Source organism: Nitrincola salilacus, assembly GCF_046271865.1.
GTDB lineage: Bacteria > Pseudomonadota > Gammaproteobacteria > Pseudomonadales > Balneatricaceae > Nitrincola > Nitrincola salilacus.
The window spans coordinates 2,705,414-2,820,756 of sequence record NZ_CP176580.1 but is presented as its reverse complement, the minus strand read 5'-3'; the positions used below and the strand labels follow the sequence as shown (position 1 = coordinate 2,820,756).

At 51.5% G+C, this 115,343-nt stretch carries 92 protein-coding genes and 2 tRNA genes (1 of these 94 cut by a window edge); 44 read left to right on the top strand and 50 right to left on the bottom strand.

What is annotated here, in order from left to right; all coding sequences use genetic code 11:
- Positions 1-87: 87 nt before the first annotated feature.
- The 7 genes from ACK3CJ_RS13240 to ACK3CJ_RS13210 form a co-directional block, all read right to left on the bottom strand.
- Positions 88-351 (bottom strand): hypothetical protein, encoded by a 264-nt coding sequence (locus ACK3CJ_RS13240; protein WP_409522689.1) that lies wholly within the window; start codon positions 349-351, stop codon positions 88-90.
- Positions 352-773: 422 nt separating this feature from the next.
- Positions 774-1,853, bottom strand: a complete 1,080-nt coding sequence (locus tag ACK3CJ_RS13235; RefSeq protein WP_409522688.1) for a Glu/Leu/Phe/Val dehydrogenase dimerization domain-containing protein — start codon at positions 1,851-1,853, stop codon at positions 774-776.
- Between the two features lie 157 nt (positions 1,854-2,010).
- The gene (locus tag ACK3CJ_RS13230) at positions 2,011-2,589 is read right to left on the bottom strand and encodes a glutathione S-transferase family protein (protein ID WP_409522687.1); all 579 of its coding nucleotides are present in this window, start codon (positions 2,587-2,589) and stop codon (positions 2,011-2,013) included.
- 125 nt (positions 2,590-2,714) lie between these two features.
- The gene (locus ACK3CJ_RS13225) at positions 2,715-4,481 is read right to left on the bottom strand and encodes a DEAD/DEAH box helicase (protein WP_409522686.1); all 1,767 of its coding nucleotides are present in this window, start codon (positions 4,479-4,481) and stop codon (positions 2,715-2,717) included.
- A 171-nt stretch (positions 4,482-4,652) separates the two neighbouring features.
- The gene (locus tag ACK3CJ_RS13220) at positions 4,653-5,375 is read right to left on the bottom strand and encodes a glycerophosphoryl diester phosphodiesterase (RefSeq protein WP_409522685.1); all 723 of its coding nucleotides are present in this window, start codon (positions 5,373-5,375) and stop codon (positions 4,653-4,655) included.
- 24 nt (positions 5,376-5,399) lie between these two features.
- A complete protein-coding gene (locus tag ACK3CJ_RS13215; protein WP_409522684.1) occupies positions 5,400-6,014 on the bottom strand; it encodes a glutathione binding-like protein in 615 nt (204 codons plus the stop codon).
- A 19-nt stretch (positions 6,015-6,033) separates the two neighbouring features.
- On the bottom strand, positions 6,034-7,173 hold the full coding sequence (locus ACK3CJ_RS13210; RefSeq protein ID WP_409522683.1) for a hypothetical protein: 1,140 nt from the start codon (positions 7,171-7,173) through the stop codon (positions 6,034-6,036).
- A gap of 258 nt (positions 7,174-7,431) precedes the next feature.
- On the opposite strand from ACK3CJ_RS13210, the gene ACK3CJ_RS13205 reads away from it, so the two are divergent.
- The 4 genes from ACK3CJ_RS13205 to ACK3CJ_RS13190 all read left to right on the top strand — a co-directional run bounded on the left by ACK3CJ_RS13205 (position 7,432) and on the right by ACK3CJ_RS13190 (position 11,881).
- Positions 7,432-8,079, top strand: coding sequence for a GGDEF domain-containing protein (locus tag ACK3CJ_RS13205; protein WP_409522682.1), 648 nt, complete (start codon positions 7,432-7,434; stop codon positions 8,077-8,079).
- 3 nt (positions 8,080-8,082) lie between these two features.
- Positions 8,083-10,242: a tRNA(Met) cytidine acetyltransferase TmcA gene (locus ACK3CJ_RS13200; protein ID WP_409522681.1), complete on the top strand. Its 2,160-nt coding sequence runs from the start codon at positions 8,083-8,085 to the stop codon at positions 10,240-10,242.
- Between the two features lie 66 nt (positions 10,243-10,308).
- Positions 10,309-10,845 carry a hypothetical protein gene (locus tag ACK3CJ_RS13195; RefSeq protein WP_409522680.1) on the top strand — a complete coding sequence of 179 codons (537 nt, stop codon included), beginning with the start codon at positions 10,309-10,311 and terminating at the stop codon, positions 10,843-10,845.
- Between the two features lie 28 nt (positions 10,846-10,873).
- Positions 10,874-11,881, top strand: a complete 1,008-nt coding sequence (locus ACK3CJ_RS13190; RefSeq protein ID WP_409522679.1) for a hypothetical protein — start codon at positions 10,874-10,876, stop codon at positions 11,879-11,881.
- Between the two features lie 17 nt (positions 11,882-11,898).
- On the opposite strand, the gene ACK3CJ_RS13185 is transcribed toward ACK3CJ_RS13190, so the two are convergent.
- The 3 genes from ACK3CJ_RS13185 to metG form a co-directional block, all read right to left on the bottom strand.
- Positions 11,899-12,648: a DnaJ domain-containing protein gene (locus ACK3CJ_RS13185; RefSeq protein WP_409522678.1), complete on the bottom strand. Its 750-nt coding sequence runs from the start codon at positions 12,646-12,648 to the stop codon at positions 11,899-11,901.
- A gap of 46 nt (positions 12,649-12,694) precedes the next feature.
- Complete coding sequence (locus tag ACK3CJ_RS13180) at positions 12,695-13,390, bottom strand: VWA domain-containing protein (protein WP_409522677.1); 696 nt, start codon at positions 13,388-13,390, stop codon at positions 12,695-12,697.
- A 213-nt stretch (positions 13,391-13,603) separates the two neighbouring features.
- A complete protein-coding gene (gene metG, locus ACK3CJ_RS13175) occupies positions 13,604-15,643 on the bottom strand; it encodes a methionine--tRNA ligase (protein WP_409522676.1) in 2,040 nt (679 codons plus the stop codon).
- Between the two features lie 162 nt (positions 15,644-15,805).
- Between metG and ACK3CJ_RS13170 the strand changes: the two genes are divergently transcribed.
- The 7 genes from ACK3CJ_RS13170 (at position 15,806) to ACK3CJ_RS13140 (ending at position 22,954) form a co-directional block, all read left to right on the top strand.
- Positions 15,806-17,029: an HDOD domain-containing protein gene (locus tag ACK3CJ_RS13170; RefSeq protein ID WP_409522675.1), complete on the top strand. Its 1,224-nt coding sequence runs from the start codon at positions 15,806-15,808 to the stop codon at positions 17,027-17,029.
- Between the two features lie 98 nt (positions 17,030-17,127).
- Positions 17,128-18,216 (top strand): tRNA (uridine(54)-C5)-methyltransferase TrmA, encoded by a 1,089-nt coding sequence (trmA, locus tag ACK3CJ_RS13165; RefSeq protein ID WP_409522674.1) that lies wholly within the window; start codon positions 17,128-17,130, stop codon positions 18,214-18,216.
- A 17-nt stretch (positions 18,217-18,233) separates the two neighbouring features.
- Positions 18,234-19,526, top strand: a complete 1,293-nt coding sequence (locus tag ACK3CJ_RS13160) for an MFS transporter (protein ID WP_409522673.1) — start codon at positions 18,234-18,236, stop codon at positions 19,524-19,526.
- 156 nt (positions 19,527-19,682) lie between these two features.
- A complete protein-coding gene (gene apbC / locus ACK3CJ_RS13155; protein ID WP_409522672.1) occupies positions 19,683-20,780 on the top strand; it encodes an iron-sulfur cluster carrier protein ApbC in 1,098 nt (365 codons plus the stop codon).
- 128 nt (positions 20,781-20,908) lie between these two features.
- A complete protein-coding gene (gene dcd / locus ACK3CJ_RS13150) occupies positions 20,909-21,475 on the top strand; it encodes a dCTP deaminase (protein WP_409522671.1) in 567 nt (188 codons plus the stop codon).
- A gap of 20 nt (positions 21,476-21,495) precedes the next feature.
- On the top strand, positions 21,496-22,137 hold the full coding sequence (locus ACK3CJ_RS13145) for a hypothetical protein (protein ID WP_409522670.1): 642 nt from the start codon (positions 21,496-21,498) through the stop codon (positions 22,135-22,137).
- A gap of 31 nt (positions 22,138-22,168) precedes the next feature.
- Positions 22,169-22,954, top strand: a complete 786-nt coding sequence (locus tag ACK3CJ_RS13140; protein WP_409522669.1) for a hypothetical protein — start codon at positions 22,169-22,171, stop codon at positions 22,952-22,954.
- A 93-nt stretch (positions 22,955-23,047) separates the two neighbouring features.
- Here ACK3CJ_RS13140 and ACK3CJ_RS13135 read toward each other — a convergent pair whose 3' ends face one another.
- The 6 genes from ACK3CJ_RS13135 to ACK3CJ_RS13110 form a co-directional block, all read right to left on the bottom strand.
- On the bottom strand, positions 23,048-24,358 hold the full coding sequence (locus tag ACK3CJ_RS13135) for a TolC family outer membrane protein (protein ID WP_409522668.1): 1,311 nt from the start codon (positions 24,356-24,358) through the stop codon (positions 23,048-23,050).
- A gap of 17 nt (positions 24,359-24,375) precedes the next feature.
- Positions 24,376-27,423, bottom strand: coding sequence for an efflux RND transporter permease subunit (locus ACK3CJ_RS13130; protein ID WP_409522667.1), 3,048 nt, complete (start codon positions 27,421-27,423; stop codon positions 24,376-24,378).
- Positions 27,420-28,466 carry an efflux RND transporter periplasmic adaptor subunit gene (locus ACK3CJ_RS13125; protein ID WP_409522666.1) on the bottom strand — a complete coding sequence of 349 codons (1,047 nt, stop codon included), beginning with the start codon at positions 28,464-28,466 and terminating at the stop codon, positions 27,420-27,422. The genes ACK3CJ_RS13130 and ACK3CJ_RS13125 overlap by 4 nt, the downstream gene beginning before the upstream one ends.
- Positions 28,463-29,092 carry a TetR/AcrR family transcriptional regulator gene (locus tag ACK3CJ_RS13120; protein ID WP_409522665.1) on the bottom strand — a complete coding sequence of 210 codons (630 nt, stop codon included), beginning with the start codon at positions 29,090-29,092 and terminating at the stop codon, positions 28,463-28,465. Before ACK3CJ_RS13120 ends, ACK3CJ_RS13125 begins: the two co-directional genes overlap by 4 nt.
- A gap of 103 nt (positions 29,093-29,195) precedes the next feature.
- On the bottom strand, positions 29,196-30,386 hold the full coding sequence (locus ACK3CJ_RS13115; protein WP_409522664.1) for a diguanylate cyclase domain-containing protein: 1,191 nt from the start codon (positions 30,384-30,386) through the stop codon (positions 29,196-29,198).
- Between the two features lie 113 nt (positions 30,387-30,499).
- Positions 30,500-31,687, bottom strand: coding sequence for a pyridoxal phosphate-dependent aminotransferase (locus tag ACK3CJ_RS13110; protein WP_409522663.1), 1,188 nt, complete (start codon positions 31,685-31,687; stop codon positions 30,500-30,502).
- Between the two features lie 222 nt (positions 31,688-31,909).
- Between ACK3CJ_RS13110 and uvrB the strand changes: the two genes are divergently transcribed.
- Positions 31,910-33,931, top strand: coding sequence for an excinuclease ABC subunit UvrB (gene uvrB / locus ACK3CJ_RS13105; RefSeq protein ID WP_409522662.1), 2,022 nt, complete (start codon positions 31,910-31,912; stop codon positions 33,929-33,931).
- 84 nt (positions 33,932-34,015) lie between these two features.
- Positions 34,016-35,569: a sensor domain-containing diguanylate cyclase gene (locus tag ACK3CJ_RS13100; RefSeq protein WP_409522661.1), complete on the top strand. Its 1,554-nt coding sequence runs from the start codon at positions 34,016-34,018 to the stop codon at positions 35,567-35,569.
- 87 nt (positions 35,570-35,656) lie between these two features.
- Here the strand turns inward: ACK3CJ_RS13100 and ACK3CJ_RS13095 are convergent.
- Positions 35,657-35,733: transfer RNA gene (locus tag ACK3CJ_RS13095), tRNA-Val, on the bottom strand.
- 235 nt (positions 35,734-35,968) lie between these two features.
- Here ACK3CJ_RS13095 and ACK3CJ_RS13090 point away from each other — a divergent pair.
- Positions 35,969-36,850 (top strand): alpha/beta fold hydrolase, encoded by an 882-nt coding sequence (locus ACK3CJ_RS13090; RefSeq protein ID WP_409522660.1) that lies wholly within the window; start codon positions 35,969-35,971, stop codon positions 36,848-36,850.
- Positions 36,851-36,855: 5 nt separating this feature from the next.
- Here the strand turns inward: ACK3CJ_RS13090 and ACK3CJ_RS13085 are convergent, their stop codons facing one another.
- Complete coding sequence (locus ACK3CJ_RS13085) at positions 36,856-36,993, bottom strand: hypothetical protein (RefSeq protein ID WP_409522659.1); 138 nt, start codon at positions 36,991-36,993, stop codon at positions 36,856-36,858.
- Positions 36,994-37,119: 126 nt separating this feature from the next.
- Between ACK3CJ_RS13085 and ACK3CJ_RS13080 the strand changes: the two genes are divergently transcribed.
- Together ACK3CJ_RS13080 and ACK3CJ_RS13075 are read left to right on the top strand one after the other, a co-directional pair.
- Entirely contained in the window at positions 37,120-37,386 is a 267-nt protein-coding gene (locus ACK3CJ_RS13080) for a hypothetical protein (RefSeq protein ID WP_409522658.1), read from the top strand.
- 468 nt (positions 37,387-37,854) lie between these two features.
- Complete coding sequence (locus tag ACK3CJ_RS13075) at positions 37,855-39,471, top strand: diguanylate cyclase (RefSeq protein WP_409522657.1); 1,617 nt, start codon at positions 37,855-37,857, stop codon at positions 39,469-39,471.
- 39 nt (positions 39,472-39,510) lie between these two features.
- Here the strand turns inward: ACK3CJ_RS13075 and ACK3CJ_RS13070 are convergent, their stop codons facing one another.
- The 9 genes from ACK3CJ_RS13070 to ACK3CJ_RS13030 form a co-directional block, all read right to left on the bottom strand.
- Positions 39,511-40,338 carry an ABC transporter permease gene (locus tag ACK3CJ_RS13070; protein ID WP_409522656.1) on the bottom strand — a complete coding sequence of 276 codons (828 nt, stop codon included), beginning with the start codon at positions 40,336-40,338 and terminating at the stop codon, positions 39,511-39,513.
- On the bottom strand, positions 40,335-41,222 hold the full coding sequence (locus ACK3CJ_RS13065) for an ABC transporter permease (protein ID WP_409522654.1): 888 nt from the start codon (positions 41,220-41,222) through the stop codon (positions 40,335-40,337). Before ACK3CJ_RS13065 ends, ACK3CJ_RS13070 begins: the two co-directional genes overlap by 4 nt.
- Positions 41,215-42,300: an ABC transporter ATP-binding protein gene (locus tag ACK3CJ_RS13060; RefSeq protein WP_409522653.1), complete on the bottom strand. Its 1,086-nt coding sequence runs from the start codon at positions 42,298-42,300 to the stop codon at positions 41,215-41,217. Before ACK3CJ_RS13060 ends, ACK3CJ_RS13065 begins: the two co-directional genes overlap by 8 nt.
- A gap of 71 nt (positions 42,301-42,371) precedes the next feature.
- Complete coding sequence (locus ACK3CJ_RS13055) at positions 42,372-43,484, bottom strand: extracellular solute-binding protein (RefSeq protein ID WP_409522652.1); 1,113 nt, start codon at positions 43,482-43,484, stop codon at positions 42,372-42,374.
- Positions 43,485-43,592: 108 nt separating this feature from the next.
- Positions 43,593-45,605 carry a biofilm regulation protein phosphatase SiaA gene (gene siaA, locus ACK3CJ_RS13050; RefSeq protein WP_409522651.1) on the bottom strand — a complete coding sequence of 671 codons (2,013 nt, stop codon included), beginning with the start codon at positions 45,603-45,605 and terminating at the stop codon, positions 43,593-43,595.
- Between the two features lie 33 nt (positions 45,606-45,638).
- Positions 45,639-46,466 carry a biofilm regulation diguanylate cyclase SiaD gene (gene siaD, locus ACK3CJ_RS13045; RefSeq protein WP_409522650.1) on the bottom strand — a complete coding sequence of 276 codons (828 nt, stop codon included), beginning with the start codon at positions 46,464-46,466 and terminating at the stop codon, positions 45,639-45,641.
- Positions 46,467-46,470: 4 nt separating this feature from the next.
- On the bottom strand, positions 46,471-46,851 hold the full coding sequence (gene siaC, locus ACK3CJ_RS13040) for a biofilm regulation phosphoprotein SiaC (protein WP_409522649.1): 381 nt from the start codon (positions 46,849-46,851) through the stop codon (positions 46,471-46,473).
- 21 nt (positions 46,852-46,872) lie between these two features.
- Complete coding sequence (gene siaB, locus ACK3CJ_RS13035) at positions 46,873-47,415, bottom strand: biofilm regulation protein kinase SiaB (protein ID WP_409522648.1); 543 nt, start codon at positions 47,413-47,415, stop codon at positions 46,873-46,875.
- Positions 47,416-47,594: 179 nt separating this feature from the next.
- The gene (locus tag ACK3CJ_RS13030) at positions 47,595-49,946 is read right to left on the bottom strand and encodes a methyl-accepting chemotaxis protein (protein ID WP_409522647.1); all 2,352 of its coding nucleotides are present in this window, start codon (positions 49,944-49,946) and stop codon (positions 47,595-47,597) included.
- A 356-nt stretch (positions 49,947-50,302) separates the two neighbouring features.
- On the opposite strand from ACK3CJ_RS13030, the gene ACK3CJ_RS13025 reads away from it, so the two are divergent.
- Positions 50,303-51,526, top strand: coding sequence for an EAL and HDOD domain-containing protein (locus ACK3CJ_RS13025; protein WP_409522646.1), 1,224 nt, complete (start codon positions 50,303-50,305; stop codon positions 51,524-51,526).
- Positions 51,527-51,574: 48 nt separating this feature from the next.
- Here ACK3CJ_RS13025 and ACK3CJ_RS13020 read toward each other — a convergent pair whose 3' ends face one another.
- From ACK3CJ_RS13020 to ACK3CJ_RS12990, 7 genes are all read right to left on the bottom strand, one after another.
- Positions 51,575-52,282, bottom strand: coding sequence for a glutamine amidotransferase-related protein (locus ACK3CJ_RS13020; RefSeq protein WP_409522645.1), 708 nt, complete (start codon positions 52,280-52,282; stop codon positions 51,575-51,577).
- A gap of 49 nt (positions 52,283-52,331) precedes the next feature.
- Positions 52,332-53,498 carry an iron-containing alcohol dehydrogenase gene (locus tag ACK3CJ_RS13015; RefSeq protein ID WP_409522644.1) on the bottom strand — a complete coding sequence of 389 codons (1,167 nt, stop codon included), beginning with the start codon at positions 53,496-53,498 and terminating at the stop codon, positions 52,332-52,334.
- A gap of 18 nt (positions 53,499-53,516) precedes the next feature.
- Positions 53,517-54,908: an aldehyde dehydrogenase family protein gene (locus ACK3CJ_RS13010; protein WP_409522643.1), complete on the bottom strand. Its 1,392-nt coding sequence runs from the start codon at positions 54,906-54,908 to the stop codon at positions 53,517-53,519.
- A 23-nt stretch (positions 54,909-54,931) separates the two neighbouring features.
- Positions 54,932-56,305: a glutamine synthetase family protein gene (locus tag ACK3CJ_RS13005; protein WP_409522642.1), complete on the bottom strand. Its 1,374-nt coding sequence runs from the start codon at positions 56,303-56,305 to the stop codon at positions 54,932-54,934.
- A gap of 198 nt (positions 56,306-56,503) precedes the next feature.
- Positions 56,504-57,460 (bottom strand): LysR family transcriptional regulator, encoded by a 957-nt coding sequence (locus ACK3CJ_RS13000; protein ID WP_409522641.1) that lies wholly within the window; start codon positions 57,458-57,460, stop codon positions 56,504-56,506.
- A gap of 263 nt (positions 57,461-57,723) precedes the next feature.
- On the bottom strand, positions 57,724-58,185 hold the full coding sequence (locus tag ACK3CJ_RS12995) for an FKBP-type peptidyl-prolyl cis-trans isomerase (RefSeq protein WP_409522640.1): 462 nt from the start codon (positions 58,183-58,185) through the stop codon (positions 57,724-57,726).
- Positions 58,186-58,322: 137 nt separating this feature from the next.
- Entirely contained in the window at positions 58,323-59,465 is a 1,143-nt protein-coding gene (locus tag ACK3CJ_RS12990; protein ID WP_409522639.1) for a GGDEF domain-containing protein, read from the bottom strand.
- A gap of 242 nt (positions 59,466-59,707) precedes the next feature.
- Between ACK3CJ_RS12990 and ACK3CJ_RS12985 the strand changes: the two genes are divergently transcribed.
- The 6 genes from ACK3CJ_RS12985 (at position 59,708) to ACK3CJ_RS12960 (ending at position 67,364) form a co-directional block, all read left to right on the top strand.
- Positions 59,708-60,691 carry an NAD(P)/FAD-dependent oxidoreductase gene (locus ACK3CJ_RS12985; RefSeq protein ID WP_409522638.1) on the top strand — a complete coding sequence of 328 codons (984 nt, stop codon included), beginning with the start codon at positions 59,708-59,710 and terminating at the stop codon, positions 60,689-60,691.
- A 33-nt stretch (positions 60,692-60,724) separates the two neighbouring features.
- A complete protein-coding gene (locus tag ACK3CJ_RS12980; RefSeq protein ID WP_409522637.1) occupies positions 60,725-61,657 on the top strand; it encodes an AAA family ATPase in 933 nt (310 codons plus the stop codon).
- Positions 61,658-61,659: 2 nt separating this feature from the next.
- Complete coding sequence (locus ACK3CJ_RS12975; protein ID WP_409522636.1) at positions 61,660-62,655, top strand: DUF58 domain-containing protein; 996 nt, start codon at positions 61,660-61,662, stop codon at positions 62,653-62,655.
- Positions 62,652-64,649, top strand: a complete 1,998-nt coding sequence (locus ACK3CJ_RS12970) for a transglutaminase TgpA family protein (protein WP_409522635.1) — start codon at positions 62,652-62,654, stop codon at positions 64,647-64,649. The genes ACK3CJ_RS12975 and ACK3CJ_RS12970 overlap by 4 nt, the downstream gene beginning before the upstream one ends.
- Positions 64,650-64,664: 15 nt before the next feature.
- On the top strand, positions 64,665-65,372 hold the full coding sequence (locus tag ACK3CJ_RS12965) for a M48 family metallopeptidase (protein WP_409522634.1): 708 nt from the start codon (positions 64,665-64,667) through the stop codon (positions 65,370-65,372).
- A gap of 192 nt (positions 65,373-65,564) precedes the next feature.
- Positions 65,565-67,364, top strand: a complete 1,800-nt coding sequence (locus ACK3CJ_RS12960; RefSeq protein ID WP_409522633.1) for a methyl-accepting chemotaxis protein — start codon at positions 65,565-65,567, stop codon at positions 67,362-67,364.
- Between the two features lie 118 nt (positions 67,365-67,482).
- Here the strand turns inward: ACK3CJ_RS12960 and ACK3CJ_RS12955 are convergent, their stop codons facing one another.
- Both ACK3CJ_RS12955 and ptsP read right to left on the bottom strand, forming a co-directional pair.
- Entirely contained in the window at positions 67,483-68,292 is an 810-nt protein-coding gene (locus ACK3CJ_RS12955; protein ID WP_409522632.1) for a response regulator, read from the bottom strand.
- Positions 68,293-68,648: 356 nt separating this feature from the next.
- Entirely contained in the window at positions 68,649-70,910 is a 2,262-nt protein-coding gene (ptsP, locus tag ACK3CJ_RS12950; protein WP_409522631.1) for a phosphoenolpyruvate--protein phosphotransferase, read from the bottom strand.
- Between the two features lie 217 nt (positions 70,911-71,127).
- Here ptsP and ACK3CJ_RS12945 point away from each other — a divergent pair, with 217 nt between their 5' ends.
- Positions 71,128-73,662, top strand: coding sequence for an EAL domain-containing protein (locus ACK3CJ_RS12945; protein WP_409522630.1), 2,535 nt, complete (start codon positions 71,128-71,130; stop codon positions 73,660-73,662).
- Positions 73,663-73,672: 10 nt separating this feature from the next.
- Positions 73,673-73,918, top strand: coding sequence for a hypothetical protein (locus ACK3CJ_RS12940; protein ID WP_409522629.1), 246 nt, complete (start codon positions 73,673-73,675; stop codon positions 73,916-73,918).
- A gap of 10 nt (positions 73,919-73,928) precedes the next feature.
- Here the strand turns inward: ACK3CJ_RS12940 and ACK3CJ_RS12935 are convergent, their stop codons facing one another.
- Positions 73,929-74,501 carry a TIGR04211 family SH3 domain-containing protein gene (locus tag ACK3CJ_RS12935; protein ID WP_409522628.1) on the bottom strand — a complete coding sequence of 191 codons (573 nt, stop codon included), beginning with the start codon at positions 74,499-74,501 and terminating at the stop codon, positions 73,929-73,931.
- A 167-nt stretch (positions 74,502-74,668) separates the two neighbouring features.
- Between ACK3CJ_RS12935 and ACK3CJ_RS12930 the strand changes: the two genes are divergently transcribed.
- Complete coding sequence (locus tag ACK3CJ_RS12930) at positions 74,669-75,484, top strand: mechanosensitive ion channel family protein (protein ID WP_409522627.1); 816 nt, start codon at positions 74,669-74,671, stop codon at positions 75,482-75,484.
- A 59-nt stretch (positions 75,485-75,543) separates the two neighbouring features.
- On the opposite strand, the gene ACK3CJ_RS12925 is transcribed toward ACK3CJ_RS12930, so the two are convergent.
- The 3 genes from ACK3CJ_RS12925 to ACK3CJ_RS12915 all read right to left on the bottom strand — a co-directional run bounded on the left by ACK3CJ_RS12925 (position 75,544) and on the right by ACK3CJ_RS12915 (position 79,670).
- The gene (locus ACK3CJ_RS12925) at positions 75,544-77,739 is read right to left on the bottom strand and encodes a hypothetical protein (protein WP_409522626.1); all 2,196 of its coding nucleotides are present in this window, start codon (positions 77,737-77,739) and stop codon (positions 75,544-75,546) included.
- 125 nt (positions 77,740-77,864) lie between these two features.
- Positions 77,865-78,128: a membrane protein insertion efficiency factor YidD gene (gene yidD, locus ACK3CJ_RS12920; RefSeq protein WP_409522625.1), complete on the bottom strand. Its 264-nt coding sequence runs from the start codon at positions 78,126-78,128 to the stop codon at positions 77,865-77,867.
- A gap of 144 nt (positions 78,129-78,272) precedes the next feature.
- Positions 78,273-79,670, bottom strand: a complete 1,398-nt coding sequence (locus ACK3CJ_RS12915; protein ID WP_409522624.1) for a PhoH family protein — start codon at positions 79,668-79,670, stop codon at positions 78,273-78,275.
- 229 nt (positions 79,671-79,899) lie between these two features.
- On the opposite strand from ACK3CJ_RS12915, the gene ppnN reads away from it, so the two are divergent.
- The 5 genes from ppnN (at position 79,900) to ACK3CJ_RS12890 (ending at position 85,237) form a co-directional block, all read left to right on the top strand.
- Positions 79,900-81,279 (top strand): nucleotide 5'-monophosphate nucleosidase PpnN, encoded by a 1,380-nt coding sequence (gene ppnN / locus ACK3CJ_RS12910; protein WP_409522623.1) that lies wholly within the window; start codon positions 79,900-79,902, stop codon positions 81,277-81,279.
- Positions 81,280-81,347: 68 nt separating this feature from the next.
- On the top strand, positions 81,348-82,280 hold the full coding sequence (locus ACK3CJ_RS12905) for a M23 family metallopeptidase (RefSeq protein WP_409522622.1): 933 nt from the start codon (positions 81,348-81,350) through the stop codon (positions 82,278-82,280).
- Positions 82,229-82,720, top strand: coding sequence for a bactofilin family protein (locus ACK3CJ_RS12900; RefSeq protein WP_409522621.1), 492 nt, complete (start codon positions 82,229-82,231; stop codon positions 82,718-82,720). Before ACK3CJ_RS12905 ends, ACK3CJ_RS12900 begins: the two co-directional genes overlap by 52 nt.
- Positions 82,721-82,722: 2 nt before the next feature.
- Entirely contained in the window at positions 82,723-83,532 is an 810-nt protein-coding gene (locus ACK3CJ_RS12895) for a class II glutamine amidotransferase (protein WP_409522620.1), read from the top strand.
- 10 nt (positions 83,533-83,542) lie between these two features.
- Positions 83,543-85,237 (top strand): AMP-binding protein, encoded by a 1,695-nt coding sequence (locus ACK3CJ_RS12890; protein WP_409522619.1) that lies wholly within the window; start codon positions 83,543-83,545, stop codon positions 85,235-85,237.
- Here the strand turns inward: ACK3CJ_RS12890 and ACK3CJ_RS12885 are convergent.
- Positions 85,234-86,139, bottom strand: coding sequence for a LysR family transcriptional regulator (locus ACK3CJ_RS12885; RefSeq protein ID WP_409522618.1), 906 nt, complete (start codon positions 86,137-86,139; stop codon positions 85,234-85,236). The genes ACK3CJ_RS12890 and ACK3CJ_RS12885 overlap by 4 nt on opposite strands.
- A 149-nt stretch (positions 86,140-86,288) precedes the next feature.
- Between ACK3CJ_RS12885 and ACK3CJ_RS12880 the strand changes: the two genes are divergently transcribed.
- The 9 genes from ACK3CJ_RS12880 (at position 86,289) to ACK3CJ_RS12840 (ending at position 99,868) form a co-directional block, all read left to right on the top strand.
- Positions 86,289-87,413, top strand: coding sequence for a 4-oxalomesaconate tautomerase (locus tag ACK3CJ_RS12880; RefSeq protein ID WP_409522617.1), 1,125 nt, complete (start codon positions 86,289-86,291; stop codon positions 87,411-87,413).
- A 53-nt stretch (positions 87,414-87,466) separates the two neighbouring features.
- Positions 87,467-88,597: a Bug family tripartite tricarboxylate transporter substrate binding protein gene (locus ACK3CJ_RS12875; protein ID WP_409522616.1), complete on the top strand. Its 1,131-nt coding sequence runs from the start codon at positions 87,467-87,469 to the stop codon at positions 88,595-88,597.
- A gap of 109 nt (positions 88,598-88,706) precedes the next feature.
- Entirely contained in the window at positions 88,707-90,650 is a 1,944-nt protein-coding gene (locus tag ACK3CJ_RS12870; RefSeq protein ID WP_409522615.1) for a tripartite tricarboxylate transporter permease, read from the top strand.
- Positions 90,651-90,810: 160 nt separating this feature from the next.
- On the top strand, positions 90,811-94,788 hold the full coding sequence (gene hrpA, locus ACK3CJ_RS12865; RefSeq protein WP_409522614.1) for an ATP-dependent RNA helicase HrpA: 3,978 nt from the start codon (positions 90,811-90,813) through the stop codon (positions 94,786-94,788).
- Between the two features lie 381 nt (positions 94,789-95,169).
- The gene (locus ACK3CJ_RS12860) at positions 95,170-96,102 is read left to right on the top strand and encodes a porin (RefSeq protein ID WP_409522613.1); all 933 of its coding nucleotides are present in this window, start codon (positions 95,170-95,172) and stop codon (positions 96,100-96,102) included.
- A 212-nt stretch (positions 96,103-96,314) separates the two neighbouring features.
- Positions 96,315-97,232 (top strand): porin, encoded by a 918-nt coding sequence (locus ACK3CJ_RS12855; protein ID WP_409522612.1) that lies wholly within the window; start codon positions 96,315-96,317, stop codon positions 97,230-97,232.
- Between the two features lie 175 nt (positions 97,233-97,407).
- Complete coding sequence (locus ACK3CJ_RS12850; RefSeq protein ID WP_409522611.1) at positions 97,408-98,124, top strand: MlaA family lipoprotein; 717 nt, start codon at positions 97,408-97,410, stop codon at positions 98,122-98,124.
- A 92-nt stretch (positions 98,125-98,216) separates the two neighbouring features.
- The gene (locus ACK3CJ_RS12845; RefSeq protein WP_409522610.1) at positions 98,217-99,380 is read left to right on the top strand and encodes a PP2C family protein-serine/threonine phosphatase; all 1,164 of its coding nucleotides are present in this window, start codon (positions 98,217-98,219) and stop codon (positions 99,378-99,380) included.
- A 2-nt stretch (positions 99,381-99,382) separates the two neighbouring features.
- On the top strand, positions 99,383-99,868 hold the full coding sequence (locus ACK3CJ_RS12840) for an STAS domain-containing protein (RefSeq protein ID WP_409522609.1): 486 nt from the start codon (positions 99,383-99,385) through the stop codon (positions 99,866-99,868).
- An 82-nt stretch (positions 99,869-99,950) separates the two neighbouring features.
- Here ACK3CJ_RS12840 and tal read toward each other — a convergent pair whose 3' ends face one another.
- Both tal and dusA read right to left on the bottom strand, forming a co-directional pair.
- The gene (gene tal / locus ACK3CJ_RS12835; RefSeq protein WP_409522608.1) at positions 99,951-100,898 is read right to left on the bottom strand and encodes a transaldolase; all 948 of its coding nucleotides are present in this window, start codon (positions 100,896-100,898) and stop codon (positions 99,951-99,953) included.
- Entirely contained in the window at positions 100,885-101,955 is a 1,071-nt protein-coding gene (gene dusA / locus ACK3CJ_RS12830) for a tRNA dihydrouridine(20/20a) synthase DusA (protein ID WP_409522607.1), read from the bottom strand. Before dusA ends, tal begins: the two co-directional genes overlap by 14 nt.
- Positions 101,956-102,441: 486 nt before the next feature.
- Between dusA and gltX the strand changes: the two genes are divergently transcribed.
- From gltX to ACK3CJ_RS12815, 3 genes are all read left to right on the top strand, one after another.
- Complete coding sequence (gltX, locus tag ACK3CJ_RS12825; protein WP_409522606.1) at positions 102,442-103,929, top strand: glutamate--tRNA ligase; 1,488 nt, start codon at positions 102,442-102,444, stop codon at positions 103,927-103,929.
- 88 nt (positions 103,930-104,017) lie between these two features.
- A tRNA-Ala gene (locus ACK3CJ_RS12820) sits at positions 104,018-104,093 on the top strand.
- A 371-nt stretch (positions 104,094-104,464) separates the two neighbouring features.
- Positions 104,465-105,700 (top strand): DUF3095 family protein, encoded by a 1,236-nt coding sequence (locus ACK3CJ_RS12815; protein WP_409522605.1) that lies wholly within the window; start codon positions 104,465-104,467, stop codon positions 105,698-105,700.
- On the opposite strand, the gene ACK3CJ_RS12810 is transcribed toward ACK3CJ_RS12815, so the two are convergent.
- From ACK3CJ_RS12810 to ACK3CJ_RS12795, 4 genes are all read right to left on the bottom strand, one after another.
- Positions 105,621-106,394: a 3',5'-cyclic-nucleotide phosphodiesterase gene (locus ACK3CJ_RS12810; RefSeq protein WP_409522604.1), complete on the bottom strand. Its 774-nt coding sequence runs from the start codon at positions 106,392-106,394 to the stop codon at positions 105,621-105,623. The genes ACK3CJ_RS12815 and ACK3CJ_RS12810 overlap by 80 nt on opposite strands.
- A gap of 53 nt (positions 106,395-106,447) precedes the next feature.
- On the bottom strand, positions 106,448-107,035 hold the full coding sequence (locus ACK3CJ_RS12805; RefSeq protein WP_409522603.1) for a YhgN family NAAT transporter: 588 nt from the start codon (positions 107,033-107,035) through the stop codon (positions 106,448-106,450).
- Between the two features lie 76 nt (positions 107,036-107,111).
- On the bottom strand, positions 107,112-108,011 hold the full coding sequence (gene rarD / locus ACK3CJ_RS12800) for an EamA family transporter RarD (protein WP_409522602.1): 900 nt from the start codon (positions 108,009-108,011) through the stop codon (positions 107,112-107,114).
- Positions 108,012-108,091: 80 nt separating this feature from the next.
- Positions 108,092-109,540, bottom strand: a complete 1,449-nt coding sequence (locus tag ACK3CJ_RS12795) for a peptidoglycan DD-metalloendopeptidase family protein (protein WP_409522601.1) — start codon at positions 109,538-109,540, stop codon at positions 108,092-108,094.
- A 273-nt stretch (positions 109,541-109,813) separates the two neighbouring features.
- Here ACK3CJ_RS12795 and ACK3CJ_RS12790 point away from each other — a divergent pair, with 273 nt between their 5' ends.
- A complete protein-coding gene (locus ACK3CJ_RS12790; RefSeq protein WP_409522600.1) occupies positions 109,814-110,950 on the top strand; it encodes a DUF294 nucleotidyltransferase-like domain-containing protein in 1,137 nt (378 codons plus the stop codon).
- On the opposite strand, the gene ACK3CJ_RS12785 is transcribed toward ACK3CJ_RS12790, so the two are convergent.
- The 3 genes in view from ACK3CJ_RS12785 to ACK3CJ_RS12775 are tightly spaced (at most 20 nt apart) and all read right to left on the bottom strand, a layout consistent with a single transcriptional unit that may run on beyond the window.
- The gene (locus ACK3CJ_RS12785; protein WP_409522599.1) at positions 110,941-113,709 is read right to left on the bottom strand and encodes an ATP-binding protein; all 2,769 of its coding nucleotides are present in this window, start codon (positions 113,707-113,709) and stop codon (positions 110,941-110,943) included. The two genes, ACK3CJ_RS12790 and ACK3CJ_RS12785, sit on opposite strands and share 10 nt — an antisense overlap.
- Positions 113,699-113,878: a hypothetical protein gene (locus tag ACK3CJ_RS12780; protein WP_409522598.1), complete on the bottom strand. Its 180-nt coding sequence runs from the start codon at positions 113,876-113,878 to the stop codon at positions 113,699-113,701. The genes ACK3CJ_RS12785 and ACK3CJ_RS12780 overlap by 11 nt, the downstream gene beginning before the upstream one ends.
- Before the next feature lie 20 nt (positions 113,879-113,898).
- Positions 113,899-115,343, bottom strand: partial view of a 3'-5' exonuclease gene (locus ACK3CJ_RS12775; protein WP_409522597.1) — the 3' portion only. The gene runs 586 nt beyond the window's last position; only the last 1,445 of its 2,031 coding nucleotides appear in the window; the start codon falls outside the window, past its right edge — the gene reads right to left on this strand; it ends in the stop codon at positions 113,899-113,901.

The window sequence follows — 115,343 nt, the reverse complement described above, 5'->3', positions numbered from 1 at the left end:
TATAAAATATATATAAATCAATAATTTAATGTGTATCAATTTGGCGACACTAAGAAAATACCTGTTATGTTTGAGTTTATGGCCCGCTTAAACTGACAAACCGAAAGGCATATCAATATCGCCAATCAGGGTTGAAGCGACAGTGGAGTTAAGGGAAAGCCAGGTGTCATATAGCCGATTGTTGAGTCGTTTGTGCCGCTCAAGCAAAGCCAGCAGAATATTGCCAAGATCGACTTCAGAGAATGCCAACTGCATGTGTGAATTGACTTTGGCTGCCGAGGAACTGTAGCTGAGCGTGAGGGCAGCAATGATTGCAATCACGAGAAAGGTGACAATCAGGGATTTTTTCATGTTTCGTACTCCATCGTGTTGTAGACATGTCTGCTCCATGATTTTCGACATGGTTGGAAGCAAACATTCACGCAGATAGAGCACCAATCGTGCCAGTATTAAAAATATGTTTTATATCAAATATTTAATTGATTGGTTAGTTGTTTTTAAGCGACATTAACGGAATATCTGTCGCGATCTGGCGTCGTTTTTATAGCCAGCCATAAATAACATAACAAAATCAGTTGTTTAAGCTGTTTCAACATGGAGACAAGGAGGGGAAACGGGGCAGATATAGGTGTGAGGGGCAAAAAGAGAGTCAACTGCCCGTCATGCTGCGCGGGGAGTTGGCTCTCAAGGGCCAGGGTCTGCAGGAGGAATCGCGGACCTGGCCAAGCGACGAACACGAGTTGTTACAACACCTTAAGTTACAATACCTTAAGTTACAATGCCTTGAATCGCTCTTCGGCCAGCTTGTTCGCTATGGCGCCAGTGGGGATGTTGCTCAGGGCACTGCGGTAGAAAATCTCACTCAGAGTGTCGCCGATCGACTCGATATGAGCACGTACTTTTGCCGCATCATATCCAGTGCGTTCATAGAAGATATCGATGATACCGCCTGCATTGATTGCATAGTCGGGAGCATAGAGAATGCCGCGCTCCATCAACTGGGCATCGTGTCGCTCGGCTTCCAGCTGATTATTGGCGGCACCGGCGATCACTTTTGCTTTTAGAGTCGGGATGCTGTGATCGTTCAGAATTGCGCCCATTGCGCAGGGGGCCAGTACATCGACATCAAGATCCAGGATCTTTTCGGCTGATATGGCTGTTGCACCCAGTTCTTTAACGGCGCGAGCCACCTGATCTTCATGAATATCACTGACATAAAGCTCCGCACCGGCAGCATGCAGATGCTGAGCCAGTCGATAGCCAACGTTGCCAACGCCCTGTACAGCGACTTTCAGACCGTTCAGATCATCACGATCCAGGCGATGCTTCACGGCAGCTTTCAGGCCGACAAAAGTGCCATAGGCGGTTGCAGGTGATGGATCACCGTTATTCAGCTTGCCATCGATCCCGATCTGCTCAGTCACGCCACCGATATGGCTGGTATGACGACCCATGACCTTCAGGTCTGGCACGCTGGTGCCTGAATCTTCGGCCGCAATGTAGCGACCGCCAAGGCTTTCCAGATACTGGCCCATTTTTTCCAGCAGGGCCTCGCTTTTATGCTCACGCGGATTGCCGATAATGACGGATTTACCGCCGCCAAGGTCCAGATTAGCCAGTGCAGATTTATAGGTCATGCCACGCGACAGGCGCAGTACATCGCGCAGTGCTTCCTCGTCGCTGGCATAGGGCCACATACGGCAGCCGCCAAGGGCTGGGCCTCGATTGGAGTTGTGTACGGCAATAATTGCCTTGAGCCCTGTGTCCGGGTCGCTGAAAAAGCAGACCTGCTCGTGTTGGTCAAATTCTGGGTGGCTGAAAACGATAGAAGAGGGCGCGGGGGCGTGGTTCATGGTAAACACCTTATGTGTTACTGGATCTCAGCAACAGCCTGTTTTTGTTTTTTTAGTGCCGGTCGGGTTGGGACCGGCTATCAGGTTTGCGGTCCTTGTGAGACCGCGGTGCAGACCTTATGAAATTGTCGCGAATGCGTCAACCGTTTTTTGCAGATTAAGCCGACACACGTGGATCAGTTGCGGCCAGAATAGCTTTGTCTGCATGGCGATCATAGAAGGCTTTCAGGCTTGGGAGGGTGGAGTAGTCATGCAGCTCACGGAACAGTGTCCAGTCGATCAGGCAGTAGAGGCTGATGGCGGCAAAATTCCAGTTATCCAGGTGGCCGGACTGCGCTTGTAGATCCAACTCTTTGAGTGAGGTGGTGATACGTTCACGTTGCAGGTTGAAGAAAAGAGCATCCTGGGATGTGTCAACGCCTGAGCGTGTGAGCAGAAACATCTCTACAAACGAGTCATTTGCTGCGTTCACCAGGGTGACCAGGTTTTCATCTGCAACCGTGCAGGTCTCTTTCTGCAGCTTGCTGTTCAAATAGCTGAAAATAACACGTGAATCGAAAACAGGTTGCGCGTCATCCAGCAGCATGGGTATTTTGAGTGCCGGATTGATGGTCAGCAAGACTTCACGTCCTTCGGGCGAATAGATATTGATATCGATAAATTCGTGATCAATATCTTCCATCCATACTCTCAGGCGACGAACATAGGGAGAAGTTGTGGAGCCATAGAGCTTCATGGGGTTATCCTTGGTAAAAGTAGAAGGTAATCAGCAAAGGATATAATCAGCAAAGGATAGAAGCAAAAAAGGCAGACTGAGGGTTACTCAGTCTGCCTTTCGATACGCGTATCAGCTATCAGCTATCAGCGTGCGCGTGCTGTCGCAGGTGCACCGGCTTTAGAAGTCGGTGGTCTGCGACGGGCTTTGGCGGGGCCGCTACGATCAGCACCACGGTCCTTGACGTCATCCTGCCAAGGGCGGATGTTCAGTGCCTGGCCGCAGATGCGAGCGCGCTTCAGTACCTGCATGGAGTCAGGTGACATGCTGCTTGGCAGATCGACAGTGCTGTAGGTTTCGTTGATGTCGATACGGCCGATGTGCTGGCTGTCAACGCTGGCTTCATTGGCAATCGCGCCAACGATGTTGCCTGGCTTCACGCCATGCTGGTAACCAACGCCCAACCAGAAACGCTGCATGCCGGCAGCTGGTGCATCTGAACGACCGCCTGCTGGGCGACGTTTGCCACGCTCTGCACCCTCTTCACGAGGTCTACGCTCACGCGCAGTGGCAGGTGCAGGTTCCTTTTCATTCAGGAACAGCGGCTTGTCTTTGTGCATCATTTTCAGAATGGCTGCAGCAACCTGAACAGGTGACAGCTCCTGCTCTCCGACCAGTGATTCGATCAGTGGCAGGTACTGCTCCAGATCAGATGCTTCAGCAGCAATACTGATCTGTTTTTTCAGGCGATCGACACGCAGTTCGTTGAGCTGCTTGGCTGTTGGCAGAATCAGCTGTTCGATCGGTGAGCGAGTGGTGCGCTCAATCTGCTGAAGCAGACGCTGTTCGCGTGGTGCGGCAAACAGAATGGCATCGCCATCACGACCGGCACGACCGGTACGACCGATACGGTGAATATAGGATTCGGCATCGTAAGGGATGTCATAGTTGATAACGTGAGTGATGCGTTCGACATCAAGGCCACGTGCAACAACATCAGTTGCGATTACAATATCCAGCTCACCACTTTTGAGCTTTTCTACCACGCGCTCACGCTGAGCCTGGGCGATATCGCCATGCAGGGCTGCAGCAGGGAAGCCCGCTTTAGTCAGCTGTTCTGCCAGTTCTTCAGTCGCATTTTTGGTGCGAACGAAGACCAGTGCACCTTCGTGCTCCTGGAGTTCCAGCAGACGGGTCATTGCAGTCAGCTTGGTCATGCCGCGAACGGTCCAGACGCGCTGGCGAATGGTGCTGGCGGTGGCTGTTTTGCTCTCGATCTTGATGACAGCAGGTTCAGTCAGATAGTTGTCTGCAATGCGACGGATTACCGGAGGCATGGTCGCAGAGAAGAGGGCGATCTGGCGCTGAGCAGGTGTGTGCTGCAGGATCCACTCGACATCGTCGATGAAGCCCATGCGCAACATCTCATCGGCTTCGTCCAGTACCAGCGTCTGTAGACGATCCAGTGCCAGTGTGCCACGACGGATGTGATCCATGACGCGACCTGGTGTGCCGATAACAACGTGTGCACCACGGCGCAAGCCGCGCAGCTGCTCGTCATAACCCTGTCCACCATAGATGGAAAGAATACGAATGCCTGTCAGATGCTTGGAGTATTTTTCGCAAGCCGTGGAGACCTGAAGCGCCAGTTCACGCGTTGGTGCCAGAATCAGCAACTGCGGATGAGTTTTGCTCGGATCAAGACGCTGCAACAAAGGCAGTGCGAATGCGGCTGTTTTACCCGTACCCGTTTGAGCCTGGCCCAGAAGATCACGTCCTTCGAGAAGTGGTGGAATCGCGCCTAGCTGTATTGGGGAGGGAGTTTCGTATCCGACGTCGTTCAGAGCTTCGAGAATAGGAGCAGAGAGCCCCAGATCACTAAATTTAGCGGGGGTGTTTTCAATAATTGACATGCTGTGAATGCTTACCTGATGAATTGAGGACTTTGTGAGAGAGAAGTCACTCAGTTACGCTAAGAGGCATGGCTGCACTCACAGCAGCATCGCCCCAACAAAAGAGGTGCGTATTATATATATCTGTTGGGGGTTTGTCCAGAGCTGTAACCGGAAGAGTTGAACGGCGGATCAACTTATCGGGAAACGTTGCGGGTAATCGGTGATCACGCCATCGACTCCCTGCTGCCACAGCAGCGCACCTTGATCCGGGTCATTGCAGGTATAGCTGTAGAGCTCAAAGCCTGCATCTTTCACCATCATGAACTCTTTGGCGCTGACTTGTTGCCAGTCAAAATTGAGACTGCGTGCACGAATCATATCCAGTCGCTGCTGCCAGTCATCAGGCAGCGCTTCAACCAGGTATCCAAGTGGCGTTTTTTTCTCTGTGCGGTACCAGGCCTGCAGCGTGTCGTGCTCAAAACTGCTGATCAGTAGTTTGTCAGCAGGGAGGGGATTGTTTGTCAGGCAGGCTTGCACGATACGAGTGATCTTGTCAGGATCGACCGAGTGCGTCTTGATCTCAAGATTGAGTCCCAGGCCCAGGTGGTTGATCAATGTGAGGGCATCATTCAGCAACGGCAGGGGCTCACCCGCGAATTCTTCGGAGAACCAGCTTCCGGCATCGATGCCTTTCAGATCCTGCCTTCTCAGCTCTATCACAAGCCCTTCTGAGCTGGAGCAGCGTTCAAGATCGGCATCGTGAATCAAAACAGGTGTGTCATCACCCAGCAGAGTAACATCCAGTTCGACCCATTTAACGCCCATTTCGGCCGCCAGACGAATGCCGGCAAGAGTGTTTTCAGGTGCAAGGCTGGCCACACCACGGTGGCCGATAAGACGGCTTGTCAGCATAGGGTCCTTCTTGTGTGATCGGTGTCAGGGTATTTGAAGTCCGCGTTGAACAAACGGAAGTTGCAGCATGCGCTCCATCCAGGCCTGAACATGAGGAAAATCGTTCAGGTTGATCTGTTGCCATTCGAAACGGTTGGCCCAGGGAAAAATCGCAAAGTCGGCAATGCTGAGATCATCTACGACAAATTGTTTTCCTGCAAGCTGTTTGTCGAGAACGCCCCAGAGTCGTCGGGTCTCAGTGTTATAGCGCTCAATCGCATAGGGTACCTGCTCCGACGCAAATCGATTGAAATGATGCGCCTGTCCCAGAAAAGGGCCAAAGCCACCCATCTGCCACATGAGCCATTGCAGCACCTCAAGTCGTTTGCGCTTGTTGGTGGGAAGAAATTCCCCTGTCTTTTCGGCCAGATAGATCAGAATGGCACCGCTTTCAAACAGTGTGACTGGTTCGCCGTCAAAACCATCATGATCCACAATAGCCGGAATCTTGTTGTTGGGGCTGATGCGCAGAAAGTCAGGCGTAAACTGTTCGTCGTTCAGGATGTTGATTGGATGAACCGAGTAGTGAAGACGGCAGGCCTCCAGCATGATTGATGCTTTGTAGCCGTTTGGTGTTCCCCAGGTGTAGAGATCTATCACGGTAATATCCTGTATGGTTTTATTGAGAGCGGGCGAAGTGGTTATACACGCCAACCAGTTCCTCTTCTTTGAAGTTGATGATGACTAACTCCTGGCCGGGCTTTATCAGATGAGGGTTCTGGCCGATCAGTCCCTGATGAAAATTATAGACAACCGACTCCAGTACCTTTTGATGCAGGAACAGGCCCAGATAGGAGCTGCTCATATCTTCCTGTAAGCGATCGGCATCCTCAGGAATCTGTGCGCTCAAAAATTGTGACACTTCGCTGATCTGTATCCCTTCGGCAAAGGTTTCGATCAACCCCTGACGCAGGATGCCCCAGATGCCAAAACGATCAGCGTCGGTGACTGAGTGTATATAGTAATAGGAGGTTGCTGCCTGATCGGGATCCGGGAACAATTCCTGTAATCGGATCTGCCCACCTGCTGACAGATTGGTGGCCGGAATGCTCAGGCTGCCGCTGCCACCGGGGTTGATCCGGCCGGAGTCTGGAGCCAGGTTGAGCATCTCATTTACAACAGAGGTCAGTTGGCCGTTGTTGCTTGTGCTCGCTGTCGATTCGGATGTATCAGGCACTACCAGTGTTCCTGAACGACTCTCAGATCCGGGTGGAATCGGTTGTTCGACGATCAGTTGATTGGGTTGGTTGGAAAGAGTGGGTTGTTGTGTTGATGTTTGAGCATTCTGTACCTGCACAGATGATGTCAGTTCAACGGCAAAACTGGCAGCGGGTGTCGAATCTTCCTGCAGGACTTCGGAGCTTGCCGTATCAACTCGCCTTGGTGGCAGTGTCAGCATCTGGTCGCCGCGGACAAAATGGTTGGCCTCTCTGACATCTATTGGTTGATCAGATTGCTGTGGTGCCAGTGTGGTGATGTGGGCGATGGCTTCGGCACGCTCTTCGGGGGAGATCTCGTTGGGCTCTGTGCTGGCCTCAGGTATGGTGACGACCTGTCCGGACACTGACGGCGCTGAGGCCTCATTTTGATCTGATAATGAAGGTGTGACACCCTCTGCGGTTGATCTGTCTGCTATTGGGCTGGATGCAGCTGGCGTGCTTGCCGTTGAGGAAGGATCTGATTCTGAAAATGGATCCAGAATCAGGTAGCCACCAACCAGAATCAGGATGGCAATCAGCAGGATCATCAGTCGTTGCATTGCAGCTCTCCGTTAGAGTGTGTTATCTGTTAACAATAGTTGAGTTTCACGTCAGATAAAATAGATGTGTTGAACTGTTATTGCCGAGGCGGCTGAAATAGTTAAAAAAGAGTGATAATCTGAGAAAGCTTCGGCAACTGCCTAACCTGAAAAGGTTTTCCGGTTTCATCGAGGCAGTTGATCGGCTAATCTTGGTTTATCGAGCTCTGTCTCAGTTTTGGGCCTGGGCGGGTTATGAACGGCGGGAGCCTGGTATCTATGAATTCAGCATTGAACCCGATTCCAGTGGTGGCGATCATTGTGTCGCTGCTGCTTGTCGCCGCTACCGTGATGATGTACCTCAACCACCGGTCTCTGCAGCGCCAGTTGCGACAGCAGAAGCAGTGGTTTGATCATGAGCTGGAGCGGTTGGGTAAAATAGACCCCGAAACAGGCGCAGTGAGTCGTGAATGGTTCAGGCATCTGCTCGACACTGAGTGTCGACGGGCTGTTCGTGAGCTGGCGCCTCTGACGATCATGAGGTTACATGTTGATCTGGGAAGTGAGCCTGTGAATACGTCGCTGTTGTCGCAGATCGTAGAACAGGTCAATCAGATGATCAGTCGTCCGGGGGATCAGGTAGGGCGATATGATGCCAGGAGTATCGGATTGCTGCTGCCTTCAACCAATGAGCATGCCGGTCGATTTGCCGATAGGTGTGTTCAGTTGTTGCAGGAGAAATTCGGCAATCAGGGCGTCCGCTTCACGCTTGCTGGATGGACTCTGCAACCCACTGCAGAACTCACGGCAATCAAGGCGTTGGAGAGGTTGGATGCGCTCTATGCTGACGCTATTTCGACGTCACCCGGTCAGGTTGTGTATCAGGTAGAGCAGGCCGATGCTCTGACCATGAACTACCAGCTTTAATTTATGGATATGCGTTGCGTTGATCGCATGGGCGATCATATTTGCCGTGTCGGCCATCGCGGGATTATCTGGGTGGCAGGTAATGCTGAATGGTGCGCGCTCGAAGTACAAAAAATCCTGTCTCATCTCTCTGTTTCAACTGATGCGGTACTGGTCAGTGATCGCTCCATTGCCGGATTAACACCTGTCGCTGCTCAGTCTATTCCTGAGCGGATGGGCAGTACTTCCGAGATGGTTATTTTCGATGCCCATGCCGGATTCAATCCCAATAGTTTCGGTCAGATAGTGGGTACGCTTAAGGGTGGCGGCTGGTTTCTGTTGCTGACGCCTGCATTGGATGACTGGCCCTCTTTTCCTGATCCCGAGTATGCTGCTTTGTGCAGCGCCAATTACAGCCCGGAGCAGATCTCGGGGCATTTTATCCGTTTCGTTTTGTCCGAGTTGCTGAGCATGCCAACTGAGCAGCTGTTGCGCTGGTGGCAGAATTCTGATCTATCGCCGCAGCCAGATTCTGTTATCACAGAGGCCGGTGTTCCGCAGCAGTTGGCCGAGTCTCCTTATCTGAGTCAGGATCAGTGCCGTTCTGTGGAGGGGCTGCTGGGGCTGATGAAGCGCCGTCGGTTCAGTGCTGTGCTGTCGTCGGACCGGGGTCGTGGCAAAAGCAGTGCAATCGGGTTGATGCTGGGTTTGCTGAAGACTGAAAAACCGTTAAGGGTTTGCATTACTGCCCCTTCCCGTGCGTCTGTCGACGTTATTATTGCGCAGATGAGTCGCCTGACCGATACAACCACTATCAGCTCCTCCCACTGGATATCAGGAGGCGTTGAGGTTATCTATCTGGCCCCTGATCGGCTGCAGCGTGAACTGCCTACGATGGATCTGCTGGTGGTGGATGAAGCGGCCGCCTTACCGGTGAGTCTGCTCAGTCTACTGTTGCATCATTACCCACGGCAGGTGTTTGTCACGACACTACATGGCTATGAGGGCAATGGTCGGGGGTTCGCGCTGCGCTTTCTTCAAGCGCTGGAAGACTATGCGCCAGACTGGGTTGATCTGCGCATGTCGCAACCCTTGCGCTGGGCTGCCAACGATCCACTTGAGCAGCTTGCCTATCGGGTTCTGTTACTGGATGCTGAGCCGCAGTTGATAAAGGAGGTTGCGCCTGATTCAGCGGATTTCCATGAATGGCACGCGTCAGACCTGGCGTTGCATCCAGATCTGTTGCGGAGTCTGTTTGGCTTGTTGATAGTGGCCCATTATCGCACCACACCCGGTGATCTGCGTATTTTGCTTGATAGCCCCAATATTCGTATCTTTTCTTTGCAGCATGATGATCAGGTTATTGCCACGGCATTAGTCGCTATGGAAGGAGCGTTACCGGATGATCTATGCGAGCAGGTCTGGCAGGGCAGGCGCCGGCCAAATGGCGACCTGTTGCCACAGACGCTCATCGCTCAGGAGGGCTGGCGGGAGGTCGGCGGGTGGCGTGCGTGGCGAATAATCCGCATTGCTGTTCAGCCTCAGTTGCAGCGCCATCATCTTGGATCAATACTGTTACAACAGGTGATCAAACAAGCCGGTATTGAGCAGGTGGATTACTGTGGTGCCAGCTTTGCTGCAACGCCCGAGGTGGTTGGATTCTGGCAGCGCAATGGATTTCAGCCGGTCAGGCTCGGAGATCGGCGGGATTCCGTGACGGGTACTTTCCCATTGGTGATGCTCAGGCCGTTGACTCAGGTGGTCGAGGAGTGGATCCCCCATGCCCGGCAACAATATCGGCAGAGTCTGCTGATGCGTCTACCGGCCTCGCTTCGATTGCTTGAAGCGCCTCTGGCTGTACAGCTCTTGGCAGCAGGTGTCAGCTCTGATTATGAAGCTGCAGATGAGCCGCTGGATGCCACCAGTCATGAGCGTCTGCAGGGTTTTGTAAGCCATCATCGAACTGTTGAGAGCAACCTGATGGCGTTACAGAAGCTGGTCAGGGCAAGCATTCATCAATGGCATAAAGCCCGCCTGAGTGAGCAGGATCAGATACTTTTGCTGAATCGAATACTAAGACAGATGACGGCAGATGAGGTGCAGGCAGCAACAGGTTTGCAAGGTAAACGACTGCAATTACAGCGTTTGAGAGAACTGACGGGTGTGTTGATGGGTCTTATCTAAGTATTCAGCCTGGCTTCATGCTTTATCCCTTAAGCTGAACCCAGGTTATGAAAAAAGGAGATGGTCATGAAAACTTATCTGTTAGCCCTGATTATGCTCAGCATTTCGGTCAGTGTCTGGGCTTCACCACCAGGGTCGGCCTCACGAGGTCAGGCCTCTTTCATGGTGGCTCAGGCCGATCGGAGTGAGCGGGCTGATCGACATAATGCAGTTACACGCGGAAATCTGTTGCCGGCGCTGACCGACTCTCAGACTGAGAGTATCATCGGAATTGTGCTGGAAGAGGTGTTTGGCATACCGACCAGTACAACGCAGTCAAATGGCAAGCAGAAATCGTTACCACCCGGTCTGCAGAAAAAACTGGCACGTGGTGGGGAGTTGCCCCCGGGCTGGCAGAAAAAAGTGGCTCGAGGAGAGGTGCTGGATGGCCATCTCTATCGCCAGTCTCAGGTTTTATCACCGGATATTCTGCGCCGTGTCGATGGCCGCCATCAAGAGGCTGAGTTGATAGTTCTGGGCGACAGAATCCTCAGAGTGATGAAGGGAGAGGGAACCGTACTGGATGTTATCAATATTGCAGGACGTGTGCTGGATATTCAGTAATAGTATGCGAAAGGCGATTCGAAATTGCTTGTTTCCACTGTTGCTTCCACTGTTATTTTCACTCGGTGGATGCGCTGCACTGGATATCGGCAGCCGCGGCGACACGGATCTGTATCAGCGCGTGCTGGTTGTTGCCACCGACGAGGGATACCGCTTTCGAGAGTGTCATCGTTCGCAGTGGCAGACACTGTCTCAATGGCCCGGCCAGTTGGATAGTCAGTTCAAGCGGCTGGGTCTTAAAGAGGGCGAGTCTGTTTATGCTGAGTGGATTTCACGCGCTGAAGATGGTGATGCCAGTGGGGATGATGCTGAAGGGTTCAGTGTCAGGCAGCTACGACTGATCGGCGGTGATCTGAGCAGCTGTCAGCACCATCTTCGTGAGGTTCAGTTGCGTGCCTCTGGCCTGGATCCGCTCTGGACGGCAGATATTCAGGAAAATCATATTCATGTTCATGACTATGATGGTCTGAAGTTGGTTCGTTTTCCGCGCACTGCGGTGAGCCGCGATGATGGCGACTGGGTCTGGGAGAGTGAAGTGTCTCTGGATCAGGAGCGTAAGCATCGTCTGCTGTTACGTATAAGGCCGCTGGCGTGTCGTGAGGGGGATGTCTGGATCGGGCTCAGTGCCGAGATGGAGTTGGATGGGCGCTTCTTTCGCGGCTGTGCCCGAATGGGTGATCTCGACCGGTTGATCCTGCATCAGCAATATCAGTTGCCGCTTGAAACCACTACCCGTGCCATCACACTGAATCTGTCCGTTGATGGTGGGGCTGAGTGGCTGGAGGATTATCTCACCGGTCAGCCGGTTATGGTCAGCCGAGGTGGTTGGCGTTTACTGCCCGGAGGGCGTTTGCTGGTCTCGCTGGATGAGCGTGATGCGGGCCTGCGGCAGGAGGTGTTGAGTTTTCACCATGCTGGCAATGGTGTGCTGGTGTTACAGGGATATCATCCCAGCTATGGGCAGGGTGGTTTGACACTGGTGCCTGCCTCAGATCCGATACCCTGGCGAACAGGACGATTCAGAGAGTTGCCCTGAACTCTCTCTTCATTAACTCATTTCCCCAGCAGTATCTTCTTGGCCGCATTAATGCGGGTGGCCAGGTAGGTACTGCCACCTCGGTCCGGGTGAACTTTCTGGATCAGTCTGCGATGCGCCTGAATGATTTCGTCACGTGTTGCGCCTTGGGTAAGGCCCAGTATATCCAGCGCTTCATCACGGTTCATCTGGTCACTGTTTGAGCTCCCGTGCAGGTTATCTCCCTCTTCTCCGCCCGGATCATCCTGACGCCAGCTATCGCCAAAACGCTTATCCAGATAGGTCTCCAGCAGACGGGCCGAATCATTATCCTGCTGACGGCAGTAACGCAGCAGCTCAATAAAATCGGTTTCTGATAACGCATCCAGTTCTTGCCCCTGCATAGGACCTTCCAGCACGCGCCCTTGCATCTCACCGCTGTCATGATCAAGAGTCATTTCCAGAATGCTGCTGCTGACGCGTGATCGATTAGCGCTCGTGTTCCCTGAAGGCTTGGTGCGGTTGCGGTTGCGGTACCAGAGAGAAATGAAGGGCAGCAGCTTGAGCAGGACAGGAGCCATTTTCGATAAAAAAGGTAGAGAGAGGGCTACCAAAGCGCCAAGAATATGAAAACGGCCACTGATCGACAGGTAAACCAGCGCCAGTACCAGTAATACCAGAATCAGTTTGGCCAGTGCCATGGGTTTCTGTTGTGCGCTCTGGTTGCGGAACCAGATAAAGCCAGCCAGTGCGATGGCTCCTAACACGATCAATCCGAAAGGGTGCAAGTCACTCTCCTGTTCAATGCATTTTCAGTACAATTACTCTGTGGTTTCAGTGCAGCTGCTTGGTCAGACGTTTGATGTGCTGCCCTTGCCGTGCGCTGAAGTGCTCAAGCGCTTTCTTGCCACCAGAAGCATAGACAGCCACGGCTGCGAGTAGATCCTTCAGCATGGCCGGACTGTTGCTGTCAAAGGGAGCATAGGCACCACCAGATAGTTTGCTCAGCTGGCGAAACACCGCTTCGGCATGAGAGTCACCGCCTTCGTGAAATATAAAGATCGGCGTGCGCAACATTCCCAGTTCGCCAGCCTGCTGGCACAGATCATCAATTGATTCCTCGCAGCAGTCCACTATCAGGACGACAGCCGTGACAGGTTGGATCCGGGTTTCCTTCCGCGCCTGTGTCAGCACCTTGCGAATCTGAGTATGGCCGCCCAGGCAGGTGACACGATTCATCTGGTTCAGCAGTTGGCGTGTATCGGTGATCCAGTCGGCGGCATGAAACTCTCCGAAGCCGCGATAGTAGCATAACTGTATCGAAAGGCCGCCCAGTTCGCGTGTGGCCATAAACAGTTCGCTCTGCAACTGGCAGGCCTGATCCCAGGTGGCCTCTCTGCTGGCGGTGGCATCCAGAGCAAAAATCATTCGTCCTTTACTGGATGTGGTGCTCGGCAACGACTTCACCTGCTCGATGAATTGATCAATTGCCTGCTTGTCGTCTCGTTTTTGTAATGATTTATCCGGCATGAATCCTATTCCCTCCTTGATATCAATGTAGCAGTAAACAGCTACACTGTACTTATCTCAATTGTATTGACCAGATGGAGTTGGAGTAGTGCCTTTAGGAAGAGTGGACAGTGACTGAGGCCGGTATGCCGGGCGGCAAGGTGACCCGCTTGAGGTCCTCCTTGCCACTCCTGATGATGATTTTTCCTGAATTTTGATCTCTAATCTTTGAAATCAGCGAATGCGCATACCTGGCTGAGCGCCTTCATGGGGCTCAAGCAGCCAGATCTCCTGCCCACCGGGGCCTGCTGCCAGCACCATGCCTTCGGACATGCCGAATTTCATCTTGCGTGGTGCCAGATTGGCCACCATGACAGTCAGTCTGTTCTCCAGTTGCTCAGGCTTGTAGGCAGACTTGATACCGGCAAACACATTGCGTGTTTCGCTTCCGATATCCAGTGTCAGGCGCAGCAGTTTGTCTGCTCCCTCGACCGCTTCAGCCTTGACGATCCTGGCAATACGAAGATCAACCTTGGCAAAATCTGCAAATTCGATGGTGTCTGCTACCGGCTCAAACTCAGGTGCTGCTTTTTCTGCTTCGGCTTTTTGTACCTGAGGGCTCTGCAGTAGATTTTCTTTAGAGGCTTCGACGATACGCTCAATCGCTTCTGGTTCAACACGCTGCATCAGCGGCTTGAACTTGTTCATGCGATGGCCAAGCAGTGGCGTCTCGATGGCGTTCCAGTCAAAGCCATCCAGATTCAGAAACTCAGCAGCTTCTTCGGCAACTTGTGGCAGTACCGGTGCAAGATAGCTGATGATGACGCGGAACAGGTTGATGCCCATCGTGCAGCACGCCTGGACCTCGGCTTCGCGGCCTTCCTGTTTCGCCAGCACCCAGGGTTCGGCGTTGTCGATATACTGGTTGGCTTTATCGGCAACCAGCATGATTTCGCGCATCGCTCGGCCGTATTCACGCTTCTCATACGCTTCGGCAATGCTTCGGCCATGGGCAACCGCTTCATGATAGAGCGCGGGCTGAGCCAGGCTGGTGTCCAGCATGCCATCAAATTTCTTATGAATGAATCCGGCGCAGCGACTGGCGATATTCACGACCTTGTTGACCAGATCGGCGTTGACCTTGAGTCTGAAATCTTCCATGTTCAGGTCGATATCATCAATACCGGAACCCAGTTTGGAGGCAAAGTAGTAGCGCAGATATTCAGGGCGCAGATGCTCCAGATAGGTTTTTGCCATGATGAAGGTGCCACGTGACTTGGACATTTTCTGCCCGTTCACCGTCAGGAAACCGTGACAGAATACGCCGGTCGGGGTTCTGAAGCCGGCACCTTTGAGCATGGCTGGCCAGAACAGTGTATGGAAGTAGGCAATATCCTTGCCGATAAAGTGATAAAGCTCGGCATCGGATCCTGGCAGCCAGTAGCTGTCGAAGTCGATATTGTTACGCAGGCTCCAGTTTTTGAAGCTGGCCATATAGCCGATAGGTGCATCCAGCCAGACATAGAAATATTTACCCGGTGCATCCGGAATCTCAAAACCCCAGTAGGGCGCATCGCGAGAGATATCCCATTGTTGCAGTCCGGACTCAAACCACTCTTCCAGCTTGTGGATCATCTGTGTCTGAACATGCTCATTGACCCAGGTACGCAGGAAGGGCTCGAAGTCGGCCAGTTTGAAGAAGAAATGCTCGGAATCTTTCTCGATCGGTTTGGCACCGGAGATCGCGGAGTAGGCATTTTTCAGTTCGATCGGGCTGTAGGTGGCGCCGCAAGCTTCGCAGGAATCGCCATACTGGTCAGTTGCGCCGCACTTGGGGCAATCGCCCTTGATGAAGCGGTCTGGCAGGAACATGTTTTTCTCAGGATCATAGGCCTGGGTGATGGTGCGGCGGGCAATATGCCCGGCATCACGCAAGCGCTCATAGATCAGAGCAGAGAAGTGGCGATTCTCTTCCGAGTGAGTTGAATAGTAGTTGTCAAAACCTACCATGAAACCGGAAAAGTCCCGCTGGTGTTCTTCGCTGACCTGGTCTATAAGCTCTTTAGGAGTGATGTTCATCTGATCTGCTTTGAGCATGATCGGCGTGCCGTGTGCGTCATCTGCACAGACATAGGTGCACTGGTGTCCGCGCTGTTTCTGAAAGCGCACCCAGATATCGGTCTGTATATATTCGACCAGATGGCCCAGATGTATCGGGCCATTGGCGTAGGGCAGGGCGCTGGTGACAAGAATCTTACGCGTGCTGTCGGTCATTTTCCGTTTGAACTCTAATCAGGGATGTTAAATGGAGTTATTGGGCTTGATTCTACGCTGATTTTTATGCCTAATGAACCATTGTCGGTTTTTAAAACGCTTCGATCAGTTTGGTGAGAGATAACGTCTTATTTTTTATACTAGAATCTATTGGGTTTAAACATGGCGGCCGAGAGCACTGGCATATTCAGCATACTTTGCGATCTTGATTCAAACGACGAGTCATCTGATCTGATATTGCCTGCCGGAGATAAGGTCCGGGTTACCAATATCGACAATGCCTGGGCTGAAATCGAGCGTAATGACTGTCGAGTGCTGATTGTACGCTCAGATAAAGCCTTTGATAAGGCTGTCGGGTTTCTTAAAGAGGTTCGCAGGCGTTATCCGGGTTTGGCGAGAATACTTCTTTCTGGTGAGCTGAGTGCTTTGCAGGCGGGTATCGCCTCGGAAGTTGTACATAGCATATTACAACCGGATTGCGATCTGAATGATCTTCAGCAGGCGATCAAACGCGCTTTGAAGGCTGAGGAACTGATCAACGATAAGAAGCTGCGTCAGTTTATCTCGTCAGTTGGCCATCTGCCCTCATTCCCTGAGGTATTGGGTGAGCTGAATGAGGTGCTTGAATCTGAAGTGGCTGGTGTAAAAGAGGTTGCCAATATTTTGCAGAAGGATCCTGCAATGGTTGCCAAGATCATGCAGCTGGTCAGCTCTGCCTATTTCAGCGGCGGGTACAATACACCGACCACACTTAAGGAGGCCGTCAAATTACTGGGACTCAGAGCAGTCCGTGATCTGGCGTTGAGTATTCATGTATTCGAGGCATTTCCGCAGGATGATCGTTGGCGCAGCTTCTCCTTTCAACAACTGCAGAATCGATCAATAGTTGTCAGTCAGTTTGCTGCTGATATCTGCAAGAGTGCTGGTTTTAACCGCCAGATTCAGGGGCAGGCGCGGACAGCCGGTTTGTTACATGATATCGGTATGATGATTCTGGCGTTGAACAATAGGGATAATTATCACAAGGCCATGGTGCGTGCTCAGGAGTTGGGGCAGCCGATTTACGTTGTTGAAAAAATGATGATGGGCGTCACCCATCCTCAGGCGGGTGCCTATCTTCTGGATTTGTGGAGTCTGGCGCCTGAAACCATCCATGCAATTCTGTTTCATCATGTTCCGATGGCGTCGGGTGATACCGAGTTTACCCCTTTGACAGCCGTGCATGTGGCTGACTCCATGTTGCCTCCCTTATTTAATGCCATGGGCTGTAATCTTGGTGGGCGACTGTCACGTGATTACATCACCCGCATCGGTATGCTGGATAAATTATCTGAATGGGATCGCATGGCACATGAGTATGCCAGTCAGATACCCACGCACGCCTGATTGACTCTCAAGTAGTCTGGCCCTCAGACAATTAGTCAAGATCGCATCATCCTGCTAGAATCGCCAGCCCCGAAACAGATGTGACTCAGAGGCGGATAATGGCGATTCCTCAGGTTGAACCAACTCAGTATGAAACCCTGCTGCAAGCGAAGCTTGTACGTACACGTGAGACCTTTGCGGGGTTTGATCTGCCTGAGATCGAGGTGTTTGACTCGCCACGAGAGCATTATCGCATGCGTGCCGAATTCAGAGTCTGGCATGATGGTGATGATCTCGATTATGTGATGTTTGAGCCAGGCGACAATCGCAACCCGGTCAAATTGAAAAGCTGCCCGATGGTATCGCGCCGTATTCATGACATGATGTTTCAGCTGCTGGAGAGGTTGCGTCCTGATCCTGTTCTGCGCTTCAAGCTTTTTCAGATAGACTTTCTCAGTACGCTGTCAGGCGAGTTGCTGGTGACTATGCTATACCATCGACCGCTGGATGAATCCTGGGTTGAGGCTGTGCGTCCGCTTCGGGATGAGTTCAATATCGATATTGTCGGCCGTTCACGCAAGAGCAAGCATGTTCTGGATCGAGAGCATGTGATCGAAACGCTTGATATCAACGGCCGCCTCTATCGTTACAAACAGGTGGAAAACAGCTTCACCCAGCCCAATGCCGACGTGTGTCGCAAGATGATCGGCTGGGTCCTGAATGCCACACGCAATACTGGTGGCGATCTTGTTGAGTTCTATTGCGGCAATGGTAACTTCACGCTGCCACTGGCGCAGAACTTCAGACGTGTGGTAGCGACAGAGATCTCCAAAGTGTCGGTTCGTTCGGCGCAGTTCAATATTGAAGAAAACGGCATCGATAATATCGATGTCCTGCGTATGCCATCCGAAGATCTGGTTCAGGTGCTCAAGGGCGAGAAGCAGACGCGTAAAGTGGACGGCCTGGATCTGGAGAGTTGCGACTTCACAACAGTGCTGGTTGATCCGCCTCGGTCTGGGCTAGACGATGAAACCGTTCGTCAGGTGTCAGAGTATGATCATATTCTCTATATCTCGTGCAATCCGGATACCCTGCATGCCAATCTTGGCGTGATCAGCCAGACGCATCGTGTGGAAAGGTTTGCCATTTTCGATCAGTTCCCCTATACCGAACATCTTGAATGCGGTGTCTATTTGACGCGGCGCTAATCTGCAGGAGGTGACGAGTGGAGCAGGATGCAAACCAGGCAGTTCCGGCCAGATTGAAACCCCTGTGGAAACTGCCGGGATTTATTCCGTTCATACTGGTTGCCTTTATCAATGCGTTGGTGGATCTCGGTCATAAGATCGTGATCCAGAATACACTGTTCAAATCTTATGATGGCCCTGAACAGATCTGGTTGACCGCGCTGGTTAATGCCTTGATTCTGATGCCGTTCATTCTTTTTTTCTCGCCAGCCGGATACCTCTCGGATCGCTTCCCGAAGGCGCGAGTGATGCAGTTGATGGCAGCAGTTGCGATTGTGCTGGCGTTGATGATTACACTGAGTTACTACCGAGGCTGGTTTGTGACCGCCTTTGTGCTGACCTTTGTGCTGGCGATTCAGAGCGCGATTTACTCGCCAGCCAAGTATGGCTATATACGAGAAATTGCCGGTGATGATCGTTTGAGTGCCGGTAATGGCTGGTTGCAGGCTGTCACCATTGTGGCCATTTTGTCGGGAATCGTGTTTTTCTCGTTGCTGTTCGAAACATTGTTGGCTGGTATCGAGGTGGTTAACCGGCCACCAGAAGAGATCCTGCCATTGATCGCTCCACTGGGCTGGTTGCTGGTGTTTTGCACCACGGTCTCTTTCTTGCTGACATTGCGTCTGTCACGGCAGTTCATGCACTTCACCCCGTCGGCATTTGACTGGAAGGCCTACATCTCAGGTGATCTGCTGCGCAGAAATTTGCAGCGTATTATCGGCTCAAGAGTCATTCTGGCCACTGTGGTTGGTCTGTCTCTGTTCTGGTCGATCAGTCAGGTGATGGTGGCTGTTTATCCCGCCTATGTGAAAGAGCATATCGGTGAGCTGAATACTTTCATTATTCAGGGCAGTATGGCGATGTCTGGAATCGGTATCATGCTCGGTTCCATCGTGGTGGCAAGGTTGTCGGCCAAAGGAATTCGCCAGCGACTGGTACCGATCGGTGCGGTATTGATTTCACTCGGTCTGGTTTTGCTGCCGCTGTTTTCGCATCTGCTGCCATCGGCCCTGATGTTTTTCATCATCGGCTTTGGTGGTGCGCTGGTGATAGTGCCATTGAATGCATTGATGCAGTTACACGCCCCTCGTGACCAGTTGGGCACGGTGTTGGCAGGGAGTAACTTTCTGCAAAATATTGCGATGCTGTTCTTCCTGATGCTGACGGTTATCAGTGCCTGGTTGCAGATGCCATCTCTGATTCTGCTGGTGCTACTGGCCACTCTGGCGGTGCTTGGTACGCTGGCTGCGTTCTGGAAGATTCCTCTGTAAGAGAAGTCTGCGTGAATAGCCTCTTATTGAATAGCCCCTACTTTGGTAGCTTGTGAGTGACCCGAAGAATGCGGCATAATTCCCAGTAAATCAGTTGGATATTATCGGTCTGAGCTGAGTGCGGCGGCGGATATATTCATAACAGGAGCAGAGTAGATGACCGAAATGAGTAATGAGGCGATCAGTGATCTGTTGGGTAACTATCAAGACCCGGAGCTGAATTGCGCACTGGGGGATATCGGGCTGATCAAGGCGTTGGATATCAGCCCGTCTCATATTCGTGTGGTGATTCAGCTCGGTTTTGCCTGCTCCGGCTATCATCAGGCGTTGAGCAGCCAGTTGCAGTCGCTGTTGCAGGACGCTTTTTCGGGCGTCACTGCCGAGGTGGTGATAGAGCAGCATATTTCAGCCTATCCGACCGGAGGTAAGATTCCTGGACTGGCTGAGGTGCGTAATATCATTGCGGTTGCTTCCGGCAAGGGCGGCGTCGGTAAATCGACCACTGCGGTCAATCTTGCGCTGGCGCTCGCTGCCGAAGGAGCGCGTGTCGGTATTCTGGATGCGGATATCTATGGTCCGAGCCAGGGTATGATGCTGGGGATTCCTGAAGGGCAGCGCCCGGATGTGGATCAGGAAAAGTATTTTATCCCGATTACTGCGCACGGAATTCAGGCGATGTCGATGAGCTTTCTGGTTACCGACAGCACGCCGATGGTGTGGCGGGGCCCCATGGCCAGTGGTGCGCTGCAGCAGTTGCTGACTCAGACGCATTGGCACGATCTGGATTATCTGTTGATCGATATGCCGCCGGGCACAGGTGATATTCAACTGACACTGTCGCAGAAAGCACCGGTATCGGGTGCGGTGATCGTGACGACGCCTCAGGATATTGCGCTGCTCGATTGCAAAAAGGGTATCGAAATGTTCCGCAAGGTCGACATTCCGGTGCTGGGCGTGGTTGAAAACATGAGCCTGCATGTCTGCTCCAATTGTGGCCATGAAGAGGCGGTATTCGGGGCCGGCGGTGGTGAGCGTATTGCAAAGGATTACAACACCGAACTGCTGGGGCAACTGCCGCTGGAACTGGCCATCCGTGAAATGACGGATCAGGGTACGCCAACTGTCGTTGCCGCTCCGCAAAGCACGGCAGCAGGGCACTATCGTTCGATTGCGCGGCGGGTCGGTGCCAGTATTGCCAGAAACAGGCTGAACCTGGCGAACATCATTCCCAACATAGTGGTCCAGTCCGACTGATTGTTTGTGCGGTTGATTGACTGATGCATACTAAATTTACCGTCCTTTAGCTAGAAAGGGCGGTTTTTTTTATCAGAAATGATAGAATGCCCGGCTGAATTGCAAGTTGTCGATGGTGAAAAGCATTTATGGGAATCAAGTCAGATCGCTGGATCCGCCGGATGGCTCTGGAACACGGGATGATAGAGCCGTTTGAAGCGCAACAGGTGCGTCGCACAAATGATCAGCCGATCGTGTCCTACGGCACGTCGAGCTATGGTTATGACGTACGCTGTGCTGATGAATTCAAGATATTCACTAACATCAACTCCACCATCGTTGATCCAAAAAATTTCGATGCGCGCAGCTTTGTTGATGTACAGTCGGATGTCTGCATCATTCCTCCCAACTCCTTTGCGCTGGCGCGTACGGTTGAATTTTTCCGTATCCCGCGTGATGTGCTGACTATCTGCCTGGGTAAGAGCACCTATGCGCGTTGCGGCATTATCGTCAATGTCACGCCATTAGAGCCTGAATGGGAGGGGCATGTCACTCTGGAGTTTTCCAACACGACGCCCTTGCCAGCCAAGATCTATGCCAATGAAGGGGTCGCTCAGATGCTGTTCCTTGGTGCAGATGAGGTGTGCGAAACCTCCTACAAGGATCGAAACGGTAAATACCAGGGTCAGACTGGTGTTGTGGTTCCCCGAACCTGAATCAGGTCAACGATAATCTTATGGCACACAATCTCGAACATATACGGGCGTTCTGGCAGCAGCTGGAGAACACGCTTGAACAGTTGCTGGAGAGCCAGACAGAGGCTCGCTTCGACGATGACCACCTGCTGGATCATTATCGGACAATACTGCAGAAGATCGATCGCAACCTGACTTTTCATTTCGAACGGGATGATAACGAAGGCCCGGTTGAGATGGTGTTCGGTTGTGATGGCTATCCGGAGTCGATCCACTCCGTACTGAATCTTATCGGGGCGGCTCCTGTGCTGACCGGTATCGAGTTCCGTGCCTTTAATGAGCGCTGCAATCCCGTACCCTCATTCATTACTCTGGGTGATGAATTTTGTCAGATTGATGATTTCTGGTGCTCATTGCGCCTGATCGAAGGAAAGCTGCAGCTTGCCGTGTATATGGAAGATATGCCTGCTATTCTGGATATGGATCCACGTGTTGAGGCGGTGATGATTTTTCTGGATGCGTTGATCGGTGAGTATGAGCTGATGACTCGCCTCTGGTCACTGGACTGGTATGATCTACCGACTGACCCCCTTGATTATGGCCTGATTCCGTTGGCTGAGTTGCGCTGTACGTTTGATGAACTCAAGGAATCAGTCAAACCGGTCGGCATCACTATCCACTGAGAACCGACCATTATTACCCAAGAGGTTTCCGATGAGCCAAAAGCTCGCTGAACTGCTGGATCGGGTACGTCTGCAGTATATTCATGCCATGAAGGTTGAAGGCAGTACTGAGCCCTACCTGACCGCACACCGCATTGCCCACCAGATGTTGATGCCGACGCCGGAGGCGATGGCAGATATCATCATGAATGACCCCAAGCTTCTGGCTGCCAGGGCGGCTGATCTGATCGAAGATCCACTTGAAATTGAAAACCCCTCTGTTGGTGCAATCGTTTACAGTAATCTGTTTGCAGCTGCGCTTGAGGGCTTGCTGGCTGTTGCGGTCAATCATGACTGGCTGGAGATTGATTCGGAAGGGCAGATACTGGTCAGTGCCGAAGAGCTGGATCGTGTGCCGGGGATCAAATACACCGATTTCAGTGAGTCAGAGATACATCTCAGTCATACGCAGAGCCTGTTGGGTAAACTGTTTGCCGCAGCAGAGAGTGACTTTATCGAACAGCTTAACAGCGCGCCGCACAATGCTTATCAGCTGGCGCTGCAGGTTTCATCTGATCATACGATATTTGCACCCGAGGAGTTGGCGCCATTGCTTCAGGAAAATCCGCTGTTGCTGGGCTTGCGGGCGGATGATCTGGTCGATGAGGATATGTTTGAGGGAGATCTACCGGCAGGCATTATCATCAGCGTGCATCTGACTGAGATGTTGTTGCAGCAGTTGCTGGATGTTGCCAATGAAGAAGGGGCGCTGGCCTTTGATAGTGTCGGTGAGATGATTGTGCCCACTGATGATGAAGATAACCCCACCGTTCACTGAAACTTCTCACTAGCCTGTTTCTGGCAGGCTGTTGAATCCCTGACCGGCAAAGAGTCCGGTCAGGGAGATGTCTTAAGCCTGGGCCTTCAATCTTTAACCTGCATTCTGCAACCATTCATCCAGTGCAAACAGATCTTCTGGGCTGAGTGTGCCGACCTGTTGTTTGAACTGGAACAATGCCAGTATGTGGTTGAAGCGCGCTTCAGCGTACTCCAGTTGAGCCTCGAACAGACGCTGCTCTGCCAGCAGAACATCGACCACGTTACGCGTCCCTACGTTAAAACCTTCCTCCGTTGCATTCAGTGCGGTCTGTCGAGACAGAATACTCTGCTCACGCGCCTCAACGCTCTGTACGCTATTCTGCAAGGTACGCAGCAGCGAGCGAATCGCTTCAGTGGCACCGCGAACCGAGTCCTCACGGGTAAACATGGCAGCGAGCTGTTCCTGCTCGGCCTGGCGCTGTGCCGAGCTGGTGAAGCCACCGCGCGAGAGGGGGACGGCCAGCGTCAGCGCCAGTCGGGTTTCGTCGTTCCAGCCGCTCTGAGTCTGTACGCCACCACTGAAGCGGGTATTGTCGTGCTGTGCCTGCAAGCTGACGGTCGGGTAGTGCTCGGCCTGCTTGCTGCGTGTGTCACGTCGTGCCGCGTCAAAAGTCAGATCACTGAGGCGAATTGAGAGGTTTCCGGTCAGCGCTTTCTCCAACCAGGGAGATGGATCGCTCGGTACTGGAGGCTCTATCGGATAGTCTTCACGCAATGGCTGTATCTGGCTGAAGGTCTGTCCGCTCAGTCGCTGCAGCGTCTCATAGCTGTTTTCGAGGGCGCTTTCGGCATCAATGCGCTGTACGGCGGCGTTGTCATAACTGGCCTGAGCATCCTGTACATCAGTGATGGCGATCAGGCCCACCTCAAACTGTGCGTTCACCTGATCCAGGCGGCGCTGCACAGCACGTTCCTGAGCGCGGGCATTATCCAGACGGCTCATGGCTCTGAGTGAGTTGAGGTAAGCTTCCACACTGCGCAGAATCAGTTGCTGCTGAGCCAGATCGTAGCGAACGGCAGCCTGTTCCGCCAGTATCTCGCCACGCTTGTAAGTGTGCCAGCTAGCTGCTGAGTAGAGTGGCTGAGAGAGCGACAGGGAATAGCCCAGACTGCTGTCGACATCACGAGAGTCTGAGTCGATCAGAGCTGTGCTCGCCTGAAAATCAGCTCTGGGAAGCAGAGCCGAGCGAGTCTGAGCGCCGACTTCCTGACCTGCCTTGAAAGTGGCCTCAGCCGCTTTCAGTTGGGGATCGTTAGCCTGTGCCATGCGATACAGGTCGGCCAGGGGACCAGCCTGGGCCATGGATGCCGACAGTGCTGTCAGTATCAGGGCCGGGATCAGAATTGATTTCACCGTTTTCACAAGTTTAGTCCTTTCGTTTAGTGTTCGGGATTAACGGCACGATAGGTCCGTTTGCCAAAAATACTGTAGATGGTCGGTATGACAAACAGTGTCAGCAGTGTACCAAACAGCATGCCGCCGACAATGACCCAGCCTATCTGCTGCCGCGACTCTGCACCGGCACCAAAGGCCAGAGCCAGTGGCAGGGCACCGAGTACGGTTGCTCCGGTGGTCATCAGTATCGGACGCAAGCGCATGGATGCAGCACGCAAGGTTGCATCGCGTAGAGAGACACCCTGATCCTGCAACTGATTGGCGAACTCGACAATCAGAATACCATGTTTGGTGACCAGACCAACAAGGGTTATCAGACCGATCTGGCTGTAAACACTGAGACTTCCTCCGCTGAAATGCAGGGCTACCAGTGCACCTGCCAGTGCCGGTGGTACGGCGAGCATGATGATCAGCGGGTTGCGGAAGCTTTCAAACTGTGCAGCAAGTACCAGGAAGATAAAGATCAGTGCCAGCACGAAGGTCTGTTGCAGTGTGTTGCTGGATTCCATGAACTCGCGGGACTGGCCGGCGTAGTCATACAGGGCTCCAGGTGAAATCTCCTGCAGGTTGCTTTCCATGAACTCCAGTGCCTCGCCCAGACTGTAGCCTGGTGCCAGCATCGACTGAATTTTGACCGCCTTCATCTTATCGAAGTGGTTCAGTTCGCGCGGTGCTACTGTCTCTTCAACGGTGATCAGGTTGCTGAGCTGAATCATCTCGCCCGAACTGCTGCGGACATAGAGATTACTCAGATCTGTCGGTGTCTGGCGCTGCTCGGGTGGTACCTGCAGGATGACATCATACTGCTCATTACCCCGCTTGAAGCGAGTCATGTTGCGTCCGGCAATATAGGTTTCCAGACTGCGGCCCACTTCGGCTATGGTCAGGCCTGCTTCTGCAACCTTGTCTCGCTGCAGGGTAATCATCAGCTCGGGCTTATTCAGCTTCAGATCGTCATCCGGCTGCTGGAAGTTGGGGTTTTCAGCCATGCGAGCCAGCAGCGCATCAGTGGTCTTGCGCAGCTCTGCGTAATCATCTGTCGATTTGATGATGAACTCGACCGGTCGCGAAATCGGGCTCTGTCCCAGTGATGGCAGGTTCATGGCGAAGGTCATGGTTCCTGGCACGCCACCAAACAGCTGTGGAGTCAGCTCTTCAACAATGGCTTGCTGTTTGCGAGTCCGGTTTTCCCAATCCTGCAGGCGGATGAACACCAGTGAATTGGTTTCACTGGGTACACCGGTCACACCGAAGTGATGGGTTCTCTCCGGTATCTGAGCGATGATGTTTTCTACCTGCTTTGCATAGCGGTTCAGGTAATCGACTGATGAGCCATCCGGTGCGATTGAGAAGGACATGATGGTGCCTCTATCTTCAATCGGTGCCAACTCCTGTGGCAGCTTGCCATAAAAGTAAACGGCACCGGCAGCACTGCCTATCAGCAGGATTATAGTCAGCAAGCGTGCATTGAGCAGGTGGCTCATAATGCGGTGGTAGCCTTGACTCAGGGCGTTCAGGAAGCGCTCGATCAGATTGAACATCCAGCTATGCTTTTTCTCGTGATGCAGCAGGCGAGAGCAGAGCATGGGTGACAGCGACAGGGCAATGAAGGTTGATACCACCACCGCACCGGCCAGTGTCAGGGCAAACTCGGTAAACAGGCGCCCGGTGCGCCCGGTAGAGAAGGCAACCGGCACGAATACCGCCACTAGCGTTGCAGTGGTTGCGATAACGGCAAAGCCTATCTCACGACTGCCTTTGAAAGCGGCTTGAATAGGATGCAACCCCTCTTCGACATGTCGAAAGATGTTCTCCAGCATCACAATGGCATCATCCACCACCAGCCCGATCGCCAGCACCAGTGCCAGCAGAGTCAGGGTGTTGATCGAAAAGTCCATCAGATACATCATCGCAAAAGCGCCGACCAGCGACAGCGGAATAGTGATGACCGGTATCATCGTTGCGCGAAGGTTACGGAGGAAGAAGAAAATCACCACTACGACCAGCAAGCCCGCCATCATCAGTGTCTGGAACACGGATTCAATCGACCGCTCGATGAAAATTGATGAATCATAAGCAACCTGGACTTTCATGCCTTCGGGCAAACTGGGTTGTATGGCGCTGAGCATGTCGCGTACGCCCTGGGATACATCCAGAGGGTTAGCAGTGGACTGGCGGATGACACCCAATGCGATGGCGCTTTCACCATTGAAGCGGGCCATGCGTCGTTCACTTTCTGGTGCAAGCTCAACGCGAGCAATATCGTTAAGCCGAACGATATTGCCATTATCACTGCGGATAATGATCTGCTCGAACTCCACAGACTCATTCAAGTCTGTCTGGGCCAGTATTGTGAACTCGCGTTCCTTGCTTTCAATACGGCCAGCCGGAATTTCGATATTCTGGGTGCGCAGGGCGTTTTCGATATCCTGTGGAATGATGCCATAAGCGGCCATGCGTTCGGGGTCGAGCCACACGCGCATGGAGTAACGACGCTCGCCCGCAATCATGACACTGGCCACACCGGCGACTGTTTGCAGGGGATCCTGGATACGGACCTGAGCAAACTCACTGAGTTCCATCGGGTCATGTGCCTCAGACGAGAGGGCGATCCAGATGATCGGTTGAGCATCTGCTTCAGATTTGGCAATCACCGGCTCATCAATCTGATCCGGTAGCTGACCACGCACACGCCCCACTCGATCGCGCACATCGTTCGCAGCAGAATCCGGCTCACGATCCAGATTGAAATGGATACTGATCTGGCTACGCTCAGAGCGGCTGATGGAGGTCATGTAATCGATGCCCTCTATTCCTGATAGAGAGTCCTCGAGTACTTTGGTGACCTGTGACTCAATAATGGAAGAGCTGGCTCCGGTATAACGAGTGTCTACTGTGACAACCGGAGAATCGATCTTTGGATACTCCCGTACTGACAGGCGATCATAAGAGATCAGGCCCACCAGCAGTACCAGCAGGCTGATAACGATCGCCAGCACAGGGCGCTTTATGCTGATGTCAGACAATATCATGTGTTGCTTTCCTCAGCAGTGGGCTGCGGAAAAAGCGGGGTGATCGGCATGCCGGGTCTGAGCTTGATATGGCCCGATGTGATGATGACATCACCAGCATTAAGTCCTGAAGAGATCTGAACCTGTCCGAACTGTCGTGTGCCGAGGGTGACAGGCACCAGAGATACCTGGTTCTCGTCGCCCATCAGCATCACGAAGAATTCCCTGTTTTGTGGAATGATCGCTTCCTCAGGGATCATCAGTGCCTGCTCGTCTTCGCCGATCAGAATCTCGATTCTGGCAAAAAGCCCCGGTCTTAGCAGCAGGTCTGGGTTGGGTACTCGGGCTCGAACATGAAGGTTGTGACTGCCGGCGCTGGCGCTTGGCGCGATGGCGTAGATCTCGCCCTCAAAGCGTTGGCCGGGTAGAGCATCTACTTCAACGGATATGCGCTGACCGGTGCGGACATCGGCCATGTTGCGCTCAGGGATGGAAAAATCCAGCTTCATTTCGCTGAAGTCGGTCAGTTCGACCAGATCCTGTCCGGCATTGACAAAGTCACCGGGTCCTATCATGCGCAGGCCCGTTACACCATCAAAAGGAGCGCGGATGGTGGTTTTGGCAAGACGTGTTCTGGCCAGCTCTACATCAGATTCATTGATGCGTAGTTGTGCCAATTTACTGTCGCGCTCGTTTTCGGAGCCGACATTGCGCTCAAGCAGGTTGGCTGCACGTTCATATTCGATACGGCTGAGGTTGGCACGCGCCTGGTTCTGGGTCAGTTCGGCTTCAAAAGCAGATGCATCCAGTTGTACCAGTGCTTCACCCGCTGAAATCGGCTGCCCTTCATCGAACAGTATGCGATGAACGCGACCGCTGATTTCGGGGCGAATAATAACCGACTCATTTGCTCTGAGTGTACCGACCACCTGAATGGTATGTTGCAGGCGGGTGGCTTCAACCTGAATCACTTCAGCCGGTAATCCTTGTGCAAAGCTGGTAACAGGCAGGGTCAGCAGCGCGAGCGCCATAAGTGTCAGGCGGCTATTGTTGAATCGTTTCATGAGATCTGAATGTCCTTTGTCCCTTTGGATGCCGGTGGCAGAACATAATCCCATAATAGAGAAAGTGTCTGCTGCAAAGGCTGCGTTGTGTTTTCAACTTTCATTCTTAACAGTGCCCCTTGCCAGCTATCCCAGATCAGGGTGGCGAGGGTTTCGGCTGGCAGGTCTTGTCTGACACTACCTTCAAGCTGACAGATACGCATATCTTCGGCAATCAGCTCAATTACGCGCTGAGTGGCTCGTCGAATGGCGTTTCTGAATCCAGACGATGCATTGCCGATCTCTCCTGAGAGGTGGGCAATCAGACAGCCAAGGTTTTCACTGGCCTGATCATGCTGCTCGATACTGAGAAGTATGGCGCGTCGGATTTTTTCCGCATGCGTTCCTTGCAGTTGTGCAAATTCCTGATTCCATCTATCTATTTCCAGAGCCTGATAGTGGGCCAGGATCTCGACAGCATACTCTTCCTTGCTGCTGAAGAAGTTGTAAAAGGAGCCTTTGGAAACCTGGCAGGCTTCCAGAATGGCACTGAGGCTGGTGCCATGATAGCCGTGCTGATGAAAGAGCTCTATTCCCTTTTCCAGCAGTTTTTCCCGGCTATGGGTCAGGGGTCTGCCCTTTGTCATGTTATAGACCATGCGTTTTAAAAAGGGCAATATTATACCGACTGACTGGACGGTTCAATAATGGAGTGAAATTTTTACCGTCTTTTTTAGTGTAATTTTAAAATCAGGAGTCTGTTTGACTCTTTTCGTTTATGCGCTGATCAGCCAATAACATCAAAGCCTTACTGCTTCCATGGGTTTCGCTGAGCTGTGCCATTGCGAAAATGGTCGTCAATTCGGGTGATTGCTTTTGCAGTTCATGCATCACCTTATCCAGTCGCTTTGCGACAGGTGGTGCTCTGTCAGTGATCGGCATCAACATGACAAACTCGGTGCCGCCGAAGAAGTAAACTTGATCTTTACGCCGGCAGATGTTGAGTAGTTCATGAGAAAACGCTTTCAGGAGCACATCAGACTGAAGCCTGGTGCCAGGCATATTATCCAATGGAAGGTTCTTCAGATTGATCAGAGCAATCAGGCAATCCTGCTTATCTTGCCGATAGTGCTCAGCTGCTTGCTGAAGTGCCAGATCAAATCGTCGACGTCCTGGCAGACCCGTCAGCATATCAAGAGGTTCGTTGCAGGACTCCTGTGCACCGAAACTTTTTGGTGCTGCGGCCAGGAAAGCGGCCAGCAGATCCGCGGCACACCCGATCAGTTGGTTGGCAATATCGATAGATGCATGGTCGGGTGGTCCCCAGGCTGCAATGTGGCCAATGGCTTTCTGTGAAGGCAGATCGATACGATGACCAAGCAATGCACAGTCTCTCTGGCCGATCAGCAGATCATCAAGCGGGAAGTGAGATGTGCTGGTCTGCATGTGTGATGTGATACCGTCGCTTTCATAGAGTGCAAAGGCCGCACTGCCAGCCATAATCTGATGGCGGGGAGGTTGAAGCGAGCCACTTTGCCACAGACCAAGAAGGTCGAGCGATTTGGCTGATTTGCGCTTGGCGACGACGCAACCCTGCCAGCCCAGCAAAGGACCAAGAATCCGCGCGGTGGTATTGAAAGGATCGCCACCGGCCTGAAGTGCGGGTAAGAGCTGCAGCATTAATGTGCGTTGCAGGTTCGGGTCTTTCTCCGGATAGCCGATGATGGCAGTATGTTTTCCGGCTCTCAGGCGTTGAAGCTGCAAGGTGTCGAGTTGCAGTAAGGGGTTGTTTTTTTCTTCGATCCACTGTTGGATCTGATGTTTGTGATCAACAGTCAACTGCTCATAGGCTTCGTTGGTGCAGATCTCTTTGCCGGGTGTTCGCAATAAGAAGGGCAGCTGCATTCCGGCAAAAAGTCTGGACAGGGTCTTTCGCTTCATGCGCGGCTCACTTTATATCGGTTGAATGGAGGATCCTGCTGAAAATGCGCCGACTCTTGCGAGGTCGGCGCATTACGGGGCTTAACTATCCTTTAATGCTTAACATGTAATGCTTAGCTTGCCAGTGCGTTTTTGATCCGCGCCAGTGCGTCCTGCAGCATCTCCATGCTGGTCGCAAATGACAAACGCAGGTTACCGGGTGCACCGAAGGCGGAACCTGGCACCAGTGCTACGCCCGCTTCCAGCAGCAGATACTCTGCCAGAGCGATATCATCAGCAAACTCAGGTCGAGCGTCGATCACCTTCTGGAAGCTCGGGAACGCATAGAAGGTGCCATCTGCAGGCAGACACTCCACTCCCTCTATCTCATTCAGCGCAGCAACCACAAAATCATGGCGCTTCTTGAATGCACGGACCATCTCAGCTACGCACTCCTGAGGACCATCCAGTGCAGCCTGAGCGGCCACCTGAGCGATGGAGTTGGGATTGGAGGTGCTCTGCGACTGAACTTTTTTCATCGCCCCGATCAACTTGGCAGGGCCCGCGGCATAACCGATACGCCAGCCTGTCATGGAGTAGGCTTTGGACACACCATTGAGCACGATGGTCTGATCATAGAGCTCCGGGCAGGCATTCAGGATATTGCAAAATGGCTGGCCGTCGAACAGTGTATGCTCATACATGTCATCGGTGGCGATCAGCACATCAGGATACTGCTTGAGCACCTCGCCCAGTGCCTTGAGTTCGTCCAGCGTGTAGGCGATACCGGATGGGTTGGACGGGCTGTTAAGTACAACCAGACGGGTTTTCGGTGTGATCGCACTCTGCAACTGCTCAGCGGTGATCTTGAAATTCTGTTCCTGAGTGGTGGTCAGAATCACGGGCGTGCCGTCTGCAACCAGTACCATATCGGGGTAGGAGACCCAGTAAGGCGCGGGAATGATTACTTCATCACCGGCGTTGAGCAGGGCCAGAGACAGGTTGAAGAAGCTCTGCTTACCGCCACTGGATACCAGAATCTGATTCGGCGCGTACTCAAGACCATTATCGCGCTTGAACTTGGCAATAATCGACTTCTTCAGTGCAGGTGTTCCATCCACGGCGGTATATTTGGTAATACCGTCATTGATCGCCTTGATTGCAGCATCCTTGATATGCTGCGGTGTGTCGAAATCGGGTTCCCCGGCGCCCAGGCCGATAATATTCTTACCTTCAGCCTTGAGCTCTGCCGCACGGTTGGTGACGGCCAGAGTGGGGGAGGGTTTGATGCTGTTTACACGGGTGGAAAGCTGCACGTCCAAGCCTGAATCCTCATAAGTTATCGAGTGCACATGATCCGAAATGATCATGCAGAGCATACAGGAATGGCAGGCGACTCTGAATCCCCAGACCCCCTTATTCCAGTAACTTTTTTACGCACTTTACAGATGTAAGTCGGTCTCATCAGGTTAGGCTGACGAGGTGATTTTGCGTATACTGTTTTGTCTGTCAGAGTCGAGCGATATTAGTGAAAGGAGTTGCGCGTGAAACAGCGCTTCAAAGTACATTCCAGTTTCAAACCGGCGGGCGATCAACCGGCAGCCATCGAGGCACTGATCGATGGAATTGAATCAGGTCTGGCATCACAGACACTGCTTGGTGTAACCGGCTCCGGCAAAACCTTCACGATTGCGAATGTGATTGCGGCTGTTCAGCGGCCCACGCTGGTGATGGTGCACAACAAGACCCTTGCTGCTCAGCTTTATGGCGAGTTCAAGGAGTTCTTTCCGGATAACTCCGTCGAGTACTTTGTTTCCTATTACGACTATTACCAGCCCGAAGCCTATGTGCCATCTTCAGACACCTTTATCGAGAAGGATGCATCGGTTAATGATCATATAGAGCAGATGCGTCTGTCTGCGACCAAAGCTCTGCTGGAGCGCGAAGATGCCATCATCGTGGCAACGGTTTCTGCGATCTATGGTCTGGGTGATCCCAAGTCCTATCTGTCTATGATGTTGCATCTGGATCGTGGCGATCGGGTGGATCAGCGCACGTTGCTGCGCCGTCTGGCCGAGCTGCAATACACACGTAATGATGTTGAATTGCACCGTGGTACCTATCGGGTGCGGGGCGATGTGATTGATGTGTTCCCGGCAGAATCCGAGTATGAAGCGGTGCGCATTGAGCTGTTTGATGAGGAGATCGAGCAGATCAGCTATTTTGATCCGCTGACAGGTGAGCTGCTGCGTCGTGTACCGCGCGCCACCATCTACCCGAAAACTCACTATGTGACACCGCGCGACAAACTGCTCGGTGCAACGGAGCTGATCAAGGTGGAGCTGCACGAGAGGCTGGAGCAGCTGCGCAGCAATAACAAGCTGGTGGAGGCGCAGCGACTTGAGCAGCGTACGCTTTATGATATTGAGATGATCATGGAACTGGGCTACTGCCCCGGGATAGAGAACTATTCCCGCTACCTGTCCGGTCGGGATGATGGTCAGGCGCCTCCGACTCTGTTTGATTATCTGCCGGATAACTCGCTGTTGGTAATAGACGAATCGCATGTCACGGTGCCGCAGATCGGCGCCATGTTCCGTGGTGACCGCTCGCGCAAGGAAACGCTGGTCGAGTATGGTTTCAGGCTGCCATCGGCGCTGGACAACCGACCGATGAAGTTTGAAGAGTGGGAAGAGGCCGCGCCGCAGATGATTTTTGTGTCGGCCACACCCAGCAAGTATGAGGCGGCCAATGCACAGCAGATCGTGGAGCAGGTGGTGCGCCCGACCGGATTGATCGATCCGATGGTTGAAGTGCGACCTGCCAGCACTCAGGTAGACGATCTGCTGGGTGAGATTCGACTGGTTACTGAGCGCAAGGAGCGCGTGATTGTTACGGTACTGACCAAGCGAATGGCCGAGGATCTGACCGAATATCTGGCCGATAACGGTGTACGTGTGCGCTATCTGCACTCGGATATTGATACCGTGGAGCGTGTTGAGATCATCCGTGACCTGCGTATTGGCGAGTTTGATGTTCTGGTGGGGATCAACCTGTTGCGTGAAGGGATCGATATGCCGGAGGTATCACTGGTAACGATTCTGGATGCGGATAAAGAGGGGTTCCTGCGTTCTGAAACCTCCATGATCCAGACCATCGGGCGTGCAGCACGTAACCTCAATGGTCGCGCTATCCTCTACGCTGATCGCATTACCGGGTCGATGCAGCGTGCCATGGATGAAACTGAACGGCGTCGTAACAAGCAGATCGCCTTCAACAAGGAAAACAACATCACGCCGGTCGGGATATTCAAATCCGTGGCCGACATCATGGAAGGCGCACATACTCCAGGCCATCGCAAAACCGGCCGGGGACTCAAGAAGGTGGCGGAAGCCGATGCTGAATACCGGGTGGATGAAGTGGGTATGACAGGCAAGGAGATGGCCCGCGCGCTCAGTGATCTGGAAGATAAAATGTATCTGGCGGCGAAAAATCTGGAGTTTGAGAAAGCGGCACGTTACAGGGATGAGCTGCAGAGGTTGAAGCACAGTGCGCTGGTGGATTAGATAGTAGCTGTGATTTAGGTGGTTGATATGTAGGCAAACTTATTTATAGTAGATCAACCTCAATAGACTGTCGGGATTGTCTGCATGAATCAAGATGCAAGCTGGCGCGAAAAATATAAAAAACTGGCGCGGGAGTTTGAGGTGTTGGAAAAGCAGCAGAATCGGGCTGCCGACCAATCAAAACAGCTATTCCAGGCGATGGCGCTTGGCATGCAGGGTGCAAACGCAGATCTGGATAGTTCTCTGGCTCGGTTGAATCAGCATTTTTCCGAGGGTGAGCAGGTTGAGTTGAAGCCTGTGATCAAAGAGATCATGCGTCACTCAAGAGATGCAGATTCAAAAAAGGTCAGAATCTCTGATGAGCTGCGCAACACGCTGACGGACTGGTCACGTCAGATTGAAAAGCTCGACAGGGATAAGGCAAAGGCCGACGCTTTATCTGATATTCTGGTTCAACTGCCCGAAGCAACCGAGGCGCTTTATTCTGTATCGCCTCTGGTCAAACGCTTGGTGCAGCTTCAGGATAGCTTGTTAGCTGTTGCGCTGGCAGATACGGGAGCCTCTCAGGCTAAGGGTGGAGATAAGGCTGCCTTTTCACGAAAAGTGACCAAGGAGGTTGTGCAATGGCTGACACAACTGACCTCAGCCTTACAGAAAGTAGGAGCAGATGATCAGCTCGTGCAGCAGGTCGTCAATCAACTCTCTGGTCTGAGTGATCCGCAGAAAATTGCAGGTGTTATCGCTGATCTGGTACGACTGGTACAGCAGCTTGAACCTGATATGACACAGGAGTTTGAGGACTATCTGCTGAGTCTGAATGAGCAACTGGGGGTGGTTGAGCAGTTCCTGATCGAGAATCGTCATGCAGAGCATCAAGCCTTGCTGGAGCACAAGGAACTGGAGAAGGCACTGCGCCGTGATGTCAATGTGATCCACAGCAGTGTCAAGTCGTCTAAAGACCTGAATGCACTGAAGGTATCGGTTACCAGTCAACTGGCAAAAATTGTCCGAACGATGGACAACTATCGCAAAGGCGAAACTGATCGCGAAGGGCAGCTTCAGGCGCGATACGACAAGCTGCTGGAAAAGGTACGCTCAATGGAAGTTGAGTCGGAGCATATCAAGGCTCGCATCGAAGAGGAGCAGCGACAGGCTCGGACAGATGTACTGACTGGCCTGCCTAATCGTCTTGCCTATATTGATCAGGTTAAAGCAGAGCTTGCGCGTACAGCGCGTTACGGAGCGCCTTTCAGTTTCTGTGTGGCTGATATTGATCATTTTAAACCTGTTAACGATCAGTATGGCCACCCCGCAGGTGACAAGCTTTTATCTCTGCTTTCCAAGACACTCAGGCGCGAGTTGCGTGAAACTGATTTCGTGGCACGTATAGGCGGTGAGGAGTTTGCTTTTATCTTTACCAACACTCAACTGGAGCAGGCGAAGCAAGTCGCCGAAAAGCTGCGTGAAGCGGTGCAGGCCAGCCCCTTTCATTTTCAAGGTACTCCGATCACTATCACCATGTCTTTCGGATTGGTCGAGGTTTCAGGTGGGGAGAGTGCTGACGAATTGTATGCTCGTGCTGACCGCTTGCTATATCAGGCCAAGGGCAGTGGACGGAATTGTGTGGCCATAGAGTAATGGATGTTCAAGGGAGTGGATGCCGTTCGTACCAATACCAAAAAAACAGCCGCCCAGTTAAACTGAAAGCGGCTGTCTTTACGAATTTGGTAGGACTAAGCGGACTCGAACCGCTGACCCCCACCATGTCAAGGTGGTGCTCTAACCAACTGAGCTATAGTCCTGAAACGTGGTGCGTATTATATAGGGTTGTTTATTGCTTGCAACACTTTTACAACAAAAGTCGGCAAAAATACCAATTGCATAAATAGTGTACAAGTCGTTGATAGTTCCTGACTAATTACTGATCAGTCTGACGCTCGCAGATGCTGGAATACACAAGTGTGCTATGGTTCATAACAATAGTTGAATGTTCCTGAACCGACATGGCGTGGGAGCTATTGTAAGGAGAGCGCCCCTATGTTTACCGACTTTGAAGAGCGGGACTTTACAGTCAATGGCATCAGAATTCATTGCAGGGTAGGTGGTAGCGGGCCTGGTTTGTTGCTGCTGCATGGGCATCCGCAGACCCATGTGATCTGGCATAAGGTGGTGAGTGTACTGGCCAGGCACTTTACAGTCGTTGCACCAGATCTGCGGGGCTATGGAGATAGCGAAAAGCCATTGGCGTCTGAAGGTCACGTCGCTCACTCCAAGCGCGTAATGGCGCAGGATCAGGTAGAGCTGATGCGTGAACTTGGCTTTGATTCCTTCTCTGTGCTGGCGCATGATCGGGGTGCTCGCGTAGCTCATCGCATGGGGTTGGATCATCCGGATCTGATCAGACGTATGATCCTGCTGGATATTGCGCCGACATTAGCCATGTATGAGCAGACAGATCTGGCGTTCGCATCAGCCTACTGGCACTGGTTCTTCCTGATAAGACCAGCGCCTCTGCCGGAAAGATTGATTGAGGCTGATCCTGAGCTTTTTCTGAGAAGCTGTATGGGAACGCGCAGTGCAGGGATGACACCTTTCACCGATGCTGCGTTTGCGGAATACCTGCGTTGCATCAGGTTGCCCGGAACCGCAACTGGCATCTGTGAAGACTACCGTGCCAGCGCCAGTATTGATCTTGAATATGATCGTGCTGATCGAGGAGCTGGAATCAGGCTGAAATGTCCATTGTTGGTTATGTGGGGCGCGCAGGGGATAATCGGTCGTTGCTTTGATCCACTGAAAGAGTGGCAGAAGGTTGCTGTTGATGTGCAAGGACACGCACTTCCATCAGGACACTATATTGCTGAAGAGATACCTGAGCAGTTACTTGAGGCTACTTTGCCTTTTCTGCTTGAATCCTGATGTCATCAGTTGATGGTTCGGTCAGCAGCTTTAGGCTTGGCATCAGATAAAGGAACTGCCCCTTTGCTGTTGCCTCCAGCTGTAATATACTGTGTATATTCCGCTGACAAGACCTGCACACAAACACCAGAATAGATATCCACCAATACTCCGATAACAGCAGGAGTGTGATCTGTTCTGTGAGCTCGTCGGTATGAAGAGATTATTTTCCAACTGTCCAGATTGACTAATCATAAACTGCTGTTTGTATAAGAGGGCAAAACATTATCATGTCAGATCCGATCATGGATTATCTGAGTTCATTTTCTGTGGATCAGCTCTGTGAAATTGCTACAAGGATTGAGTCTGTTGCGGCGAAAAAACGTCAGGCAGAGCTGGAGGAAGAGCAGCGTAAAGAGTTGGCTGATAAGCAACCAGCGGAGAGTAACTTCAGAGTACCTAAAACGCCCTCTGCTGGTAAAATTGAAGAGCTCGCGAGCTCATTGGATCTGGATATCAGTCAATTGATGAAAGAAGCCAAGGCTTGGTCACGCTGAAAATGTCCCGGTTTCAATATCCTGGAAGCATTACAAAAGCAGCTCAATTGCAGCTTTAAGCTCAGCATAATCTTGCTTGGTTGTGCTTGGAAATACAGCTGTAACCTTGCCGTCTCGATCTATCAGATATTTATAAAAGTTCCAGCGTGGAACTGGTGATTGTTTAGCCAGTTCCTTTCGGGCTATGCATGTGATCTATCCATCCAGTCGACACTGGTTTTCAGCTCAAAAGTGAGAGGAGAGTGCCGCATTTAGCTACATTATCTTTATGATGAAGGTGATCAGGCTCTTCTCGTGCAAATTAGATATTAACAATATATCTAGTTGAAATCAGTAGCTGAATGGACGTTATGCGTACAGACGATAAAAAATGAGGCATAATAACAATAATTGTGGCAATACCTTGATAACGCTTGATTTGCACAAGGAATAGCATGCTTACCACCTACATTCACAGGCGCGGATGAGATGACTCATTGGGTGACAAGCATCGTCAGGCTGATCCTGATCGGTAGTCTGGTCGTCTTTATACCAAATGTAGCAGCGGAGTCTGATCTGACCTCTGTTCGCTTGCAGCTTAAATGGACGCATCAGTTCCAGTTTGCTGGCTTTTATGCTGCCAGGCAGCAGGGGTACTATCGCGAAGCGGGCCTTGATGTGACCATCCTGGAGAATGAGCCTGAGCGTGATCCAACAGAGGTCGTGCTTTCGGGCGATGCTGAGTTCGGAGTGGCAACGTCTGGGTTGGCAATACATCGTGCAGAAGGCAAACCGGTCGTGGTGCTGGGTGTTATTTTTCAGCACTCTCCCTATGTTGTATTGGCCAGAACCGGCCATGATTTGCGAAGCGTCCATGAGCTGGCCGGAAAGCGATTGTTGCTTGAGGGGGGCGCAGAGGAGTTGATATCTTATCTGCGTATGGAGCGTGTACCACTCGAGAGTATTGAGATAGTTCCGCATGAGGGGGATGTTGCAGCTTTACTGGAAGGGCGTGTCGACGCCATGACTGCCTATACCACCACTGAACCCTTTCATCTACAGCGTGCCGGTTTTCCCTATCAGCTTCTCAACCCTCGCTCTTCGGGGATAGATTACTATGGCGATACGTTGTTCACGACAGAGGCTGTGCTGAAGCGAGATGAGGCGATGGTCAGAGCCTTTCGGGATGCCACGTTCAGAGGGTGGCGTTATGCGCTTGATAATACAGAAGAGATTATCGATCTTATCCTGGAAGACTATAACCCCGAGGCCAGTCGCGAAGCTTTGCGCTATGAAGCCCGCGAAATACAGCGGCTGATGATTGACTCTCTTGTGCCGCCGGGACATATGTATGAAGGGCGCTGGCGGCATATTGTAAATAGTTTTGCCGAGGCTGGCCTTATTTCGCCGGATTTCTCGCTTGAAGGTTTTTTGTACCTGCCTGAATATGAGGGTCAGAATCCTGCTAATCTTACAATGATCTATACCATCCTGTCGGTCTCGGTGATTATTTCAGTTTTGGCCAGCATTATCATGCTCTATTTTCATCGTCTTAATTATCGCATGAGGCTGGAGATCGAGGAGCGTACGCTTTTAGAGCAACGACTCAGAGAGTTGGCTCGCACAGACTTTTTGACTGGAGTGATGAATCGGCGCCATTTCATGGAGGTTGCTGAGCAGGAGGTCTCGCGCGCGCGACGTTATGATAAGTCTTTGTCTGTGCTGATGATCGATCTGGATCATTTCAAAGAGATCAATGATCTCTATGGTCATGCTGCTGGTGATCAGGTGTTGGTGGCTTTTGTGCGCGAATGCCTGAGGCTGCTACGAGATGAAGATTCGCTGGCTAGAATGGGCGGTGAGGAGTTTTCGATACTGCTGCCTGAAACCGCGCTGGAGCAGGCGCTCAAGGTGGCTGAAAAACTCCGCAAAGCGATAGAGTTTAACCCGATTGAACGAACGGGTGGGTCCTCTATTTCGTTAACCATGAGTGTGGGTTGCAGTGAGCTCAATGAAGAAAATAACGATATAGAAATGATGCTGTCGAAAGCGGATCAGGCGTTGTATCATGCCAAAAAAATGGGCCGTAACCGGATTGATAGCTGACAGTTACGACCCCTTGATAACGTTGAACAAACTCCCCTGTCAGTCTGCTGCTTCGGCCAGGGCTGCCTTCTGCTCGTCCATTCTGACTTCACGCCGACGTTTGATCTCGTAGATCGCCGCCAACAGAACGGTGATCACGATCAGTATCAGCCCCAGTGCATTGACGGCAGGCGTCAGCCCGGTCCTTACTTTGGATGCGATATAGACCGTCAGTGTTGTGTCATAGCCTTTGACGAACAGTGTCGTGTTGTAGTTCTCAAATGACTGCAGGAACGCGATTACACCTGCTGACAGTATCGCAGGCATAAGGTAAGGCAGGGTGATGCGCCTGAACACTTGCAGATGAGTCGCGCCAAGGCTGAAGGCGGCATTCTCCAGAGTACGGTCAAAGCGTTGCATACGCGCCAGTATCATCAGCATCACATAGGCAGCGATAAAAGTTGTCTGGGCGATGATAGTCAGGAAAATCCCGCCGCTGACACCCATGCTGCGCCAGAAGATCAGAGTTGAGATGCCGATGATCACGCCCGGCGTCAGCAGGGGTGAGAGCATCAGGCCATAGATGAAGTTCTTGCCGCCACCACGATAGGTAGAGAGGAACAGGGCGCAAGCGACACCGATAGGTACGGCAATCGCCAGTACACCGGCCGCGATAATGGCGCTGTTGCTCAGCGCCTGCCACATGCCGGAATCCTGCCACAGCTCTTCAAACCACTTCAGTGTGGTTCCGCGCCACGGAGAGATGGTCGGGAAACGGCTGTCATTGAAGGTCGCAGCCGACATGATGATCAATGGTGTGAACAGATAGAGAAAGAACAGCGTGATGTAGAAACGAATGCCCCATTTGAGGATGTTTTGTGAGCTCATCGTGCAATATCCCCCAAGCCAACCTTGAACAGCCGCATCACCAGGACGATAAAGCCGATACACAGAATCAGCAGGATAAAGGCATAAGCTGCTCCCTGATTCCAGTCGCCGCCCTCAAAGAACCAGTTGTAGATGATCTGTGTGAACCAACGGCTACCGGGCGAACCAAGCAGTGCCGGTACGGCATAACTGCCTGCCGAGAGCATAAACACCATGATGCAGCCAGTGGCAATACCGGGTTTGGCATGCGGGATGATAATGCGGTAGTGGGTTCTGATCACGCCGGAGCCGAGGTTTCTGGCGGCCTTGATCTGGTTGCCGTCGAGGCTTTCTATCGCATTATAGAGCGGAAAAACCATGAACAGGATATAGGCGTAGACCATGCCGATGATAACGCCGCCATCACCCGACAGAAAACGGATGGGTTTATCTATGAAGCCCATACCCAGCAGAAGAGCGTTCAATGGGCCGCGATAGGAGAGAATGATAAACCAGGAGAAGGTTCTCAGTATCTCATTGATCCAGAAGGGAATGAGCAGTAGTAGCACACATAGTGCTGCCTGGCGGGGTGTTGCAACTTTGGCCAGATAGTAGGCCAGGGGATAGCAGACAATCAAGGTGCAAAGAGTCACGAGTACACTTGACCAGATGGTTTTGAAAAAGATACTCAGATGGATCTGATTGTTGAACAGCGTGACATAGTTATTGAGAGAGTAGGTGTCATCCAACCCTCCTATCTGACTGGGTGGCAGGTTGGGCTTTAATGAGTAGTCGATCATCAGTACCTGGGGCAGAACGACCAGCATGACCAGCCAGAGCAGCATCAGCAACAGAATGCCGATGGCGACCATGGGGCCGAAACGGTCTGAGAGTTGCTTAAACATCGCTTTTACTCGACATGACGATGGCGTCCTGAGTATCAAACCCGAAGATCACCTGATTACCTGTTGCCAGATCACCAATGTTCACATCGCTGAGCAGTTGTGCTCTGATGGTGCTCTGAGTGTTGATAGGGGTGGCTTCCATCATCAGATAAGCACCCTCGAAGTTCAGTTCCTGAATTTTCGCCGTAAAACAGTTTTCCGTCATTTCGGTTCGACGATTGAGCAGCTCGGGTCGGATAAACAGCAGAGCGCTGTCTCCTGGGGCCAGGTTATGGACACTGAGCCCAGACAGCTGACCTAATACGCCACAATCCAGCGTGGCACGCTGGCCGTCAACGGCAATCACCTTGCCTTCCATGCGATTGTTCTCACCCACGAAGGATGCTGCAAAGGGGGTTGCCGGTGCGCGATACAGCGTGACCGGATCGGCAACCTGCTGCAGTTTACCTGCTGACATTACGCCGACTCTATCGGACATGGTCAGCGCTTCACCCTGATCGTGTGTGATGTAGATAAAAGTGATGCCAGTCTTACGCTGAATCTCTTTCAATTCGGTGCGCATGTGCTGACGCAGTTTGAGATCCAAGGCCGACAGGGGCTCATCCAGTAGTAATACTCTGGGCTCAACCGCCAGAGCGCGGGCAATGGCGATACGCTGTTTCTGCCCACCTGACAGGTCGCTGATACGCTTGTCACGGCACTCAGGCAGAGCCACCAGGTTAAGCAGGCGGTCGGATACTTTTTTACGTTCTGCTTTTTTGATGCCCCGGACTTCAAGGCCAAACTCAATGTTCTCTGCAACGGTCATCAAAGGGAAGAGCGCGAGATTCTGAAAGATCATTGAAGTTGGTCGCTTATTGGCGGACACACGGCGCATATCTTCGCCACCGATGCGAACAGTGCCTTCAGTAGGGTCAAGAAAACCACTGATCATGTTGAGAATAGTCGTTTTACCACAGCCTGATGGGCCTAGAAAACTGAAGAATTCGCCTGATTCGATTTTCAGGTCTGTTTTTTGAACGGCAACAAAGTTGTCGAACTGCATCATGACATTATCAAGATGAACACTGCTATCCATAAAGTCTTACACCGGGTAGGTAGGACATGACCCCGAAGGTCGGGGTCATGTCAGGGGTTGTCAGGCCTGAATCAGGCAGAGAGGTAGCGATCCTGATATTCGTTACGCAACGCAACGTACCAGGGTTCCTGAATGGGCCACCACCACAGGTTCTTCAGGTCCTGCTCAGTGTAAGAATCCAGGAAGAACTGCTTGGTCTCGTCCGGAAGCAGTTCGGCTGCACCTTTGGAGGTTGAGTTGTAGCCGGTTGCCTTGACGAACATGGCACCCGATTCCGGTGTGTAATACCAGTTGATGAACTCGTAAACAGAATCAACATTGTTGGCATTTTTCGGAATGACGAAGCCTTCCATCCAGGCCATCGCACCCTCTTTAGGTGCGGCATAGCCCATCGGTTCACCTTCTTTGATCAGGTTGAAGGCGGTGCTGTCCCAGGTCTGACCAATCACAGCGCCGTTTGCCAGGAAGGCACCCTGCGCTTCGTTCTCGGTTGACCAGAACTGAGCGATCATGTGCTTGTGCTCGGTAGCCACTTTCAGAATGACATCGAAGTTGGCGCGCATAGCCTGCTCGTTCTTGTAGGAATCAAGCAGAGGGAAGGGAAGCTGCCCTGTCTGTTCAAGCCACAAGCCAATTCCGACCAGCGCAGAGTGGCCACGCACGGTGACGCCATCACCATGTTCGGGATTCCACAAGTCGCCATAGCTGAGGTTGTTACGATCAACCTTGGCCAGCTCCTTGTTATAGCAAATCGCTTCTGTGCCCCAGTCAGATGGTGCGAAGTAACGGTTACCATCAACAACACCACCAACCTCTGAACCTTCGATGGAGCTTTCGAGTGCGCCATCCCAGTTGATGCGGCTGGTATCCAGGGGTTGAACAAGATCAAATTCGACGTAACCCGGTACGCGGTCAACGGTTGGCATGATGATGTCAAAGCCTGTGCCATCTGTTGCGCGCAGGGAGTTCATCAGCTCGTCGTTAGTACCATAGGGTGTGAAGGTGGCGTCGATGCCGGTTTTTTCTTTGAAATCGGAGAGCATTTCGTCAGTGATGTAACCAGCCCAGGCATAGATACGGAGTTCTTTGCTTGAGGCCAGTGCACTGTTGATGAAAAACGGGCTGGCTGCGAGTGTTCCGGCAGCTGCCGCACCTTTCAAGAATTTGCGACGTGAGACTGTCATGGCATGTTCCTGATGTTGGTTAATTTTTTTGATTGTCCATCAAGGTCGATAGTATGTTACCAAAGTGAATTATTTATTACATTACGAACATAAACGAAAACTGAATGCTCAACAAGGAGTTTTTGGTCTGAAACCTATCAACGTGATATCGTCCCGCAGCGAGTAGTCACCACGATATATATCAAGCTCACGCTTTAATGTTTCGCCCTGCTGTTGAAGCGTCAAACCAGCATGTTGCTGCAACAAGGCCATGAATTGTGTGGTACCCATACCATAGCCTTGCTCGCCACCTGCCTGATCCAGATAGCCGTCACTACAAAGATAGCAGATAGTCTGTGAATTGATGTCGAGTATGCGGTTTTCATACTCGACCGTTTTACGGTCGAGCAGGGCGCGTTTTTCGCCTTTGATCTGACGTATTTCTGCACCTTCGAGCCAGAATAGCGCCATCTTGGCACCGGCAAAGATCATGCGATTGTGATTCGGTTCCACCAGTACCAGACCGACATCCATGTTGGTTGCCAGTGCTGAAGGCATGTCATAGTCCTGCAGCATGCTGCGCAGGATCTGGTCAGCTCGGGTCAGTAGAATGGCAGGTGAACTGATGCCATTTTCATTGATTGCCTGGTCCAGGGCAGCACGCGAAAGCATGGTCATCAATGCACCCGGTACACCATGCCCGGCACAATCCACTACACCCATCAGGTAACGATCAGAGTCTGTATGGAAAAGATAAAAATCACCTCCGACACCATCACGAGGTAGCCATATAACGAAGTGATTATCCGCCAGGGTTTTGTTCAACAGACTGTCCGGTAAAATGGCACGCTGAATCAGGCTCGCATACTCAATGGAATCACTGACCAGCTTATTGATCGCCTGCATCTCGGTGTTGGCGTTTTCCAGCTCAAAGGTACGGAGTCGAACTTTTTCTTCCAGCTCCTCGGTATGGCTTTTGACTTTGTTGGCCATGATGCTGAAGGCGCGATTGAGATCGCCGATCTCATCACCGGAGCGAGCCGGCAGTGCAACATCATAATTGCCTTGTGCCATTTCGGTTGCAGAGCTCTGCAGACGTCTGAGCGGCGCCAGCAACAGTCGTTCAACAGCGTAGGCAAGCGCCATTAACAGCAGAATCAGTAACAGGCCGAATGTAATGAGCAGCTTGTTGACCCAGGGACCGTCAAAAACCTTTGCCGCATTGAGATCAACAGCGGTCAGAATGTACCACTGCAGTTCCGGGATAAAGGCAACCGCCAGCAGTTGTCTACGATTGTCCAGAGTAGCCCAGAGGGTGGCAACCTGAGAGGGGTCTGTCTTGAGCTGCGTCATGGCAGTCTGAAGGGGCTGGCGCTCATCTTCATTCAGCAAATGCAGCAGATTATCACCGGACGAGTCGACACCTGCGGTCGCACCATAGGCAATTCGGCTGGTGTCAGGGTGGGCCTGAATGGCGCCTTCCGGGTTGATGATCATGGGTGTGACACCCGGCTCATCTGAGTTGATAAAAGCTGCGATAAAGTCTGTCAGGTCTATTCCGGTACCGGCAAATCCCAGCTTCTGCCCTTCATTCTGCTTATCGCCCGGAATGATGACATTTAACCACACCCGTGTCGTACCCAACTGAACATCCGGATTGACGTTGATGTTGTAATCATCAGTTGCCTCAATCAGGTTGAAAAACCAGCTGTCATCCGGGTTGTCTGGGTTCAGATGGTAACGTGGTTGATCACTGAAAGGCTTATCGGGTTCATTGAAATAATACTGGTAGGAGAGGTTGCTGATGAAGAAATAGGAGCCGCCACTGAAAGCGCTCGCATATCCGGCAGCTTCTTCAAATGCCATCGCCTTGAGCGCTTCGTCCTCTTCGTTAAGCAGCCAGTTACGAGTTAATATCGACTCGGCCAGCCGCTGTGACAACGCCAGGTCGCGGGAGATAGGAGCAATAATGGTTTGTGTGTTCAGTTGAGTGAAGTTGCGGGCATAGGCTTCACCAAAGTGATCCTGCACCGAAGTCAGCACCTGCCAGCCAATCAGCCCTGCAGGGATCAGTGCAATCAGTGAAGAGAGTAGCAGTGCTGTCAGTGCTTTGGTTCTTAGCCCACTTTTCCAGTTTGCCATCGTGATTCTGATCCTTTGTAATCAGGCGGGGATTCAGGGAGCGGGGTGGTCTTCATGCTCCAGATTCAGTTCTACGCGATCGCGGCCATTCTGCTTGGCGCTGAGAAGAGCGGAGTCAGCACGATTAATCGTTTCGTCCAGTGTTTCGTCGGGCTGATAGGTTGCGACGCCCAGGCTGGCTGTCAGTTTGGTGTGGGGCTGGTCAGATGAGCGAAATACTTCATCCAGCGGGGTTGTTCTCAGCGTCTGAAGCAGACGTTCGGCAGTGGATTGAGCGGTTTTCAGATCGGTTTCGGGCAGTAGAATCAGAAACTCCTCGCCGCCCCATCTGGCGCACAGATCATATTCCCGTACGGTGTGCTGCATCACCTCAGCAAGCTTGGACAAGACGGCATCGCCCGTTTCATGGCCATAGGTGTCATTGAAATGTTTGAAGTGATCAACATCAAGCATGATCAGTGAAAACCGCGCGCAGCCACGGCCCTGTCTGGCCAGTTCGGCCTTCATCCGCTCCAATATCATACGTCTGTTGGGAAGCCCTGTCAGTGGATCATGCAGGGCTGCCTGGCGCAGTGTCAGGTTCAACTCCATCATCTCTTGCTGGTAACGATCGGAGATGCGGGTTATTTTTTCCAGACGTCGCAACTGTTTATCATAGCGTTGTGACAGGGTCAGGCTCTGGTTGTGAACGAGGTTGCCGTAGCCGTCGGATATGCGCAACATCCTGTCCAGGCGAGCTCTGTGTTCCTTATCCTGCTCCAGCAGGTATTTCAGGGCAGGCAGAAGGGGGCTGTTTTCGTTGGCGGGATCTTCCAGTAGGCTGGTGATCCATTCCGGGGTTTCTGAATCCCTGTCTGTCATCTTCTCATCGCTCCTCCGGTATGATCATGAAGGAAAAAGTGCAGTCCTCCTTGAACTCCTCTGCCAATTCGATAACCCGTTCGTTTCTGGGATCATAGTACCAGTTGACCGCCACGCTGTACCCTTGGAGGTGGGCTGCTTCAAGCAGATCAAAGATATCCATCATCGCTTTGACACTGCTGGTATTCATGTATATCAGCTTCAGTTCAAGAGTCAGGGGCTTATCCTGTTGCTCCACAAAGTCACTGACCCACTCGATCACGTCATTGAAAAACTCGAAGGAGTTTTCAGGATAGGAGTCTCCTGTCATAGAGAGGGTTCCTGTTTCCACATCACAGCTGATGGTCGGTGTGGAGGATGTGCCTTCAATATATATTGCGTTCATATCAAGTAAAAAAGATCCATATCAGACGATTGCGAGCAGGCTGAACAGTGCTTTTCCATTCTCGGTATCCACGAGATTGGCGTTCAACGGCTTTGATGATTTGCGTGCTATATCCAGCAATCCAAGACCTGCACCTGTGGTGGCATCCTGGTCACGAGGCATGCGCAACTGCTGCTTGTAGGCTGCTTTCAGTTCGGCTTTATTCATGCCAGCAAGTGCTTCCACTCTCTGACTCAGTAACTGTGCATCCTCCCTTTCGACGATATTGCCGGCAAGGATCGCATAATGTGTGCTCTCATGGCGGGCTACTACAATCGTGGCCGCACCTTCGATTTCGGAGTAACCCTTGCTGGTGGCATAGTGCCTGATGTTCTGAGTCATCTCAATATAGGTACCGAACACATCCATCGCAGCGCTGGGCTCGGCGTCGTTGGCCTGAAGGTAGTTTTTCAGTGCATTACCTATCTCTTCAATCAGGCTGCGGGTGATGGGGCCATTGAAACACAGCAGTATCTGTTCCTTGTTGAATTGCTCTCGGATAGACAGTAAATCTAGATCCTGCATCAGGGACCTCCGGCATCTGTGATGTACATTGAGTTTAATGTACAAGTTAAACCATGGTTTGAACAGGATCTGGCACAAAGCTATCTGAAAAATATCAGAAAAAATGTTTGAAAAAAAAGTGTGAAAAAAAGGTGCAATCCAATGATGGCACCTTTTTAAGGTTAAAGCATTGACGGGCGTCAGTCTGTGACTTTCCAGCGAGTGGCGTTTTGCTCCAGTTCGGCAGCTACCTGTTTCAGGCGCTCGCTCGAGTGGGCGTTTTCACTTGCCTGCTCCTGGGAGGCGCGGGAGCTTTCGAAACTGGCTTCAAGCACCTCGGCCAGCTCATGAGTCATAGTGTTCTGCTCATCGGAAATGGTCAGAATATCCTGGTTGGCACTGACGATCGCCTGCAGTGAGTCACCAATCGTATGCAGCGCCGTCTGTGCGGTCTCAGCGGTGATCTGCAGTTGCTCGGATCGCTGCTGCTCGACACTCATCATGCTCTGGGCCTGCTCGGTGTTAGTCAGCAGCTTGTTGATGATCGACTGGATCTCCTCGGTGGCATCGTGGGAGCGCTGAGCCAGGCCGCGAACCTCATCGGCAACCACCGCAAATCCACGACCATGATCACCGGCACGGGCCGCTTCTATCGCCGCATTCAGTGCCAGCAGGTTGGTTTGTTCTGCAATCTGCGAGATCACTTCCAGCACATGACGAATCTGCTCAAAGTCCTTGGCCAGGTTGGTGATGGTGACTGCAGCATCGCTGACACCCTTGGCCATCTTGTGCACTTCGCGGATAACCTCTTCAATGGTTTGAGTGCTGCCATCGATATTCTGACTGGCTGCTTGCGTCAGATCGTTGGTGGTATGGGCCTGTTCACTGACGGTACGTGCAGAGTCAACCATGCCTTTAACCAGACCTTCTGCGGTCTGGTTGCGTTGGTTTTGCTGATTAAGCAGCGCCAGTGTCTGCTCTGAACCCTGGCTCAAATCGGATGAAGCGCCGCTGACAGTTTCTGCCGCCTGTCTAGTCAGTTTTACTGATTCGGCTATATCATCCAGCAAGCGATTGAGAGCGGCGGAAATCTGCCCGAACTCATCATTACCCTTTAACGGGCTTTTTTGTGTCAGGTCTCTGGCTGCCTGAATGTCTGTGATGCTGCCGCGAAGAATGGAAATAGGTTTGCTCAGTGAGCGAGCAACATACAACGCGGCAAAAAATGCCAGCACCAGTACCGCAAGTGTGATCCCGATGCCGTAGCTGATGACCTCTTTGCGCAACATTCCCACGGCAGACAGTGCTTCATTGGCGTCTGTTTCGGTCAGCAGCAACCACTCGGCACCTGCAAAGCGTAGTGGTCGGAATGAACCAATCACTTCGCTACCCAGTGGGTTGGTGTAGGCTGCAATGCCTTGCTCACCGGCGCGTGCGCGTTGTATTCCTTCGCTGTCAAAGCGAACCAGTCCGGTTGGGCTACCGCGTAGCGTGATGCGATTGCGGGTAATATCATCCACACTTTCAAGCTCAGCAAAAAACTGTGAGGGCTCTTCATCAAACTCACGTTTGCTGGACAGCAGGAAACCCTCGCGATTGAGCAGATAGGTGTCACCTGTTTTCCCCAGCCCTTGTGCAGCGCGATCACCATTATTGGATAGTGTGCTTTCTATCTGATCCGTGCTGAAGCGAACAGCAAACACACCTGAGAGCTCAGATGAGGAGGGCTCAGATGTCTGATCAAACACTGGCATGGCAAAAAATGCACTTGGCTCGCCGAGTGCCGGAATATACTCACTGAAATTGGCAAACGCCGGTGCATCAGTCGCCGTCAGGTCTAGTGCCTGCCTGAAAGCCTTGGCCAGGCCAGAATCGTTCAGTATTTCGTGCTCTACATTAAGTGAAAAATCCGGCAATTTACGCAGCGAGTAGACAATGTCGCCAGCAGGATTAATGTAGTAGATATCCGCATAGTTGTAGTAGGCGGCCAATTCACGAAGCTCCTGGTTGAACTCGCGATGTCCGAGGCTGTATCGAGAGCGGTCATCTGCCTCGTCGACCATGTCCTTTTCGTTCCATTCACCAGCGGAGTCAACCCAGTAGTAGTATTGCAGAATCAGATCTGGCTTGCTCAGACTACGCACATAGGTGTCACTGTCAAAGGTCAGATTAGGAGCACTGCGTTTTAGAGAACTGACGAACCCTTGCTCAAGATACTGGATCATCTCGGTTTCTTCTGCTTGGGTGTCTTCTCTTGACCGAACGACGGCATTCAATCGATAACCGCGATAAGCGGAGCCCAGTGCGGCTATACCTCGACGAGCCTGAACATTACTGGCATAGCCAGCAACCTGCTGTTGTACCATGCTCAGATAGTTTTCCAGGCGCTGGGTCTGGGTGTTGCTGATCAGTTCCAGCCTGAGATCGGCCTGTTCGGAGAGAAGGTTTTCTCCGGCACGAAGGCTGGCAGAACTGATGAATACACTGGCGGCGATTGCTGCCATGAGGGATAAAGAAAGGATAATCAGAAGTAGCTTTTTCTGTATGCTCATGAGCCCTACCTAATGCACAGGATGGTGTGGCTTGCGACGTTGCAAGTCAACGGAACGGCCGGTCGCTGTTCGCGTTAATCAAGCAAGAATTCTGCCATCCATCGAATAGGTTTATTATTATTGTAGTTTAATGCTGACATTCTGCAGTCATGCATTGATTGCCATCTTAATTCAAAGGGCTGCCATGCACTATCCTTGTGCATGTTTTTTTATCTGCACTGATCTGCGTATCTATCTGGTGCGCAAGAAAATGTGATAAAAGTACTGTATTGCTCGTAAGTTTTTCTACTTTACAGGTACAGGATAATAATGAATGATTAATTTATTGAGATCATTTATGGAAGCAGAAAAATAAAATGGAAAAAGTATTCGTCGGACGCCAGCCAATTTTTGACCAGCAGTTGAGCCTGCAAGCTTATGAGTTGTTGTTCAGAAGCAGTATGCAGAATACTGCTGTGATAGGTAGCCATGATTTTGATCAGGATATGGCGACTACCAATGTCATGCTGAACACCTTTATCGACATCGGTCTTGAACAGATGGTCGAAACATATCCTGCTTATATTAACCTGTCACGCAGCTTTCTGATTGGATCGCTTCCCCTGCCATTTTCACCAAACCAGGTTGTGCTTGAAATACTGGAGGATATCAAGACAGAACCAGAGGTAATTGCCGCCATCAAAGGCCTCAAAGAGAAAGGCTACATCGTTGCACTGGATGACTTTATTGATGTGACAAACATGCTTGAGCTGGTACAGCTGGTTGATATCATTAAGGTTGATGTCCAGCCTCTGTCTACTGATGAGCTTGCGAGCCTTGTAGTGAGTCTGCGGAAAATCAATCCAGCGACTCGGTTACTGGCAGAAAAAGTGGAAGATAAAGCTACCTTTGAGTACTGCAAATCGCTGGGGTTCGTGCTTTTTCAAGGCTACTTCTTTTGCCGCCCGCAAGTGGTCGAAGGAACCCGGCTTTCAGGCAATCGTCTCGAAATGTTGAACCTGATGGCAGAGTTGCAGGATTCCGAAACGGACTTTGCCAGACTTGAGTATCTGATTGCCCGTGATGTCGCTCTATCTTATCGGCTGCTGCGCTATATCAATTCTGCGGCCTTTGGTATGCGTCGCTCCATCGAATCGATTCGACAGGTGCTTACACTGCTGGGCATGAACAAGATCAAAAATATTGTGTGCCTGATCCTGTTATCTGAAATTGATGATAAGCCCAAAGAACTGATGACCCTATCCATGATCAGAGGCAAGATGTGCGAACTATTGGCACAAAAGCAGGGCTTGGACGGTGCTGATCAGTATTTTACGGTTGGCTTGTTTTCATTGCTGGATGCGATCATGGATCGACCCTTGCCAGAGTTGGTGAATAATCTACCGCTATCTGCGCTGGTCAAGGATGCACTGCTTGAGCACAAGGGGGAGGCGGGCATGATGCTTTCGCTGGTGGAGCAGTTCGAATCCGGGCGCTGGGATCAGTTGATGAATCAACCGGTGTCGCCGGAGATTATCACAGGCGCCTGGATTGACGCCGTGCAATGGGCGCATGAGTCTACAGACTCCCTCAAAGGCTAGTCAGTCTGTGAGGTAAGCGGTCATGAAATGATGACCGCTGTTGTCTGCTTACTGATCGTGACGCAAGAAGTTAATCATCCAGGTGACCACTTCAATATCATCAACCTCGCTGTCGAGTGAAGCCAGTCCTTCCAGAATACACTGAGCAGGAATGGTGTCTCTGCGGTTTTCCATCAGATCATGGCTGTAGGCCTTACTGAATTCAGGATGACCCTGAACCGTCAGTATATGGTTATCTATCTGTACCATGTAGTAGGGGCAGAACTCACTGCTGGCAAGCACCTGCGCATTGTCCGGCAGCTTGATCACCTGGTCCTGGTGGCTGACAATCAGGTTAAGCCGATCTTTTTCCGGCGTCATCCATGGGCGCGATTCATCAATGCGGTTCTTTGAAACACCAATCCCCCAGCCCTTGGGTGATTTGATCACTTCTCCGCCCAGAGCTGCTGCCACTGCCTGATGGCCAAAACAGATACCCAGCATCTTTTTGCGATCCTGATGTAGCGCTCTGATCCAGTCAAGCAGCGCGCCGATCCAGTCATGCCCATCATTAACGCCATGACGACTACCGGTTATCAGGTAGGCATCACAGTCATCAATATGTGCTGGGTACTCACCCAACTGTATATCAAAAACCTCAAAGCTCAGCGTCGGATCAACCTTGCGGAACAGATTGATGAACATTTCAGGATAGTTTTTGTGCTCCGGCTGAAATTTTTCCAGCACATGGTCACATTGCAGAATGCCGATTTTCATACTCTGCTCCTTAGAGGCTGGATTGAACCAGCAGGCAAACAGTCAGGCATTAAAGATCACCGGAAACAGCGGCTTCCAGAATAGTGCGATACTGCTCTGCGCTGAACTGGATCGGATTACCGCCTGCTGATGGGTCTTCAGTAGCCATACGTGCGATCTGCTCGCTACGGCTGCTGTCTATGTCGATCTCGCTCAGTGTGTGAGGTATGCCGAGCTCTTTTCGCAATGCCAGTACCCAATTGAGGAAACCATCAAAGCCGTTATCTATCTGCAGATAAGCAGACAGCCTGGTAATGCGCTCCTCAATGGCACTACGGTTTGCTTTCAGCACGTAGGGCATCAGAATAGCGTTCAGTGTGCCGTGATGAGCATCGTAGAGGGCTCCAAGTGGATGGGCGAGGGCATGCATGCCGCCAAGTCCGCGCTGGAAAGCAGTCGCACCCATGGATGAGGCAACCAGCATTTGCGCACGTGCTTCGATATCATCCGGTTGAGCCGTTGCTCGGGGAAGGTATTCTTTGACCAGTCGTATCCCTTCGATGGCGATCCCTTCCGCCATTGGGTGGTAAAAGGGGGAGCAGTAGGCCTCGAGATTATGTGACAGGGCATCCATTCCAGTGGCCGCTGTGACTCGAGCAGGTAGGCCAATCGTCAATTCTGGGTCAAGGATGACGATTCTGGGTAGCATATCCGGATGAAAAATGATCTTCTTGATATGCGCTTCGTCATCGGTAATAACGGATGCACGGCCGACCTCAGAACCTGTGCCAGCGGTTGTCGGGATCGCTACAACAGGTGCCATCCCTGCCTGGTTGACGCGTGTCCAGTTATCGCCGACATCTTCAAAATCCCACACGGGACGATCCTGCCCGACCATCAATGCCACTGCTTTAGCGGCATCAAGGCCTGAGCCACCACCAAAGGCGATGACGCCATCATGGTTGCCCGCGCGATAGGCGGCGACGCCATCGACCACGTTCTGCCCGGTCGGGTTGGCTTTGATTTTGCTGAATACAGCTGCTTTGAGGCCATCAGCCAGACACAACTGTAGCGTTTGCTCAACAACAGGAAGTGCGGCAAGGCCTGGATCAGTGATCAGCAGAGGCGCTTTCATGCCCAGCTCGCGACAGGCGGCAGGCAGTTCGCGGATACGACCGGCACCTACGCGAACGGATGTCGGATAGTTCCAGTTGGCTTTGATTGTAGCTGAACTCATGTTTGCCTAGCCTCTCAGTCAGTCAGGTTTTTTCAGGTGAAAAGATTTTGGACGTGTCAGTGACTCATAACCCAGTGTCGACAGAGTGCAGCCTCGGCCGGAGTTTTTCACACCGGTCCAGGCCAGTGCAGGATCAAGATAGTCACACCTATTGATGAAGAAAGTACCGCATTCAAGCTGCTCCCCGACGGCGACACCGGCTTCAATATCACGGGTGAATACAGCTGCCGTCAGGCCCAGGTCACTGTCATTCATCAGTGCAATCGCTTCGTCGTCGCTGCTGACCTTTTGAATGCCGACAACCGGCCCGAAAGACTCTTCTGTCATGACACGCATCTGATGTGTGACATTGGTCAGTACTTGCGGGGCAAGATAGGGCGTGCCTGCCTTATCCAATTCGAAGGACGATGGGTCGATATGTGCCATGGCACCCAGAGCAACAGCTTCATTTATCTGGTCACGTACAAAGTCGGCAGCCGATGCCTTGACCACGGGTCCGAGGGTTGTTTCAGGATCATCAGAACGACCAAGACGGTAGCTTTTGACCAGTGCGACCGCTTTTTCGACAAACTGATCATAAAGGCTTTCGTGCACATAGATGCGCTCGATACCGCAGCAGGACTGTCCTGAGTTGAAGAATGCGCCATCAATGGCTGTTTCCACAGCATGGTCCAGATCGGCGTCAGCCCTGACATAGGCGGGGTCTTTACCACCCAGTTCAAGACCTACACCAATGAAACGACCGGCAGCCGTACGCTCCACCATGGCGCCACCGGGCACCGAGCCTGTAAAGGCGACATAGTTGATGACAGGAGACTGAATCACTTTTTCGGTACTGTCATGGCTCAGGTGCAGGTACTGGAATACACCTGTCGGCAATCCTGCAGCGGAGAAGGCCTCCATCAGTCTTTCTGCACATAGGGGTGTTTGAGCCGAGTGTTTGAGTACAACGGTGTTGCCGGCCATCAAGGCAGGGATGATTGCATTCACGGCTGTGAGGTAAGGGAAGTTCCAGGGCGCAATGATCAGCACGACGCCAAGCGGCTCACGTTTGATATAGCGAGTAAAGCCGGTTTTTTCCGGAAGTTGAACGGGTGCAAGAGCCTTTTCCGCAGCAGAGATCATATAGCGGGCACGCTCTTCAAAACCGGCAACTTCACCGGCTGCATAGCGGATCGGACGGCCCATCTGCCAGGTAATCTCTTTGGCGATCTCATCTTTTCTGGCGATGAAGGCGTCTACAGCCGCCAGGCAAAGTCGTGCGCGTTCTGCAACCGATGTAGTTCGCCAGGTTGCCTGGACCTGTTTTGCCGCGGCGAGAGCTGCATCAATCTCTGCAGTATTCGCATAGGGGCGTTCAACGTAGACTGAACCGTCGATTGGTGAAACGGTTTTCAGGGAGTTAGTCATCAGAGTCTCTCAGTAGTAGTCAATCAGATAATTTCGAAGTAGCGATCCATTTCCCAATCGGTAATGTGGCGTCGGAACTCTCGCTCCTCCCATTCGCGTGTTGCTGCAAAATGCTCAACAAAATCATTGCCGAAGAGTGATCTTGCGGCCTCTGAGCTCTTCAGACGCTGTGCAGAGTCCCATAGAGTACGAGGCAGAGCGAGCTCAGGCGCATGTTGCTGCTCGTAGGCGTTGCCCTTGATTTCGGGGTCGGGTTCCAGCTCATGTTCAATACCCCAGAGGCCAGCTCCCAAGGCTGCAGCAAGGGCCAGATACGGGTTGGCATCGGCTGAACCCAGGCGGTACTCAACACGTTGTGACTTGTCGCTTCCGGGAATAACGCGCAGTGCCGTTGTGCGATTTTCAACACCCCAGGTGGCATCAGTTGGTGCCCAGAAACCCGGAATCAGACGGGTGTAGCTGTTTATGGTTGGTGCAAACATGGACAAGAGTTCAGGCATCAGGCGTTGCTGGCCAGCCAGAAAATGGCGTTGAGTCTTGCTCATGTTGTGTGTCTGTGAGGGGTCATAAAATGCTGATTTGTTATCAGCCTTATTACGTAGTGATAGATGAATATGACCACTTTGACCCGGGTAATCGGATGACCATTTGGCCATAAAAGTTGCCATCAGATCATTACGTTGCGCTAATACTTTCATAAAGGTTTTGAACAGTGCGGCTTTATCAGCTGCTGCTTCTGCACCATCGACCGCGATGGCAGCCTCAAGGACACCGGGGCCGGTTTCGGTATGCAGGCCTTCAATCGGAAAGTCCATCACCTCAGACATTTCCATAATCTGGTGATATAGCTCGGAATGTACAGAGTTGCGAAGCACGGAGTAACCGAAAAAACCGGGGGTGAAGGGTTTCAGGTTGCGATAGCCTTTTTCGCGGATGGATTCGGGTGTTTCATCGAACATGAAAAATTCATACTCAAGTGCAGCATAGGCATCAAAGCCCATCTGACTCGCTTTTTCCAATACGCGGGTCAGTGTTCCGCGTGGGCAGATCTTTTCTGCCTGATCGCTCAGTTCAGCCAGAAACAGCAACTGACCCTCTTCGTCGTAAAGCTCACGACAAGTATGGGGTAGCACGCGAACGGGTGCATCGGGGTAGCCAGTGTGCCAGCCTGTGTAAGTGATATTGTCATACAGCTGATCCTTAGAGTCCCAGCCCATGATCACATCGCAAAAAGCGAAACCACTCTCCAATGAGGAGAAGAATTTGCTGCGGCTCATATACTTGCCGCGCATGATTCCATCGATATCAAATACTGCAACCTTGACATGGCTGAGGTTGCGTTCTTCGACAATGCGGCGCGCATCTTCTGCGGTTTTGACATCACGTGCATTCATCATACGATCCCCTGGAGGAGCTGCATCTGCTCCGATATTTATTGTTGTGAAGTTCTTATTTTGATTGAGTCTAGCGATAGCCGGAAAAGTGAGCAAACAACATTACAAACGCTTACTACGTGATATTAGTAAATCTTATAGTAAGAGCGAGGAATCGGGTTGAGGAGCTGGTATGAACTGGTTGCTATTGAAATGAGAGCATCATCCGATGCTGATCTGATCCATCAACCAGGGGAGCTCCTGGGCAACTTCGGCCAGAAAACTATCGCGTAGAATCTCGCGGCTGTCCTCGGCAATCTCTTTCGGCAGGTCCGATAGTTCACCACGCCGTGCCACGAGTGTCAGATGTCGAAAGGGAGCCTCCTGAGGGAGAGGAACGCAGTTGACCTGATGCAGGCGGATGCCGCTTTGAAACAGGCAGAGTGGGGTAGTGATCGTCCAGCCAGCGCCGGATGCGACCATTGAGACAACTGCATAAGAGTTGTCCAGGCGCAGTCGCTGAGCCGGTTCAAGCTGTATATGGCGTAGATAGCGCTCGATGGTCTGGCCAATCAGCGAGTGGGCGCTGTAGCGGACAAAATCCATTTTTTTGTTCAATTGCTGCAGATCACCCGGGTCGCCTTTGTAATCATTCGGCAAAGCCAGAATAAAGGGCTCACGCAAGATCTGGTACCGGATCAGATCGGTGTACTCTTCAAGATTGTCATCGGAGATGATGATATCAACAGCTCGCGACATCAGCCCATGTGCATGCATATGGGACAGGCCGGTGGTCAGGCTCCAGTCACGTGTACGTCGTTTGACTGCCTCGAGAAGCGGCCTGCCGACTGCGGTGGCCAGTGAGTCCACCATGGCTACATTTACCTGGCGCAACTGCTGGAAGTTGGATTTGCGAATATCCTGGCTGGTCTTGCGTGCTTCCGACAGAAGGCTGGACGCACGATCATAAAGAAAGCGCCCGGCGGCGGTCATCTCGATGGGTCGGACGGAGCGGTCAAGCAGCGTGCTGGACAGGTTATTCTCAAGATTTGAGAGTGTCTGTGACACAGCTGATTGAGTCATGCCCAGGCGCTCGGCCGCAACTGTCATATTGCCGGTTTCTGCAACCTGTACAAACACTTCAAGCGCTTTCAGATCAAAACCGAAAATATTGGCCATGGTTGCCAGGTTCCATCCAGATGGTCAGGGGTGTAGGTCAGCAGAAGTCAGTCAGAAATTACATCTTTTTAAAAGTGTATTGATCTGATGATGAACTTTTCTCGAAAAAAGGTTTCTACACATTTAGTCCCGCAGTGTTGGATAACACTGTCTTCGCCGGTAGCTTCTGTTACCGGTTTTTTTTGTCCGCTATTTACTGACTCTACCCATACCAGCGATATGGGTAGAGTGAATGGCTGAAAATATGACAGCCAACGATAAAATTACTGTACGTGACCTTCAGTCAGTTCTTCAGCTGTTGCTTCGCGAACGTCGACCACTTTTACGTCAAACGTCAGTGTCTGTCCTGCCAGTGGGTGGTTGCCGTCCAGTACGACATTGTCGCCTTCAACTTCAACGACAGTGACAGGCTGTTCGCCCCAAGGGGTCTGAGCCATGAACTGCATGCCAACCTGAATCTCAGCGATATCGACAAAATTGCTGCGATCGACAGACTGAATCAGTTCTTCACGTACTTCGCCGTAGCCCTGATCCGGTTCTACTACTACCTGCAGGCTGTCACCTGAGGCTTTACCGACCAGCGCATTTTCCAGGCCTGGAATAATATTGTTGGCACCGTGCAGATAAGCCAAGGGGTCCTGACCTTCTGAGCTGTCCATGACCTCACCAGCCGTGTTAGACAGTGTGTAATGAATTGAAACAACGGTGTTTTCTGCAATCTGCATTGAGCATCTCCTGCTAATAATCATGTTGGGCAGCAATCAGCTTCTTCAGACTGCATGCGCTTGCTAAATGGCCTGCATCTTCTACTCAATGAAGAAAGATTCAGGCCGCACTCAGGCCGTGCCTGTGTGGTACCGGGTCATGCTAACGAGCCAGACTTGTCAGCGCAACCCCGATTGGCTTTCCGTTGTCGCTTGACGACATACATCTCTTCGTCTGCTTTGCTTAAGAGTTGATCAGCGTCAAGACCATTTTGCTGGCTGGTGATAATACCGATACTGGGACCATCATAGTCGAGTGTCAGCGCGGGTAGCTCAAATCGTCCCAGAGTTGCCTGAAGAATCCGTTGTGATAGAAGTGTTCGCTCTTCCTCAGGATCCTTTCCTTTACCGGCTGTCGCAATCAGAACAAATTCATCACCGCCAAAGCGGGCAACCATATCTCCAGCTCTCATTACTTCATGCAAACGTGTCGCAAACGCTACAAGAAACTGATCGCCGACATCATGACCATGGACATCGTTAATCTGCTTGAAGTTATCCAGGTCAATAAATGCAACATGGATAAGCTCAGCAGTACGCTTAGCCCGACTCAGTCGGCGCCCGAGCTCATCAATGAGATAACGACGGTTTGGCAGGGTTGTCAGTGGGTCGTGCATGGCGAAGAAGGTGAGTCTGCTGTTTGCTTCCTCTATCTGTCTCAAATGCTGTAACCGGTCGGCAAGCAATGACAGATAGTTGAAGCAACTGCTCAGCATCTGAAACTCGCTGCTGTCACGGTTGATCGGCTCAGGTGACAGGAGCAGTACTCCTGCCTGGAGTGTTTCATCTGCCACTGCACAGATTAATGCCGCTGATGTCGGGATCTGCTTTGAAGCCACAAGGCTTTCGGGTTCATTAAGTGCTGTCAGTTCAGACTGTTGGAACAAAAGTCGGCTATCGTCGGGAGGTGTTGCTTCCTCTCTTTGGCATCGTCGAGATAACAGAAGAGTAATCTGCTCCAGGTGGGAGGTATCCGAAGCTCTGCAGGTTTTGGGTACTCCATCAATCACCTCAAAGGGGATTGCCTCTGTCCAGCTTTGTCTCGCTTTGAGCAGGTCAGCTGTCTGGCAGACCATCACTTGCAGATTATCAGCTGACAGACAACCCGTGCCGACTTTGGCTATGACTGTCATCTCATCAATTTTCTTTTCGGCGATCTCTGCACGCTTGTGGGCACGATGAACATTAACCTCATCTGGGGGGTGTTGTGCTTGATGAAGCGGGTCGTCCATCTTACTCATGAGGGTGCCTTGTTAGTGTAATGATTATCTATTCTTCTCCGATAAATCTGGAGCGTCAAGCCAGCCCAACTGCGGTGATCCTGTCCTGAATCTATATCGTATCTATCTGACTGTTTTAAAATGAACTATTCTGTGATGTATACGGTGTTGTTTCACAAACTATTTCGGGACTGGTGTGTCATATGGAGTTAATCATGACACGCCATGATTCACTGGAGTGCCAGACTACAGGAGTGTAGAGAATGAAGATAAACAGCCTTGCTGTTATCGGTGCAGGTATAGCAGGTATGGTGGTCGCCAGAACCCTGGCGGATGCAGGAGTGGATGTAACGGTTTTTGATAAAAGCAGAGGATCCGGTGGTCGGTTTGCCTCGACAAGAGTAGGTGATTTGACCGCTGATCTGGGGGCACCCTGGATCGTATCAGAGCAAACAGCTATGGGTGATTGGTTGACATCATATTCGGATGTCACTGCGAGTTGGACGCCTGCGAGGGCGGATTTCTCTTTGGTTGGCGCCGGAGATGGCTTAACTGGCCTGGTTGCGATTCCTCGCTCCAGTGCATTGACCAGGCAATTGGGAGCCGGGTGTCGACTTGTTCCGGAAACACTGGTGACTGTCGTGTGGCCAGATCAGCAGGGAGTGATCCTGCGCGATGGTGGCAGCGAGCCGCTAGGGCATTTTGATGCTGTGGTCGTGGCGACACCTGCTCCTCAGGCTTTACCGTTATTGGATGCAGTACCGAGATTCAGGCAGCGTGCAGGTGAGGCGGGCACAGTGCCTGCCTGGGTCTGCGTGGTTGAGCTGGATGCCAGGCCTGAACGATTAGTCTCAGCGGATTGGCTTGAAGGTGATCATCCTCTGTTCAGGCGAGTGGTGCGTGACAGCAGTAAACCGGGTCGTACTGGTGAGATCTGGGTACTTGAAGCGCAGGCGCTGTGGAGTCAGGAGTATATCCATCTGACGCCAGAAACGGTTGGTGCTGAAATGCAGGCTGCGTTTGAAGTACTGGCAGGAGAACCACTGTCTGTGTTGTCCAGCCGTGTGCATCGTTGGCTATATGCACATGCGACTCCCTGTGGCTGCGAAGAGTTATCCTTCTGGGACCCGGGAACCGGTATCGGTGCCTGTGGTGACTGGCTGCACGCTGGTGGTGTGGAGGGGAGTTGGCAAAGTGGTGTTGATCTTGCTCGTCAATTACTGGCTGCAAGGCGTGACGTTGCATGACAAGAGTGATCTACAGTACCGGGGAGGTGAAATGTGAGTGATCTGCTGGCACAGAAGTTTCGGCAATGTGCAGATGAACTGGGCAAAGTGTTGCTGGGTAAGGAGCAGCAGATCCGACTGGCAATCACCTGTCTGTTATCCGGTGGCCATCTCCTGATTGAGGATCTGCCGGGTATGGGCAAAACAACTCTGGCGCACTCTCTGGCGCGAGTGTTCGGGTTGGCTGACAAGCGTGTCCAGTTCACCAGTGACATGTTGCCTGCAGACATTCTGGGTGTTTCGGTTTTTGAAGCAGCCACCGGGCAGTTTCGTTTTCATCCCGGACCGGTGTTCACTCAGGTATTGCTGGCCGATGAGATCAACCGCACCACCCCAAAAACTCAAAGCGCTTTGCTGGAAGCGATGGAGGAGGGGCAGGTGACACAGGATGGCGAAACCCGCACGCTGCCAACTCCCTTTTTTGTCATCGCCACGCAGAATCCCGTTACCCAATACGGCACTTTTCCGCTGCCGGAGTCTCAACTGGATCGTTTCTTGATGAGAATTGCACTGGGTTATCCTGCGCCGGAGGTGGAGCGGCGATTGCTCGCTGTCGGTGATACCCGGCAGCAGATAGACACTCTGCAAACGCTGGTCACGGCGGAAGAGTTGATGCAGGCACAAAAGCTGATACATCAGGTGCATGCCTCCAGCAGTTTGATCGACTATCTGCAGCGGCTGGTGCAGTACACCCGTGAAGGGCAGGGCTTCAGTTCTGGTGTGTCACCCCGCGGAGCTCTGGCATTGCTGCGCTGTGCCAGAGGCTGGGCTTGGCTTGAAGGGCGGGAGCATGTCGTTCCCGAAGATCTGCAACGGGTGTTGGAGCCGGTGATTGGTCACCGCATCCGTCCGGCTGAAGATATCGCCGGACATACCTCAACCCGGCTGGTGGCTGAGCTGCTCAGTCAGGTTGATGTGCTGAGTTGATTATGAAAGCCCGGCACTGGATGACAGCTTTGCGCCAGCAGATGCAAGCCTGGGCGTTGCGCCGTTCACCCGCCTCACGTTCAGTGACACTCACACAAAAGCGGATCTACATTCTGCCGACACTGTCCGGCATGATGTTCCTGCTGTTGCTCTTTCTGTTACTGCTGCTGGCGATCAATTATCAAAACAATCTCGCCTATGCGGCCACTTTTTTACTGGGCGGCATGTTCATCGTGTCGATACTGCATACCTACAGCAATCTGGCTGGACTCAGGATTACATCTGTCGCCGGACATCCCTGTTTTGCAGGTGAAAAGGCCGGGTTCACGCTGCAGTTGCAACGGCCTGAGAAGCGCCTATATGAGCAACTGGATTTTTCCTGGCAAAATGGTCCCCCACTGACGCTGGACATGACCGGTGATACACAGCTTCAGGTTGAGCTGGCGTGTCAGGCAAACAGCAGGGGCTGGTGCCTGCCTGGCCCCCTGCGAATTCAGACGCGTTACCCCTTGGGTCTGTTTCGAGCCTGGACATGGATCAATACGGATCTGCGTGCTCTGGTGTACCCGCACCCGATGCCGGGTGGGGATTTGCCGCCGGTGGCATCCGGTGAGGGAGATGGTCTTGAGATGCGCCATGAAGGTAGCGATGATTTCAGTGGCCTGACCCGTTTTGAGCCGGGTATGTCGCCAAAGCGGGTGGCCTGGAAGGTGTTTGCACGTGGTCAGGGTATGCATGCCAGCGAATATATCGCGCATCATGATCGCAAACTCTGGTTGGATTGGGATGGTTGGCCCGCACTGGATGTCGAGCAGCGGTTATCTCGACTGTGCTATTGGGTTGTTCGACTCGCGCATATGAATCAACCTTATGGCTTGAGACTGCCAGGCAAGGTCTACCCGCCGGCGACAGGGGAAGCGCATCGCCAACGTCTTCTTCAGGCACTGGCTCTGTTTCGCTTGCCGGAGATGCCGGCTGAAGTGGAGGGAAAACGATGAAGCAACATGCGCAGCAGATCAGCCGTGCTGCCGTAGTCTGGCAGCTGGTCGCATTTGTGGCGGTGGTTGTGCCTCATCTGATCTGGATGCCTTACTGGATACCGCTTTTCTGTGTCGCGATGATTGCCTGTCGGCTGATGATTCACAGTGGGCGCTGGTCCTTCCCGCACTGGAGCGTCAAGCTGCTGCTGGTGCTGATTACTGCAGCGGGGCTGTTGCTGACATTTGACAAGCAGAGTCTGCTCAGCGGAACGGTATCGCTTCTGGTACTGGCCTTATCGCTCAAATTACTCGAGATCTATCACCGGCGCGATGCCCTGGTGCTGATTTACGTTGCCTACTTTGTTGCCACCACCACATTTCTTTTTGAGCAGGAGATGTGGATGGCGCTGCTCTGTTTTATCGCCATCCTGCTGGTGACAGCTGCACTGAACAGTGTCTGGCAGGACCCGCAGAGGGTTGATTACAAACGGCCGCTGGTTCAATCATTTCGTGTTTTGCTGCCTTCTGTTCCACTGATGTTGCTGCTTTTTCTGCTTTTTCCCCGTATTGAACCGCTCTGGTCGGTGCAGTTGGATCGTTCGGCTGCCGTGACAGGTCTGTCGGATACCATGGCACCTGGAGATGTCAGTCAACTGACTCGCTCTGCTGCGATGGCATTCAGAGTGGTCTTTGATGGCGAGCCACCGCCACCGGCACAACGCTACTGGCGTGCGATGGTTTACAGTCAGTTCGACGGACGTCAGTGGTCGCAGGCGAGTTTGCTGTTGAGTCAGCCGGCGGAGTCACTTACCCCGTTATCTGAGCCTTTCGAGTATCAGATCATTCAGGAGCGTACAGGCCGTAACTGGCTGTTCGCGTTGGATATGCCTATGTCGAGTGGTATAGCGTCAGGAGGCATAGGTAATGACAAGGTGCTGACCCGAACTCGCACCCTGGAAAGCAAATCGGTTATCGAGAGCCGTCAGCATTATCGGTTGCAGTCTTCATCTGTTTATCAATTGGGTATTGATCTGAGTGACGATGAACGGGCGCGCTACACCAGAATACCGGCGAGCAGCAATCCACGTACACAAGCGTTGTCTGAACAGCTTTGGCAGGCTGCGGATCAACAACCTGAGCGTTATATTGATGAACTGTTAAACCTGTTTAACCGAGAGTTTACCTATACATTACAGCCGCCGCGCATGGAGCAGCATTCGATAGATCAGTTCATGCTGGAGCATCAGCGCGGCTTTTGTGAACATTTTGCGGGTGCTTTTGCCTTCATGTTACGTAATGTCGGGATACCTGCGCGTGTAGTGGGCGGTTATCAGGGGGGAGAGTGGAACCCCTATCAGGGATATCTGCTGCTGCGTCAGTATGATGCGCATGCCTGGACTGAGGCGTGGCTTGAAGGAGAGGGCTGGGTACGCATCGACCCGACTGCTGCTGTGGCTCCGCAACGGATTGAGCAGAGCCTGGAAACGCTGTTTGCTGATGATCCTGAGTTTATGGCCGATAACCCTGTGTCTGCATTGAGAGTGAGTCGCTCAGGGTTGTTGCTACAGATGCGTCTGTATTATGAGGGGGCAAACTTCGCCTGGCATCGTTGGGTGCTGCATTATCAAGGGGAGCAGGAGCAGTTGTTGCGTAACTGGTTGGGTGACTTGAACCCGCTGCGAATGATTCTTGCACTGATGATACCGGCTTCGCTCGTTCTTGGTTGGGTTGCCTGGACTCAGCTCCGCCAGACGGCTGTTACCAGGCGTGATCCAGTTGATCAGGCTTTGCATCGTCTGTTGGAGCGGTTGGCACAGAAGGGCATACCGCGCCATCCCGAAGAATCACTGCAAAGCTATTGTGTTCGTCTGGCCGAGGAAAGACCGGATTTGTCGAATCAGCTCAGGCAGATGGCTTTGCTGGACGAAACTCAGCGATATGGTCAGAATAGTTCGCCTGAGCACAGGCGAGAACTGCTGGGGTTGATCCGCGCCTGCCATAAGAGTTTGTAGAGAATGAGTGGTTGGATGAAGTGGCGAGAATCTGAGTTGGGATTTCCCTGTCGTGTGGTACGAAGTGCCCGACGCACTACCTCGATAGAGATCGTGGCAGGTGAAGTGGTGGTCAGGGCGCCGAACAGAGTGTCTGAGCCGGTTTTGCTGCATTGGGTGCAGCAGAAAAGGTCTTGGGTAATGAAGCATCTGACAAGGCAGCAGCATGAGTTCGATCATCATGAGATTCGTCTGAAGCAAGGCGCAGAGATCCCTCTGAATGGCACGCCATATCGGCTGCAATGGTTTGTCGGTGACAGCAGTCAGGTAACAAGGCTGGATAATGCGACCCTACTGGTCAGCCTGTCCTCACGGATTCGTCGCTCGGAGCCGGAGGCTGTTGAAGAGCTTTTGAAATCATGGTTACTGCAAGAGGCGCAGGCGCATCTGACGCGTCGGCTGCATCAGCTCAGCCAGCAGACAGCGCTGACTCCAAGTGCACTGGAGGTCAAGGGCTTCAAGCGGCGCTGGGGTCAATGTTCGACATCCGGGTTGATCAAGCTTAATTGGCGCCTTATTCATGCCCCTCAGGCGGTGCAGGACTATGTGATCATTCATGAGTTGTGTCACTTGCGCGAGATGAATCATAGCCCGGCTTTCTGGCAGCTGGTTGCCAGGCACTGTCCCGATTACAAGGCACTGAGATCCTATATAAAGAAGCGCAATGCATGGCTGGAGTGGTAGCCGCTGGAGGGTATTATTCCACTTTTGTACTAAGAGCCTAACACTTATGGCTAGTTGAAACATTTGGATACCATTGCAATACTGTAATTATAGTGCCTAAGCGTCCGTGGCTTCGTGTAATGTGTTGATGCAGCCCCTGCATTGAAACGGACCAATATGTTGGCAACCCAATACTAATAACAGAGTAAGCCAATGAGTTTGTATCGAGAGGTTGAAAAACGTTTCTGGAATTCGCTGACCAAAAAAATAGTCGGCAATATTCTATTCCTCCTGTTTCCCTTCGTGCTCCTGTTGCTGTTGATGCTATGGCACTCGGCCAGTTTCAAGGCAGATTTGCAGGCTCTGCCGCTTGCTGCTGAACAGTCGAATCAGCTCTTGCAGAGCTATGATCGTTTCTTTTTACCGGGTGTGGCAATCATGCTGTTTGCACTGGCATCAGGTATTTTTACAATCTTCTTTATGCGCCATCTTTTTTTGCGTCCGATCAAAGATATCACTGATGTGCTGCGCGCGATCAAGGATAAGGATGGTGATATATCGGCCACGCTACCGGACTATACCCACGATGAAATTTCAGAAATGGCACGAAGCTACAACGACTTCTCTGCCAGTCTGAAAAAAATGATTGCAGAAACGCGGCGTCGATCTGTGAAGGTGGCGTTGTGCAGTAATCAGCTGCAGAAGGTGGTTTTTGAAGCAGGTAATGCGTCGGATCAGCAGGAAGAGCAGGCGATGCAGGTGTATGAAGCGAGTAGCCAGGCGTCTCAGGCGATTGATGAGATCGCCGGTAACACGTTGAGAATCAGTGAGCAGACCAGCAGTAATATGGGCGAAGTCAGGGCATCCAGTGCTGAGCTGAAAAAAGTGCTGCAGCAGGTGAAGTCGATTCGTGAGCTGGCAAGCAATTTCCAGACGACTGTCCAGCAGTTGAGCGAGAACTCAGTCAACATCACCAAAATTCTGTCCATGGTGAAGGACTTTTCCGATCAGACCAATCTGCTGGCGCTGAATGCCTCCATTGAAGCAGCCAGAGCGGGAGACGCCGGTCGTGGCTTTTCAGTTGTGGCGGACGAAGTGCGAAATCTCTCTCGGAAGGTTGGTGATGCCACGGGGCAGATCGATTCTAATATCAACGAGATGCGTTCACTTGTTGAGGTGACTCACAGCAGTGCCGTTGATATTTTGCAGTATGTCGAAAGCACCGAGGAGTTTATTGACAAGACCAATGACCAGTTCATCCGCATGGTCACTGATTTCGAACAGACAACCTCGCAGTTAACCAGTATTTCTGCTGCCATTGATGAGCTCTCCTATACCAACAAGGAATCACATACACATGTTCAGGCGATTACCAACCTCTCATCCAGAATGAGGGATGAGATGGTTACATCCCGCAAGTTTTCGGCTGATCTGGAACTGGCAACCGAACAGACACAGGAGCTGCTGTCACGCTTTACCATCGGTTTCGGTGGGTTTGAGACCATGACCCAGACGGGGCAGAACTGGGCAAGGCAGGTGATGAGTAAACTGGAGGAGATGAAGGCTCAGGGCATTAATCTGTTTGATACCAGCTATACCCGCACGAATCCGAATCAGCTGCCGGAGAAGTATGACACGCGTTACGCTGAGATCTTTGACCAGCAGATGCGCCCAATATTTGATAACTTTATTCAGCAACGGCCCGAGTTTATCTATGCTATCGCGGTGGATAAGAACGGCTATGCGCCGGCTCATCACAGTAAGGTTTCCAAGCCGCTGACGGGTAATTTCGATGTCGATAATCTGCAGAGTCGCAACAGACGTATCTTCGCATCCAACCGTGCAGAGAAGCGCAGAGCGTCACATCAATCACCATTTCTGTTGCAGACCTTCATTCGCGATACCGGAGAGGTGCTCAATGATCTGTCCATTCCGCTTTATGTGAATGGCCAGCATTGGGGGGCATTGATTATGGGCTTTGATCCAAAGCATCTGATGGATGACTCTGCCTGAGGTGTAATAGCCAATACAGGTAGTGCCCAATAAAAAACCGAGGATCAGACCTCGGTTTTTTATTCATGAAGCAGTGCTTATGGCAGCTTTCATCATATAGATGGTCATATATCGACCGTCAGATAATATGTTGCTCCCTGATCAGGTGCCTGATCAGCGTTTTCAGCGTATCGTAGGAGAGGGGTTTCGAGCATACCGCTGATACACCCTCGTTTTCAAACGCCATGAGCGGCTCCTGATTCTGCTCGGATGTCACGACAATGATTGGCACAGCTTGCTGAGTTGTGTACTGCCGGATGTGATGAACCAACTCAAGCCCGTCGATATTGGGCATGTTGTAGTCGGTGATGACCAGATCGAATACCTGCGCTTTCATCATCTGTAGCGCTTCGGCACCATCCTTGGCTTCACGGACATTGTGAATACCGATCGATTGCAGAACACGCTCCAGGTAGTTTCTGGATAACTGGCTGTCATCAACCACCAGCACGGCTAGTTCATCGAACTCATCGTCCAGCAGTTCTTCATCACCGCCGTTTCGGTCAGCCACGAAATGAACGGCGCTTTCCAGCGCTTTGAGCATATCTTCCGGATCGAAGGGTTTAGGCAGAATCGCTGTAGCGCCGGCCTGGCGAACAGGTTCCAGGTAGCGATACATGGTTTCGCTCGAGATCAGAAAGAAAGTAACATCAGCCAGCTCAGGGCGCATACGCATGGTATTGACCATTTCTGAACCTGTCATATCCGGCAGATGCATGGCAGACATCACAACGTCGGGAGTAATCTGATCCATTCTCTCCAGAGCAGGCGCTGCTTCACTGAACTCTTCAACATCATTGATACCCAGCGAGCGCAAGTGTCCGGCAATAATATTGCGCTGAACTCGTGAAGGCTCGATAAGCAGAATTAGCAGATCTTTTAAATCCATTTCCAGCTCACTCGATAATGCAGTATATGAGAGATTGTTTATACCTTAATAGTTTAATTTTGCAACTTCTGGGCATTAAAAGCGTGCCGCCAAGTATTCCTAGAAAGGCTTCAATGCAGCTTGTCATGTGTCGCGACCGTAGCGATTCATGAATCTGCCAGAAGTGCGTAGCTCTTCTGATTTTGTTTGATTCCTCCCGATAAATTGATGAGATGGGCTGATGACTATAGCTTAGTCCATATCTGTTTCAGCAGGGCAATCAAAGAGACAAATTATAATTCAAACAAGCACCTTGTGTCCGGTGTTTTGTCAAAAAACGCGAAAACACATCAAAAAAACACATGAATTTCATGTGGTTATGATGGCTTTTTCGGACCGGCAAGGCTTTCAATCAGCGGTTCAAAAAGTGCTCTTATTTCCGCTTCATGCTCCATCTCTCTGGCTTGGGCGAGCAAGGGCAGCAATTGCTGACGGCTAACGGAGCGGATCAGCAGTTTGACTCTTGGAATATTGTAAGCACTGAGGCTCAGGCAGTCATAGCCCAGTGCAATCATGATCAAAACAGCAGCAGGATCGGACGCCATTTCACCGCATAGGGAGACAGGCAGAGACAGTGCCTTGCATTGATTAAGGATCTGTTCAAGTGCCAGCATCACTGCCGGGTGGAGGTGGTCAAACAGCTCCGACACTCGCGGGTTGTTGCGATCCACGGCAAGCAAGTACTGAGTCAGGTCATTACTGCCGATTGAAACAAAGTCGATGTATCGTGCCAGCTTCGGCAGCAGTAGCATTGCTGAAGGCACCTCTACCATCATGCCTATTTCGGGCATTCTCACGGGGGTTCCTTCCCGGTTCAGAGCCTCGACGGATTTTTCGACATAGCGGCGGAAGGTAACGATTTCATCTATACGGCTGACCATCGGTACCAGCATCTTCAGATTGCCGTGTTCAACATCGGCTCGCAGCATGGCTCGTACCTGAGCCACGAGCAACTGGGTGTTATCGAGTGTGAAACGGATGCCACGCCAGCCGAGATAGGGGTTCTCTTCCGTCATGTCGAAGTAAGGAAGCTGCTTGTCACCGCCTATGTCCAGTGTTCGCATGGAGACGGGGCGTGGTGCATAAGCCTCCAGTACCTTACGATAGAGCAGGTACTGCTCCTGTTCAGTGGGGAAGCTGTCATGAATCATGAAGGGTATTTCTGAGCGATACAGTCCGACACCCTCGGCACCTCTTTCCAGACCGGGCGTGGCATCTGCCAGCAGACCGGTATTGGTCAGGAGCGTGACGCGAAAACCATCAAGGGTCTGTGCAGGCTCGTTTTTCAGCCGATCCAGATCCTGCATGAAGCGCCGCTCTTCGTCGATGATACGACGGTATTCATCCAGCAAGGGCGAGGGAGGATTGATTATGCATTCACCACGATTACCGTCGACAATCACCTTGTCGCCTCGGTGATTATCCAGATCCACGTGCTCAAGTCCCATAATGGCCGGGATGCCGAGAGCATTCGCGACGATTGCAGTGTGAGACAGGGCAGAGCCGCCTGTGCAGAGTATGCCGTGGATGCGCTTGAGTGGAAACTCAGCCAGATCGGCAATGCTGATCTGTTCTCCGCCCAGAATCAGTGGCTCGTCGGGTGCCTCGATCACCTGACGATCATGCACCAGTAACTGGTTCAGTATCCGCTGGCCGATATTGCGTATATCTTCGCTGCGTGCCTTGAGATAAGGGTCATTGGATTGTTCGAAGCTTTCAGCCATCTGCTCAATGGTCTGCTTCAGTGCCCAGGTGGCGCTGTCGCCCATAATGATCAGCTTGTTGACCCCGGTGATCATTTCAGGGCTTTGCAGCATCATCTGATAAACGCTGAACAGTGCAGACACATCTGCGGGCAGGTGATGGCCGAGTTTGCCGGAACCTGTTTCCAGCTCTTCTGAAACGGCCGTGAGTGCCTCGCTGAAATCGCCCTTTTCCTGTATAGGATCACTGTTGAATCCCGGCTTGACCTGGTCCAGCGTCATATGCGGATCAATGATCCACAAGCGTCCGCAGCCGACACCTTTGGCTCCGCGAATACCTTTGTGACGAATGAATGGGCTGTTGTCAGTACTTTGCATCCAACTGCCACTGCGTTGCAGGTGGTGCAGTGTGCCTGCAAGCTGAGAGGCCACTGTCATCAGAAAGGCTTCTTCTTCCTGACAGAAAGGTACTTGTTGAGTGCCCTGAACAACCAGTACACCAATCAGTTTGCGCAGGTGAATCAGTGGTACCCCCAGAAATCGGTGGTAGGGCTGCTCGTGTGTTTCAGGTATATATACAAAGCGATCATCTGCCGGCGCATCACCCAGGTTCAGCGTATTGAGTGATGCAGCAATATGCCCGACCAGCCCCTCGTTGATTGACAGTCTGGCTGTTCCTACTGCCTCGGGGGCCAGGCCGCGGGTGGCAGCCAGCACCAGGCTGTCCTGCTCCGGATTACATAGATAAAGACTGCAGACCTCGACACGCATCAAGTCACTGAGGCGGCCGACAATCGCATCCATCATCGCCTCAGGATCTTGCGTGCGCGCGATCTGCTCTACAAGGGTTATCAGTGTTGTCAGGGGGTATTGCATCGCTTTGGAGCTCCGGAGATCCTTAGGGCAGATAAGTACAGACTTTTACACAGTTGTTTGAATCCGACAACTGCTTTTCAGCGAATATTTCATCTTCAGCTATGCTTACACGGGTAGCACGGCCAAGTTTTTGATGGGTGTAGTGTGTTTGAATAAGGGCTGTTAAACTATGTTTTTTATTGGGGTTTTTTATCAGGTTTTTTCTAATTGAGAACTTATGAATACTGAGGTGCGCAACAGTAATCGTTTGCAGGTGATTGATATCTGCCGCAAAAATATTGTCAGTTGCTCGCCACAAGACAGTGTCGAAACAGCCATTGAGCTGATGTCACGTTGTCGTATCGGGTCAATACTCGTATGTCATGAGCTGAGACCTGTGGGTATTCTGACGCGACGCGATGCCATGCGCCTTGGTCAGATAGAGTCTGATTTGCCCCTGAAGCTCAGTGATGTGATGTCCTCACCGGTATTGACGGTGGGCCCAGAGACTACCATTGATGAGCTGGGGCTTGAGTTTATGGGTCGCAGTATCCGCCATGCTGCAGTGGTCAGTTCGCAGAATGAGTTGCTGGGGGTGGTCAGCGAAAGCGATATCGTCAATAGTCAGGGATTGGAGCATGATCTGTTTCTGCGCTCTCTGTCTGAGGTCTGTAATCGTGATCCGATGCGGCTGCCGTCAGTCTGCACCTTGCGTCTTGCCATCAGTCGTATGCGCACTGCGGATCTGACAGCGGCACTGGTCGAATCGGAGCAGGGCGATATTCTGATTATCACCGAAACCGACGTCATCTCCTTTCTGGCCACCTATAGCAAGGATCTGGATCGCCCCCTTTCGGAGTTTGGTCTTAATAAACTGGTGTCCGTGCCGGGTGATCTCAGTCTGTATAATGCGCGCAGGCATTTTCGCAAACATGGCTTCAGACACTTGGGCGTGTTATCAGCCAGCGGTGAGGTAATCGGCCTGGCTTCTTATTCCGATATTCTGCGTAATGTCGAGATAGATTATGTCTTCAGGCTGCGTGAATTGTTACATGATCGCAGCCATAGCCTGCAGCAGACCGAACATAGCCTGCGCTTGATCGAGAAGGTGATCGACGCTTCGATGGAAGGGATACTGATCACTGACAGGCAGGGACGCATCGTCAGTGTCAATCCGGCATTTACTCAGATCACTGGCTATGAAGAGTGGGAAGTTCTGGGTTGTAACCCCAATATACTCAGCTCGGGTCGTCATGATGAAGCTTTTTATCAGCGCATGTGGCATACCATTCAGGAGCATGGGCGTTGGCAGGGGGAGATCTGGAACAAGAGCAAGCAGGGGCGAGTATATCCTGAGTGGTTGAGCATCACGGCAATTGAAGATGAGCGCGGTGAAATACATCAGTATGCTGCCATTTTTCATGACCTGACCGAGGTTAAGCGCTCCGAAGCGCGAATGAAAAAAATTGCCTACTTCGATGAGATTACGCAACTGGCCAATCGGCGTCTGTTTCATGATCGACTGGATCTTGCTATCACTTATGCCAGAGAGCAGGGAACACGCATTGCCTTGCTGGCGCTTGACCTGGATCTGTTTAAACGTGTCAATGATCGTTTCGGGCAAGTGACGGGTGATAAAGTGCTGCGCGAGATCGCCAGCCGTATTGAAAGCACAGTTAATGAAGAGGAAACGGCTGCAAGGCCGGGGGGCGATGAATTCACTCTTATTCTGACCTGTTGGAAAAGTGTCGAGGAGTTGACGCTGGGGTTGGAGCAGCTGTGCAAAATTGTTTCAGCACCGATACTGGTTGATAATGCGGAGCTGAGAATTTCTACCAGCATTGGTGTGGCGATCTATCCGGATGACGGAGATACGATTGAACTGCTGCTGCGCAGTGCCGATACTGCCCTGGCGGAAGCCAAGCAGGTAGGGCGGAACAGCTTTCGCTTCTATTCGCCGGAGCTGCACCAGAAGACACAGTCGCGTTATCAGATGACTAATCTGCTGCAGAAAGCATTGGATAACCACGAACTGGTTCTGTTCTATCAGCCAAAACTCTGTCTTAAAAGTAATAGGGTTGTAGGGGTTGAAGCACTGGCCCGCTGGTTCAGTCCTGAACTGGGAAGTGTCTCTCCCGGCGAGTTTATTCCGCTGGCAGAGGATTCAGGCCTGATCGATGAAATAGGCATCTGGGTACTGCGCGAGTCGGCTTACCAATCGGCCCAATGGCGTGATCAGGGGTTTGATCTGCAGGTGGCAGCGAATGTGTCAGCCAGGCAGTTTCAGCGACATGATGTTGCCAGGCAGGTGTTTGATCTGCTGGAAGAATTTTCTCTGGAGCCGGAAAAACTTTGTGTTGAATTGACCGAAACCAGCTTTCTGCACAGTGCAGAGCAGACCAGTGAAGCGTTGAATCGATTGCGTGAGGCTGGGGTCGGTGTCTCCATCGACGACTTTGGTACGGGCTACTCCAGCATGAATTATATCCGTATCATGTCATTGAACCAGCTCAAGATTGATCTCAGTTTCATCAGTAATATCGAGCATTCCGAGACAGATAGAAAACTGGTATCAGCAATGATTGCAATGAGCCACGCCATGGACCTTGAAGTTGTGGCCGAGGGTGTGGAGAATATTGAGCAGCTCAAATTGCTCAGAGTGATGGGGTGTGATCAGGCGCAAGGCTATCTGGTCTCTCGTCCTCTGGCGGCAAAAGAGCTTACTCAGTGGCTGAGCAAGCCACTGGATCATGTACTGCTGACAATGGAATAAAAAGTCTCCGATGAAAAGTTATCTGTTCACAACTGCCAATAACCGCGGTGGCGTCATACTCTGCAATATCGACACGCTGGAAGATGCGGTGACTTATCTGGATGGCCGCTTTGAACAGGTGGTACGTGTCGAGCAGGGTAGGCATTACTGGTCCAAGGGAGAGGGATATGGGGAGCTGGAGCCGTTGAGTGTACCCACGGCATCCTCATCAGACCCTTCCCCATATCCCGTATCAGCTCAATTACTTGATCAATAAGGCGAGAGTATCAGAACCACTCCTCACGACGCTTTCTGCGTTTCGGTAGATGGGGAATGATCAACCCCAGAATGACGCCTCCAAGAGCAACCAGGCCTCCATGGGTTAGCCAGCGAATCAGATTGCTCTGGTCCATATGCTCAATATCGTTTTCGAGAGAGCGTATCTGGGCTTGTAACTGTTGTACTCCCATCTCATATTGCTGACTTTCAGATGTAAATTGCTCGAGTTGCTCTTGCAGTGAGGCGATTTCGTGTGCCTGAGTTTCGACCAGCGCCTGGCTGGCTTTAAGGTCGGTTTCCATCTGAGGCAATCGATGCAGGATGCTCAGCCCGGTTTCCACAAACTCGCTGGGTAACCATCCTGTGCGACCTGCTTCAGTACGTACATGGACATATTTGGTGTTGCTGTTCCTTTCCAGAATTGTTATGGCTTCTCCGCTATTGACCCTGCCATTGATGCGATATTCATTGCTGGGACCACCGTGAGTGAAAACATAGACATCATCAGCAATATGACCGACCTCTGCATGAAGCGGGTTGCTGATTATTACAAGAAACGAGATACCGAGAAGCTTTTTCATTCTTAATCCTAAAACATATCACTATCGCCATTGTACGGATTGAAAATCTGATGGCTAGCCCGCAGAAAAGTTCAGAGTAAATTTTATCGGTTGTCAGCTTCGGCTGGAGCTTGATAATCTATCAGCGTTTCAAATGGTAACCTTTTTGATAATTCGGGATTAACTGTATGGATAGCTTCTTTGGTGTCTATGTTTTGCCTTGGCTGATTAACATTGGCATGGCACTGCTGATTTTCTTTATTGGTCGTCAGGTCATTAAGCTGCTGATCAATGTCCTTTCTCGCATGCTGCGTAAAGCTCATCTTGATGAGATTCTGGTTAACTTTATTACCTCCATCGTCAATGCTTTGCTGTTATTGATCGTGGTGGTGGCCGCTCTCGGAGAGCTGGGTGTCGACACCACATCCTTAATCGCACTGGTAGGTGCTGCAGGGCTGGCCATCGGTCTGTCGATGCAAGATTCGCTGAAAAATTTTGCAGCAGGGGTCATGCTGATTGTTTTTCGCCCGTTCAGAGCAGGTGATTTTGTTGAAGCTGCGGGAATCTCCGGGGTTGTGGAGAATATCAATATTTTCACCACGATGATGCGCACTGGTGATAACCGCGAAATTCTGGTGCCGAATGGCAATATCTATGCGGGTGTCATCACCAATTTCTCGCGCAGAGATACGCGTCGTGTCGATATGGTATTTGGTATCAGCTATGACGATGATCTTCGTAAGGCCAAGCAGATACTGCAGGATATTCTGGCGAATGATGAGCGTGTATTGGATGATCCGGCACCCGTGGTGGTGGTGGCCTCTCTGGGGGACAGCAGCGTCAACTTCAATGTCAGACCCTGGGTCAAGAGCGCCGACTACTGGGATGTGCTCTGGGATGTTACCGAACTTGTGAAGCTTCGCTTCGACGAAGAAGGTATCACCATTCCTTATCCCCAGATGGCTCTGCATCTGCACCGGGAAGAGCAGCAGGCAGACTCGTGATCTGAACGGAAAACAGTACATACTCCCCTGGAGGAGGGTATGTACTGCCGGCGTCGAGATTAACTGCTTTCGCTGTCCTCTTTAACTATCTGCTGTCTGAGAACTTCATTCTCATGACGCAGTTTCTGAGCCTCCAGACGATAGTCAAATATCTCCTGATACTGCTGTTCCAGCTTTTGTTCCATTTTGTTCAGTGCAGTTTGCTGCTTCTCGATTGTTTCTTTCAGGTCATCCACCTGATGCTGCAGTTCATCCAACAGCAGATAACCACTTGGAGCGTGCTCATCCTGATCCGAATCCTGAGTGGTAAGACGGATCTGGCCTTGTAATTCACCGACGATATGGCTGTAGAGTGCCTTCAGATCAGACGCTTCTCGGTCGGTGTAACTGATTCGCTCTTCCATGGCGCTGTGAGCGCTGGCTGCGCCGATGGAGCCAGCAAGTACCTGCTCCAGCATGCGGTGGAACTCCATCAACTCAATGATGGTGATATAGTCCTTTTTGTGGACCTGCAGATCTTCGGTGATACGCTCTATGGCCGTTTCAGCTTTGTCATGGCTGAGATATCGGATCAGCAATAAGTGCGCTTCAACCATTTTGGATTCCAGTGCGATATAGGCGTCCAGTCCTGTGGGGCGGGCCTTTCCGCTCATCTGCTTTGACAGCATCGCATTCAGAAATTCACGCGTGAGGCTCCTTTCCGCTTTCTGCGGATGATAGAACCAGGAACCGAGCAGGTAAAAGAGTGTGTTGAACAGCAGAGACCAGATAACGCTGTGAGTCATGGCCGGAAGAAAGTCCAGGCCAAACAGCGCTTCCGGACGCAACCAGTGCAAACCCAGCAGTCCCTGCTCAAGTATGCTGTCGGCCAGCCAGCCTTCACGAATCATGGCCGGTATGATCAGCGTATAACCCCAGATGATATAGCCACTGAGAAGTCCGGTCATGGCGCCAATGCTGTTGCCGGTGCGCCAGAACATGCCCAGCAAAAGGGCGGGGGCAAATTGCAGTACCGCGGCAAATGAGATCAGCCCCATTGATGCCAGCAGGTAGGTGTCACCCAGACTCATCGCCAGAAGATAGCTGGCCAGCAGAATCAACGCAGCCATGATCCAGCGTATCTGCAGCATAAAGGCGCGCAGTGGCTCCAGTCGGCTGAAGCGTTCGCAGAAGGGCAGAATCAGATGGTTGGATGCCATAGTCGACAGGGTCATGGTGGAAACAATAATCATGCCTGTGGCTGCAGCAAAACCGCCTATGAAGGCGATGATGGTGAGTGCTTTCTGCCCAAGATATTGTGGTACGAGGATCATGAAGTAGTCGGCAGATCCGAGCGGAAGCTCATAAACCAAACCAGCCGCCGCAATGGGAATAACGAACAGGTTGATCAGTATCAGATAGAGTGGAAACATCCACATGGCAGTTTTGATGTGATTCTGATCGCTGTTTTCTACCACTGCTACATGAAACTGCCGTGGTAAAAGTTGTACTGCCGCAAACCCCAGTACGATCAGGGTTAACCACATGACACCGGGGTGCTGGGTTGCCGTGAAACTGGTCAGTTGCGTGATTTGCATATCATCCAGCAGAAGCAGGAGATTATCGAAGCTACCGAAGCCGATATAGATCACAGACAGGCCAACAATCAGAAACGCAGCCAGTTTGACCAGACATTCCGCCACCAATACGGCAACCATCCCTTGATGGCGCTCGGTTGGATCAAGTCGTCTGATGCCGAAAATAATGGTGAACGCGATCATCATCAGGGTGACCATAAAGCCAGTGACGCCAGGGCTGAGGGTGTGACTCACGCCCGTGATCAGACTGTAGCTCTTGATGACTGCCGTCAACTGCAGCGCAATATAGGGTGCGATGCCACTCAGTGCAATCACCGTCACCAGAGCGGCAATACGCTGCGAGCGGCGATAACGGGTTGAGATGAAGTCGGCAATGCTGGTGATGCGAAACTCCTCCTTCACCGCGACCATCCTTTTCATCGTGCTCCACCAGAAAATCACACTGATCAGCGCACCGATATAGATGGCCAGAAAAAGCATACCGGAGTGCACGGCAAATCCGATGCTGCCGTAGAAGGTCCATGACGTGAAAAATACGGCCAAAGAAAGTGCATATACCCAGCTGGAACCTTTATGCGTACCTCGCGCCTGAGCACGCTTCTCTACCCATTGTGCTAATCCAAATAGCAGGCCCATGTACAGGACCACAATCAGCACAACGCTTAACGGTGAAAACATCACAACCTTCCTGTCTCGTGTGGTTACAAACTCAGATGGGTTTAAATCTGTCGTTTTTCGTTCGCTTCATTGCAAACAGTAGCAGAAAGTATCTGAACTGCAGTAAAAGCATCACCCTGGCTGCTTCAGTCATTTTTATCCTCATGCTGGCAGCATCGCGGAGGGACGGGGTCGATACCGCCATCGTTCCATGGATGGCAGCGTGACACTCTGCGCAGGCCAAGCCAGAGGCCTTTAAATGGGCCATGCACCTGTATCGCTTCAATCATGTAGCTGGAGCAGCTGGGATAAAAGCGGCAACTGGGTGGTATGAGTGGGCTGATGAAATATTGGTAAAACTTCACCAGCAGGATGAAAAAACGGCTGATTATGCCTCGAATCCAGCGCATCGTATCTCAATTTCAGGGTTCAGTATGTCAAGAATAGTGCTAAAGAAGCGGGTATGGTAACGCCGAGTGGCGGTGCAGAGAAGTAAAAGCGCAAAGCCAACCGCCTATCACCTGATAAACGGTCGGCTGGCTGAGTCTGCTCGGTCAGAGGTTTTCTTCGGCAAACTCTGCCAGGCGAGACCGGAAGACGCCCTGGAAGTGGACGCTGGCCGAGCCTTCAAACTCTCTGAAGCGCTCAACAATATAGGTCAGGCCGGATGTCAGTGGCGTCAGATAGTTGGAGTCAATCTGTGCCAGGTTGCCCATGCAGACCATCTTGGTTCCTTTGCCGCAACGGGTGATGATGGTTTTCAGCTGCTGGGGTGTCAGGTTTTGAGCTTCATCAATCAGTACAATCGCATTCTGAATGCTGCGCCCACGAATGAAGTTCAATGATTTGAACTGGATGTTGGCTTTCTCGATGGCGTATTTGACGCTGCTCTGAGGGCGCTCATCCTGCTCATGCATCGCTTCGAGGTTGTCATTGATGGAGCTCATCCAGGGTGTCATTTTTTCCTCTTCAGTACCTGGCAAAAAGCCGATATCTTCTGCAACAGGCGGTGTCGAGCGGGTAACGATAATCTTGTTGTAGCGCCCCTGTTCAATCACCATCTCCAGTGCACAGGCCAGCGCGATCAGTGTTTTACCCGAACCGGCGGAGCCGAGGAAGATCGTCAGATCTATCTCAGGGTCGAGCATCGCCTGCATCGCAAAAGCCTGCTGAATATTGATTGGAGAGATTCCCCAGCAGCTCTGATGCATCATGTGGCTGTAGCCGAGATCCATCAGTGTGATGCTGTCACCCTCTACGCTGACCGTTCTGGCGACAAAATCCTTGCTGTCATCATAGATGTACTCATTCGGGTAGGTATCCGGCAGCAGTGAATGGGCGACCTTATGATAGGTCTTGCCCTCTTTCTGGAAGCTGTCGACCTTGTCCACGCCTTCCCAGAAAGGCTTTTCCAGGTGGTGATGCCCTTCCGGCAGCAGATCGATATCAGATACCAACTGATCAGTGCGATAATCCTCAACGCGCTCCAGTCCGGCGCCCAGCGCCTTGAGGCGCATGTTGATGTCTTTTGTGACCAGCACGATCTGGCGGTGTGGGAAGGTGGACTGCAGATGCAGAGCACAGTTGATAATGCGGTTATCTTTGTTGCGCTCATCAGGTAGAAACCCGGCACGAGCGGTCAGCTCATGGTCGGGGAAAATGCTCAGCAAACCCAGCTTGGTGGCGCGATCCTTGCCCGGCAGTACTATCCGGACGCCCTTGGTGATCTGAGAAGGATTGGAGGCTGAGCTGATGATGCTGTCGATCACCCGAATCGCATGGCGCGCTTCAGCGGCCACTGTCTGTTTCCGGTCCTTGATGTCGTCCAGCTCTTCGAGAACCGTCATCGGGATCGCAACATCCTGCTCCTTGAACTCAAACAGGCACTTGGGATCATGTAAAAGTACGTTGGTATCGAGAATGTACAGTTTTGACGCTTTCGATGGGCTCATCTGAAACTTCCTTTGCAGTGAGGTATACCTGCAAGCTAAAACAACCTGACGCAGATTACAATCTCATTTTTACACAGCTGTGCCAGTCATAAAAATATCATCTGAATGTAGTAAAAAGATGGGGTAGCGTTCATAGTTATAACAAATGGTATGTTTAAGTCCTTCAGGCAGATTCAGTAATCGAATCGATTTGAAGGGGTGGAGCAGTAGAGTGGAAAGGAGGTCAGCTATGATGACCGAGCAGTTTGTAAATGCCAGTATCAGCCCGCGTGAAAGTCTTGATAATCTCTCACCCCATGAGGTGGCCAAGCTACAGGATAAGAGTCAGAGCGGTTTGTATGCGCTGTTTCGCCAGTGTGCATTGGCTGTGCTTAATACCGGCAGTGAAATGGACAGTACGCGCAAGGTGCTGGACAAGTATCGCCAGTTTGATGTCCAGATCAGCCAGAAGCATCGTGGTGTTCAACTGGATCTGATCAATGCACCGGCCAGTGCGTTTGTTGATGGTGAAATGATTCAGGGGATTCGTGAACACCTGTTCTCGGTATTGCGTGACCTGTTGTATGTCACGGATGAACTGGATAACTGTTGCGATGATATGAACCTTTCCGAGTCGATCTCAAACATGGTGTTTCATATTCTGCGCCATGCCCAGACGCTACGCCCCCATGTCAAGCCGGACCTGGTTGTCTGCTGGGGTGGGCACTCGATCAATCGGCTGGAGTATGATTACACCAAAAAGGTGGGGTATGAACTGGGTCTTCGCAAACTGAATATCTGTACCGGCTGCGGGCCGGGCGCCATGAAAGGGCCGATGAAAGGTGCCACGATTGCGCACTCCAAACAGCGCATTACTCGTGGCAGCTATCTGGGTATATCTGAGCCGGGCATTATTGCAGCTGAATCACCCAATCCGATTGTCAATGAGTTGGTGATCATGCCGGACATTGAAAAACGCCTGGAGGCGTTTGTCAGGCTGGGTCATGGCATCGTCGTTTTCCCGGGTGGGGCGGGGACAGCCGAGGAGATTCTTTACATTCTCGGGATTCTGCTTCGCGAAGAGAATGCGGATATCCGTTTCCCATTGATCTTCACTGGGCCCGCTGGCAGCGAGTCCTATTTCGAAACGGTTGATGCGTTCATCGGTACGACACTGGGCAAACGCGCACAAAGTCTTTACGACATTATCGTGGATGATCCGCATGAGGTGGCTCATCGCATGAAGCAGGGGCTCCGCGAGGTAACAGAGCAGCGAGTGCAATCTGGTGAGTCTTTCCATTTCAACTGGCAACTGACTATCCCACTGGCATTGCAGCAGCCCTTTGAACCAACTCATGAGAATATGGCCGGGCTTCGGCTGTCCAAATCATTGCCGGATCATGAACTGGCAGCACAGTTGCGATGTGCACTGTCTGGAATTGTTGCGGGTAATGTAAAAGAGTCCGGAATTCGAGCCATAGAGGAGCGCGGACCCTTTGAAATTACCGGTGAGGCAGAGATTACGCGTGCTCTGGATCATCTGCTTAGCTCATTTGTTGAACAGCGGCGAATGAAAATTAATCATGAAGAGTACGTACCCTGCTTCAGATTGGCCCATCCTGTGAGCTGATCAGGTTATGACAACGCGGTTAATTCGGGTATATTAACCGCGTTCTGTTTTCCTGATGGGTTCCTGCCTTGCGACATAAACTGATAGTGACACTGACAACGGTCCATGGATCTCGTCAGTACACCTTGAATCAGCTCGCCAGATATCTGGTTTTGCTGGTTTTATTGTTATTCGGGCTTAGCCTGTTGGTTTCCAATTTTCTGCTGGTCAAGACACGGGAAGATCTGTCGGGCCTTGAGCAGGATCACCAATTACTGGTCAATGAGTATGAGTTCACCTTGGGGACGCAGCAGTTGTATCTGTCGCAACTGAATTCACTGGGTAGCCTGTTCAGCGATGTCTATTTTGAGCGCGATGTGTTGCAGCAGGAAAAGTTGCGACTGGATGCTGATCTGACTGATCTTGAGTCGATGTTGGATGTTTCTGGTGATCGTTCAGCGATGACGCCCTCGGAGCGTGTTGAGCTGATGAAAGCCGCGGCCAGGCAGCGTCTGTTTTTACTGCACAGTATTCCCAATGGATTGCCGATCAAGGGGCAGCGCATGAGCGGCCGATTTGGCCCCAGGATTCATCCGATTCGTAAAACCCGCTCTCAGCATAACGGTGTGGATTTTGCTGCACCACCGGGAACGCCGATATATGCCACAGCAGATGGCGTTGTGGAGTTCGGCGGCTACAGCAGCGAAACTGGATTTGGCAATCTGGTCATCCTGCAGCATAATTTCGGTTTCAAGTCCTATTATGCACATCTTAATAAGGTCGAGGTCAAACCTCGTGAGTTTGTGCATAAAGGCCAGTTGATCGGTCGCAGTGGTAATACCGGCCGCTCCACAGGACCGCATCTGCACTACGAAGTGAGACACCTTCATAGTCCGATCGATCCTGAAAAGTTCATGAAATGGGGGCTGGATAATTTTGATACAATATTTACTAGTGTTGAGGGGGTTCAGTGGGAATCATTAAGCGCACTGTATCCGCTAAATCAAACCGGTCAGCAGTAACTATTATCGCTGAGGGTAACCGTTTCTACGGTGATACTACTGTCAGTGGCAAGATGCATGTTGATGGTTTTCTGGAAGGAAATATCAGCTCCAGCGATGATATTTCCATTGGCAAGACGGGTGTCGTATCCGGGCGTATACGAGCTCGCCAGATATTTGTCAGCGGGGCTCTGGAAGGTGACGTTGTCTGTGAAGAGCTGCATATCGAGCGAGGCGGCAAAGTCAGGGCCAATACCTGTTGTCAGACCTTTACGCTTGATCCCCAGGGGTGTTTCCTGGGCGAGCGGCGCCTGCCGGAGCAGCAGCCAGATTTTTCGCTCCCGAATGACGCTGTCCCGGGAAGAGTGGAACGCCTGACCGAGCGACTGGGGTTTGATTCCGGCATGGAATTGATCGACTCGCTCCCCGATCGCATTACGCTGTCCGACAAGAAGGCTTGAGCATGTGTGAACTGCTTGGGATGAGTGCCAATGTGCCAACGGATATCTGCTTCAGCTTTACCGGGCTGATGCAGCGAGGAGGGCGCACAGGTCCGCATAGAGACGGTTGGGGTATCGCTTTTTATGAGGGCAAGGGGTTACGCTCCTTTCATGATCCTCAGCCCAGTGTCGACTCGAAGGTGGCTAGGCTTATCTCGGAGCATCCCATCAAGAGCTGTACGGTGATCAGTCATATCCGTCAGGCCAATGTAGGGGGGGTCTGTCTCGAAAATACACATCCTTTCAGTCGTGAGCTGTGGGGGTATCGCTGGTGCTTCGCGCACAATGGGCAGCTTGATAAAGCCGTTTTCGACTGGCCTCTGACCTTTTACAAACCGATCGGTACCACTGATAGCGAGCATGCTTTTTGCTGGCTGCTGGATCAGATTCGAACTGCGTTTCCTGACAGGCCCGAAGATTTTTCAGCCTTGATGGCTTTTGTTCATCAGTGCTGTGAAAAGCTCAGAGCGCTGGGTGTATATAACATGCTGCTGAGCGAGTCCACGCATCTGTTTGCCTTCTGCAGCTCAAAGCTTTCCTGGATTACGCGCCGCTCTCCCTTCGGTGAAGCCCGCCTCAGTGATTGTGAGGTCGAAGTGGATTTCGGTGCCGTGACAACACCGAACGATATCGTAACGGTCATCGCCACCGAACCACTGACCTGTAATGAGCAGTGGCAATCTCTGGCGCCTGGAGAGATGGTGGTCTTTGTTGATGGACTGGTGAAGAGTTCTTTTCACGCTGTATTTAATGCAGAACAGGATCAGGCATAGGGAGTGATGATTGACAACACAGAGCCGTCATCTGAGTATTGATCGCAGTGCTGATCTGAATACATTTTTTTCACAGTTATTCCTGCGTTATGCTCAGCGACCAGCCTTCGGGCATATGGGGGCAACCATCAGCTATGCTCAGCTGGATCTGCTGTCGTCCCAATTTGCAGCCTGGTTGCAGCACCATACCACTTTGCAGCCGGGTGATCGCATTGCGATCCAGCTACCCAATCTGATGCAGTACCCGGTGGTGTTGGTCGGCGCTTTGCGGGCTGGGCTGGTGGTCGTGAATACCAATCCGCTTTATACCCCATCTGAGCTGGAATTCCAGTTTGTTGACTCAGGAGCCAAGGCGCTGGTTGTCTTTGCGCCTTTTGCTCATCTATCTGGTCGTATTTTGCATAAAACAGCCATTGAAACGGTTATTCTGACCGAGATTGGTGATCTGCATCCGCCTGTTAAAGGGTGTGTACTGAATCTGGTGCTGCGCTACTGGAAAATGCGGTCTCCGGCACATCAAATCCAAAATACCATCAGATTGCGCGATATTCTGAAACCGGATGCTGCTCCGGCCATGCGCGAGATCAGATGCGCGCCGCAGGATCTGGCGCTATTGCAATATACGGGTGGTACGACGGGCCCTGCCAAGGGGGCGATGCTGACACAGGGCAATCTGCTGGCGAATCTTGATCAGTTGCGCGAGTTGCTGCTGAAGTACACCCATCCCGGCGAGGAGCGGCTGCTGCAACCTCTGCCGTTGTACCATATATACGCATTCATGCTCACGCTGGCGCTGACCGCCATCGGCAGTCGTACAGAGCTGGTTCCTAATCCGCGGGATATCAAGCGTCTGATCGCGGCTTTCAAATCTTTCAGGCCCACTGTATTTGCAGGGATCAATCCGCTTTTTTCAGCCCTGATCAGTACCCCGCGCTTTTATGAATTGGATCTTAAAGAGTTGCGTATCACAATATCCGGCGGCATGGCGCTGACGCATGCGCTGGCCAGAAGCTGGCACAAGCTGACAGGCTGTGCCATTGCCGAGGGCTATGGTTTGACCGAGTGCTCTCCTGTGGTTTGTGTGAATCTGCCTGATGCTGTGCGTGTCGGGACGGTAGGACCGCTATTGCCGGAAACACAGATCAGTATCCGGGGAGAGCAGGGCGATGAACTTCCCTTGGGGGAAGTGGGTGAGATCTGGGTCAAGGGCCCGCAGGTCATGTCTGGCTACTGGCAGCATCCAGAAGAAACCGAGCTGGTATTGACGCAAGATGGCTGGCTGGATACAGGTGATATCGGTGTGATGGATAAGGATGGGTATCTTAAGATCATTGATCGCCGTAAAGAGGTGATCAATGTCTCGGGCTTCAATGTCTACCCTACTGAGCTTGAGGATATCATCAGCTCTCATCCTGATATTGAAGATTGCGCGGTGATTGGCCTGCCTGATGCGCATACCGGCGAGCAGATCAAACTTTTCGTGGTGCCCAGGCGGCCCGGCCTGACACCACAAATCGTGCGTGCTTATTGCCGTGAGCGCCTGACCGCCTATAAAGTCCCCAAATCCGTTGAGTTCTGCATCTCTCTGCCCCGTTCACCTGTTGGTAAAGTGTTGCGCCGAGTGTTGCGAGAGCAGGTGCTGAGCCGTCATGCCAGATCCGATATAGACGCGGATAAGCATATACAGCAAGGTGATATGAGCTAATTATCGTGCTTGCCCCAATGCTCTAATAACAAATCGATAAAGAGCTGAGCTGTACTTGAAAGGCGATGCGAGTTGCTGCGCACCAATCCAATTGAGCGCTGAATACGTGGTTCAGGTAGGTCGCGAGAGCACAGTGTATCGTGATCCGGACCTGGCATGGTCATGCTAGGTAAAATAGCGACACCTAAGCCTGACTCCACTAAGCCCAGTGAGGTTGATAAGTGCTGTACCTCATAGAAACTGTTGAGATGAATACCTTCCGCAGAAAGTGCGTTATCTAGCAGTGTGCGGTTCCCGCTATCTCGACTGACGGTGATCAGGCGTACATCCTCCAAGTCGCTCCATTCAATTTGCTTTTTGCTGGCTAACGGGTGGTCGGAACGAAGTGCCAAAACGAAAGGGTCTCGGAGTAACGGGGTGAAGCGCACTTCTGAACTTTGGGCGCTGATCATATTAATGCCGAAATCGGCTTCGCCATTTATGACCTTTTCCAACCCTTCATTGGCGCTGACATCCAGAATTCGGATACGAATACCGGGCCAGGTCTCGCTAAATACACGAATAACACTTGGCAAAAAGTAGAAGGCCGCTGTGGGTAAGCAGGCAATAGTAACGGTGCCTTTTTGATGTGTGACTAACTCACGAATCCCCAAAATTGACGACTCATATTCTTCAATCATTCGTCGAGCTCGTGGTAAGAAATCTGCTCCAATTGGGGTTAAACGAGTCCGTCGTGTAGTGCGCTCAAGCAGTTCAACTTCAAGGAGTTCTTCTAATTTTTGAATGCGTCGTGAAAGCGCAGGCTGAGATAGGTACAAGCGTTGTGCCGCCTCATGAAAAGTGCCTAGTTCAGCGACCAAAATAAACGCTTTGAGATCAAGAAATTCGAGTCTGTGAAGCATCGGATTATTCCACTAGTGAAGTTCCATTATAATGAAAGCACATTAATGCAAATTATGTATTTATGGCAACTTATATTTGCATTTGAGACATCAAAAGCTGCCTGATATGTTACTACCATACTTTAAACGCTAAAGATGGCAGAGCAATAATGAATAGCATCCCCTGTATGGTTATGCGTGGTGGTACTTCTAGGGGACCGTTTCTACGCATGAGCGACTTACCCAGTGACCAACAACATCAGGCTGACATCTTGCTTAGTTTGATGGGGTCTGGACATCCACTGCAGATTGATGGCATTGGAGGTGGCGATCCATTAACCAGTAAAGTCGCTATCGTTGAGCGCTCAACACACCCTGAAGCAGATGTCGATTACCTTTTTGCACAAGTCGACGTGATGAACAAACGCGTCGACTTTAATCCTAATTGCGGCAATATGCTTTCTGCAGTCGGACCGTATGCCTTGGAAACGGGGTTGGTTGAGCCGCAAGATGGCATCACAGTGGTTAGGGTATACAATTTAAACACACGGCGATTAATCGAGTGCCATGTGCCTACCCCGGGTAGGCAGGTGCAGTACGAGGGTAATATCCGTATCGGTGGCGTTCCGGGCAGCGCGGCGGGTATTCAGTTGAGTTTTCTCGATATTATCGGGAGCAAAACCGGCCAGCTGTTACCTACCGGGCATGCTTCCGAGTGGATAGATGGTGTGGAAGTAAGCTGTATTGATGCGGCAACCCCGATTGTACTGATGCGTGCTGAATCGCTTGGGGTTATCGGCAACGAATTGCCTGCTGAGCTGGATGAAAACGCGGCGCTTTTGAGTCGTATAGAGTCACTGCGTTGTGAAGCCGGTAAGCGAATGGGGCTCGGTGATGTTAGCCAAAGCGTATTGCCTAAGGTTGCCTTGATATCAGCAGCTCAATCAACGTCAAGCACGCTAAACGTGCGATACTTTGTACCTCATCGCTGCCATAAAGCGATCGCTGTGACTGGCGCTATAGCTGTCGTTGCTGCTATCAACGTGCCTGGCTCGGTCGCTAATCTGCTCGCTCTCGATACTCATCGCCTTGTTTCAAAACAGCTTCTGTCCAAGATTGTATTGGAGCATCCCTCTGGCTCTATCGAGCTGACTGCTGAGTATCGTCAGCAGAATGCCTTTGATATCGCGCGGGTATCGCTGATTCGAACTGCACGAAAAATCATGAGTGGTCAGATTTTTTATACCTTACCGCAAACTGATACGGCTCTTCCTTTCATGGAGGCGGCTAATTAAACAGACCGTGTTATCACAACAAAAAGACAATAATGAAAAACAGGAGTAACACCATGACAACCCTCAGAACTAAGTCCCTTAAAACGGTTAAGCCGTTTGCACGTTATAAGAAAGTATTACTGGTGCTTGCCTGTTCGACACTCGGCGTAGCCAGCCTTAATGCTCAGGCTAAAGAAAACGTATCTGTGCCCAGCACTATTCATTGGACGATTCCTTTTGGTGTAGGTGGGGGCACCGATGTATGGGCGCGCTTTTTTACGACTTGGCTGAGCGACCATATTCAAGGTAACCCAACGATCGTGATTGATAATGTGCCCGGTGGTGGCTCTATCAATGGCACTAACTTGTTCGCGATGCGTGCTGCTGAAGATGGTAGCCATTGGATAGGAACATCAGCGTCAACGCAATATCCTGCGATGTTCCAAGATCGACGTGTGCGTTATAACTATAATGATTGGACGCCGATTTTAGCAACGCCAACGGGTGGAGTGGTTTATGCGCAATCCAGCTTGGGCGATAACTCGGAAGATATCCTTAGGGTCCTGACCGAGCGGAAGGTCAAGTTTGCTGTACAAAGCCATACAGGGCTTGAACTGCCAATACTCATTGCGCTTGATTTGCTGGGTGTCGATGTGCAAGCCGTTTCGGGCATGCGTGGTCGTGGCGAGGGCAGACTTGCTTTTGAGCGAGGTGAAGCCGATATTGATTTCCAAACGACATCGGCTTACTTCAGCAGTGTAACGCCGCTGGTTGAGAGTGGGCGTGCCATACCGCTCTTTTCACTTGGTGTTCTCAATGACAGCGGAGAAATAGTGCGGGATCCGGCATTTCCAGATCTTCCCACGTTTAACGAAATTTACCAGCGTGTTAATGGCGAACAGCCCAGTGGCCCGGCAGGCGAAGCGTATCGGAAGTTTTTTGCCTCTGGTTTTACGCTGCAAAAGCTGATTTTGTTGCCCAAAAATTCCCCTGAAGCGTTGATTGATGAATATCGAGAGGCAGCTCGGCGTTTTGTTGATACCGAAGAGTTTAAAGAAGCCGCTGCGGAGCATCTTGGGCCCTACACCCCTGTGGTTGGTGAGGTTGTTGAGCAGCATATAAAAGAGGCGATGACGCTTGATGACACCACACGCCTGTGGCTCGTCAACTGGCTGTTAGAGCGGCACGGTGCTCGTATTCATTAAACGCCGGTAAATACTGGCATCGTTAATACGGCGCCAGTATTTATTAATATACCGGTAATGCGGTGCTTTTGGGCTCCATTTATAACCAAACAACATAAGAGCCAACACTATGGTAGAGGTCCTTTTCTCCAGTTTGGGGCAGTTATTTACAGTGCCTCACATGATGTACATGATTATTGGTGTGCTGATCGGCTTAGTGGTCGGTATTATCCCCGGGCTGGGAGGCATTGCTGGTATGTCCCTGTTGCTGCCCTTTCTCTACGGCATGGAACCATCGGTAGCCTTGGGGATGTTGATGGGGCTTGTGGCAGTTATTCCCACGGGAGATACCTTTGCTTCGGTGCTGTTAGGTATTCCAGGTTCAAGCGCTTCCCAAGCAACAGTGGTGGATGGTTTTGCTCTGGCTAAAAAAGGCCAGGCTGCACGGGCGCTTTCCAGCGCATTTTTATCGTCGATGATAGGTGGCTTGATAGGCGCGCTGGTGCTGACAGCCTTTATTCTGATTGCACGGCCAGTGGTATTGTCATTTTCATCTTCCGAGCTGTTTATGCTGACCTTGCTAGGTCTGTCGATGGTAGCGGTTCTGTCGGGCAAAGATGTATTTAAAGGCTTGGCCGCCTGTGGCGCAGGGTTGTTAGTTGGTACGATTGGCATGGCACCGGCAACGGGTGAATTCAGGCTTCCTTTCGAAATTGATTACCTATACGACGGTTTACCCTTGGTTGTAGTGGGGTTAGGCATCTTTGCATTACCGGAAATTATTGATTTGCTGGTTAAGCGGGGTGCAATCGCAGAACAACCTTGCGAATTGGGTAAAGGTTGGCGTGAAGGAGTAAGAGATGTTGTCAAACGGCCAGGGCTAGTGGCTCGTTGTGCAGGTATTGGTAGCTTGATGGGAGCTATTCCAGGCTTGGCGGGATCAGTGGTTGATTGGATAACCTATGGCCACGCTGTACAAAGTGCAAAGGACAAGTCTCAATTTGGCAAAGGGGATATTCGTGGGGTAATTGCCCCTGAATCTGCCAATAATGCCTGCGCATGTGGGGCCATGGTACCCACTTTGCTGTTTGGTATTCCAGGATCTGGTACCGCAGCGGTGTTTTTAGGCGGTTTGTTATTGCTTGGCCTGCAGCCTGGGGTCAGCATGTTGGAAACGAATCTTGACCTTACCTACACTATTATCTGGTCTTTAGCGCTGGCTAATATTCTTGGTGCTGCGCTCTGTTTAGGCTTGGCACGGCCAGTTGCGAGCTTAACTCGGGTACCTTTTGTTATTTTGGCACCACTGATTACAATTCTAATACTTTTCGCGGCCTATCAAGCCACACGCTCTCTGGAGGACCTAATTGCATTGGGCATCATCGGCGCCATTGGCGTGCTGTTAAAACAAGCTAACTGGTCTCGTCCAGCATTCTTGATCGGATTTGTTTTAGCACCCGGAGCGGAAGCCTATTTTTATCAAGCAGCACAGTTTCAAGGCGCTGATGCGTTTATGCGCCCTGGGGTTATTATTATTGGTGTAATAATTGCCGCTTCTTTGGTTGTTCCTTCTCTACGTAGCTATCTGCAACAGCGTCGACAAAAAACCGATCCGATTAACCAGCGTAGCCCGGAAGGCATTGCACCGTCGACGTTGGGTGTGATTGATATTGTACTGCTGGGCAGCTTACTCATTGCCTCGGGTTATGTGTGGTTTATGTTTGCTGAGCTTTCTATGCTTGGCGGTATTATGCCAAGGTTGGCGATCGCCATTATTGTGGTGGCTTGCTTATTGGAAGTCGCTAGAATATTCCTAGTGCCAATGCAGTGGAAAATGCAAGGCTTGAAGCAACAAGCGTTGTGGATTGCCGGCTTCTTCCTACTGGTAGGCGGTATTATGGTACTGGGATTTTTAGTCACAGCAGCGGTATTTAGCCTAGGGTTTTTGCTACTGGTTGCCCGTTTAAAACCTTTGGTAGCGGTGAGCTTTTCTGCTGGGGTGACGCTCTTTTTAATGGGCATGGCTAGTCTATTAACGTTAACATACCCTTCTGGCTTGCTGGCAGCGCTATAAAGATATCTGGCATCGATACCAGCACAAAAAGCCTTAAAAGCGGTTTTTTGTGCTTATCTCTTGATAAGAGCAGGTATGAGTTTCTTCTGAATCTCGCAACCAAAGCGCTCATTGCTGTAGAATTGCCTCTCTGTTTAGATGCGTTTGGAGTACACCCGCTTTGACATCCCCGATTGCCGATCTTCGTAGCCGTCTTCGGCATTGTCTCATTACTGATCGTTTCAGGCTGAGTAAAAAACTAGAGGCATTTAAGAATAAGGCAACTGATGAAGACTGGTTACAGCAGTTAAGCGACGAGATCGATAAGTCGATTGCGGCTGTTGAGTCAAAACAAGCGCTGACAACAATCATTAAATACCCTGATCTTCCTGTGTCAGCACGTCGTGACGAAATTCTTGCAGCCATCCGCGACAATCAGGTGGTGGTGATTGCAGGGGAGACAGGTTCAGGCAAAACCACCCAGATTCCTAAAATGTGTTTGGAGTTGGGGCTAGGGTGTGCAGGTTTGATTGGTCATACCCAGCCACGGCGCCTTGCTGCACGCGCGGTGGCATCTCGTCTGGCGGAGGAGCTTGAGACTCCCTTAGGTGAAAGGGTCGGTTTTCAGGTTCGTTTCCACGATCAGGTCAGCGATAAGACACAGGTCAAGGTGATGACCGACGGTATTCTTCTGGCTGAGACTCAGAATGACCGTTTCCTTGCAAAATATGAAATAATCATTATTGATGAGGCACACGAGCGGAGCCTCAATATCGACTTCTTATTAGGATATATAAAGAACCTTCTTCCTAAGCGTCCTGATCTTAAGCTGATCATCACATCTGCAACTATCGACGTAGATCGTTTCTCTAAGCATTTTGATAATGCCCCTATCATTGAGGTATCAGGAAGAACTTTTCCTGTTGAAATTTTTTATCAGCCTCTTCATGACCTTGAAGAGGAGGACGAGAAGGGGTTGGACCTTCAGCAGGGTATTCTGCAAGCGACTGAACAGTTGCTGGAGCATGGTAGGCAGCGAATGGACGGTGGCCCTTCCGACATTCTCATCTTCCTTCCCGGTGAACGAGAAATTCGAGAGACAGCTGATACCCTCCGTAAGGCTGATTTTCGAAATGTTGAAATACTTCCACTCTATGGGCGATTGTCTTTAGCAGAGCAAAATAGAGTGTTTTCCGGTGGAAATGGGATTGGTCAAAAAATAATCATTTCAACCAATGTCGCTGAAACATCACTGACCGTTCCCGGCATCCGCTATGTGATTGATCCGGGCGTGGCGCGTATTTCACGTTACAGTTATCGCTCCAAGGTTCAGCGCCTGCCGATTGAAGCGATTTCTCAGGCCAGTGCGAATCAGCGGGCCGGGCGCTGTGGTCGTGTGGCGCCGGGTGTGTGTATTCGGCTCTATTCCGAAGAGGATTTCAAGTCTCGTCCGGCTTTCACTGATGCTGAGATACGCCGGACAAATCTGGCGGCCGTAATTCTCAGCATGCTGCAGCTGAAACTGGGTGACATTTCGCGCTTTCCGTTTATTGATCCACCGGACAGTCGCTTCATCAACGATGGCTTCAAGTTGCTGGAAGAACTCAAAGCGGTTGATGACAAGCGTCATATGACGCGAATCGGTCGTGACCTTGCCCGCTTGCCGGTTGATCCGAGAATTGGGCGAATGCTGCTGGAGGGAGCGAAGCTCGGTGCCTTGCGTGAAGTGATGATCATCGCCAGTGCATTAAGCGTACAGGACCCGCGTGAACGACCACATGACAAGCGTCAGGCCGCTGATGAAAAGCACAAGCTGTTTGCGGATGACGATTCGGATTTTATGACCCTGCTGAAGCTCTGGGAGTTATATGAAGAGCAGAGACAGGCGCTCAGTCAGGGGCTGCTGCGAAAATGGTGTCAGAAGCACTTTATCTCCTGGGTGCGCATGAGGGAGTGGCGTGATCTGCATCGCCAACTTCTGCTGAGTTGCCGTGAGCTGGGCTATCGTGAGTCTGGTGCCAGTAACGCAGGCTCTGAGAGCAGAGGATCTGGTGGTGTAGGCACGGGAAATGCGGGTTCAAGTGCAGCTACGGAGTCTGCAGATTATGCTTCAATTCACCGGTCTCTGCTGGCGGGTCTGCTGAGTCATATCGGCTTCAAACAGGAAAAAGGTGAATACCTGGGTGCGCGCAATCGTCGCTTCTGGATTTTTCCGGGATCCAACCTGTTCAAGAAAAATCCGAAATGGATTATGGCTGCCGAGATGCTGGAAACCAGTCGTTTGTATGCGCATCAAGTGGCGAAAATCGAGCCGCAATGGATAGAACAGCCAGCTTCGCATCTGGTCAAGAAGAGCTGGATGGAGCCGCACTGGGAGCAAAAGCGCGCTCAGGTGGTCGCCACCGAACAGGTGACTTTGTATGGATTGATTATTGTGCCCCGGCGCAAGGTCCACTATGGCAGCATTGATCCGGTTGCGTCACATGAGATCTTTATTCGCAGTGCATTGGTGGAGGGTGAGTACACCACGCGTGCGGCTTTCTTCGCGCACAATCGTGCTTTGCTGGAAAGTGTGGAAGGGCTTGAGGCCAAGTCCAGACGGCGTGATCTTCTGGTGGACGAGGAGGCTCTCTACCAGTTTTATGCCGATAAACTGGATGCTCTGGGCGTGGCGAAAATCGTCAACGGGCAGGGTTTTGAACACTGGCGAAAAGAGGTTGAAAAGACAGATCCCAAAGCGCTATTCATGACTGAAGAGGATATTCTTCAGCGCTCGGCAGGGCATATCACTCAGCAGGCTTATCCGGATCATGTGCTGCTTGGCGATGCGCGTTATCAGTTGAGCTATCACTTTGAGCCCGGTGCAGAAGGTGATGGCGTAACGATTGATGTGCCGTTAGCACTGTTAAGTGCTCTTCCAGCGCAGCGTCTGGATTGGCTGGTACCAGGGATGTTGGCAGACAAAGTGACTGCGCTTCTGAGGGGATTGCCAAAATCGATCAGAAAGCACTTTGTGCCGGTACCCAACTATGTTGAGGCTTTTTGTGAGGCGGTGAGTTTTGCGCAGGGCGATCTGTTTGAGGCGCTGAGCCATAAGCTGCTGCGTATGACCGGTACGCGTGTGGATGTTGAGACTCTTCGGCTGATCGAACTGGATGATCATCATCTGTTTAACATCCGTGTGCTGGATGAGAAGGGTAAGGTGCTGGGGGCTGGACGCAATTGGGAGGTACTGGTAAGGCGCTTTGCCAAGAGGGCGGAGCAGGTGTTGCAGTCGAGCCCTTCAGATACATGGGGACGAAAGGGGTTGGTTGCCTGGGATTTCACCGAATTGCCACAGAGCATCAGATTGAAGCAGGCAGGCGGTATAGAGGTAGAGGTATACCCAGGGCTGGTCGATAGAGGGACCAATGTGGATCTGCAGGTATTCTCACGCCAGAACGAAGCTCAGCAACATAATATCAGAGGGGTGGCACGGCTCTATCTACTCGGAGCCCGTGATCAGGCGCGCTTTGCACAGCGCAAAATGCCACATCTGAATGATGCGGTGATGCTGAGCAGTAAACTGTTTGATCGCAAAACCCTTGAGGATGAGGTATTGCTGGCAGCCGTGATACGTTGTGCAGGGTTGCATGAGTCATTGCCGCGCGATGCTGCAGTCTTTAAGACGCGATTCGATAAGGTTAAAGGTGAGCTATATGGTGCTGCTGAGATGATCGCTGCGTTTGCCTGTAACTGCCATCGTACCTGGCATCAGATCAACAGGTTGCTCAACGGGCGTGTGAGTCTGGAGACAGTGCCAGTGCTCAACGATATAAAGGCGCAACTTTCCAGACTCTTTACGCGCCATTATCTTTCCGAGACACCACCGGAGTGGCTGGAGCAGTATCCGCGATATCTGCAGGCCATCCTGATTCGTCTGGAGAAATACCAGCGTGAGCTGAGGCAGAACTGTCTTCAATCTGAAGAGTTGCAGCAGTGGTGGATACAGTATGAAAAACGACTGGAGCAGGCAACAGTGGCGGGAAGTGGATCCGCGCAGATACAAGAGTTTCGCTGGCTGCTGGAAGAGTATCGTGTATCGCTTTTTGCTCAGCAACTGGGCACCCGGCAAAGTGTGTCGAGCAAGCGTCTGCGTAAGTTGCTGGATGAGAGCTAGGCATTGTTGAAGGTGGCATGGTGGTCAGTAGCAGGCTGGCAGCCTAGCGCTTGTTCTCTTGTTGTCCCCCATGTTGCCTCAATAGAAAGGAAAACCTTGATAATCATGGCAGTAAAACTTGCATCACCTCACCCCCTATGCTGTAATTGCACCTAATTAAGGCACTGGCGCGCCCTGAAACCCGGAATAACAGGCTTTTGGACAGGGAATCAGTTTGCGAGTGTTTGTAACCGGATAGCTAATTTGGAGAAAAATGATTTTTTTCTCTTCATTAGTTTGAAATAATCTGGTTTTATAGTATTTTTTCGGTATCACTGATAAGGTGAGCCAAGAAAAAGTCAAACAACTACTAGTATGTTGAACGTTGAAGGGGAAAACTAAATGAAAAAGTCACTTATCGCTCTGGCTATCGCTGGCGCAATGACTGTTCCAGCAATCGCAATGGCTGATGCAACACTGTACGGCCATGTGAACATCTCTGCTGACAAAGCAGACAACACAAAACTGAACATCAATAACAATGGTCAGTCTACTACTCGTATCGGTGTTCGCGGAACAGCTGATACTGGTATGGACGGTCTGGTTGGTTTTTACCACATCGAAATGGGTATGGCTACAGACAACGGTTCAACTGCACTGAGCACTCGTCTGGCTCACGCTGGTCTGAAAGGTGACTTCGGTTCTTTCGCTCTGGGTACGCAGTGGACTCCTCATTACCTGTGGGGCACCAGCGCTACTGACGTAATGCTGTCTAACATCACTGGCAACCTGCGTTCTTCTGATGTTGTCTACCGTGCGTCACGCTCTGCTATGTACCTGTCTCCAAACATGGGCGGCTTCCAGTTTGGTGCTGGCATCCTGGCTAGCTCTGCAAATTCAGACAAGAACGTTGATGCTTTCAACGTTGCTGGTCAGTACAGCGCTAACGGTTTGACAGTTGGTCTGTCGCACATCAGCTTTGAGTCATCCATGTTCAATGCTGCTCGTGACCACTCCACTTCTGCTGCTGTAAGCTACAGCTTCGGTCCAGCTATGCTGGCAGCTAGCGTTACTCACAATGAGCTCCGCGCTGGTGGCGATACTACTCCATTCGAACTGGCTGGTACTTACAGCGTAACTGACAGCACTACGCTGAAAGTTGCATATGCAGACCACGACAACAGCGCTAAAGGTTACGGCGTTGAGGTTCAGCACAACCTGGGTAGCATGACTAACCTGTATGTTGGTTACGGTGAAGCTAACTCTACACTGGAAAATCGAGCTGTTAACCCTGGCGCTGACGTCTTCAGCACTGGTATTCGTGTACGTTTCTAATAGTTAAAGATCTTAATGAAAGCTTTTTAGCTTTTATCTGATCTCAAAGGCTCCCTTCGGGGGGCCTTTTTCGTTTTATCAGGCTTAGGATGCCTTTGTATTGTCATTATCTGCTTCAATGATGGTGTCGATCGGGTTATAATCAAGCCGCTGATTTATATATTGTTAAAAAGTATAACCACTAGCATATTGAATATTGAAGGGGAAACTAAATGAAAAAGTCACTTATCGCTCTGGCTATCGCTGGTGCAATGGCTGTTCCTGCAATCGCAATGGCTGATGCAACTCTGTACGGCCACGTAAATATCGAAGCTGCAAAGGCTGACGGAGCTAAGCTGAACATCGGTACTGGTGCAAACTCCGGTTCACGTATTGGTGTTCGTGGTACTGCTGATACTGGTATTGATGGCTTGGTTGGTTTCTACCAGATCGAAATGGGTCTGTCTACTGACAATGGTTCAACTGCACTGAGCACCCGTCATGCTCACGCTGGTCTGAAGGGGGATTTTGGTACTTTCGCTCTGGGCACTCAGTCGTCTCTGCACAACCCCTGGACTGCCGATCAGGCTGATCTGATGCTGTCTGGTGCCGCACGCGTTCTGTATGCTTCTGGCGTTATTGGTCGTGTTTCCAGGTCTGCTTTCTACACTTCTCCGAACATGGGCGGCTTCCAGTTTGGTGGCGGTATTCTGGCTAGCGATCAAAATGCTGACAAAAACGTTGATGCTTACAATGTTGCTGGTAAGTACAGCGCTAACGGCCTGACTCTTGGCCTGTCTTACGTCAGCTTTGAAACTGCTAACAACGCTCGTGATAATGCCACTTCTGCTGCTGCAAGCTACAGCTTTGGCCCAGCTACTCTGGCTGCCAGTGTTACTCGTAACGATTTTCGTGCGGGTGGCAACACTACACCGTTCGATCTGGCAGCTACTTACAGCGTAACAGACAGTACTACGCTGAAAGTGGGTTATTCTGATCACGACAACAGCGCTAAAGGTTATGGTGTTGAAGTTCAGCACAACCTGGGTAGCATGACTAACCTGTACCTGGGTTACGGTGAAGCAAACTCTGCACTGGAAGCTGCTGGCGGCGCTGATGTAATCAGCACCGGTATCCGCGTACGTTTCTAATAGCTAAAGATCTCAATGAAAGCTTTTTAGCTTTTATCTGATCTCAAAGGCTCCCTTCGGGGAGCCTTTTGCGTTGTAAGAATGTCAGAAGCTGCTACACAACAATATCTGCTTTAATCGCAAGCTGGGGGTGTTACAATAAGCCCATCTGAGATTCGGCATACAAGGATTTATAATGCTGGCTACATCAATTCGTAAATCTGCTGCAGTGACCAGTCTGCTTCTGGTGTTTACTGCCCCCACAATTCTGGCAGAAGAGGAGGTCGTAAATATCGATCCCCTTGAGGGATTCAACAGGGCGTTGTTCAGCTTTAATGATGGTGTTGATCGGGCTGCAATCAAGCCTCTGACGCAGACCTATCGCTATGTTATGCCGGATGTAGCGCAGATGGGGGTGACGAATTTTTTCGGGAATCTCAGAGATTTGCGCACGCTGCTGAATAATCTTTTGCAGGGTAAGTTTCACAATGCATCTGAAGATTTTGTGCGCTTGTCATTTAACACAGTGTGGGGCGTTGGTGGCTTGTTTGATGTCGCAACACCTCTTGGTATACCCAAAAACAATGAAGACTTTGGGCAAACGCTAGGGTACTGGGGAGTAAACTCCGGGCCATATATCGTCCTTCCTCTCCTGGGGCCAAGCACCTTCAGAGATACTGCTGGGCTGGTGCCGGATATGATGGTTGATCCAGTTCGATATGTTGATGATCGTGCACTACGTAACTCACTTCATGCGGTGCGCATACTGGATACACGCTCCCAGTTAATGGATTCAGAGCGACTTATATCAGGCGATCGCTACAGTTTTGTACGTGATGCATATCTTCAGCGCCGTGAGTTTTTGGTAAATGATGGTCAGGTTGAAATCACGTTTGATGAAACAGATTTCTAAGTGTTTCAAATGTATGATGGTTTCGTAAAGGGTAGCGAATGTACTTAATCATGAAGGCTAATGAGTCAGTCAGATAATACGGCCAGTCATTAATGAGCCAACAAGCCCACAATGTTCTGCTGGCATCAGCCTGTACGGAAACCACTGATCGTTTATTTGAGCTATTCGAACAGTGTGATACCGGGCCATTGCGAATTATTGTCAGTCGCGATCCAGTAGATGCCGAGAGTCAGCTTGAGCATCGCGACTTCATGCTTGCCATCTTTGATCTTGGCTCCTTTGTGACGCCGTCTTTCATGTCTGCCGCCTCTGCCAGGCTCAATCCCATGCCCGCAATTGCGTTGGTGAGTGACGGAACTGCTGAGCTGATTATTTCGGCCCTCAGATCAGGTGCGGATGATGTGTTCCTGCCTTCTGATCTTGAACTGCACCCAGAGCTTTTCATTGATTCAATGAAACGACAGCTTAAAAGGGCGCTTCATATTGTTGAAGCCAAGCGTCTAAGAGACAGTCTTGAGCGAAGTCTGGATGAGTTGAGGGCAGATCACCGTGCTGCCCAACAGGTGCAGCAGAACCTTCTACCACCTAAAGAACAGACCATCCACGGTATTCGCTTTGAATACACCCTGACTCCTTCGTTATTACTCAGTGGCGACTTTGTTGATGCCATCGCCATCAATGAGCATCAGGTGCTTTTTTACCTTGCTGATATATCCGGGCATGGTGCGTCATCGGCGCTTGTAACAGTGTTGTTGAAAAATATGACGCATCGCTTGTTGCGTAATTATAAACGGCACTCAAGTTTTGATATCCTCTCGCCGATAGCAACTCTTGAGCGTATCAATCGTGAGCTTCTGCTGACAGGGTTGGGCAAGCATCTGACGATGTTCATTGGTTTGATTGATACACAGGCCTCAACGTTGATCTATGCCGTTGGCGGACATCACCCAATGCCGGTTTTCCATTCGTTGGAGGGAGCCTGCTATCTGGAGGGTAGAGGTATGCCGGCGGGCTTGTTTGAGTCGCCATCCTTCGAACAGCGTGAATTACAGCTGCCGCAGACTTTTGCCCTGACGCTTTTCTCTGATGGCATTCTTGAAATCATCAGTGGCGACAGTCTTTTGGAGAAAGAAGAGAATATTCTTCAGTTGTTGAAAGGTGGGTTTGTATCCTCCTTTGATCTCTCGACGAAGTTGATCAAAGCCGATGCATCGAATCCGGATGATGTGGCAATAATGACAGTGTCTCGAGATTAACAATGAGTGAAGGTGAAATTTTTTACGCCTGCCAGGATGGGCACTATGTGCTCAAGTTTGTCGGCGAGGTTCGTCTTACGCTTTGTTCAACGATTGATCAGCATCTTGAAAGTCTGCTGTCGCTGGATGAAATTACCGATACATTGATTGATCTGACCGAAACGATCAATATCGATAGTACGTCACTGGGTTTGATTGCCAAATTGGCTATCAAAACAGCGGAACGCAAGATGCCAAAGCCGACATTGGTTTCTACTAATCCTGATATCACGCGTATACTGCTGGCCATGGGGTTTGATAAGGTTTTTTTGCTTATTGATTCACTGCCGACCAGTGTCAAGGATCTGAGGAAGGTTCCTTTTGTTGAGGAGTCGGAAGATGTGATCAAGCAGCGGATTATCGATGCTCACAGAGTGTTGATTGACCTTAATGAAGGTAACCGCTCTGCTTTTAAGGATCTGGTGGAAACGCTTGAAAACTGCGGCTGACCGGGTCTTTCCTTTCACTACAGCAAGAAGCCGTGACATACGATGTCTGTCCCGGCTCATCGCTTCATAATCAATCGGTAGATTACTGGCTCAGAACAGTTTCCAGCTTGATCTGATCGGCCGCAAAATTGCGGATGCCCTCGGCAAGTTTGGCGCTGGCCATGGCATCTTCATTCAGCATCCATCTGAATTTGCTTTCACTCAGGCTGTAGGGTTGATCCGCACTGTAGCTGCTATCTGCCGTCAGTTTTGCGTGCAGAGTGGCTTCGCTGTTTGCCAGCTCCTGCATCAGGGCGGGGCTGATCGTCAGGCGGTCGCAGCCAGCGAGAGATCGAATTTCATCAATATTTCTGAAGCTTGCACCCATCACGATAGTGCCGTAGCCATTAGCCTTGTAGTAGTTATAGATGCGTGTCACGGACTGAACACCTGGATCGTTATCCCCCATGAAGTCCTGATCCGGCTGGTTGGATTTATACCAGTCAAGAATGCGGCCTACAAAAGGAGAGATCAGGAAGACGCCGGCATCAGCGCAGGCCATTGCCTGACTGAAACCAAACAATAGCGTCAGGTTACATTGAATATTCTCGTGCTCAAGTACTCGGGCGGCTTCTATTCCTTCCCAGGTTGAGGCAACTTTGATCAGCACTCTGTCCTGCGGAATATCGAACTCTTGATACATCTCGATCAGTCGTTTGGCGCGTTTGATTGTCGCCTGTGTGTCGAATGACAGACGGGCGTCAACCTCAGTTGAAATGCGGCCGGGAATGATAGACAGGATCTCTTTGCCGATCAGTACAGCCAGGCGGTCTGTCATGTTGTTCAGAAGCTCCTGGCTGCCGCCTCCCTGCTTTTCTGCCCACTGGCGTGCATCTTCAAGCAAGTGGGCATACTTGGGGTCCTGGCTGGCTTTAAGAAGCAAAGAAGGGTTGGTCGTGGCGTCAACGGGTTTGAATGCACGAATCGCATCGATATCGCCGGTATCCGCGACAACTGTGGTTATCTGTTTCAGTTGCTCAAGCTGGTCCATTTAGTGGGGCCCTGTCGTTGTTATGTTCTTGAGATACAAATTGCAACGCTTCGCGATAAACGTCAATAGCTGCGCCAGATTTATGTCCATTTTCGCTGATATGACGGCGAAACTGCTTGCCACCACGCTGACCATGAAAAAGTCCGAGAAGGTGTTTCAGAACCGAGTAGAGTGGGGCGCCTTCCTGTAGTTGTGCTTCCAGGTAGGGGATAAATGCTTCGGCGATCTCAAGGCGGGACAAAATCGTGTGATTATCGCCATAGAGCTCGCTATCGACCTGGCTCAGTGACTCGTATGGGTTCTGATAGGCCTCTCGACCGATCATGACTCCATCAAGATGTTCAAGGTGCTGTTGACATTGATCCAGTGTCTGGATGCCACCATTGATGATGATCTCCAGTTCAGGGAAGTCAGTTTTAATCTGATGGACCCACTCATAACGAAGAGGAGGTACTTCGCGATTCTGTTTCGGACTCAGGCCCTTCAGAATCGCCTTGCGTGCATGGATGATAAAGGTGGAGCAGCCACTGCCTTTAACGATTTCGATGAAGTGCCTGAGTTGCTCCAGGCTTTCCATATCATCTATGCCCAGGCGATGCTTGATGGTGACGGGGATACTCACTCTGGCCTGCATCTCGGAGAGACATTCAGCCACCAGTTGCGGGTGTGCCATCAGGCAAGCGCCTATCATATTGTTCTGTACGCGATCGCTTGGGCACCCAACATTGAGATTAACCTCGTCGTAGCCCCAGTCTTGCGCCATTTGCGCACACTCTGCCAACTCCTGTGGATTGCTGCCTCCCAATTGCAGGGCCAGTGGGTGCTCTGCCTGATCGTAGCGCAGGAAACGCTCACGATTGCCATGAATCAATGCGCCTGTAGTGACCATCTCGGTATATAGGAGTGCATGCTGTGATAATAGACGGTGGAAGTAGCGGCAATGTCGGTCCGTCCAGTCCATCATGGGTGCAACGCTGAAGCGGCGATTAACATTGTCTGCAGGTGGGTTTTGGCGTGGTGCCTGGGTCAGGCTGCTCGGTATCTGGCTGATGGGCATCTAAAAGGGATCTTTCTGTTTAAAGTGAGCTGTTTAAGCAATTTTGATGGTGAAGGGAATATCATAACATATTTGTGTCGAAGTGCCGGGGAGTGGCAGGGTGCAGGCAAAAAAAACGCCGCATCCTAAGATGCGGCGGTATCGCAGTGCCCCTCGAGTGCGATTAAAAAGCTTGCTTTCGATACTCATAGTGTCTTCCAGCTTGCTTGATATTTATAATGCATATGGTGTGCCAGTATTTTATTATCTATTAATATCAATGGTTTAATATTATTTCGTGTTTTTGTTGGTACACAAAATCACTTGATGGCTGCCAATTTCGGGGCGTGTTCCCGTTCAGGTGCACACTTATCGTGCATGTTTCTGCTACCTGTGCTGTGGTAGTTTTCAACCCGGTTGGCCATAGCCGATGCGGCTTGTGGCGCGCTATAATTGCGTCTTTGTCCATCTGTTCAATTGTTCAATTCGCAATGAGTACAAGAGATTATGACTGTTCGCACCCGCGTTGCTCCTTCTCCTACCGGTGATCCTCATGTCGGTACGGCCTATATCGCACTGTTCAATCTGGCGTTTGCGCGTCAGCATGGAGGGCAGTTTATTCTGCGTATAGAGGATACTGATCAGACCAGAAGCACGGCTGAGTCCGAGCAGGCTATTCTGGACTCACTGCGCTGGTTGGGTCTGGAGTGGGATGAAGGCCCGGATGTGGGTGGTCCGCATGGCCCTTATCGTCAGAGTGAGCGTAAGCATATCTATAAGGACTATGCGCTGGAGCTGGTAGAGAAGGGGTTCGCGTTCCATTGCTATCGCACACCGGAGGAGCTGGATGAGCTCAGAGAGCTCCGTCGTGCAGAGGGTAAGCATACTGCCTTGAAGCAGAGCGATCTGGCTCTGCCTGAAGAGGAGGTTGCCCGTCGCGCAGCCGCAGAAATGCCCTTTGTGATCCGCATGGTAGTACCGGAAGAGGGTGTCTGCGAGATAGAGGATATGCTGCGCGGGACCATCGAGATGGACTGGGGGCAGGTGGATGCGCAGATTCTGCTGAAATCTGATGGCATGCCGACCTATCATCTGGCGAATATCGTTGATGATCACCTGATGGCCATCACGCATGTTATCCGTGGTGAGGAGTGGATCAACTCCGCCCCCAAGCATAAGCTGCTGTACCAGTACTTCGGTTGGGATATGCCTGTCCTGTGCCATATGCCACTGCTGCGTAACCCGGATAAATCCAAGCTGTCCAAACGCAAGAATCCGACCAGCATTCTGTACTACAAGCGCATGGGATATTTGCCGGAAGCCTTGTTGAACTATCTCGGCCGCATGGGGTGGTCGATGCCGGATGAGCGTGAGAAGTTCACGCGCCAGGAGATGTTCGAGCATTTTGATCTGACGCGCGTGTCACTGGGAGGGCCTGTCTTTGATCAGGAGAAGCTGAGTTGGCTGAATGGTACCTGGATTCGTGAAGAGCTGAATCCTGAGCAGTTCGCCCAGGCATTTATCGAGTGGGGGCTTAATCCTGAGTACCTTAAATCGATTATCCCGCTGATTCAGCCACGTGTTGAGCGCTTCTCAGATGTTGCGCCACTGGCTGGTTTCTTCCTCTCAGGGATGTTACCGATCAATGAAGAGAGCTTTGCTCATAAAAGCCTGACACTGGATGATGTGCGTCGAATTCTTCAGTTTGCTGCCTGGCAACTGGATCAGCAGGCCGACTGGGATAAGGATGTGTTGTTTGGTGTGTTGAAGCAACTGGCTGAGCCGTTGGGCTTCAAGATTCGTGATTTCCTGTTCCCGCTCTTCGTGGCGATCACCGGCACAAGTCAGAGTGTATCCGTTGTGGATGCTATGGGTATCCTGGGGCCGGATATGAGCCGTGCCCGAGTGCGTTTTGCACTGGACAAGATCGGCGGCCCGTCCAAGAAGGAAACCAAGCGCTGGGAGAAGGAGTTTCAGGCCCTTCAGCAAAGCTGAGGAAAAAACAGGCAGGATTCAATAATTTATGCCAATAATTTGTTGACAAGAAAAGGGCGGGGCCTTAATATTTGCCCCGTCATCAGATGGGGCCTTAGCTCAGCTGGGAGAGCGCGACGCTGGCAGCGTCGAGGTCAGGGGTTCGATCCCCCTAGGCTCCACCATCCTTCCGACAATAAATTATTGTATTTACACGATATTTATAGAATATCAGAATGCTATTCCCCTAATGTGTCGAAGATGTGTCGATTGCGGGTGCGCTCCTGAATTAGCTGCATCCTCTGGATGGCCTTAGTGCCACCTCTCTACTGCTTCACACAATATGCTTACCTTCCCTCCCATGATCCAGATTGTGATATTACTCTTCAATTAACCAAGTCTGAATTGCTGTTTGTCCTTGTCTACCAAGAACTGTTAGGCTCTTTCTGACGTATTATTTAAAATATCTATGCTATATAAGCATCAGGTAAGCAACTGTTTCGGGTATAGGGATCTACCTCAGGCGTAATGTGTTTGATTGGCACTGGGGTTTTGAATGCTATTGAAGCGTATATCTGATTTTGAGCGTGAATCGAGTGACAAGGCCTGTTATCAGGAACTTGACGCCAGTTGGTCGATCGCTGTCGCTGATGTGATCGCCAGTACGCAATTGGCACTTGCAGGCCGTGATCGGGATGTTAACTTCGTAGCAGCCTGTGTTGTTGCTGTCCTTACTGAGATAATGAGCACTGACGAGATTCCTGCAGCCATTCAGTTTGGTGGTGATGGTGCCGTAGCGGCTGTTCCTGAGCAGTTTCATGCAGAGGCCGAGGCCGCGCTTGCCGCACTTGCTTATTGGTCTCAAACTCAATTCGGTATTCCTTTGCGTGTCGGGCTTGTCCCGGTCGCTGAATTGCAAAAGGCAGGTCACTCCTCTTACGCGGCGCTGCATGATATGGGTAATGGTAACGCGTTTGGTCTATTTCTCGGCTCTGGGATAATAGAGGCTGATCGTTGGGTCAAACAGGATCCGCGCTGGCGACTTGCGCCACAGGAGGGTGCGTTGCCCGGGATAGACAACCTTTCCTGCCGATGGCAGCCATTACCATCAAAACGCGGTAAGGTAATGTGTTTGATCATCGACCCACAGGATGGTCATGATGATACCCTCAAGCATGTGCTGTCAGATATCAGTGCCTGCGTGCCCGAAGGTGTTGCTGCACCCATAGGGCCGGTTCATTCTTTAACACCTCCGGCATGGCCATCATGGCAGTCATTGAAGCGTGAGCTACGACTGCCGTCATCCAGTAGTGCAATTTTCCGAATCATCAGAGCGTTTGTTGGATCAGGCATATTGCACATTGCTCACCGTCTGGGAGGTCGCCTGGGCGGTGTCGATGCCAGGCGGTATCTTGAGTCGCTGGTGCAGAGGACTGATTATCGTAAACAGTCTGGCGGTCCCAGGCTTGTGCTGGATGTGACTGATGATGAGATCTTTCAGATCGAGCAGGTGCTGCGTGGTGCTGAGGATGATGGCAGGATTTTGTTTGGTACTTCTTTGAGTGATGCGGCAACCATGACCTGTCTGGTCGGTGATTTTCAGGCTGACAGGCATGTGCACTTTGTTGATGGTGAGGAGCTTGGTTTCTGGCGTGCATCACTGGTCTTGAAGGATAAGCTGGTGCAGCGTATGGAGTGGGTTAACAAGAGTGTCAGCTCAGTTCAAACTGCTGACCGCAAGATAGCACTACAAGATCCTGTCCCTGTAAGCGATGCTGGAGCTCATCGATAATCTGCCTGGTATAGCTGGGTTTAAGATGCGAGATCCAGATGTGTTCTGGTTTCTGGTCCATATCTGCGAGCAGTGTTTGTAGCATACCAGGTGTCAGGTGTTTGGAGAGCTTGGCAAGGGTCTCCATATTGTCGGGCATCGCGCACTCTACCATCAATGTATTGATGGTGCCGAGACGGTTCAGATTGCTGATCACTTCCGGGCTTAGGGTGGTATCGCTGGTGAATACAAAAATGGGGCAATCCTTCTTCTCAACCCTGTACCCGCAGGTTGGTACGACATGATCCGAGGGAAAGGGGGTCAGAGTGAGGGTCTCTGTGTGGATTGATTGCCAGGGCGTAACGGTTATAAAGCGCAGTACCGGGTTCTGTTTGTCTGGTAACGCTGTAAAGTCGGGCCAGATGGACCAGTTGAACATGTGCTGCTTGAGTGTGTCGATAACTTCCGGTAGTGCGTAGACCTCGATAGGGTCTTTGAGTTTATCAAAAAGATTGTCGATCAGCAGTGGTAGAAAGCAGATATGATCAAGGTGGGCATGGGTCAGGAAAATACGCTTTATCTGAGCCAGCTCCGATTGAGTAAGGCTTCCAAGGCCGGTACCTGCGTCGATAAGTGTATGCTCATCGATGCGAATGCAGGTTGTATGTTGATTGGCGCCCATGCCGCCGCTGCACCCCAGAATCTTTATTTTCAAGCATCTGTCCCTTTTATTATTTTGTCATCTCTTTAAAGATGGTAATGGATATTCTATCCCATATAGCTTTTGAATCCATCAAGAAGCATCTGTACTGAAATCGAGATCAGAATCATCCCCATCAGTCGCTCAATCGCTTTCAAACCTCTGGCACCCAGTAGTTTGAAAAGCCCTTGTGAAGAGAGCAGTATGATGGCGCTGAGGAACCAGGCGCCACCCAAAGCCATGAGCCAGTCTACACTTCTTTCGGGGCCGGTATCGGCCAGCAGAACAAGTGTCGCAAGCACTGAGGGGCCGGCAATCAATGGCACGGCCAAGGGGACAACCAGGGGTTCTCCGTCTGATCCATCATCTCCCATCACGCCACCACGAGATGGGAAAATCATGCGAATTGCAATTATCATCAACACAAGACCACCGCCGATGGCGACTGCTTCGCGCGACAGACCAAGTACTTTGAGGATGACCGGGCCGGAAAAAAGAAACAGCAGCATGATCATCAGAGCGATAATCAGTTCCCGAATCAATATCTTGATTCTTCGCTCTGGAGTGACCTTTGATAATACTGACAGAAAGATCGGGATATTTCCCAGCGGATCCATAATCAGAAAAAGGGTAACTGCGACTGCAAAGGTTTCCATGATTGGCCTTGTTCAATAGGGTGAAAATGATGGTCAGATGTTTTATATATCCATAAATCCATGATAGACGACAGGATTATAATTTTCCTGCCGTTATCCCGCTCTTATCTAAGGATTTTCTACTCAGCCATAATCCATAGAGGAAAAAGCCCATGGCGATCCAGATGAGAATGAAGGTAATCAGCCGCTGGGGAGGGTAGGACTCATTGAAAATGAACACAGCAGTTAAAAACTGCAACGTTGGGTTGAGGTACATGATAAAGCCGACAACCGAGAGATCAAGGCGCTTGGCGGCCGCTGCAAACAGCAGTAATGGAACGGCTGTGACGATGCCCGATAGCACCATCAGTGATGTGGTCATCGTGTTGCCGGCAAAAAAAGCCATCGCTTGACCGGTTTGCAGTTGCCATAAAATCCAGCCAAGAGCCAGGGGTAGAATCAACAGTGTTTCAACGGTCAGGCCATTGAGGCTATCGACCGGTTGCTGTTTACGAACCAGCCCATAAAAGCCAAATGATATGGCAAGTGTCAGCGATACCCAGGGCAATTTGCCCAACATGATCAGCTCAAAGAGAACGGCTACGGCAGCGAGCCCTCCGGCAATTGCCTGCAGGGGGTGCATGCTTTCCTTGAGGATGATTCGGCTGAGGAAAAGACTCACCAAAGGAGTGATGAAATATCCGAGACTGGATTCCAGAACACGTTGCTGGCTGACGGCCCAGATAAAGATCAACCAATTGGTTCCGATCAGTAGTGAGGACAGCAGTAACCACCCAAGAGCTCTTTTATCTCGAAGCAGAGCTGTGAGGCTGTGCAGTCTGCCAGCAACCAGAATCACAAGTGTCGTGGCGATGAAAGACCAGATGATTCTGTGTACGAGCACCTCGAAAGATGGTACCTGAGACAGCAGGTTGAAGAAAAGCGGAAAGCATCCCCAGAGTGTGTAAGCAGCAAGTGCCAGCAGCAGTCCTTGCATGTGCGGTATCTCCAGAGGATGAGGTGGATCAGAAAGGCTGGCCTGCCGCTACTGAAGTGGCAGGCCAGTATCGGCGAAGCTTAGCGCATTGCCAGACGCTGTTCCTGGTCACCTTCGATCATGCTGACCATCTGAGACACGCGCTCGTTGAAGCTGGCCAGTTGCTCTTTGGGTACTGAGGTTGCCAGTGGGATATTAGCTGTCATGGCGTTAACCGGGCGCCCGTTCACATGCAATTCAAAGTGGAGGTGAGGGCCTGTTGTACGGCCTGTATTGCCAGATAGTCCAATGCGCTGCCCACGTTTGACTGATTGACCACGCTTCACCAGAAAGCGGTCAAGATGCAGGTAGCGTGTTTTGTACTGACTGCCATGAGAAATCTCGACGTACTTACCGGCATAAGGATGATTCTCGACTCTTGTTACAACCCCGTCACCTGTCGTTAAAACAGGAGTACCAATTGGCATGGCATAGTCTGTACCGTTATGTGGTGAGACACGTCCAGTCACCGGGTGGAGTCTACGCGGGTTAAAAGAGGAGCTGATGCGATAGCGACTGTTGGTCGGGTTGCGCATAAAGGCGCGTGCAAGGCTTTCACCATTGGCGTCGTAATAGTTACCATCATCAAACAGGAAGGCAGTGTAGTTGCGTTTGTTCTGCAGCAGTCGTACCGCTTCTATACGAGACTGGCCAGTATACTCATCGCCAACACGCTGGCTGGTGCGAACAACCTGGAATACATCGCCGGCCTGGATCTGGCGCGCAAAATCTAATTGCTCTTTGAACAGGTCACTGATTTCGGCGATTTCAGATTTAGTTAACCCTTCTTTGATCGCGGAAACATAGAAGCTGCCATGAATTTCTCCTGACACTATCTGGTGTTCCCATTCGCCATCATCGATAACTTCCTGGTATTCGAAAGCATTATCGGAGACACGTTGGTAGTGGATTCTGTTACCGGCATGAATATAGAGCTCCATCTCATCGAGGAGGCCGGTAGTTTCATTCATTCTGAATGTCAGAACGTTACCCGGACGCAGTGTATCCAGTGCCAGAAGCGATTGATCTGCAGCCAGGATGTGATGCATGGCAGCCTGGCCGACCTGAGCTTTGTCGAACAGGCTACCCAGAGTGTCGCCGGATTCGATGGTGAAACTGAACTCGGAAGGTGTTGCCGCGACGGCTTCTTCTTCAACAAGCTGGTCGATCATGGGCCCATCAGGAAAATCCGAGAGGAGCTCAGTTGATGGCTCCTGGGCAGTATCATCTGACAAAGCAGGTGTGTTTGGTTCTGAGGCGAACTCTACAGGCTCTTCAAGACTGGCTTGCTTCGGCTGAGCCGGTGCCACTCTCTGAAGGTCTGAAGAATTATTGATGTTGGGTGAGTGGCTCAGATTGGTTTGGCGACCGGAAGTGCCATGTTGTGACGACTTGATGGTAACAGACTCTTGTACGCCTTCACCCTGTGCCGGCCATACCAAGGCAACCAGAACGGTCACGGTCGCGACAGAGAGTCCCCCTAAATGCAATACAGGAATCCTATTCCAGCAATTTCTGACTATCTGTGCTTTTCCAAGATTCATCTGTGCCCCGCGTTATCCCCGTTGTATATTTACTATATTATTATTGCGAAACATTACACTTCATATACTCTTTTTTTGCAACCGCAGAGACCGATTAATTTCCGGAATAATGCTTTATATCAATAGAAAAGCGTTGCATCACACTGCATTATTAATAATGGGTAATGGCTATGTGTATATTTGGTAGCCAGATGTGATGACAGTCAATCGGAGAGGCTTATGTATATTTACAACGAGCATTCGTCCTGGCGCTTGCTGCTGAGTGATGCAACTGATGTCGATCGCTCTGTCTGGCCAGTGGCTCTGCGGCCTCTTCAGGCGATCTTGTCGTCATTATATGGTGCGTCTGATCTTTGTGTCGCCAGAAGCATTCAGCCTGAGCTGGTCAAAGCTCTGTCAGAGCTGGATATTCCTGCCTGGAGAATAAGTCAGTTACTCAGTGATCATAATGACTGGATATATAAGCGCTGTATTGAGCTATCTCTTGATGAGATGCAGGCGCAGGGCTGGGGAGCGCCACCTTGTCGTTTTTGCGTGTTGTCGCTGGGGTCGGGTGCGCGTCATGAAAGTCTGCTTGGGCCTGATCAGGATAATGCCATGATTATCGAGTCTTATCCGGATCAACGGCATCACGAAATTGATACCTGGTTTCAGGCAGTGGCCGAACGCTTTACCGACCGGCTTGATCAGGCGGGTATTCCTCTGTGCAAGGGGCATGTGATGGCGCGCTGGCCTCTCTGGCGAAAGTCGCTTGATCAATGGTGTCAGCAGATGCGTCTCTGGACACGCCGCCGGGTTGTCAGGCAGGTGCAGTTCTCCAATATACTGCTGGATTTTTATCCGGTTTACGGTGATGTATCGCTGTGTGAAGCGTTTCGCGACTGTATCGTGGAGATAATGCCGGATGCGGGTTTGTTTCTGAATGAGATGAGTGATCTGCTGGATGAAACACCTGTAGCGCTCGATCGCTTCGGCCGGGTTCAGGGCGATGGACGTGATGCGCCCCATGCAGAGGCTTTGAATATCAAACGACAAGGCTTGCTGCCACTGCAGAGTGCGCTCAGACTGCTATCACTTCGCCAGGGTATAAGGGCGATTGACTGTCGTGGCAGGCTGAGTGCATTGGTTGATAAAGAAGTGCTCAGTGAGCATGACGCTATCGCTCTGGATGCTGCTCTGGGTCGATTGCAGTCTCTTCTGCTGCAGTCGCAGATGGCCAGTCTGGAGCAGGGCAGGATGGTTGACGGATGGATACATCAAGGGCAACTGGATGAGGCGAGTCTGCAGTTGCTGAGATTGGATCTGCTGCAGATTCAACAACTCCAGAAGCGTGCCAGAGCTCAGGCTCATTCTTGATTGATCACCGGTTGATTCGGGGCGCAGGGAAGCTCCATTACCAGGCGGGCACCACCCAGTGTTTTCGGATCCTCTACCCATAGGCGCCCTCCCATGTGGGCGAGAATACCGCGACAGATCGGCAGTCCGAGCCCAGTTCCTTTGGGGCGCCCTTTAGGTTGAGCCAGGCTGCCTTGCTCAACCTGATGAAACTTCTCGAAGACCAGCTCTCGCTGATTCTCGGGAATACCTTCACCATTGTCCTCCACGCTGAGTCGAAAACAACGTCCAACCCGCTCCAGAGTTACATCGACCCGTCCATCCTGTGTGGAGGCAAACTTGCGGCCATTATCCAGCAGATTGATCATCACCTGCTGCAGTCGGTCCGGGTCTGCCACTACCTGGGCGCTGTCTTGTGGCAGTGTTATTTTCAGCTCAATCCAGCGCTCTTCGTAAAGGCGAGCCACTGCGTCGATGGATTGCTGCAAAGCCAGAACCAGATCCAGTCTTTCCGGTTTGAGTGTCATTCGCCCTGATTCCAGTCGGGCCAGGTCCAGAATTTCCTCGATCAGACGCGACAGTCGTTCACTTTCGCGGACGATGACATCAAGAAAGTGAGCTTTTTTCTCATCGTTGAGATTGGGGGTGTCTCGAAGAATCTCGGCAAAGGCACGTATTGATGTCAGTGGCGTGCGCAGTTCATGGCTGACCATCGCTACAAACTCGTCCTTCAACCTGTCCAGTTCGCGCAATCGATCATTGGCTGAGCGCAGCTCTTCACCGATTCTGGCCAGCTCTTTCGATTTCTGTTCAAGTTGGCGGTTGTATTCCAGTGCTTGAGAGGTAGTATCCAGAATGCTGAGTACGGCATTGAGATCCAGAGCTTCACCCTTGACCACGGAGTTGATCAGCACCCTGGCTGAGGAGTTTCCCAAAGCACCGGCCAGCTGTTTTTCGGCGCTGGCGATCAATCCGGGTGAAGCAGTCAGTTCATCATCACTGACTTCTCTGGTCGATCCGTCAGTCTGATATTGTGCGAAGAGTCTCTGTGTCGCCCGATTGCCAAGGTAGCGATGAATCAGTCGCTTAAGTTCGCCTCTGCTGGTCTGGCCACGCCACAGGGGTGTGTTTTGCAAGGCGTCAGGACGCATCGCCTCAGTGAAAAGTGCTGCTTGCGTCTGCTCCAGATGAGACTGTCGGGTGAAGAGTGAGACGATAATGATCAGCCCCACATTAACCAACATGGTCCAGAAGAGGGCGTGGGTGTAAATATCGTAACCCTCCATCCCGAACAGCTGATAGGGACGAAGCCACGATATGCCCCAGGGACCCTCGCTGAGCAAACTGATATCGATCCATCCTGATTGGGCAAAACCCGGAATCAGCAGGGTATGGCACCAGATCACAAATCCGCCGATGAGACCAGCCGCTGCGCCAGCCTGAGTGGCCCCGCGCCAGAACAGGCCGAGCAGCAGGGCGGGTGCGAATTGGGCGGCAGCAGCGAAAGAGACCAGCCCAATGGTGACGAGGCTATAGGAATCTCCAATCAAGGCATGATAGAGATAACCCAGAAACAGGATCAGTATGATCGCTATGCGTCGGATTCCCAGCAACAAGCCGCTGAGATCCTCCTGCTGCTCAATATTCAAACGACGCATTCTCAGCAGCAAGGGCATGACCAGTTGGTTGCTGATCATCGTGGACAGCGCAATTGTCTCGACAATCATCATCCCGGTTGCGGCAGACAGGCCGCCAACGAACACCAGTAATGATAGTGCCTCTTTTCCCGCCGCCAGAGGTAGTGTCAGCACAAAACTGTCGGGTGACTGGGCAGCGCTGCCCAGCATCAGGCCAGCCAGCGCAACCGGTATGACAAAAAGATTGATGGCAAACAGATACAACGGGAACATCCAACTGGCACGGCGCAGGTGGTTTTCATCCACATTTTCAACCACCAGCACCTGAAACTGACGTGGTAGTGTGATGAAGGCCAGCATCGACAGTACCAGCAAACCCACCCAGCCAGCAGCACCGCCGGGTACATCGGCGAGACCCAGGTTGTCGACCAGTTCCGGATGTTCTGCAGCACGCTGAAACAGATCAACCGGTCCTGAGTAGAGATAGAAGGTGACAAATATACCCACCGCCAGGAAGGCGAGCAGTTTGACTATCGACTCAAAGGCGATAGCAGTAACCATCCCTTCATGTCGTTCACTGGCATCAAGCTGTCTTGTACCGAACAGGATGATGAATACAGCCAGCACGATCGCTATCCAGAAGGATTTATCAAGCAGGAAGTGGCTGCCAGGTATATGGTCTATTGCAGTTCCGGGGTAGCTGGTAAGAATCCCATAGCTGATGGTGATCGCTTTCAGTTGCAGCGCAATATAGGGGATGACACCGATGACCGCAATCAAGGCGACGAGTGCGCCGATGCGGCCGCTCTTGCCATAGCGTGCACTGATAAAGTCGGCGATTGAGGTAATTCTCTGTGCACGGGCTATTCTGACCATTTTGCGGATCAGCAACCAGCCAAGCAGCATTGCGAGGGTAGGGCCGAAATAGATCAGTAGAAAACTGGGGCCATGTACGGCGGCTCGTCCGACACTGCCATAAAAGGTCCAGGCAGTGCAATAAACGGCGATTGACAGCGCGTAGACGGTGGATGAGCCAATCACTGAGCGACCCTGCTCCGCTCTTCGATCCCCCCAGGCTGCGATAATAAACAGTAATGCAAGATAGCCGAAGGCTATGATCAGTATGAGTGGGTCACTCCTCATGACTGCGCTCCACCACCAGCGCTGTCAGCGCTATGAGTATCAGCCAGGCAATAAACAGATAGGCTGGTAGCCAGGAGAGGCCGTTGCTGGCCGGGGTATCGAAAATCAGCAGAATAGGCGGTGTAAAGAGCAGTACACCCAGTAGCGTCAAGGGTATGAGCCTGCTCAAAAGCGTTCTCTTCTGCATACTTATCCTACCCTGACAGGTTCCATGGTGGCCTGCAGATCCAGCGCCTGCTGCAGGGTAAGGATTCCTCTTGCTTCAAGTCGGGGCAGTAGTGCGAGCAGCAGTTCGGCTGTGACTCTGGCGTCGCCGAGTGCCGTGTGTCTTGAGCCTGCAGGGAAGGTCAGTTGAAAACGCTGGGCCAGCGCATCCAGACCATGCCCTTCAAATCCTGGATCAATAGCGCGTGAAAGCAGCAGCGTATCCAGTACCGGCATATCAAACACAACCCCCGCATCCTCGCTGCCACGACTGATAGCGAGCATGTCAAAAGCGGCATTGTGAGCAACAAGCACCCCCTGTCCTACAAATGTACGAAAACGTGGAAGTACAATTGGTAGAGGGGGAGCTCGTTTTACATCGGTATCATCCAGCCCATGAACAGCTGTGCTATCGGCTGGGATGGGTATGCAGGGGTTGACCAACTGATCGAATGCCTCATGTGCCAATAATTTTCCATTCAGAATGCGGCAGGCGCCAATGCTGATGATAGTGTCTCCATCGCGTAGCCTCAGACCGGTTGTCTCTGTATCAAATACCACCATATCAAGTTGGCGCAGCGTCAGGGCTCCTAATGCAGCATCGGGGGCTGGCAGTTCGGCTATGCTGAAATCATGAAATTCAGGGCGTGTTTTTCTCCTGCGAGCTGGCTCGGGTGCACGCTCTGAGGCAGGCAGTGGTATGCGAATACGTGCCTGACGTTCCTCTCTAAGACTCCACCAGTCGCTGTTGTGTTGATTCAGCACATCGCCGAGTCGCGCTGCAAGCGGCTCTTCAGACAGCGGCATATTACGCCACTGTTCAAGCAGACTTTGTGGCAAGGAGTCTCCCTGCCAGATCAGATCCATGTAAACACGTTTGTTGCCAAGGCATATTTCAGCATCAAACGAACTTTGCTCCGTATGTTTTCTGAGTAGCTCAACGAGCACCTCCAGCATGGACAGCAGTGCCGGGCTGTCTGCTCTGAACCAGGCGGGAATACCGATAGGTGTGAAGGTGATGTGGCTGGAAGATAAGCGCTCTTCAAGCGCTTTCCAGAGATCGTTGGACCAGGTGTCATGAAGCTGGCTCTGGTCGAGTTGGACTTTTTCCAGAATGCGGGCCAGATTATCGATCTGGGCGCCGATGGCAGCAGACTCCTGCTGAACTCCCTGCTCAAGTCGGAGCTTGATTTCACTGCCATTGGCTGCGCCTGACAGCGCTTCAGCAGCAGTTGTCAGGCTGGCTGCGTGGCCGCGCAGTGCCGGAATAAGCTCAGCCAGAGGTTGGCGCCAACGCTGATTCGCGTTCTGACTTTCTGTTCTATCCTCCAGGGTCAGCAGCACTTCGCCTTGAGTGGCGCTGACTCTGCGCAGGTCACAGCGCAACCAGCGTCCCTCATGGTGTAGCAGTATCTGCCTTGGCGTGCCGT

Excerpts from the sequence above, each read along its gene's own strand:
- ACK3CJ_RS12990 (WP_409522639.1), bottom strand. The coding sequence starts at position 59,465 with ATGAGTAAGATGGACGACCCGCTTCATCAAGCACAACACCCCCCAGAT.
- ACK3CJ_RS12885 (WP_409522618.1), bottom strand. The coding sequence starts at position 86,139 with ATGCTTCACAGACTCGAATTTCTTGATCTCAAAGCGTTTATTTTGGTC.
- ACK3CJ_RS13130 (WP_409522667.1), bottom strand. The coding sequence starts at position 27,423 with ATGATATTGTCTGACATCAGCATAAAGCGCCCTGTGCTGGCGATCGTT.
- tal (WP_409522608.1), bottom strand. The coding sequence starts at position 100,898 with ATGGACCAGCTTGAGCAACTGAAACAGATAACCACAGTTGTCGCGGAT.
- ACK3CJ_RS13070 (WP_409522656.1), bottom strand. The coding sequence starts at position 40,338 with ATGAGCTCACAAAACATCCTCAAATGGGGCATTCGTTTCTACATCACG.
- ACK3CJ_RS13205 (WP_409522682.1), top strand. The coding sequence starts at position 7,432 with ATGAATTCAGCATTGAACCCGATTCCAGTGGTGGCGATCATTGTGTCG.
- ACK3CJ_RS13015 (WP_409522644.1), bottom strand. The coding sequence starts at position 53,498 with ATGAGTTCAGCTACAATCAAAGCCAACTGGAACTATCCGACATCCGTT.
- ACK3CJ_RS13000 (WP_409522641.1), bottom strand. The coding sequence starts at position 57,460 with ATGGCCAATATTTTCGGTTTTGATCTGAAAGCGCTTGAAGTGTTTGTA.
- ACK3CJ_RS13210 (WP_409522683.1), bottom strand. The coding sequence starts at position 7,173 with ATGCAACGACTGATGATCCTGCTGATTGCCATCCTGATTCTGGTTGGT.
- ACK3CJ_RS12975 (WP_409522636.1), top strand. The coding sequence starts at position 61,660 with ATGAAAGCCCGGCACTGGATGACAGCTTTGCGCCAGCAGATGCAAGCC.
- ACK3CJ_RS12930 (WP_409522627.1), top strand. The coding sequence starts at position 74,669 with ATGGATAGCTTCTTTGGTGTCTATGTTTTGCCTTGGCTGATTAACATT.
- ppnN (WP_409522623.1), top strand. The coding sequence starts at position 79,900 with ATGATGACCGAGCAGTTTGTAAATGCCAGTATCAGCCCGCGTGAAAGT.
- ACK3CJ_RS12965 (WP_409522634.1), top strand. The coding sequence starts at position 64,665 with ATGAAGTGGCGAGAATCTGAGTTGGGATTTCCCTGTCGTGTGGTACGA.
- ACK3CJ_RS13100 (WP_409522661.1), top strand. The coding sequence starts at position 34,016 with ATGAATCAAGATGCAAGCTGGCGCGAAAAATATAAAAAACTGGCGCGG.
- ACK3CJ_RS13010 (WP_409522643.1), bottom strand. The coding sequence starts at position 54,908 with ATGACTAACTCCCTGAAAACCGTTTCACCAATCGACGGTTCAGTCTAC.
- ptsP (WP_409522631.1), bottom strand. The coding sequence starts at position 70,910 with ATGCAATACCCCCTGACAACACTGATAACCCTTGTAGAGCAGATCGCG.
- ACK3CJ_RS12970 (WP_409522635.1), top strand. The coding sequence starts at position 62,652 with ATGAAGCAACATGCGCAGCAGATCAGCCGTGCTGCCGTAGTCTGGCAG.
- ACK3CJ_RS13115 (WP_409522664.1), bottom strand. The coding sequence starts at position 30,386 with ATGAAGCGAAAGACCCTGTCCAGACTTTTTGCCGGAATGCAGCTGCCC.
- dcd (WP_409522671.1), top strand. The coding sequence starts at position 20,909 with ATGGGAATCAAGTCAGATCGCTGGATCCGCCGGATGGCTCTGGAACAC.
- siaB (WP_409522648.1), bottom strand. The coding sequence starts at position 47,415 with ATGCAGGATCTAGATTTACTGTCTATCCGAGAGCAATTCAACAAGGAA.
- ACK3CJ_RS12955 (WP_409522632.1), bottom strand. The coding sequence starts at position 68,292 with ATGGATTTAAAAGATCTGCTAATTCTGCTTATCGAGCCTTCACGAGTT.
- ACK3CJ_RS12815 (WP_409522605.1), top strand. The coding sequence starts at position 104,465 with ATGCTATTGAAGCGTATATCTGATTTTGAGCGTGAATCGAGTGACAAG.
- ACK3CJ_RS12880 (WP_409522617.1), top strand. The coding sequence starts at position 86,289 with ATGAATAGCATCCCCTGTATGGTTATGCGTGGTGGTACTTCTAGGGGA.
- ACK3CJ_RS12845 (WP_409522610.1), top strand. The coding sequence starts at position 98,217 with ATGAGCCAACAAGCCCACAATGTTCTGCTGGCATCAGCCTGTACGGAA.
- ACK3CJ_RS12870 (WP_409522615.1), top strand. The coding sequence starts at position 88,707 with ATGGTAGAGGTCCTTTTCTCCAGTTTGGGGCAGTTATTTACAGTGCCT.
- ACK3CJ_RS12940 (WP_409522629.1), top strand. The coding sequence starts at position 73,673 with ATGAAAAGTTATCTGTTCACAACTGCCAATAACCGCGGTGGCGTCATA.
- ACK3CJ_RS13180 (WP_409522677.1), bottom strand. The coding sequence starts at position 13,390 with ATGCCGGATAAATCATTACAAAAACGAGACGACAAGCAGGCAATTGAT.
- ACK3CJ_RS12785 (WP_409522599.1), bottom strand. The coding sequence starts at position 113,709 with ATGAGGAGTGACCCACTCATACTGATCATAGCCTTCGGCTATCTTGCA.
- ACK3CJ_RS13145 (WP_409522670.1), top strand. The coding sequence starts at position 21,496 with ATGGCACACAATCTCGAACATATACGGGCGTTCTGGCAGCAGCTGGAG.
- ACK3CJ_RS12840 (WP_409522609.1), top strand. The coding sequence starts at position 99,383 with ATGAGTGAAGGTGAAATTTTTTACGCCTGCCAGGATGGGCACTATGTG.
- dusA (WP_409522607.1), bottom strand. The coding sequence starts at position 101,955 with ATGCCCATCAGCCAGATACCGAGCAGCCTGACCCAGGCACCACGCCAA.
- ACK3CJ_RS13195 (WP_409522680.1), top strand. The coding sequence starts at position 10,309 with ATGAAAACTTATCTGTTAGCCCTGATTATGCTCAGCATTTCGGTCAGT.
- ACK3CJ_RS12895 (WP_409522620.1), top strand. The coding sequence starts at position 82,723 with ATGTGTGAACTGCTTGGGATGAGTGCCAATGTGCCAACGGATATCTGC.
- ACK3CJ_RS12960 (WP_409522633.1), top strand. The coding sequence starts at position 65,565 with ATGAGTTTGTATCGAGAGGTTGAAAAACGTTTCTGGAATTCGCTGACC.
- trmA (WP_409522674.1), top strand. The coding sequence starts at position 17,128 with ATGGCGATTCCTCAGGTTGAACCAACTCAGTATGAAACCCTGCTGCAA.
- ACK3CJ_RS13220 (WP_409522685.1), bottom strand. The coding sequence starts at position 5,375 with ATGCTGACAAGCCGTCTTATCGGCCACCGTGGTGTGGCCAGCCTTGCA.
- ACK3CJ_RS13075 (WP_409522657.1), top strand. The coding sequence starts at position 37,855 with ATGACTCATTGGGTGACAAGCATCGTCAGGCTGATCCTGATCGGTAGT.
- ACK3CJ_RS13230 (WP_409522687.1), bottom strand. The coding sequence starts at position 2,589 with ATGAAGCTCTATGGCTCCACAACTTCTCCCTATGTTCGTCGCCTGAGA.
- ACK3CJ_RS13200 (WP_409522681.1), top strand. The coding sequence starts at position 8,083 with ATGGATATGCGTTGCGTTGATCGCATGGGCGATCATATTTGCCGTGTC.
- siaA (WP_409522651.1), bottom strand. The coding sequence starts at position 45,605 with ATGGCAAACTGGAAAAGTGGGCTAAGAACCAAAGCACTGACAGCACTG.
- ACK3CJ_RS12925 (WP_409522626.1), bottom strand. The coding sequence starts at position 77,739 with ATGTTTTCACCGTTAAGCGTTGTGCTGATTGTGGTCCTGTACATGGGC.
- metG (WP_409522676.1), bottom strand. The coding sequence starts at position 15,643 with ATGACCGACAGCACGCGTAAGATTCTTGTCACCAGCGCCCTGCCCTAC.
- ACK3CJ_RS12855 (WP_409522612.1), top strand. The coding sequence starts at position 96,315 with ATGAAAAAGTCACTTATCGCTCTGGCTATCGCTGGTGCAATGGCTGTT.
- ACK3CJ_RS13055 (WP_409522652.1), bottom strand. The coding sequence starts at position 43,484 with ATGACAGTCTCACGTCGCAAATTCTTGAAAGGTGCGGCAGCTGCCGGA.
- ACK3CJ_RS12995 (WP_409522640.1), bottom strand. The coding sequence starts at position 58,185 with ATGCAGATTGCAGAAAACACCGTTGTTTCAATTCATTACACACTGTCT.
- siaD (WP_409522650.1), bottom strand. The coding sequence starts at position 46,466 with ATGACAGACAGGGATTCAGAAACCCCGGAATGGATCACCAGCCTACTG.
- ACK3CJ_RS13025 (WP_409522646.1), top strand. The coding sequence starts at position 50,303 with ATGGAAAAAGTATTCGTCGGACGCCAGCCAATTTTTGACCAGCAGTTG.
- ACK3CJ_RS13140 (WP_409522669.1), top strand. The coding sequence starts at position 22,169 with ATGAGCCAAAAGCTCGCTGAACTGCTGGATCGGGTACGTCTGCAGTAT.
- ACK3CJ_RS13030 (WP_409522647.1), bottom strand. The coding sequence starts at position 49,946 with ATGAGCATACAGAAAAAGCTACTTCTGATTATCCTTTCTTTATCCCTC.
- ACK3CJ_RS12945 (WP_409522630.1), top strand. The coding sequence starts at position 71,128 with ATGAATACTGAGGTGCGCAACAGTAATCGTTTGCAGGTGATTGATATC.
- ACK3CJ_RS12985 (WP_409522638.1), top strand. The coding sequence starts at position 59,708 with ATGAAGATAAACAGCCTTGCTGTTATCGGTGCAGGTATAGCAGGTATG.
- rarD (WP_409522602.1), bottom strand. The coding sequence starts at position 108,011 with ATGCAAGGACTGCTGCTGGCACTTGCTGCTTACACACTCTGGGGATGC.
- ACK3CJ_RS13170 (WP_409522675.1), top strand. The coding sequence starts at position 15,806 with ATGGCGGCCGAGAGCACTGGCATATTCAGCATACTTTGCGATCTTGAT.
- yidD (WP_409522625.1), bottom strand. The coding sequence starts at position 78,128 with ATGCGCTGGATTCGAGGCATAATCAGCCGTTTTTTCATCCTGCTGGTG.
- ACK3CJ_RS13125 (WP_409522666.1), bottom strand. The coding sequence starts at position 28,466 with ATGAAACGATTCAACAATAGCCGCCTGACACTTATGGCGCTCGCGCTG.
- ACK3CJ_RS12935 (WP_409522628.1), bottom strand. The coding sequence starts at position 74,501 with ATGAAAAAGCTTCTCGGTATCTCGTTTCTTGTAATAATCAGCAACCCG.
- ACK3CJ_RS12860 (WP_409522613.1), top strand. The coding sequence starts at position 95,170 with ATGAAAAAGTCACTTATCGCTCTGGCTATCGCTGGCGCAATGACTGTT.
- apbC (WP_409522672.1), top strand. The coding sequence starts at position 19,683 with ATGACCGAAATGAGTAATGAGGCGATCAGTGATCTGTTGGGTAACTAT.
- ACK3CJ_RS13065 (WP_409522654.1), bottom strand. The coding sequence starts at position 41,222 with ATGTTTAAGCAACTCTCAGACCGTTTCGGCCCCATGGTCGCCATCGGC.
- siaC (WP_409522649.1), bottom strand. The coding sequence starts at position 46,851 with ATGAACGCAATATATATTGAAGGCACATCCTCCACACCGACCATCAGC.
- ACK3CJ_RS12850 (WP_409522611.1), top strand. The coding sequence starts at position 97,408 with ATGCTGGCTACATCAATTCGTAAATCTGCTGCAGTGACCAGTCTGCTT.
- ACK3CJ_RS13120 (WP_409522665.1), bottom strand. The coding sequence starts at position 29,092 with ATGACAAAGGGCAGACCCCTGACCCATAGCCGGGAAAAACTGCTGGAA.
- ACK3CJ_RS13090 (WP_409522660.1), top strand. The coding sequence starts at position 35,969 with ATGTTTACCGACTTTGAAGAGCGGGACTTTACAGTCAATGGCATCAGA.
- ACK3CJ_RS13240 (WP_409522689.1), bottom strand. The coding sequence starts at position 351 with ATGAAAAAATCCCTGATTGTCACCTTTCTCGTGATTGCAATCATTGCT.
- ACK3CJ_RS13005 (WP_409522642.1), bottom strand. The coding sequence starts at position 56,305 with ATGATGAATGCACGTGATGTCAAAACCGCAGAAGATGCGCGCCGCATT.
- ACK3CJ_RS13020 (WP_409522645.1), bottom strand. The coding sequence starts at position 52,282 with ATGAAAATCGGCATTCTGCAATGTGACCATGTGCTGGAAAAATTTCAG.
- ACK3CJ_RS12915 (WP_409522624.1), bottom strand. The coding sequence starts at position 79,670 with ATGAGCCCATCGAAAGCGTCAAAACTGTACATTCTCGATACCAACGTA.
- ACK3CJ_RS12790 (WP_409522600.1), top strand. The coding sequence starts at position 109,814 with ATGTATATTTACAACGAGCATTCGTCCTGGCGCTTGCTGCTGAGTGAT.
- gltX (WP_409522606.1), top strand. The coding sequence starts at position 102,442 with ATGACTGTTCGCACCCGCGTTGCTCCTTCTCCTACCGGTGATCCTCAT.
- ACK3CJ_RS12875 (WP_409522616.1), top strand. The coding sequence starts at position 87,467 with ATGACAACCCTCAGAACTAAGTCCCTTAAAACGGTTAAGCCGTTTGCA.
- ACK3CJ_RS13080 (WP_409522658.1), top strand. The coding sequence starts at position 37,120 with ATGTCAGATCCGATCATGGATTATCTGAGTTCATTTTCTGTGGATCAG.
- ACK3CJ_RS13225 (WP_409522686.1), bottom strand. The coding sequence starts at position 4,481 with ATGTCAATTATTGAAAACACCCCCGCTAAATTTAGTGATCTGGGGCTC.
- ACK3CJ_RS12805 (WP_409522603.1), bottom strand. The coding sequence starts at position 107,035 with ATGGAAACCTTTGCAGTCGCAGTTACCCTTTTTCTGATTATGGATCCG.
- ACK3CJ_RS13060 (WP_409522653.1), bottom strand. The coding sequence starts at position 42,300 with ATGGATAGCAGTGTTCATCTTGATAATGTCATGATGCAGTTCGACAAC.
- ACK3CJ_RS13235 (WP_409522688.1), bottom strand. The coding sequence starts at position 1,853 with ATGAACCACGCCCCCGCGCCCTCTTCTATCGTTTTCAGCCACCCAGAA.